Consider the following 114,269-nt stretch of genomic DNA (forward strand, 5'->3'; position numbering starts at 1 on the left):
CAAAGGAGATCGGGCCTCTGCTGGTCGTGATCATGATGTGGTGTCTAGATCACTAGCAGAGGCCCGACCCATACCCACCATCGGGATCACAGACAGGCTCTAACCCGAAACGCCACTCACGACCACCACATCTGATACGGCGAAGAACATCTCCGGTCCGCCACCATCACCACTCAAGAGAGCGGTTACCCGAGCGTCTCCGCCACCTTCGTGAGCGTGGCGGCATCGCCCCGCAGCAGCAGCGTGGTCACCACAGTCTCCTCCCAGGCGGCCAACTCGTCCCGGATCTTCTCCGCCGGTCCGATCAGAGACGTGTCCTCGACCAGCGACGTCGGGATCGCGGCGGTCGCCTCGTCTTTCCGGCCGGCCAGGTACAGCTCCTGGACCTTGTCGGCGACGTCCTCGTACCCCATCCTGGCGAAGACGTCGTGGTGGAAGTTGACCGATTTCGCGCCCATGCCGCCGATGTAGAGCGCCAGCGACGGCTTGATCCAGCTCGCCGCCTCCTCGACGTCGTCGTGGACGAGCACCGGGACGGACGCGGCGACCTCGAAGTCGTCGAAACCGTGGCGGGCGCCGGGGCGGGAGAAGCCCTCCTGCAGCGCGGTCCGGTAGAAGCCGTCGCTTTTGGGGGAGAAGAACAGCGGGAGCCAGCCGTCGCAGATCTCCGCCGACAGCGCCACGTTCTTCGGCCCCTCGGCGGCGAGGAAGATCGGGATCTCCTTGCGGAACGGGTGCACTGTGGACTTCAGCGGCTTCCCCAGTCCGGTTCCGCCCTGCAGCGGCAGCTGGAAATGCTGTCCGTTGTGGGTCACCGGCGCTTCACGGGCGACGACCTTCCGCACGATGTCGACGTACTCGCGCGTGCGGGCCAGCGGCTTCGGATACGGCTGCCCATACCAGCCTTCGACCACCTGCGGCCCGGACGCGCCGAGCCCGAGCACGAACCGGCCGCCGGACAGGTGGTCCAGGGTCAGCGCGTGCATGGCCGTCGCGGTCGGGGTGCGCGCCGACATCTGGACGATGTTGGTGCCGAGCTTGATCCGGCTGGTCGACGCGCCCCACCAGGCGAGCGGGGTGAACGCGTCGGAGCCGTATCCCTCGGCGGTCCACACGGAATCGAAGCCGAGTTCTTCGGCGCGCAGTACCGCGTCCAACGCGCCCTCGGGCGGACCGGAAGACCAGTAACCGAGGTGGTAACCAAGCTTCATCGAGGCTCCTCGTCAGACGTTCGGTGAGTAGTGCTCGGGTTTGCCCCGCTCCGAAAGCGGCGGAAGATTCCTCGCGGGAGTCTCGACCAACGGCGCGTCCGGGGCCAGCTCGCCACGCTCGCGGCGCCAGCCCGCCCGGGCGCGAGGATGGTAGCGACGGTCTCGCGGGACCAGCTTGAACGCCGCGTTGATCAGTTTCCCGGTCCGCCGGTGCCGCCGCTCGTCGCGTTCGGTCCAGGCGTACCCGAGCCGCTCGCGGATCGGCGGATCGTAGAGGCCGACGGTCAGCCACACGAAGTTCCGCGCGACCTGCCCGCGCACGAGCTTCCACGCGGAATCCGGCAGCCACGGCAGGAAATTGGGCTTCGGGAGTTCCTTGATGTCGAGGACGTCGCGCGTGGCCTTGTTGTCCTCCAGGACGTCCTCGCACATGCGCTTCCAGTACAGCTGGAAGTCCTCCCAGGACTCCGGCACCGGCCGCATGCTCATGCCGTACATCTCGTACCACTGGACGTGCTCTTCGAACAGTTTCCGTTTCTCCTGCTCGCCGATGCCGCCGCAGAAGTTGTCGGCGATGAGGATGGCGCTCACGAAGAACGTCGAGTGCGCCCAATAAAAGGTGTCCGGGTTGAGCGCGTGATAGCGCCGCCCGTGTTTGTCGACGCCCTTGATCCGATCGTGGTAGCCGCGCACCTCGAGCGCGGTCTGCCGCGCTCGAGGACCGTCGTAGATCACTCCCCCGATCGGGTACAGGGAGCGGAACAGCCGCTGCCAGCGCTCCTCGAAGAACCGCGAGTGTTCCTCGACGCCCGCGCCCAGCTCGGGGTGCATGTTCTGCATGGATCCGGCCCAGAGCGCGATGAGCAGGCCACGCCAGTCGCCGAAGTACTTCCAGGTCAGCGAATCCGGTCCGAGCGGCCGTGGCTGTGTCATCCCCGGTCTCCTCAGTGAGCTGGTTAAATTGACCACAACTGTTGTCAGGGTAAAGTTGACAACGGTCGTAGTCAACAAGAGGAGCCGATCATGGCCGGCCGAAGCTGGGCAGGCACCACGCTGGACGACCGCAAGGCCGCCCGCCGGGAACAACTCGTCGAGGCCGGCCTCGACCTGCTCGGCACCCAGGGCAGCGCCGGGGTGAGCGTGCGCGCGGTGTGCCGCCACGCCAAGCTCACCGAGCGGTACTTCTACGAGAGCTTCACCGACCGCGAGGAGCTGGTCGTCGCGGTCTACGAGCACATCGGCGAGCAGGCGAGGCAGGCGCTGGTCGACGCGGTCAGTGACACGGCCGAACCCGCCGAACGGGCGAAGGCCGCCGTCCGCGCCTTCGTGGAACTGATGCTCGACGACCCGCGCAAGGGCCGGGTACTGCTGCTCGCGCCGATCACCGATCCCGCGCTGACCACGCGCGGGATCGCGCTCCTCCCCTCCTTCGCCGAACTGGTCAGCGGGCAGCTGTCCCACGGTGACGCGGCCGAACGGCAGATGGTGTCGATCGGGCTGGTCGGCGCGCTGAGCAACGTGTTCATCGCCTACCTCGACGGCTCGCTCAAGGTGAGCCGCGAGCGCCTGATCGACCATTGTGTCCGCCTCGTGCTCGGTGCCGACCGTCACCCCTGACCGCGTTCGGCGACCAGCTGCAGGGCGATGTCGATGATCATGTCCTCCTGTCCGCCCACGTACTTCGCGGCGCCGACGCGGTAGAGGATTTCGTGCGCCGGGACGTCGTAGCGCTCGGCGGCGCGCTCCGCGTGCAGCAGGAAACTCGAGTACACGCCCGCGAATCCCTGCACGATCGACGATCGGTCCATCACCGGCAGCCGCGTGATGTAGGGCTTCACGACGTTCTCCGCCGCGTCCATCAGCACGTCCTTGTCGACGCCGGTGCGGATCCCGAGCCGTTCGAACGTCGCCGCGAGCACCTCGGTCGGCGAGTTGCCCGCGCCCGCGCCAAGCGCCACCAGCGAACCGTCGATCTGCCGGGCGCCGGCGCGGTAGGCGAGCACCGAGTTCGCGACGCCGAAGCTCAGGTTCTGGTGCCCGTGGTAGCCGACCTGCGCCTCGTCCCCGAATTCCGCCACCAGCGCGGCGATCCGGTCGGCGGCCTCCTCCAGGATCAACGCCCCGGCGGAATCGACGACGTACACGCACTGACATCCGGCATCGACCATGATCCGGCCCTGTTTCGCCAGCGCTTCCGGCGTGGACATATGGGACAGCATCAGGAAACCGACCGTCTCCAGCCCGAGATCCCGTGCCGCGCCGAAATGCTGGACGGAGACGTCGGCCTCGGTGCAGTGCGTCGCGATCCGGACCGCGCCCGCGCCGAGATCGGCCGCCACCCGCAGATCGGCGACCGTGCCGAGGCCGGGCAGGAGCAGCACCGCGATCTTCGCCCGGCGTGCCTCGTCGACCGCCGCTTCGATCAGTTTCCGTTCGTCGACAAGGGAAAAGCCGTAGTTGAACGTCGAGCCGCCGAGGCCGTCGCCGTGGCTGACCTCGATCAGCGAGACGCCGCCGTCGTCCAGCGCCCGGACGGTGTCGCGCACGTTCTTCTCGGTGAACTGGTGCGCCATCGCGTGACTGCCGTCGCGCAGGCTCGTGTCGACCAGCCTGACCTCACGGTCGATCTCATCCCACTTCACGCGGCCACCTCCTGGGTGGCCAGCAGCTCGCCGACGCGGGCGGCCGCGGCCGTCATGATGTCGAGATTCCCGGCGTACTTCGACAGGAAGTCCCCGTTCCCGCCGACCTCCAGGAACACCGCCACCCGCGCCTGCCCGCTCCATCCCGGCCTCGGCGGGTCGTACTGTGGATCCGCCTTGAGCGTGTAGCCCGGCACGTAGACCTGCACCGCTTCGACCATCCGGTGGATGGATTCGGTCACCGCGTCGAAGTCCGCGTCCGGGTCGATCGCGCAGAACACCGTGTCCCGCATGATCATCGGGGGTTCGACGGGGTTGATGATGATGATCGCCTTGCCGCGGCTCGCTCCCCCGACGAGTTCGATCCCGCGCGCGGTGGTCGCGGTGAACTCGTCGATGTTCGCCCGCGTACCGGGCCCCGCCGAACGCGACGACACGGACGCGACGATCTCGGCGTAGGGCACCGGCGTCACCCGGGACACGGCGTGCACGATCGGGATCGTGGCCTGGCCACCGCAGGTGATGAGGTTGACGTTCGGCACGTCAAGGCGTTCGGGCAGGCCGACGGCCGGGCAGGTGAACGGGCCGACCGCGGCCGGGGTGAGGTCGATCGCGCGGATCCCGGCGGCGGCGTAGCGCGGCGCGTTCGCCAAATGTGCCTTCGCGGAGGTCGCTTCGAAGACCAGGTCCGGCAGTTCGTCGCGGGACAACAGCCAGTCGACGCCCTCCGCGGACGTCTCCAGCCCCAGCTCGGCGGCCTTCGCCAGTCCGTCCGAGGCCGGGTCCACGCCGACCATGTACCGCACCTCGACGTGTTCGCTGCGCCGCAGCTTCGCGAGCAGGTCGGTGCCGATGTTCCCGGGGCCGACGATCGCGGCCACCGCTTTCCGTTGCGCCATACCAGGTGACGCTTCCCGAGCGGATAGGGCACACTCAACCCATGCGTGCCGCTGGGCGGAACGACAACCCGGAACGAACCGGAGCGGACGGCCTCGTCGCCGCCCGGGTCACCGCGCTGCTCTCGGCCTTCCGACCGGGCGACGACGCCCTCGGTGTTTCCGAACTGGCGCGGCGGACAGGGCTCGCGAAGTCGACCGTCCACCGGCTCACCGGCCACCTGGTCGCGACCGGACTGCTCGAACGCGAAGGTTCCGCGCTGCGGCTCGGGCTGAAGCTGTTCGAGATCGGCCAGCTGGCGGTACGGCGCCGTGGACTGGTCGAGGCGGCGCGCCCGTATCTCGCCGACCTCCGGGAGGCGACGCGGAACACCGTGCATCTCGCGGTACTGGAGGGCACGGAGGTCGTCTATCTCGACATCCTGCGCGGACCCGACGCGCCGTCGCTGCCGTCCCGGATCGGCGGCCGCTTTCCCGCGCACGCCACCGGTGTCGGAAAGGCGATTCTCGCGTTTTCCCCGGAATCCGTGGTGACGAAGGTGATCGATTCCGGACTGCCCCGGGTGAGCGTCCGGACGATCACCGCCGCCGGTCTGCTGCGCCGTCAGCTCGCGAAGGTCCGCGGCGACGGGATCGCTTTCGAGCGCGAGGAATCCGGCGTCGGCGTCGTGTGCGCCGCGAGTCCACTGCTCGACGCGAAAGGCGTCGCGGTGGCGGCGTTGTCGATTTCCGGCTGGGCGAACCGCATGCACACCAGCCGCGTCGCGCCCGCGGTCCGGACCGCGGCGTTGGCGCTGTCGCGCACCTTGTGAGGATTACGCGACGAGCCCTCGCCGGACCAGTTCCGGCCGCACGCCCTCGCCGAACCAGTACGCCTCCTCCAGATGCGGGTATCCGGAGAGGACGAACTCCTCGATGCCGTGCGCGTGGTATTCCTCGATGAGGTCGGCGACCTCGCGATGGCTACCGACCAACGCGGTGCCCGCTCCACCGCGCACCAAGCCGATTCCGGCCCACAGGTTCGGGTAGACCTCCAGACCGCGGACACCGCCGTCGATGTTCCCGCCGTGCAGGGCCGCCATCCGTCGCTGACCCACGGATTCGCTGGCGGACAACTGTTTCTGGGTGTGGGCTATCCGCTCGGGGTCGATCGCGTCCAGCAGTTTTCCCGCCTCCGCCCAGGCTTCCGCCGACGTGTCACGGGACAGGGTGTGCAACCTGATGCCGAAGCGGAGTTTCCGGCCCTGTTCTTCGGCGAGTTCGCGGACCTTGGCGATCTTCTCCGCGACCTGTGCGGGTGGCTCACCCCAGGTCAGGTAGACGTCGGCGTGTTTCGCCGCGATCGGCAACGCCGCCGCGGACGAGCCGCCGAAGTAGATCGGCGGCACCGGATCGGGGGCCGCGATCGTGGTCGCGCCTTCGACCTTCAGATGCTCGCCCGCGAAGTCGAACGGTTTGCCGCTCCAGACGCCGCGCACGATCTCGAGGAACTCGCCGGTGCGGGCGTAGCGCTGGTCGTGATCGTGCCAGTCACCGAAGCGGCGCTGCTCGACCGTGTCGCCACCGGTGACGACGTTGAGCAGCACGCGGCCCCGCGAGATCCGCTGGAAGGTGCCGGCCATCTGCGCGGCCAGCGTCGGCGATACCGTGCCGGGGCGGAACGCGACCAGGAACTTGAGGGTTCTCGTCTCGCGGATGAGCGCCGCCGTCGTCAGCCAGGCGTCCTCGCACCAGGTGCCGGTCGGCGTCAGGACGCCTTCGAAGCCATTGACCTCGGCGGCGCGGGCGACCTGGGCGAGGTAGTCGATGTCCGGCTCACGGGAGGCGGCTGCCCCGGCGTCGCGACTGGCGTGGAAGTGCTCCACGATCGTCCGGCCGTCACCGGTGGTGGGCAGGAACCAATGCAGCTTGACCGTCACGACCCCGAGCTTCGGCTTCCGGGCGGCGCCGGGTCAATCGACGCCTCTCCCGTCCCGCGATCTGGACGCCCCCACTATGCATTTAGTCCTCTAAATGCATCTTTCAGCCGCCGAACATCACGCGCCACTCGTCCAGCGACTTCGGCCGGAAGACGAAGTTCGTGTCCTTCACGTGCGAAAGGTTCGCCGACGGTTCGGCCGAGTACTGGTGTCCCGGGTAGACGACCGGATCCCCGTCCAGCCCGGCCAGCCACTGCAGGCTCCGGTAGATCGCTTCCGCGTCACCGCCGGGGAAATCGGTGCGGCCGCAGCCTTCGAGGAACAGCGTGTCCCCCGAAACGAGGCGTCCGTCGACGAGGAAGCACTGGCTTCCCGGCGTGTGCCCCGGGGTGTGCAGCAGCCGGATCGGCACCGCGCCGACCTGCAGAACCTCGTCGTGCTCGTGTGAGCGCAGGTCGGTCTCCGAGACGCCGGTGATCCGGCGGACCCACTCGGCCTCCGCGCCGTTGACGTGGATCGGTACCTGGACGCGCTCCAGCAGTTCCGCGATCCCCGGCAGCGAGAAGCCCATCATCTCGCCGCCGACGTGATCGGGGTGATGATGCGTGGCGAGGACACCGGTCAGGCGCATGCCGTCGCCTTCGAGTAGGTCCAGCAGATCGCCGACGGCGTACGCCGGGTCGACGATGACGGCCTCGTTCGTCTCCCGGTCGCCGATCAGATAGGCGAAGTTGACCATCTGTGTCGCGACGGGATCCCCCACCGCGAAGTCGCGGCCCGCGAGCAATTGCCGGAAGTACAGCCTGTCAGCCATGCGCACACCTTACGGCGCTACTCGCCCGTGGCGCCGTCGGCCAGTTCCCGCAGGATGTCCAGGTGCCCGGTGTGCCGTGCGGTCTCCTGGACGACGTGCGCGAGCACCCATCGGACGGTGAACTTCCCCGACCGGCGTGCCCGCTCGTCCGGCGAGACCCCGGCCAGCGCGGCTTCCGCGCGAGCCCACTCCGCGCGGTAGGCCTCGACGACCGAGCGCGGGTCGTCGTCCTCGGTCAGGTCCCAGCTCGGATCCGGTGAGCCTTCCCACAGCGACGGCAGCTCCGCGCCACCTACCTCGATCGAGAGCCACCAGCGCTCCACCGCGGTCAGATGTTTGAGCACACCCAGCGCGCTCATCCGCGGGGACGACGGCAGCGGGGTCGCGGCCGCCTGTTCCCTGGTCAGCCCGGCGACCTTGTTCACCGCGGTGGCGCGGAGAAAGCGCAGGAAATCCCACTGGATCCCGGCCTCGTCCTCGGCGATCCCCTCCGGCCAGGCCCGCTCCACCGGCTCGGCCGCACTCGAACCCGTGTTCGACATGCGACCACCTTACCCGCCGGACAGGACTAGGCTCACGCTTCATGTGGTGGGGATTGATCTGCGCGTTCTTCGCGGCCTGTGCGTACGGGGTCGCTTCGGTGATGCAGGCGATCGCCGCGAAGGCGACGACGGGCGACGAAAGCCGCGTCGATCCCAAGCTTCTCGTGCGGGTGCTGCGGCAGTGGAAGTTCGTCGCGGGTCTCGCGCTGGACGTCGTCGGGTTCGTCGCCCAGCTGGTCGCTTTGCGCGTGCTGCCGCTGTTCGTGGTCCAGGCGGCGCTGGCGGGCAGTCTCGCCGTGACCGCGGTGGCGGCGCGGACGCTCGGTGTCCGGCTGGGACGTCGCGAGTGGACGGCGGTCGCGGTCGTCTGCGCCGGGCTGGCGTTGCTCGGGATGTCGGCGGAGAGCGAAGGCTCGTCGGCGACCGGGTTCGGCTTCCGGCTCGTGCTGATCGGCGCGGTGGTGGTACTCGGCACGGCCGGGATGTTCGCCGGCCGCGCGCCGCGGCGGATCCGGACCCCGGCGCTCGGCCTGATCGCCGGGTTGTGCTTCGGCGTGGTCGCGCTTTCGGGCCGCGTGCTGCCCAGCCTGGCACCGCTCGACCTGCTGACCGACCCGGCCACCTACACGCTGGCCGCGGCGGGCGCGATGGCGATGCTGTTCTACGCCACCGCGCTGCAACGCGGCAGCGTCACCACCTCGACCGCGATGATGGTGATCGGCGAGACCGTCTTCCCGTCACTGATCGGGGTCGTCGTGCTCGGTGACACCACGCGGCCCGGTTTCGCGGCCGTGGCGGTGGCCGGTTTCGTGCTCGCGGTTTCGGCGGCGCTGGCGCTGGCCCGTTTCGGTGAGCCCGCCCCGATCGAGCCCGTCAGCGCGCCGCTCGGTTGACGCCTCGCCGGGACACCAGCAGCCACGCCAGGTAGAGCCCGCCGATGGCCCCGGTCACGAGACCGACGGGCAGGCCCGCGAGCACCTGCTGGGTGATCAGATCGCTGGTGACCAACAGGAGCATGCCCATCAGCGCGGCCGCGGCGAGTCCAGGTCCCGAAGACCGTGTGAGCCGCTTCGCCAGCTGAGGCGCGGCGAGCGCCAGGAACGAGATCGGTCCGGCGGCCGCCGTCGCGATCGAGCACAGCCCGACGCTGACGCCGAGAAGCACGATCCGGCTCCGCTCCACAGGCACGCCAAGCCCCTTGGCCGAGTCGTCACCCATCTCCAGCAGGGAAAGCCTTCTGCCGTAGACGAAGGCGGGTGGCAGCAGGACGGCGATGGCGATCGCGACCGGGACGACGTGCTCCCAGCCGCGTCCGTTGAGCCCGCCGACCAGCCACGCCTGCGCCGCCAGGCCGTCCTGCCAGGCGGCCCTGGTGATCAGGTACGAGTTGAAGGCGATGAGCATCGCGTTCACCCCGATGCCGACGAGGATCAGCCGGAAGGCGTGCACGCCGCGTTTGAACGCGATCAGCGCGATCAGCGCCGCGGTCACGATGCCGCCGACCAGCGCGCCCAGCGACACCTGGAGCATTCCGCCGTGCACCACGACGATCGTCAGCAGCGCCCCGGCGGCCGCGCCTTCGGTGAAGCCGATGAAATCGGGGCTGCCCAAGGGGTTTCCGGAAAGGCTCTGCAGGATCGCGCCGCTGACCGCGAGCGCACCGCCGACCAGCAGTGCGGTCAGCAGCCGCGGCAGCCGCAGGGTGGTGACGATGAACTCGGTGCTCCGGTCGCCGAAGCCGAACAGCGTCTGGATGACCTCACCGACGGACAGCGGGTAATCGCCGGTGGTCATGCTGGCCGCGCCGACGAAGAACACGGCGACGGCCAGCAGGGTGACGACAAGCGCCGCCCGCGGGGTGATCCGCAGGGACAGTCCGCCGCCCGGGGTGCGCAGGACGCGGGTGCTCATCGGTGGGTGCTCCTTGATCGCGGTCACAGGCGGGCCGGCTTCCTGCGGCGGCAGAGCGCGATGAACACCGGCGCGCCGAGGAACGCGACGACGATGCCCGCCTGCAGTTCCTCCGGCGGGTTCAGCACGCGGCCGACGACGTCGGCGCCGATCAGCGCGATCGGCGCGAGCAGCATCGAATACGGCAGGACCCAGCGCTGATCCGGACCGGCCAGCAGGCGCGCGGCGTGCGGCACGGCGAGCCCGAGGAACAGGACCGGGCCGATAGCCGCGGTACCCGCGCCGCAGAGCAGGGTGATCACGATCGCGCCCAGCACGCGGGTGCGGCCGACGTGGGCGCCGAGCGCCTTGCCGGTCTGGTCGCCGAGCGCGAGCACGTTGAGGGGCCGGGCGAGCAGCAGCGCGATGACCGCACCGACCGCCACGAACGGCGAGATCTGCCAGAACACGTCCCATTTCCGGCCACTCAGCGAACCGACGTTCCAGAACCGGAACTGGTTGAACGTCTCGGGCATCAGCAGCAGGATCCCGACGATGTAGGCCTGGAGCACCGCCATGACGGCCGCACCGGCGAGCACGAGACGGTCCGGCGTGGCGCTGCGGCCCGCGGAGCCGAGGACGTACACCACGACCGACGCGATCGCCGCTCCGGCGAAGGCGAACCAGATGTAGCCGAGCACGCCGCTGACCCCGACGAACGCGATCCCCGAAACGACCGCGGCCGAGGCTCCGGTGTTGACCCCGAGCAGGCCGGGGTCGGCGAGCGGGTTGCGGGTCAGCGCCTGCATCACCGCCCCCGCCAGGCCGAGCGCCACACCGACGACCACGCCCAGCAGGGTCCTCGGGATGCGGAGGTCGTGGATGATCACCGCGTCGGTCGAGCCGTCGTTGTGCCACAGCACCGACCAGGTCGAGGTGAACGGGATGCTCTTCGACCCCACCCAGATGCTGAGCAGGAACACCAGCGCCAGCAGGGCGAGCCCGAGCACGAGACCACCGGCGCGGAACGTCCGTGCCGCCGCGCTCGGCGGGGACGCCGCAGCGGGCGGGCGTTCGGTGACGACCACGAAACCTCCTTCGAGTGAGGCGAGGCTAACCGAACGCCGGAGTTCACCTCAACGAGCTACCGACTTAGACTAGCCTTACCTACCCCCGAGCCTGACTGAGAGACGGAGGCGCCGGTGCCCGCAGCGGCCACCACCAGCCGGAGCGTGCTGCGCCAGGCGATTTCCGGGCAGCGACGCCAGGTCACGCTCGCGTCCTTGCTCGCCGCCGGTCATCAAGGCGGTGAAGCACTCGTCCCGGTGATCATCGGCGTCGTGATCGACCAGGCCGTCGCCGGTGGCTCGGTGGGCACACTCGTGTTCTGGCTCGCCGTGCTCGGCGTGGTCTTCGCGGGACTGTCCTACAGCTACCGGTTCGCCGCGCGCGCGGCCGAAGGCGCTTCGCTGCGGGCGGCGCACGAAATCCGGATCGCGATCAGCAGGCGCGTCCTGCATCCGGGCGGCGGCGCCGAAGACGGCAAGCTGGCAGGCGAACTGGTCAACATCGGCACCAGTGACGCGCAACGGGTCGGGGTCGTGAACGCCGCCCTGCCGTTCGGGATCGCCGCGCTCGCCGGAGTGCTGGTCAGCGCCGTGGCCCTGCTGCGCATGTCGCTGCCGCTGGGCCTTCTGGTCCTTCTGGGCACGCCGCCGCTGCTGTACCTCGCGCATCTCATCGGCAAGCCGCTGGAACGCCGCAGCGAGGCCGAACAGGAGCGGTCCGCGCACGCTTCGGGGGTCGCCACGGATCTGGTCGCCGGTCTGCGGGTGCTCAAGGGCATCGGCGCCGAACCGACCGCCGTCGCCCGCTATCGCGACACGAGCCAGAACTCGCTGAAGGCGACCTTGCGCGCCGCCAGGGCCAAGGCCTGGCACGACGGCGCGGTGCTCGCGCTGACCGGCGGCTTCATCGCGGTCGTCGCCCTCGTCGGCGGGCATCTCGCGTCGTCGGGCTCGATCAGCGTCGGCGACCTGGTCGCGGCGGTCGGTCTCGCGCAGTTCCTGCTCACCCCGTTCCTGATCTTCTCGTGGGTCAACAGCGAACTGGCGCAGGGCCGCGCGTCGGCGTCCCGGGTCGCCGACCTGCTGTCCACGCCGACGGCGGTCGGCGGGGGCGACGGCGAACTTCCGTTGCCAGCCAGCGGGAACGTCCGGCTCACCGACGTCTCGTACGGGAGCCTCCGCGGGGTCGACCTCGACATCCCGGCCGGGCAGCTGGTCGGTGTCGTCGCCACCGACCCGGCCGCCGCGACCGACCTGCTCGACTGCCTCGGCCGCGCGGCCGACCCGACGCACGGTCAGGTCCGCGTCGACGGCGTCGACCTGTCCACTGTGGACCCAGACCGGGTACGGGAAGTCGTCCTGGTCGCCGCGCACGACGCGGACCTGTTCGAAGGAACACTGGCGGAGAACGTCCACGCCGTCGGTCTCTCGCATGAGGAGGCGCTGGCCGCGTCGGCGGCGGACGAGGTCGCGGAGGCACTGCCGGACGGGATCGGAACCGCGATCACCGAACGCGGGCGTTCCCTCTCCGGCGGGCAGCGGCAACGCGTCGCCCTCGCCCGCGCGCTCGCCGCGGAGGCGACGGTCCTCGTCGTCCACGACCCCACGACGGCGGTCGACACGGTGACCGAGGCGAAGATCGCGACCGGGCTCGCCCGCTTACGACAAGGACGGACCACGATCCTGGTGACCACGAGTCCCGCACTGCTCGCCGTCACCGACCGGGTCGTCGTCCTCGACGACGGCCGGGTCACGGCCGAAGGCGGCCACGCCGAACTCGCGCTCGATCGCGCCGACTACCGCGCGGCGGTGCTGTCATGAGCCGCGAACTCCTCCCCACCGCCGACGGCAAGCGGATCCGCGCCGTCCTCGGCGAACTGCTCCGTACCTCGAAGGCCCGTGCCGTCGGCGCGCTCGCGATGCTCGTCGGCGCGACCGCGATCGGGCTGCTCACCGCTCCCCTGCTCGGCCATATCGTCGATCTCGTCGTCGGCAAACGACCGGCAACCGAACTGACGACGCCGGTGGTGGCGCTGGTGCTGGTCGCCGTCGCGCAGGCGATCGCGACGGCGCTGGGTGTCTCCTTGACCGCGCGGCTCGGCGAGACCTTGCTGGCGGAACTGCGGGAGCGGTTCGTGGACCGCGCCTTGAGCCTTCCGCTGGAGCAGGTCGAACGCGCGGGCTCCGGCGACCTGACCGCCCGGGTCACCAACGACGTCACGGTGGTGGCGAGGGCGGTCCGCGAGGCTCTGCCCGAACTGGGCCGTTCGGTGCTGACCATCGTGCTGACCCTCGGCGCGCTCGCCGTCCTCGACTGGCGGTTCCTCCTGGCGGCACTGCTGGCGACACCGATCCAGCTGCACACCGTGCGCTGGTACGTCCGCAACGCCGTCCCGTTGTACGCGAAGCAGCGGATCGCGACGGGTTCCCAGCAGCAGCAACTGCTCGACACGATCGGCGGCGCCAAAACCGTTCGCGCGTTCCGCCTCGCCGACGCCCACGTGGAGCGCGTCCGGGAGCGCTCCGAGGGCGCGATGGAGCTCATGCTGCGCGGTGTCCGGCTGATGACGAAGTTCTTCGCCAGGCTGAACCTCGCCGAGTTCGTCGGTCTCTCGGCCGTGCTCGCGGCCGGTTTCCTCTTGGTGGGGAACAACGCCGTGACCATCGGCGCGGCGACCGCGGCGGCGTTGTACTTCCACAGCCTGTTCGGCCCGATCAACACCGCGCTGGCACTGGTGGACGACGCGCAGGCGGCCGCGGCGAGCCTCGCCCGGCTGGTCGGGGTCGCCGACCTCCCCGCGCCGCACGAGCCCCAGCGGCCTGCGAAACCCCTTGACGCCTCGGTGAAAGTGGCCGGCATCTCGCATTCCTATGTGGACGGACACCCCGTGCTGCGCGACGTCGACCTGAGTCTCGCCCCCGGCGAGCGGGTCGCGCTGGTCGGCGCGAGCGGCGCCGGGAAGACGACACTGGCCAAGCTGATCGCCGGGATCCACACCCCGGCCGCCGGCACGGTCTCCGTCGGCGGGGTCCCGCTCGACGAACTCGGCCCGTCCGCCACCCGGCAGGCGGTCGCGCTGATCAGCCAGGAGGTGCACGTCTTCGCCGGTTCGCTGGCGGACGATCTGCGGCTCGCCTCTCCCGGCGCGTCCGACGCGGATTTGCTGGCGGCACTGGAAAAGGTCGGCGCCCGGGGCTGGGCGGAGGCGCTGAGCGAAGGTCTCGCGACCGTGGTCGGCGAAGGCGGGCATCAGCTGACGGTCACCCAATCCCAGCAGCTGGCGCTGGCCAGGCTGGTCCTCGCGGATCCGCCCATCGCGATCCTCGACGAGGCCACCGCCGAAGCCGGGAGCGCGGGCGCCAAAACGCTCGAAGCCGCCGCGGCGGCCGCACTCGAAGGCCGGACCGGTCTCGTCGTCGCGCACCGGCTGACGCAGGCGGCGGCTTCGGACCGCGTCGTCGTGCTCGACGCGGGCGTGGTCGTCGAAAGCGGGACGCACGACGAACTCGTGGCCTCTGGTGGTCGGTACGCGACGCTTTGGGCGGCCTGGTCGGACAACCGTTCACGGACGTGATCCGGGACGCAGCAGCGCCGGTTGCATTCGGCCGTTCGGCGTCTTAGGTTAGGCAAACCTGAATATCGATTAATCCGGCATTTCGCCGGACCGCCGATCAAGAAGGACGGACGATGGCCCGAATCCCCACTCTCTCCGCCGTGCGCGGGCGCCTGAAGACCGCCGGCGTGCTGGCGTCCTCCCTGGTGCTGGCCGCCTCGCTCACCGCGTGCGGAGGTGGCGGCGAGTCACCTGCCCCGGCCGCGCAGAACTCCGCCGGTTCCGCGGTCGACGCCAACGCGTTCCCGACGACGATCGAGCACAAGTACGGCAGCACCACCATCACGCAGGAACCGAAGCGGGTCGTCACGGTCGGCCTGACCGAGCAGGACGCGCTGCTCGCCCTCGGCGTCGTCCCGGTCGGGGTCACCGAGTGGCTCGGCAAGTTCCCCGGCACCATCGGCCCGTGGGCGACCGGCAAACTCGGCGGCGCCGCGTTGCCCGAGGTCCTCAAGGACGTCGACGGACCGCAGTACGAGAAGATCGCCGCGCTGAAGCCGGATCTGATCATCGCGCTGTACTCCGGGCTCACCAAGGAGCAGTACGACAAACTGAGCCAGATCGGCGCCCCGGTCGTCGCGCAGCCCAAAGAGTACAACGACTACGGCATCCCGTGGAGCGAGGCGACCAAGAAGGTCGGCCAGGCCGTCGGGCGCGCCACCAAGGCGAACGAACTGGTCAAGGGCGTCGAGGACAAGTTCGCCCAGGTCCGCAAGGAGCACCCGGAGTTCCAGGGCAAGTCGGCGCTGATGGCGTCGACCTACGAGGGCTACTTCGTCTACGGCAGCCAGGACGGGCGCTCGCACATCCTCGAATCGCTCGGCTTCACACTGCCGGCCGACCTCGACGCCGCCATCGGCGACAAGTTCGGCAAGAGCCTCAGCGCCGAACGGACCGACCTGCTCGACCGCGACGCGCTCGTGTGGCTCATCGACACCCCGGCCAAGGCGCAGGAGATCCTCGGCAAGGACGCGCTCTACAGCGGCCTGAAGGTGGCGAAGGAGAAGCGCGAGGTCTTCATCGAGAACGAAGGCCCCTACGGCAGCGCGGTCTCGTTCGTGACCGTGCTGAGCCTGCCGTACGTGATCGACCGGATCGTCCCGCAGCTGTCCGCCGCGGTCGACGGTGACCCGAAGACCGAGGTCAAACCGGCTTCCTGAGTCATATCGGGAAAGAACGGGGCCGCGAGCTTTCCGCTCGCGGCCCCGTTTTCGTGTGCGGGAAGCGTTGGGGCTCGTGAGTGATTTGGGTCGTTCTAACCAACCCAGGATTAGGACACACAAGCACCCGTTTGGCGTAACGGGACGGGGTTTGACCAGGTCAGGGGCATGATGCGGACGCCGCGAGCCTGGACGATCTCGCCTCTCGCTTTCCGGGTTGCTTGCCCGCTCCCGTTCCGTCCGAGGTGACGCGGTGCTCGCTGAACTTAGTCCGGCGAGCACCGCTTTCTTGATCGCTACCGAGACGTTTTGCCTGATAGAGAGGCCAAAAAGCAATTTAGCGGGACACTCCTTCCGACCCAGGGGCTTCCCTGGGTAAGGCCCGGACAGAGTGAAAGGACCCGAGGAATTGGTCTTCCAGAATCAGGCGGCACGACTGTGCCGCGAGTTAGACGACCGGTCTACTGAGTTAGAGGTCTCATCGCGTCCTGCGTGGATGCGGACGCGGGTGTTCCTCACCGACGAGTTCATGCGGGAGGACGGCGAGCCGACGTCGAACGGCTGGAACGAGCGGCACGAGTTCCGTGTCGAGCTGATCGTCGACGACGATCCGGAGTTGACGTTCGGCATCAGGCTGGGAGCGTCCAATTCGGATGAGGCGGGGTGGCTCGCGGGCATCCGGCTCGGCCGGATCATCGCGCCCGGTCACTTCATTACGCGTTTCCGAACGGAGCTTGTGGACGCTGGGTTCCAGGTTCCCGCGCAGAGGCGTGAGGTGCGGTCGTGATCCGAGGAGAACTTCAGGACGGCGAGAAGGTTATCCCGCCCGAGGTGCTGGCGAAGTGGGATTTGCAAGTCGGTGATGGCTGGACTGTCACGATCAGGCCGGACGTGATCGACCAGACCGTGTCGCCGCTGACGTTCGACGTGGGCAAGTACACGGCGCACGATCACCACGAGTTTCTGGCGAACCGCCTCGTTTTTCTAATGCTGGTCGCCGAGGTGTACGACCGCGAGGGGCTGTTGATCGGCTCGGAGGAGTTCACGGGTGTCGAGTGGCGCCCGCCGGGGCTGCCACGCGACCTCCACGTTGGCAGGGCCGATATCAAAAAACTCGTGACCGAGGCCGAACGTCGGCGGATGGTGTCCAACGCAGTCGCCCACGCGATCCAGAGCCACGGATCCAAGCGGTGGGGCATCAAAAAAAGAGAAGACCGGCCAGCACTGTACGGGTTGCGAGCCACGGTGCTCCGGCCGCTCACATTTCCCCGACCAGAGGCCAGCAGGGTGATCAGCGGTGATCCCACGATCGGCGAAGTGTGCATCGTGGGCGACGACGTGCCGAAGATTCAGCCTGCCCGCGAGGGCGTCCCGCTGGTGTTGCTGACGGAGACGAGGTCTGGAGGTCTAGCCGTTCGGCCCGTGAACGACAAGCCTTCGGGCCACATCGCGTATTCGGCCAGCGGAGCCTATGTCGTGACCGTTGGCTGCGGGCCGGAGTGGTCCGCGCTGTTCGGACACGTGCTGCCGGTCCCGCTGCACGACCTCACGGTGCGGAGGTCTGGTTCCTGATGACCACTTTGCACAGCAACGTCACGGTCGACAACTACGCGGAGGTCTTGCAGCTCGCCGAGGACGCGATGGCATCGGCGAACCGGATCGCGATCTTGCGGAAGGCCGTCGCGGACTTCGTGATGGTGAAGATCGACGGTACGGTCATCGATCCGCAAACCGCCAACGCGATCGTCACTGTCTACGACCACCCGAAGATCGCGGCCCACCCGACCTTCCGGGACAAGTTCGTCACCATGCCCGTCATGGCGATGGCGAACCTGGCGTGGAAGCTGATCAGCAAGCGGTAATCCAGAGAAGACAGAGCCCCCGGTCACCACTGTGGCCGGGGGCTCTGTCGTTCGCCAAGCGGACGCCGGGGCGCTTGCGACGGAATGACACGCGCCACATCGAACTTGTTCAAGGCCGCCGCGCGTCGTCCCTCGACCGGGGAACAAACGCCCCTTACTTCGGCGTCGCCTACGCGCGCGCGGACGCTCGCGGAACAGGAGGCGGACGGAAAACCGCGCTGGGGTCGGGTTTCTGTACCTGTCGGAAGAAGTGAGGCTTTGTCACTCGTCCGGTGTACTTCACGCAGAGAAACCAGAATGTCTTGGCGGAACAGCTTTTCGCAAACGCGCTGGAACGTTTTTCCCGTGTTGACGGGGAAAGTCGATCATGCTTACGGTGGCGTTCACATTCAGCGGACCACGCGCTTCACGCAGACGCCCACACACCTGCCGACCGTTGCGCTTGAGTGAGACGAAAGGTCACTCGCATGACGGTCTCCGTGTGCGTGCGCAGCTTGCCTGCGCTCGTGGAACTGGTGAACACCCAAGGCACTCAACGAGAACTAGCCCGGAAGATCGGGATGAGCGCCACAGCGATCAACCTGCTCTTGCAGGGCAGGCGCGACACCGTCCGAGTCGACACCGCCGCCCGCGTCGAGGACGCGCTCGGCGTCGACCGGGGCACCCTCTTCGTCTTCACAGACGTCGACCTGGTGAGCCCCTACACCCGCAGGGAAGCGGCATGACCGCCGGTCTGGATCGCGCGTGGACCGAGGCGTTCTACGCAGAGCAGGGGCTCACGCTGCTGGATCCCGAATGGGCCGCGATCGAGCAGGCGGTGAGCACCGCCCCGCCCGTGCCCGACGACGTCGCCGAGCAGATCGCGACCGTGGTCCAGCCGGTCATGCCATTTCCGACGCCGCCCGCTGATACCCCGAGCGCGCGGAGACGTCCGCCGCATCGGCGAGCGGAACGCGCGGCCTAGCGCCAGGCCGCGCAGGCGTGCCCGTCCTGGCACGGAAACCCCCTTTCCCAGGGCGGGCACGCCTTCCACCCTTCGACGCGAAAGGCAGGAGATCCACTATGGCCGATCGGCCGACTCACGCTCTCACGGTGCGGCCCGCCGTGGTCGAGGCTCCCTTGTGGCTGCTGTGGCGAACCGCCTACGCGGCCAGCACCGCCCTGGCCGCGACGGGCGACAAGGCCGCCCGCTACCTCGACGCCTACCGCGACTCCGATCCCGCCCAATGCCACCTCGCCGCCCTCGTCGCCGCCACGACCTCGCTGGTCATGGTGCTCGCGACCGTCCTGATCACCCTGCTCACCTGATCCGGAAAGGACAGTCATGACCGACCTCGCCGAAGACCTCGACCTCGCAGAGATCCGCGCCCAGAACGACCCGGACACCCCGGTCTTCAACAAGCTGCTGTCGGAGTACGACGCCGAGACGCTCACCGACCTCGGTACCGGCTGGCCGCCGAAGACGCCCGTCCCGGCCGACGACAACGACGACCAGGCCGACTCGTCCAGCTAGGACTTCCGATCCCCACCGGCCCCGTAGTCACCGTGCCGCGCGTACCGGAGTGAACAGTGAAGCCACACGAACCGTCGCCCTCACAACAGAATCCAGATAGCCCGCGGTCCTCCCCGCGCGGAACCGGCTCGAAGCGACGGATACCGCTCGACGCCTCCGCCGACCTGGTTCGCCGGTGGAAACAGGCTCGGACCTCCGCCGGCCTCGCGCGAGCCGAAGTGGACAAGCTCGAAGCCGAACTCCTCGCCCTGCTCGGCAACAACGACGTCGGGACCATCGACGGAGAACCGGTCGTCGTCCGCGACGTCGAGATCCGCAACGGCCTCGACCTGCCCAGGCTGCGCCAGGAGCGCCCCGAGCTGTGGCAGCAGTACCCGGCGAAACGGAAGCGCGAACGCCTGAAGTTCCCTCGCCGCCGCACACGCCCCTCCGACGACCAGCAAAGGCCACCCGCATGACCATCAGCCTCCGCATCCTGGCCTACCTGCTGGTGTTCCGGCTCCTGGTCCTAGACCTCACCAGCGCCGACGACACCTGGGGATGGCTGGTCGTCATGTTCGACCTCGTCCTCGCCTACACCATCTACCTCGACCGCGAGCCCGAGAGGGCATCGGCCACGAAGGACAGCACCCGTGACCGCCACTGACGTCGACGGCGTGGCCGTCGTGGACGACCAGCCGAGTACCGCCCCGTTCCGCGACCGTTCCGGGAACCCGATCTACCTGCGCCAGACCCGCGTCCTCACCCTCGCGAACGGGACCGTCGTCTACGGCTGCGCCCACTGCGACTACACCAGCGCGAACGTCAACAGCATCCGGCCGCACCTGGGCAAGCACAACGGCCCGCGCCGAACCAGAGCTACACAGGACAAGGCGGGCGCCCTCGACCTGCCGCTGACCGACCTGCTCAAACGCCTGGAACAGCTGGACGCCATCACTGCCGAACGCGACGAGTGGAAGGCCCGCGCCCAGAGCGCTGAACGCCGCCTCAAGCAGCTCCGCAACGCCCTCTCGGCATGACCCGCGTACCCGCACTCCCGTGAAGGAACTGCCGTGTTCGTGAAACTTTCGACGTCCACATCGCTGTCCTGCTCGTCCGGACCAAGGACGGACGGCCGACGATCGAGCACCCCGCAACCGTCCAAGCAGGCTGGAACCCTCCACAGTGGCCGGGCGTACCGGACACCGCCCTCGATCACCTGCGAATGGTGCGGATTCCCGGTCTTGTGGTTCTCACCCGGCCGATACGTCCACCACGGCGACCGGATCTTCTGTGCTCCCGGCATCGTCCGCGCACGCGCGCGCTGGACCGGGAGGCACAGGGCCGCCGCGTGAACGACTTCACCCCGCCGATCCGGCGGCGCAACCACGGCAAGGGACACAGCTACGTCGACGCCAACGGCGCGAAAGTCCCTGGCGTCACGACGATCCTGTCCGGCGGTGTCCCCAAGCCCGCGCTGATCGGCTGGGCCGCGAACACGACCGCGGACTACGCGATCGATCATTGGGACCGGCTCGCTGAACTCCCGCCGACCGCGCGGCTGAAAGAGCTGTCCCGTGCGCGGTTCGCCGACCGGGACGCCGCCGCGAAACGCGGGACCGAGGTCCACGGCCTCGCCGAGCAGCTGGTGTCCGGCCATGAAATCGAGGTCCCCGAGCAGCTAGCCGGGCACGTCGAAGCCTATGTGGACTTCCTGGACCGCTACCGCGTCGAACCCGTCCTCACCGAGTTCGTCGTGGTCTCCCATTCCTACGGCTGGGCAGGAACCGGCGACCTGATCGCGGACTTCCCGACGCTCGGGCAACGCCTGTTGTGTGACATCAAGACCTCCCGGTCCGGTGTCTTCGGCGAAACCGCCTGGCAGCTCGCGGCATACCGGTACGCCGACGCCTACGTAGACGACCAGGGCGAGGAACAGCCAATGATCGAGGTCGACGGATGCGCCGTCATCCACGTCCGAGCGGACGGATTCGACCTCTACCCGATGCAAGCCGGACCCGAGCAGCTGAGGGAATTCCGCTACATCCGCGAGGTTTCCCGAGCCTGCGAACGGTCCCGCGACTACGTGGGCGAAGCACTGCTCCCGCCCGCGCTGGAGGTGACCGCGTGAGCGGAGAACTTCAACGACACGAACCCACCGGCACCGAGATCACCACCCGCCCCGACTTCCACGCTCCAACTGAGATCGATCAGTGGGTGCTTGTCGTGCGCGACGTGGCCCGGCTAGCGGCCCAGATCGCCGACACCCCGTTCGTCCCCGACTCCTATCGCGGGAACCCTGCCGCCGTCACCGCCGCCATCCTCACCGGCAGGGAAATGGGTCTCGGCCCGCTCACCAGCCTCCAGCACATCCACATCGTCAAGGGAAAACCCGGCAAGAGCGCGGAAATCATGCGCGCCATGGTCCTGGCCGCCGGGCACCACCTGCGCGACGTCGAAGTCAACGACACCCGCGTCATCCTGGAAGGCCGCCGCAGCAACGAGGAAGTCTGGACTCGCGTCACCTTCACCGCCGACCAGGCCCGCCGGGCGAAGATCGACCTCGGCGGCTATCCCGAGGACAAGCTGTACGCACGGGCGACCACCCGGCTGTGCAGGCGCAAGTTCGCCGACGTCGTGGGCGGGATCGCCCTCACCGTCGAGGAACTGGAAGACGGGGACTACCCGGACACCACCAGCGCCCCCCAGACCGGCCCGCCCAACCCTGCCGCCCCCGAGGCCACCCAGCACGCGAAACGCACCGCACGGCGCCGTACAGGGCCGAAAAAGGCCGCCCCCGCCAACGAACCACCCAGCACGCCCGACGCGGCCGAGAACGCCCGCGGGGACGCCGACGAGACGCCACCCGATCCGCCGGCAACTCCACCGCCGCTCCCCGGCGACGACGAGGCCGAGACCGACGAGGACGACGACACGGACACGGTCTCGCGAACCCAGCTGGACAAGCTCCACGCCCAGCTCGGCGACCTCCAGGTGACCAACCGGGCCGACAAGCTCACGACCGTGAGCATCCTCGTCCGACGGAAGCTCTCCTCCTCCAGCGAGATGACGAAACACGAGGCGTCCCAGGCGATCGACATCCTCGCCCACGTCCTGGACAGCGAAGACCCCGCACGAACCCTCGAAGCGGTCCTCGCCGAACTGGAGGCGTGAGCGTGGCGCGCATCCGCAGCATCAAGCCCGGATTCTTCAGCAGCGACGACGTCACACCACTGTCGTTCCGGGCACGGCTGACCTGGATCGGGCTGTGGACCTACTGCGACGACCACGGACGCGGGAAGGACAACACCCGGCTGATCAAGGCCGCCGTGTGGCCGCTGGACGAGCTGTCCTTTCAGGACGTCGAAGACGACCTCGCCGAGCTGGCCAAGCACAAGCGGATCGTGCGCTACCGCCGCGACGATCAACGCCTGCTCGCGGTGACGTCCTGGCACTTCCACCAGAGCGTGAACCGGCCCGGCAAAACCCTCTTCCCGGCCCCGCCGCCCGGCACCGTCCGGGTTCCCGAACCGGGAGAAAACCGGCACTGCGCGCGGTGCTGGCGCGACCAGAACCCTCCTGGATCACTCACTGAACCCTCCCGGACCACTCCCGGAACCGAATCCGGTGATTCCCCAGGTCAAGGCCACAATGGCCAGTTCAGTGAGCCGTCACGCAGTTCTCACGGAGCGCTCACGTCAGGAAAGGAAACGGAGAAGGGAAAGGAGACAGACACACCCTCCTTCGGAGGGGGTGTGTCTGTCGACTCCGTCCAGCACGCGCGAGGCCGTGAGCCCTCACTGAATCGCACCCGCACACCGCCGCCGTCGCGGCGTGACGCGCGGTGCGTCGAGCACGAGCACGACGACGACCCGCCCCGCTGCGGCGCCTGCGCCCGTGCCCGCCACCACGCCGAGCAAGCCGAGCACGAACGCCGCGTCGAAGCCCGCCGCGCCGAACTGCGCGCCACCACGGCCGACAAACGCCGCGCCATCGCCGACTGCCCGATGTGCGACGACCAGGGGTACCGGGGCACCGCCCTGTGCAACCACGACCCCGACGCCGAGAACCGCGCCCAGCGCGGACGGCAACTGCTCAACCAGACCATGGGCTGGGCCACCGACCAGGAGCCATCATGACCACCCTCGACCTCGACCGTCCCTGCCCGCACAACGCGTTCGTCGCCGACGTCAACGTCCACCGGCTCACCGCCACCGACGACGGACCCGCCCTCGCCTACACCGCCGAAGTGCTCGTCCACTGTGGCCAGTGCGGCGAACGGTTCCGCTGGATCGGTGCCCCCGCCGGGCTCCTACCGGACCGGCCGTGCGTGTCGGTCGACGAAACCGAACTCCGCGCACCGCTGCGCCCCGCCTCCGCCGACCCAGACTTCGGACTCGGCATCCCCGGCTTCGCCATCGGGCTGGCCACACAGGACACCGGACCGGAGGCAGGCTGATGCGCATGCGCGCCGAAGGCACCAAGCACGAACTCGCCGCCGCCGTCGACCGCCTCAAGACCGTGTTCGACGTCCAGGAGACCAGCCGGTTCTACGACAACCGGGGCTCCTCCCAGCTCGGGAGGGTCTACCTCACCGTCGCCTCGCCCACCAGCCCGCCGACCGTCCACGCCCGCTCCGAGCGGGCCGACCGTGCCTGGGCCGAGCTTCAGCAAGCCGAGCACCGCGCAGACCTCGCCGCCGACCAGGAATGGGGACCAGCATGAGCACCCTGGATCGCCGTAGCCGCGCGGAGATCGGCCGCGCCGCCAACCGCAAGGGCAAAGACGCCGAACAGGCCGTCGCCCGCTACCTGCGCGAACACGGCTGGCTCGACGCGCAGCGGACCGTCCGCACCGGCTGGAAATCCGGCGAGCACCACTCGCGCGACCGGGGCGATATCGACGGAACACCGGGAATCTGCTGGCAGGTCAAGACCTCCGTCGAGGACTTCAGCGACACCCGCGTCCTGCGAGTTCTCGCCGCCACAGCGGATCAGGCCGTCGCTAGCGGCGCCGATCTCGGCGTCGTCGTGCAGCGCCGCAACGGCGCGGCAGACCCCGGCCGCTGGTGGACCTGGATGACCGCGGGTGACCTGCTGGCCCTCGCCGAAGCCGCCCGGAACCCCGACGTGCTCGCCGTTCCCGAGCCACAGCTGAACGTCCCGGTCCGGATGATGCTCGCCGACCTGCTCCCGCTTCTGCACGCCGCGGGGCACGCATCCGCGCGCCCCGCCGAGGAAGGCTTCCGCCAGTGACCGTGATCGTCTCCAGCGCCGAGCTGCCCGAGCCCACCGGCATCGACTTCCACGGCTCTGGTTCCGCTGCCTGGAACATCGCCGGGCCGCTCGACGTGCTCTGGCTCCCTCGCCATGGCGAGGTTCCCCCGCGCATCGGCATCGGCTGCGAACCCACGATGCTCGCGCTCAACACCCGCGACGCCCGCGAACTCGCGCTCGCGCTGCTCGCCGCCTGCGAACGCGAAGAACGACCGTGAGGTCCTATCCGGCCTTCGGACGGTCGGCAGCACGCAGCCAGCGGACCACCTCGTCCACACGGGCCGCGTCGAACGCCGGCAACGGCACGGACTCCACGTCCGCGCTCCACGCCAGCAACAACCGCTCCAGGCGACGTCGCCGAAACTGCCGCTCCCCAATGCCGTCCATGCCGTTCGACCTCCTTCCCGTCTGACGTCGCCCCGCCCGGACGTGCCGTTACGCCCTCGCCGACACCGTGACCGGCCACTCAGGCCGATACCCCAGGAGACTCACCATGACCGATCTTCACCGCTGCTACCGCGGGGCACGATGCGCCTACCGCGAACCCGATCCCGAGCACCCGTCCATCAAGCGCGGCGCACCGATCAACCCGGCCGAAGGACTCTGCGACGCCTGTACCCGCCACCTCCACCAGGCCATCGTGGACATGCCCCAGGACTACCTCGACCTTGAAGCCGTCCTCGGCGGAACACGAGACGGGCTTCGCCAGCTCGTGTCCGGAACCCGCGACCTGCCCGTGCCTCTGTCGCTCACCATCGCCGCCATCCAAGCCGAGCTGGTGCACGAAGCGCAGTGCTGGGCCGAGTCCACAGCCGACGTCCTCGGCCTCTGCTGGGACACCCAGGCCGCCCGCGACAGCCGCCCAGGCCCGGTACTCGAGCGAGCCTCCCGGCTCCTGGAGAACTCCGTCAGCGTCCTGCTCGCCCTGCGCGGTGTCGTCCACACAGGCTGGATCGATGGCGAATGGACCACCCTCGACCGGGACGGCCTCGACAGCGCGGATGTCCTGCTCGACCTCCACCACCGTGTCGAAGCCGTCACCGGCCACAAGCGACTCATCAACCACCTCCCGGCCCCGTGCCCGCGCTGCGACCGTGTCGCGCTCCAGTGCCCCGACGGGTCCGCCACCGTCACCTGCGGCGTCTGCCGGAACACCTTCACTTGGGACGAATACCAGCGGCAATGCACGCTGCTCGCCGCCCAGCACGAGGCCGTCGCGTGAACCGGCGCGACCCGTGGCCTTGGCCCGGAGACACCCCGCTCGACCGGGCACGCCGCATCGCCCGCACCTACCGCGAAGCGCTCATGATCGCCACGCCGGACACGTGCGTGGACCTCGACGCCCGATGCCGCGACCTCGGACAGACCTGGGTCGTGCCGAAGCCGCTGTCGTTCGGCCCCGACGACCTCCTCGACGCTCACGAGGTCGCCGAGATGTGCAACGTCCAACTCGGCACCGTCCGGCAGTGGCGGCGGCGAGGACTGGCCACACAGGACACCGCAGACGGGCTCCGCTACCGCGTCGCCGACGTGCTCGACTACCACGCCGGACGACGACGCCGACGCGCCAACACGGCCGTAAACCCTGATATGACAAGGGATTCGTGACCGGCCCCAGTGGCGCGACGGCGCGCGACTGTACTACTCTGCGCAGTAAGCACCCGTATGCCCAGCGAACAGGGAACTCGTCAGGAGCCTCTGTTCGCTGGGTGCAGAGCAGGTTATCCGGCGTTAATATTTCGCAACGTTGGCCAGGCTATTTCTTTCGGAGTGGTATCCAGTACGAATGAGGACTACAGTGCCGCCGCGTACTGTCGTGACGAGTCGAGATGCAGGTAGTAATGTTCGTCTTCCACAGCTGCGTTTTGGCATAGTTGAGCCCCTGCAACTTGATCGGCGCAGGCTTACTCTCCTTCCCGCGACGACAGCTCTTGAGCCAATCGCCCTCGACAGTTTGGCCGCCGCCCGACGCGGACGGCGGAATACTGACGCTACTACCCGTCAAAAAAAACCAGCTGATCTTTACCCAAATGCAGTCGACGGGCCGGTCGGCCACTACTGTCCCGTGGTACTCACCACGGGTCACCTGCGAGCTCCAGATGCACTTGATTAAGTTAGAGCAGTCGTTTCCCGAGTACCATTTGATCCTTCCCTTGACATGCGCAACACCATCGTCAGAATAGAAGTCGAAGCTACTATAGCCGTCGTAGTCGTAACCGCTCGCCATTGCTGGCACGCTGAGAGGCACGGCCATTCCGACCACAAGAAGGCTAGTTGCAATTACTCTGCACAGAAAACCAGGCATCCTGGCCACAGTTAGTCCTTTCGCAATTTTCGGAGCCGCATGTCCGAGGGGTCCAGGTGTAATGACTTACAAACTCGACGGTAATGCACCATCGCCGATCACCATACTGAGCCAGTCGGGACAACGTAAGGGGCCGACAAGGCATGTTTGCTCCAACAAGATCGCTGAAGTCGCAGGATGACAACTGCCCCCATGTTGCTCAACCTGCCGATCTTCTTCGCGAAAGCCATCCGCAAGTCGATTCAAAAATTAGATCGTTGGAGCCCGGAACGAGCATGATCGTTAAGTGTTGATGTCACTATGGAGTGGTATCGCTGGAAGACCTTGCGTTTTCACTTATTGGCTAGTAGGCGGCAAGAAAGCTTCCAAGTCTATAAAGCAGACCGAGCAGGCCCCATGCCCGATACTGACTTCTGCACTGCGGGCAAGAGGGCTCCAGATCGGCAAGCGCACGCCAATGTCGATCGTCCTGGTCAACAGTTGCCACCCGAGCCGGACACCTGACTGGCGACGCGATGCCGAACCAGCCCGGCCGCGTCTGTCCAACCTGCCGACGCACCGTCCCCGCCGGACCGTGCCCGACCTGCCGACGTGAACAGCGGCGAGACACCGACCAAGCCCGAGGCACCGCCGCCGAACGCGGCTACGGCCGAGACTGGCAGAAGAACCGCGCCGCCTACCTGCGCGAACATCGACTCTGCGCGCAGTGCCGACGACCGGCCACAGTGGCCGACCACCACCCTGAAACCCGACGCTCCCTCGTCGCCCGCGGAGTAGCTGACCCCGACGCCTGGCACCGACTCCGGCCCCTGTGCAAAACCTGCCACGACCTACACACGGCACTCACGAGCCCAGGTGGCTGGAATAGTCGTGCCGTTTCCTGACCATCCGACGTTATTCCCCGGTGGATTTTTTGTTAACCTCTTGCTGTGTTAGCCAGTACTTCGCGAAAGACTCCGCCAATTCTTGGCGAGCTTTTGCGAAGGCGTCCGTTAATCCCTGAGTGGGATCTTTGACGTGGATAAGCTGCCAGCTGTCGCCGACTTCCGTTTCGATCGAATGAGGCAACCAGATAATGTCTGCCGGATGCCCATGAGAGGCTTGTTCCGGAAAGTGCCCATGAGAGGCTTGTTCCGGAAAGTCGATCGACACCTTTTGATAGTCTTCAATATTGTCGACTAGAACGACGCGATCTCTTACGGAGAAGCTTTCCTCAAGGCTTGCTCGCAGCTTGGATGCTGCGTCGGCACTACGCTCTGACTGCTCCGACGTGCCCGCTGAAGAATCCGATTTACTGGTGAAAACCTCGTCGCCGGGTAGCGAATTTGCAATTTCTTTGACAGTGTCCGGCGTTGTCCGCCCCTGTTTTTCATCAAGAATCAGGCGTAGCTGGGCTGCGGCGATCTGTTCCTCGGTAACACGATGCGATCGAGTCATTTGCCCTGCCTCAACTGGTCTGCTTGCTCCAGTATGTCACCAAGTACCCGTTGATGAAACACGTCTAGCAGCTGACACTCGTCCTGCTGCGCAAGGTCTGACCTCGCGAGTTTCATCATCAGACTTAACCCGAGGGTTCGCTTCGTCGCCGACTCGTCCATCGCGAGATCTGCAGCCCAGGTAAAGCGCCGCCACCACTCCTCACGGCGAGCAGCCAGCTCCCGTTGCTCGGTCGCCCGATCGTTGGCCCGAGCACCCAGTCGTGCACCCAGGAACGCACCTGAGGTCGCGAGAACGCCGACCAGGGCGGTCACGCCGATCTGCCACCAGGTCACTGCCAGAACCCGCCTTCTCCATCGCCAGGCGGCACACCCTACCGAATACCAGTAGTCCCGAGGTCAGAACGCTGCGCTCATGACCTCGAAAGTTGGAGCCGAAGTGTGACCCCGTTAACCCCTCGTCGCCCGCGGAGACACACAGGGCTCACGAGTTCTGGTGGCTGGAATCGTCTTGGTACCTGATTTGAAAATGCCGACCTTCTGCGTCAACGTAGTCAACTTCAAGCCCGTTCATGCCGTCCTCGCGGCCTGCAGCTCGTAGATCCAGAAGTTTGTCCTGAATCATGTTCCATCCCCCAGAGTTCGCTTCTAGCGGCTTGCGCCTGTCTCGTGAAGACATGATCGTCATGACTTCGTCACGAGTGTCCGAGTGGTGATTGCGGTCGAGTAATTGCGCTTTCTTTCGTCGCTTCTCATTTAGGTTTTTAACGCGTACCGGCACACCCTCGATCAGCACGGTGACCAGCTGTCCGGCAACCCAAACGAGACGCTCCCGATAGGGAACTTCGTCCAGCTCGGCAAGCAGCTCGCGACGTCGCGGATGCTCCCGTGGATACACGGCAACCATTAGGTGTACTGCCACCTTTGGCGCAGTACCGAAAAGTGCGGCGGCCAGAAGAAGGGCCGAGACGCCGTACGTGACTACCAGGTCTGCCGCTTCGTTCACGCCAACCCCAGGTTGAAAGAGCGGAAGCGCTGGTCATGCGCAGCTTTGGCGAGCAGTGCGCCCAGCTCAATCTTCCCCTTCTCGGTGACCTTGTAGTACCGACGTGGCGGTCGTCCAGCCGCCTCCTCTTGAGTCTGCCAGCCATCCTCCAGCCAGCCCTCGTTGAGCATCGAGGACAGACGGGGGTACATCGCCCCTGGTCCAACCCCTGACGCCCTCGACAACTGGTATCCCCAGTGTTTCTCGTCCGGCGCGGCCATGAGGGCAATGGCCAGTTGCACCAGCGCATGTGTCGTACGCATAGGTCTATTCTGACATATATCGCGGAAGCGCGTCGGTCGACTCGCCGCACGCGCTGGCAATCGGCGCTAGAGCTCCTGCCAGCTCACCCCGGCAGGACGCACACCGCCCGAAGCCACATAGTCATGGACGGCCGACCGCACCGTGGACCAGGAGATCTCCGCATTGCTCGGCACCACGCGTTCGTGTGACTGGTAGTCGTAGGCCACCGGTTCCGGTGACGTCGCGCCCGACATGCTGATGACGCTCGTCTCGCCCCGGGCCATGTAGCCGACGAACCCGACCTGGTCCGTTCGCACCCCGAACTGAAGGATCGATCGGTGGTCGTCGCCCTCCCAGGCCAGTTCGGCGATCACACCCACCGGTGCCTCAGTCGCCTCGACCAGCATCCGGTCCAGCAGAGCATCCACCTCGGCCGCGTCAGCCAGATCGAACGGCTCCCGCTGACCTGGGTCGTACCAGGCTTTCACCACTGCCACGTCTTGCCTCCCTCATAGGTCTTCTCGAACCCGTTGGTCCCGTGAACCGTCAGCTTGCTGCCCTCCGGCAACACGATCCCGAGCAGGCCGTCACAGCTCGTCTTACCTGTGCACGGCTCGTTGTTGATGACCACGGACGCCTCCGTGATGCCGCTATCGCGCATCTCGGCTGCGAGCTTCAGCTCGACGTCCGCGGCCGCCGTCACCGGTCGCATCGTGCACCCCGACTCCTTCAGGATCTCGTCCACCCGATCCGTGCGGTCATCCAGCCCGCTGCTGATGGGCTCGGCCTTCTTACCAGGCGCGAACCACTGACCTTGGGTCTTCACCCCACGAGTGCCGGGCGTCGGCCCCGGCGGCAACTCCCGGCGCAACCGTTCGACCAGGTCATCGTCCTCGTCGTCGCCCACGTCCTGGTCGCCGGACGAAGTGGCCGGACCGGGAGGAGCGGACTGTCTAGAAGCTCCAGTCGAAGTGGACTCCGCCGGCACTCCCAAGCTGAGGAGATACCCGTCGAGCAGGTCGGACGACTGGCCAATCAGGCCGGAGACCGTCTCAGACGATGACTTCACCTCTGCGGGCAAGCTCGGCAGCCTGGTGAAGTCAGGATCAGACACACCGGCCGCGACCTCCGACCACTTCACACCAGCTGCTTCAAGCTCCTGATCAGCGAGCTTGAGGGCCGATGTGGCTGCCTTCGCCTTGACGACCGCAGTCCGCACCCCCGCCGCGATCTCCTCAACCGAACCCACGGCCCCTCCCCAGAGCGTCGTCCGACCGGAGGCTACCTCGGAGATCGACACGCGAGAACATCCCCGCAGGTCAAAGGGGCGCTAGCATCGGCTTCGGCCTTGAGTTGCCCGTTCAGCAACGTGTCCATCGCTGACTGCCCAGCCGAGAAGACACGCAACCTTGTCCCCCCCCGGTGGCCACGACCTTCGACGCTGCCAAACGAGTGAACGACTGTCGATGTAGCAACGGGGAGACCCCGGAATGGTGTACCTCTCGACGAGGCGCCGAATCAGTCAGGCGCGAAGAAGAGGGGCGACACGGTGAAGACCTTCACACGACGAGACACAGGCACAGTGGCGGCAACCACAGGCGCCGGTCGAACAGCAAAGCGAGCGACCGCAGCCGTTGCCGCACTCGCCATCGCCAGCAGCGTGGCATTGGCAGGAGCGCCGGGCGCAGCGGCTGCTGAAGACCCAGCGAATGTCAGCCTTTCGTACTACGAAACCTATTTCGTCGGCAAGGTCAACTGGTTCAACAGGTCTGTTCGAGTCGATGGCCAGCTCCGCGCCCTGCCAGGCAGCTGTCGACGGGTGCTCGTTCATACGTTTAACTCCGCCCATGTCCAATTGGGCGTCCAAAGCACCAGTCTTCAATGTGGCGAGTCCGAACAACACATCACCGTGCCTGCCGATGTTGCTGGTGGCGCCCGGTTCGTTTGGGTCTTATTCCTCGCACCCGATGGCCGCCAACTGGACAGCTGCGAGGCGGAGCCCGGCTACGAAACTTGTGATTATTGACCACTACGGCGCTTCCCGGTCAGCCCCTGATCCTCGTCACCCACGAAGAAGAACCGCGCCAGCTCCGGTCACCTTCGTATTCGACCGCGCTTTCTGCGGCAGTCTGGGTGAATATACCGCCTGACCCGGGATGGGGGTCGCAATCACCATCTCCTGGGGGCTGCCAGACCGCGCCGGTGGTGCCACGCGTGGCATCCCACCTTTCGCCAACTCGGTTCGACGCCCTCAGTCGACCCTTCCGTCAGCTTCGTTGATTTTCTCATTAGTTCCAGGTTCAGTGAAAGCCAGCTTATTAATGCGCCCCTTATAGAATGCGAGTGTCTGACGACGCTTGAACCGAAGCCACCTCTTATTTCTGACATTAACAAGTCGATTGAGAATTTGCGCGAGGATTGCGATCCGCTTGGTGGCATCAGCAATAAACTTCCAAAGTTCCGCTCCTGCCTCCTCGGACATGGACGGCAATTTATCTAACGTAACTTGGATTGCTATTCGCATCTGAAATATTGCGGTCAACGCGTCCGATACAACCGGCCTCACATCATCGGAGATTGCCGCTTCCAGCAATGCATGGTGATCAAACAAGGAGTCGAGCTCTTTGCAGAGGTTGACATTTGATTCTTCTCTCAGCTTGGCGCGCTCACCTCCTACGCCGCTTACGCCGAACGTCACCGCGACGTCTTGCAGCTTGCGAAGTTTGGCCTGGAAATCCCTGAGAGCCCGCCTTTCGCTCAGGATGCGGTCTTTGCGAGCTTCAAGCCACGGCTTGGCCGCGTACTCCACAAGAAGGGTCACGAAAAGGGCTGTGCCAGCGCTGATAAGCGGCGTCTGCCACCAGTTCATATGGCACCTCGTTGCTCCGACGGGGTAAAGAGCAAACCTTATCGCCTGTTCAATCGCTTCGGCTCCGGCGGCGGCACAGGTCGGCCACTCAGGTCTACCTCGACGTCGGCGAACGTCTTCGTGGCGAGTTCGTCCATACCGTTCGTGACGACGACGCGGTAGCGACCGTCCGGCCAAGGGCGAGGCTCCCAGTTGGCTCGCATCCATCCAGCCACGTCGGTGTCGTCGGTCCACGGGTCCCACGCGTGCTGGATTAGTCGCCAGTCACTCTGTGCGAACAGGTAGACGTACCAGTATGCCGAGTCACTGCGCGTGCCCGGCGTCCATCCCCACGTGTTCATGCCCTACCTGCTCTCAGTGTGCTCGTCTCGCCGTGGGGGAAGCAGGACGGTCGAGCGGTTGTCGAACTTGCGTTCGACAGGGTAAGCGGGTGTGCTGCCGGAGCGCCAGAGGGCATGGCGAAGCCCCCACGGCTGTACCGTGAGGGCTTCGCGTACGACTACGTAGTGTTACTCGCCGAATCGGGCGAGGTAGCCGGTGAGGATCTTGCCGAACTGGTTACGTGCCGTGTAGCCGCTGGCGCAGACCTGGATCTCGCTGCCCACGCCGGTCTCGGTGATCACGAGCAATCGCCCGAACTGGGAGACCTCCCACACTTCGCCGTCGACGGCGCCAGTGCAGGAAGCGTCCGGGATCGCGTGCGCGGCTTCGAGCAGGTACCTGCAAACCGCTTCGGCGTCTTCTTGGGCTTCCTCCAGCGTGGAGGACTCGCCGAACGCGAGGTCGGCACCCCCGGCGGCTTCGCTGACCCGCCACGCGAAGGGGCCTTCGCCGGAGACCTGCGCGTGGTAGTCGCTGATTTGGTCGGCGTAGTCGGTCGACATGACCCATACGTCGGTGCCGTTCTCGTCGGGCACGTCGAGGTCCCAGAAGGGGCCGCTCACATTCTCAACGACGTCGTCGTCGTGGGTGGCGGCGTTTCCGTTGCTGTTGTTCATGTTCGGTTCCTTCGCTCTGGCTGTCCGGGCCGTTGTTTCTGATCTCAGGATCAGCTCTCCAGGCGAGCGCAGACCAGCGACCGCAGATTCCAATCAGGTTCCAGACATGTGATCTCACCGAGATCGGATCCATTCTGGCGCAACGAGTTCGCGGGGTGATCATGTACGAGAACCGGGTTCCGGCGAACTACGTGTTCGGCCAATTGACCAACGCTGCGGCGATCTCCGACACGTCGTTGACCTCGACCGATTTCGCTGCTCTGCAATCGGGATTGAGCACGACGACGTATCTGCCGATCACGCTCCAGGATCCGGCGAACAAGTTCTTCGAGATCGTGTGGGTAACGGCGCACACGGGCGGCTCGAACACGGTGACCGTGGTGCGCGGTCGTGAGGGGACGACGGCACGAGCGTGGCCAGCCTCGACCCTGTGGGCATGCGCACCCACATTGCGGGACGCGGTCCTGCCTGTGCCGAACGCGGCATCACTACCACCCGATCCACACGTCGGGTTGCGCGCGCTTGTTCAGGACACGCAGCTGGTTCTCCAGTGGGGAACCCCTGGTGGTTGGGCGCTGGAGGCAGGTAAGGGAATCCTTGGCCTGATCAAGCGGAACGTGCAGGATCAGAACTCGTCCCTAGTGGACACTCTGATGGAGACCCTGACGATTCCGGGGATGCGCACAACCCGCTACTACAAAGCGGTGTGGTCGTTTAACACGAACGCGACCGGCGCGGTCAACCCGCCGAACGGTACTGCGAGCATCAGGTTGAGCGCGGTCGGGGCGACGGTCTCGATCAACGACGCCGCGATTCGGTCGCAGGGAATCGTCAACCAGGTTTACACCAGTCCCGGGATCGTCGTGGAGACGATCTTCACTGTGCCCGCTGACGGGACGTATCAGCTCGGGTGCACAGCCAACTCGGGCGCGTCGACGGGCGGAACCGTGCTGACGATCCTCGCGTCCGGTGCGGCGGGCGACGTCAACGCGGCGAACAAGCGAGCATTCTGGGTCGAGGACATGGGGCTTAGGTAGGCCGGTTTGCAGGCAGGAAAGGGGAATCCCCCACGGGGTGCCGTGGGGGATTCATGAACCAGCTTCGGCTAGCGGACGATCTTCTCCTTGCCCTGGAGGAAGACGACGACCTGCCCGTCTTCCTGGACCTGCTGCGTGACGTTCACGCCGAGGTCACGGCTACCGGCCGCACGGCGCACGGCGGCCTTCACCGAGTCCACGAGCTTCTGGTCGTTCGCCATGGGGGCCAGCGCAAACGGAGTCTTGTCGTCGTAGCTCTTCTGGACCAGGTCCGCCAGCGGGTTGGGCTTGCGATTTCCCTTGGTGGGCAAGGGCATGGCCTCGGCCTTGGTGGCACCGAGGGCCAGCTGGCTGTAGAGGTCACCGTTCCCACGGCTGGTGGCCTCGGTCGCCGGGGCGGCGGGCGCCGGGGTGCTGGCCGCCTTGGGGGCGGGAGCGGTGGGCTTGGGGGCCGCCTTGGGGGCCGCCTTGGGGGCGGTCTTGGTGGTGTTGGTGTTGGCAGCCATGGTGTTTCTCCCTGGTGGTGTAGGTGGTGGGCCTGTGTGCCCCCCGCTGACAACAACATTCGACTGTTGCGCGCGAGCGAGACAAGCGACGCCGCCGGGAAATCGTTGAGCCATTCGAGCGTTCACAGACAGGAGTCCGATGATCGCCAATCAGTGCTGGAGCAAGGGCGGGGAGCGGTGAGCGAGCGATACGTGGAGTACGTGGCGGTCGATGACGTCGTACCGGCGGGGCGCAACGCGAAGCAGCACGACACCGTGGGCATCGCGCGCAGCATCGGCCACTTTGGACTCGCCGAGCTGCCGCTTATTGACGAGCGCACCGGCCGTCTGGTCGCTGGGCATGGCCGGTATCTCCAGCTGCGTGAGTGGGCGGGGGAAGGCCGCGACGCACCGGAAGGCGTGCGGGTCGATGACGATGGGCGCTGGCTGATGCCAGTCATCCGGGGCTGGGCGTCGCGTTCGGACGACGACGCCGAGGCGTATCTGATCGCGTCGAACCAGCTGACGGTCAAAGGCGGCTGGGATGACCACCTGCTCGCGGAGATGCTGCACGATCTCGGCGAAGCGCAAATGCTGGACCTCACCGGCTACGAGGCCGATGACCTCGTCGCGCTGGAGGACGCGCTCGGCGCCGCCCCCGGCGACGACGGTGACGGCGCGGGCGAAGCACCGCTGGACAAAGGAGACGCGCTCCGGCTGGCAGGGGTGACCGTGGGCGAACCCGACTACGACACCGAGACCGGACAGGTCTGGAGCGTTGGCCGTCACGTCCTCGTGGTCGCCGACGTCCACAAGGGCTGGCCCTTGTGGACGCCCTTGCTCGGTGAAGGCGACTTGTTCTGGCCGTACCCGACGATGCTGGCGCCCTGGACGGACAAGGCGGACGCGCACCGCGTGGTGATGGTGCAGCCGTTGCCGTACCTGGCCGGGTGGCTGCTGACGAAGTGGAAGCGGATCTCCGGGGAGGAACCGATGCTGGTGTCCACTTCGGCTTCGGGGCGTGCGGCGTGATCCGTACAGCCGGCGGAACGTTCGACCGGAGCGCCGCCCCGATCTACTTCGCGGCCGGTGAATCCTCGGCCTACCCGCGTCATCTGCTGCTCGCGGTCAACGACTTGTACCACCGTTCCCAGGAACAGCGCATGGTCCGGTTGCTGGACGAGGGTCACGTGATCCTGCTCGACAGCGGGATCTTCAACCTGACCAACGAGCACAAGCGCGCTACCGGCTGCACGATGGACGAGGCGCTTTCGCTGCCCCCGGACGAAATCCAGGGCTTCGACCGGCTCTTTGACCGGTACGTCGAACTGGCCACACGGTACGAAGACCGGCTCTGGGGTTACATCGAGCTGGACCAGGGCGGCCGGGACAACAAGACCCGCACCCGCCAACGGCTCCACGACCTCGGACTGAACCCGATCCCCGTCTACCACCCGCTCAATGACGGGTGGGACTACTTCGATGACCTCGCCCGCGGTTACGACCGCCTGTGTTTCGGCAACATCGTCCAGGCCAACCACCCGACGCGTATCCGGCTGCTGCACACGATGTGGGAACGACGCCGCCAGTACCCGGACCTATGGGTTCACGTGCTCGGGCTGTCCGCCTGTGAATGGTGCCTGCCGTGCCCGCCGGACTCGTGCGACTCGTCGTCCTGGCTGAACAGCCTCCGCTACCCGTCGGTGCGCACCGAGTCCGCCGCGCTCCGGCGCCTCGGCGAGCTGGGCCACCGATTCCTCTACGGACCAGGCGGAAACCGGGACGAGGCGTGCCAGATGCACGCCGACGTCATGGACCACACCAACCAGATCTGGCAGGCGCTCAACGCCCTGCACACCGACCTCGGAGCCCCGGCGCACCCCGAGCGAGACCCCCGTGAAGGCGAGCTGATGCCGTCGTGACCGAGACCGTGACCGTGTGGACCACCGTGACCGCCCCCGGTTTCCACCGCTGGCCCGCCGCTACCGGACTCCGGTCCTATCTGGCCGACCGGCACCGGCACCTGTTCCACATCACCGCGCACGTCGCCGTCGAGCACAACGACCGGTACCTCGAGTTCCACGACTTGCAGGACATCATCCGGGCGTGGTGGGGACCAGGTGCTCGCGAGTGCGGCACCGCGAGCTGTGAAGACCTCGCACAGGACCTATGGAATGTCCTGGAAGACGGGTACCAGCTGAGCCCCGTGCGGATCGAGGTATCCGAGGACGGCGAGTCCGGCGCGGCCCTGACGGCGGTGGACTGAATGGACAGCGGCACCGCCACCGTGACCATCGACCACAACTTCGAGACCGCGCACCGGCTCCCGCACCTACCCGGCAAATGCGTCTCACTGCACGGGCACTCGTGGTGGGCCGAGGTCACCGTCACCGCGCCCGCCCTGGACAAGGCCGGGATGGTGATCGAGTTCGGCCCGTTCAAGAAGGCCGTGCGCGGCTGGATCGACCAGCACTTCGACCACGGCGTCCTCCTCGGACCGGACGACCCGCTCGTCCAGCCACTCCGGACAGAGGGCTGCAAGGTCTACGTGATGCCCGGCTGGCCGACCGTCGAAGCCGTCGCCCGCCACCTCGCCGAGCAGGTCGAAGCTCTCCTCGGCGAGATTCCGCACGCCTCCGGGACCCGTGTGACCGCCGTCGACGTCCGCGAAACCCACGTGAACCGAGCCGGATGGAGGGCGACGCCATGACGACCACCGAAGTACCGGCCACATCGGACACGCTCGTGGTCTCCGAGGTGTTCGGCCCGACCGTCCAGGGCGAGGGGCCGACCACCGGACGCCGCGCGACCTTCGTCCGGCTCGGGGGCTGCAACCTGTCCTGCTCGTGGTGCGACACCGCCTACACCTGGGACAGCTCCCGCTACGACCTGCGCGCCGAGCTGCGGCGCCTGCCCGTCGACGCGATCGCCGCGCGGGCTCTCGCCGGCAGTCCCGGCCTGGTCGTCATCTCCGGCGGTGAGCCGCTGATGCACCAGAACCAGCCTGGATGGACAGTCCTGCTCGACACGCTCGCCACGGCCGGAGCGGATATCGAGGTCGAGACCAACGGCACGATCGCGCCCACCGTCAAGACCCTGGCGTCCGGCGCCCGGTTCAACTGCTCCCCGAAGCTCACGCACTCCGGCGACCCACTGGACAAGCGCATCCGGCCCGAGTCGCTCACCGCCTTGGCCGAGTCCGGCCGCGCGGTCTTCAAGTTCGTGTGCGCCGGTCCGGACGATGTGGACGAAGCCGCCGAGCTGATCCACCGCTACGGCATCCCGCCCGCGACGGTATGGATCTCCCCGGAGGGCACCGACGCCGAGCAGGTTCTTCACCACGGCAAAGCTGTGGCCGAACCCGCGATCAGGCACGGCTTCAACCTCGGCACCCGGCTGCACACCCTGCTGTGGGGGAAGGAAAGACGACGATGAGCACCGACGCCCTGACCTCCGGTATCCGCTCGTGGCTGAGCGACCGCGGGCTTGATCCCGATGACCCGAACCTGACGGACACGCCCGCGCGGGTCGCCCGCGCCTGGACCGAACTCACCTCCGGCTACGGGCACGACCCGGCCGAGCTGCTGTCGCGGACGTTCCCCGTCGACCGGGCCGACGGCATGATCGCCGTCACCGGAGTCTCGTTCACCTCGGTCTGCGCCCACCACCTGATGCCCTTCACTGGCACCGCGACGATCGCGTACCTGCCGGTCGCGGGCGCCCCGGTCGTCGGGCTCTCGAAACTTCCGCGCCTGCTCGACATGTTCGCCCACCGGCTCCAGGTTCAGGAACAGCTGACCTGGCAGATCACCGACGCTCTCGACGCGCACCTCAAGACCGAGGGCGCGGCGTGCCTGGTCCGCGCCGAACACGGATGTATGACCCAGCGCGGCATCCGCAAGCAGGGCGCGTCGATGGTGACCACCAGCCTGACCGGCCGCTTCGCCACGGACGCCGAGCTGCGCGACCAGCTCTGGGAGATGCACCGGGGAGGCTGATCACGTGGGCCGACGCGGAGTGCCGCCCAAGCCGACCGCCCTGCGCATCATCGAGGGCGACAAGCACACCGAGCGGTACAACCACCACGAGCCCATCCCGCGCTCGGGACGCCCGGAGTGTCCGGACGATGTGGCCGACGCGGTCCGGGAGATCTGGGACTACACGGTGTCCGAGCTGGACGCGATGGGCATCGCCCACGCCTGTGACCGGGACACGCTGCTCGTCTACTGCGAAGCCGTGGTCGCGCACCGCCGCGCCTCGGCGCTCGTGGCCAAAAGCGGCGTCCTTCAGAAAGGACTCCACGGCGGCTTCGTGCGCAACCCCGCGCTGATCATCCAGCGGGATTCTGCGCACGTGATCAGGGCGTTCGCGCAGGAGTTCGGGCTCACCCCGTCCGCGCGGACCCGGATCGAGCAGAAGGACGGGGCCAGCAGTGGCGACGCAGGCAACCCGTTCGCGGGCGCGGGCTAGCAACCAAGGTCACGATGCTTGGACCAGTGCAAATACAAGATGCTAGGCCGATCGGGTGGTTCGGATCGAGCGAGCTTGCCATTTGTGGCTGAACTGTCGGTGGCCGGGTGTATCACCTGGGTGACCGCACATTCAGGGAGGGTAAGTCGTGCCACCACGCAACTACACAGTCGGCGACCGCGCCGCGCTCATTTTGTTCGGGCAGGGCAAGTGCTACTGGGGTCCAGGCTGCACGGAGCCCCTGCTCAGGAAAGTCGAAGATCGATATCGAATGAACCTGCAAATTGCACACATTCGGTCAGATGAAGTAGCAGCAGAACGTTACGTCTCCGGTATATCAAAGGCGAAAGTCGACGCCTTCGAAAACCTGCTCTTTCTCTGCAAACCACATCATGACACGATCGACGAGCCGGGAGCAGGCACGCGATTCACAATCAAAGTTCTTGAAGAGTGGAAGAATGAGCGCGAATTTGGACTCTACGACGGACTGCAAGGCTTGCGAGACTTGGACGAAGGCGAGCTAGTCGACCGAATAGCCGTGGCAGTTGACGAGCAGAACCGCGATATTCGCACAACTTTGGACCGACTTGAGAAGACTGATGCCGAAGCGGCTGCACTTATTCGTGAGTTGAATCACGAAATAAGGGAGCTGCGCAGGTCGGGATCGGTCCTCGATTATGATGCGGTCAACATGCTTGGCACTGCCGCACATGATCTCATCCACCTTCCGGACAGCGCTTCACAGCTATTTATGGCAGCGCGTGACCTTTCGCACCTTCGTGACAGTGCAGCCATGCTGGATAGGGCTGCTAGCAATGCTTCTGGGCTGCAGGATGTGATCGCGATGCTAGACAGTGCAGTGGAACGCGCCCGAGGAATGATGTAGGCGACTCGTTTCCGCCGTCCTTGTCCCCAAACGCTCCCATTCGGGCAGAGGGGCAAGGGCGGCGGTGGCGACGCAGGCAACCCGTTCGCGGGCGCGGGCTAAGCGCGCCCCCAGCCGAGCCACCCTGGAACACCTCCGGATCTCCCCGGAGGTTGGCTGGTACCTGCACTCGCGCGGTATCCCGCTCCCGGACTGCCCGCCCGCCATCAAGACCCCGGAAGGCAGTGCCCGGCGCGGCGCCCAGTTCGATCCGGCCCGTGTGGACCGGGTGCTCGACGTCTTCTCCCGGCTGCGCCACACGCAAGGGAAGTGGGCCGGGCAGCCGCTCCGGCCTGACCCGTGGCAGGTCGCCTACGTCCTGGCACCCGTGTTCGGCTGGGTGTACCGCGACGCCGACGGCGACTGGGTCCGCGTCGCCCGCCGCGTGTACGTCGACGTCCCGCGCAAGAACGGCAAAACCACGCTCTCCGGCGGGTTCGCCACCTACCTCACCTGTGCCGACCACGAGCAGGGCGCGCAGGTCTACGCCGTCGCGTCCGGCCGGGACCAGGCACGGTACTGCTTCGACCCGGTCCGCCAGCTCGCGCAGAAATCCCCGGCGCTCTCGCCATACGTGAAGGCCCTGCAAAGCCGGATCATTCACCAGCCCACCGGCAGCTATTTCGCCGTCGTGTCCAAGATGGCCGACCTGCTCCACGGCGCGAACGTGCACGGCGCGATCATCGACGAGCTTCACGTCCACAAGACCGCGGACCTCGTGGAAGCCGTCGAGACCGGAACCGGCTCCCGGACACAGCCGCTCGTCTTCACCATCACCACCGCCGACGACGGCCGGACGACCACCATCTACGCCCGCCGCCGGCACTACGTCGAACAGATCGCGCGCGGAGCACTCCGGGACCCGTCGATGTACGGCGTCGTGTGGGCGGCCGACGAGGACGACGACCCGTTCGCCGAGTCCACCTGGAAGAAGGCCAACCCCGGCTACGGGATCTCACCGTCGAAGTCCTACCTAGAGAACGCGGCCAAGGAAGCCCGTAACTCCCCAGTCGACCTCGCGAAGTTCCTGCGCCTGCACCTGGGAATCCGAACCCGCCAGCAGACCCGCTACCTCGACCTCGACGTCTGGGACCGCAACGCGTCCATCGTGGACGAGCAGCGCCTCGCCGGGGCCAGCAGTTACGGCGGGCTCGACCTCGCGTCCACCAGCGACCTGTGCGCCTTGTGCTGGTGCTTCCCAGACGGTACCGGCGGTCACGACCTCCTGTGGCGCCTGTGGTGCCCGGAACGAGCCCTGGAAGCCCTGGACCGCCGAACAGCGGGACAAGCGTCCGCGTGGGCTCGTCGTGGCCTGCTCACCGTGACCCCCGGCGACGTCGCCGACTACGACTACATCCGCGCCCAGATCAACGCCGACCGCGAAACGTTCCTCGTCCGCGAGATCGCCTACGATCCCTGGAACGCCTCCCAGCTGGTGACCGACCTGCTCGGCGACGGCGTGCCCATGGCGAAGATGCGCCAGGGCTTCGCCACCATGTCCAGCCCCACCAAGGAATTCCAGCGCCTCGCACTCGAAGGCACCGCCGAGGCGCCCCGACTCCGGCACGGCGGGAACCCAGCGCTCCGCTGGCAAGTCGACAACCTCGCCGTGGAGATGGACGCAGCCGGGAACGTCAAGCCCAGCAAGCGAAACAGCGGAGACAAGATCGACGGAGTCGTTGCCGCGATCATGGCCCTCGACCGCGCCGTCCACTACACACCGCCCCGCCGCAGCGCTTACGACGATGGTGACCTCGAAATCGTCTAGGTCAGCTAGCTGGGCTTCCCGATCGCCCGCGGTTCGCTGACGTCGTACGTCTCCAGCTCGATCAGTACCCGGGAGTCCTTTTCGCTGGGTTTGACAACTTTCCGAATCAACGTGACCTTCTGCTCCCAGCGCAAGATTCGTTGCTGGTCAGAGGATCGAAGCGTTGCGGTCAGCGATCGTATGTCACCGACGTCTTTCAGCGGCGACAGCCCAGTCAGCTCAATGTGAAGCTCCGCCTCGCCAGTCCAGGAATTCGGAGTTTGACCTCCCATTGAAGGCAGTTCGCCTGCCCCGACACGTCGCCCGGTCGAATCGTGAACGACTACCGAAACGTCCTCGGCACGGAACCCGGCCATGTTCCTGATCTCTACCGTTTCACTGGTAGTCGAGTCCGGGAGGTTACTGCGGGTGTTGTGGAGCGCGAGGTAAGGACGGGTCGCGTACGCCAGGGCCTCACGACTCTCTCGTGCCGCCTTACCACTCGTCAGCGCTGACCTCCACGCTGCGGTCGCGGATGCGGCGCCCGCGACGGCGCTGATCATCCCTGCCACAGCTGCGAATACCTGTACGTCGGCCACGCAGTCTCCTCCCGAATATCGGCGCGTTCACCAATCGCCCGTCGCGAAGACGCTACCTGGTCTGGAGGTCGCGACATGGGCACTGCGCTGGCCTGTATCTGCGTGTCGGTGCTGAGCGCCTTGGCGATCTTCTACCTCGTTAGCCACTTGCAGGAAAGAAGCTTGGCAGTTCGCAGTCGCGTGGTGGTGAACCTCGTAGACGACCAGGCCTTGACCGGCATCCTTTGGCTGCGTCGCCGCAACCTCGTCTTGCTGCGGTCCGCCGAACTCGTCCAGCCGGGCCGTGAGCCCATCCGGATGGACGGTGACGTGGTGATCGAACGCGACCGCATCAACTGGGTCCAGATCGTGGGGTCCTGATGGCATTCGTGGTCTCTCAAGGGATTCTCGAATCGGTCCACCAGTACCAGACGGCGACAATTCCTGTAGGCGGAGCGGTCATGCTCGCCGATGGCCTCGCACAGGACTACGCCACGATCTGGAAGACACAGCCGCAGGTCCGGACGGTCGTCTCGTTCCTCGCGCGCAACATCGCTTCACTCGGTCTGCACCTGTACCGGCGTGAGTCCGATGTGGACCGCACCCGGCTGACCGACCATCCGATAGCGGCCCTGCTGTCCAGGCCGAACGGGTTCACCACCCGCTACCGGCTGATCGAAGCACTGGTGTCGGACCTCGCCATCTACGACAATGCGATCCTCGCCAAGGTGGACGGCGTCGGGCTCGTCCGACTGGATCCGCGCTTCGTCACCCCGATCTCCAGCAGCCAATTCGCGGTCGAGACCTACCGATACCGGGGAACCACCGGATACCGCGACCTTCCCGCTTCTCAGATCGTGCACTTCCGTGGCTACAACCCGGTCGACATTCGCTGGGGCTGCTCGCCGATGGAGACCCTGCGGCGGATTTTGTCCGAAGAGTTCGAGGCCGCGCGGTACCGCGAACAGCTCTGGCGCAACGGCGCACGGCTCGCGGGTTACCTCAAGAGGCCACTGGAGGCGCCCGACTGGGGGGACGACGCCCGCGAGCGGTTCCGCCGCTCCTGGCAGGCGCAGTACACAGGGGCCGGAGCGAGGGCGGGCGGCACGCCGATCCTTGAGGACGGCATGGAATGGGTGTCCGCGTCAGTGACGCCGGAGGCCGCGCAGTACATCGAAGCCCGGAAGTTGACGCGGGAAGAGGTCGCCTCGGCCTACCACATCCCGCTGCCCATGGTCGGAATCCTGGACCACGCGACCTACAGCAACATCCAGGAACAGCACAAGCACCTCTATCAGGACACGCTCGGCCCGTGGCTGACGATGATCACCGAGGAATTCGGCCTGCAACTTCTTCCGGATTTCCCGGACTCCCAGGACCTTTACCTCGAATTCAACCTCGCCGAGAAGTTGCGCGGCTCGTTCGAGGAACAGGCAGCCCAGCTCCAGACCAGTGTCGGAGCGCCGTGGATGACCCGCAACGAAGCCCGTGGCCGCGTGAACCTCCCGCAAATCGAGGGCGGCGACGAGCTGGTCACCCCGCTGAACGTGCTGACCGGCGGCCAAGCCTCGCCGACCGACAGCGCACCCGAACCCAAAGCCGTGCTCGCCGCTGCCACGAGACTCCTGGAGGGCGCCGCGTAATGAGGAAGACCAAGACCTGCCCGGTCCGGATCAAGGCGGCCGGAGAACAGGACGGCACCGAGGACGGGGTGTTCGAGGCCATTGTGGCCGCGTACAACGTGGACTCGGTCGGGGACAAGATCGTGCCTGGCGCGTTCGCCGACACCCTCGCCGAGTGGAAAGCCTCGGGTGATCCGATCCCCGTTCTGTGGTCGCACATGTCCCATGACCCGGACTACCACATCGGCTACGTCGAGGACGCCGAGGAACGGGAAGAGGGCCTGTGGGTCCGCGCCCGAATCGACCTCGACGAGCCCAAGGCCGGCAAGATCTACCGCCTGCTGAAAGGCCGCCGGGTCCGGCAGTTCTCGTTCGCCTACGACATTCAGGAGGGCGGCTGGATCGACAAGACCAACGACGAGGACGGCGACGAGAGCTACTACGAGCTGCGCAAACTCAAGCTCTACGAGGTCGGCCCCACCCTGATCGGTGCGAACCAGGACACCGAACTGCTGACCGTGAAAGCCCCGCCCGCCCCGGCCCAGCCCGAGGCCCCGCCCGCGAAGGCGGATCTGGCACTGTCGGAGAAGAACACGACCGACCTCCGCGCGGCTCTAGCGAAGATCGCCGACGGGGCCGCCGCCCTCGAATCGGCTCTGTCCAGCTTGGACAGTGATGACGAGGACGAGAAAACCGGGACTTCCCTGGAGGTTTCCCGGCCTGATCCGCCGACGCCAGTCGACGCGGCACCGTCCACGGAGGCCAGCTCGGTCCGCTTGCGCGCCTCCCTGGCGCTGCTGGACGCCGAGTCGTAGCCGCTCACCGTCCACCCCATCCGAAAGCCTGACGTACCACGGCCACGCCCGACCCCGCCCGCGCTCCCGTCGTCTCGACGGTGGGCGCCAGCTCGGCACGGGAACCGCCTCTCTTCGTCTGCGCGTGCGCACGAACTGAGGATTTCCCTTGAGTGACAAGATTTCCCAGCTCACCGACGAGCTGAAGAAGCACCTGAACGACGCGAAGTCCCTCGCGGCGAAGGCCGAAGAGGACTCGCGCGACTTCACCGACGACGAGCGGGCCGCGGTCACCGCCGCGATGAGCAAGGCTCAGGACGCCAAGCGCGCACTGGACGCCGCGAAGGCCGACAACGCGGTCCGCGACGCCATCCAGGATCTCGGCGACGCTGTGGGCCTGGCCGACGCGCAGGCCGAGGAGAAGACCCGCCGCGAGCAGGCCGCCCGCGACGGCTACACGGGCACCCGGACCAGCATCGGCGAAACGTTCGTCACCTCCGAGCAGTACAAGGACATGCTGCGGTCCGCGCCGAACGGCCAGTTCGCCAAGGACATGCGCGTTCAGAGCCGCCCGCTCGGTGTCAAGGAACTCGTCACGGGACTGAGCCCCACCTCGGGCGGCGCGCTCCGCACCGAAGACTACCGGGGTGTCCTGGTCGGACCGGAGCAGTTCTTCCGGCCGCTGACGTTGCGACAGCTCGTCACCGGCGGCACCACGACCTCCGACCAGGTCGAGTACGCCCGCATCACCGGCTGGTCCAACCGGGCCGCCCCTGTTCCGGAGGCCACCACCTCGGCCCCTGTGGGCTCGGGCGACCCGGCGGTCACGCCCGCCCAGGCGGGTGTGAAGCCCGAGTCGGGGTTCTCCACGGTCCGGGTCACCACCCCCGTGCGGACCATCGCGCACTGGATGCCCGTGACCAAGCGGGCTCTGTCCGACGCCGCGCAGGTCCGAACCTTGATCGATAACTTCCTCGAGGTCGGCCTTGAGGAAGAGCTGGAAGACCAGATGATCGCCGGAACGGGCGTTGGCGAGGACTTCGAGGGACTGGCCCATGTGTCCGGGACCCAGACACAGCCTGCTGTCCCCGACCCGGCAGGAAAGCCGCCGGGGTTCGGCAAGCTCCTCGCGGTCCGGCGCGCGAAGACGAAGGTGAGGATCGCGGGCCGCTCTGTCGCCAACGGCGTCGTCATCCATCCACTGGACCTCGAAGCCATGGACGAGATCTCGGACATGGACGGAAGGTTCTACTTCGGCGGCCCAGCAGGGACGAACGGCACGTCGCCGCTGTGGGGCCTGCCGGTCATCGAGTCCGAAGCCGCGACACCGGGACAGGCGTGGGTCGGCGACTTCCGCAAGGCCATCTTGTGGGACCGCCAGCAGGCGTCGGTGACCGTCACCGACAGCCACGCGGACTTCTTCGTCCGCAACTTGGCGGCCATTCTCGCGGAGATGCGCGCAGCTTTCGGCATCGTCCAGCCGTCCGCGTTCTGCAAGGTCACCCTCGTCTGATGCGTGGTTGTCCCGTCTGCGGAAGCCGCTACTTCTCTTGCGGGACAACCACGTCGACCACCGGCGTAGACGAACGAACACGAGAGGCGCCAGCCATGGCAGAGCTACGCGAGTACCGCGTCACCGTCAACGGCCACCCGACCGTTATGAACCTGTCGGAGGAGGACGCCGCCCGGCTCGGCGGCATCCCCGTCGAAAGCGAGCCCCGGGCCAAACAGCGCTCGGAACCACCGAACAAGGCGCGCGCGGTCACCAACAAGACCGATTCTCCTGCGGCGGACGACCGGTAGCCCTAGTCGACAGGGCCGTACACCTCGCGTGCCTCGAACTCCTCGTCGTCGTCTCGTGTAGTGACACCGACTTCGATCCTGATCTCCCAGAGTAAGTGGTCAGCCGCGAAGACCATCTCACCGACGTAGCCGAGATCGCCTTCGACTACTTCTGCCATACCCCAGGCGAACTGATCCAACAGCGCCCGGACCGCTTTGCCACTGACGACACGAGCGCGCAAGTGAGACTGCCGCACCACACGAAGACGCTCATTGAGCAACGTGAGATCGGGTTCCTTCTCGCGCACTTCGTTCATGACCTCGTCGACGAGGGGAACCAGCTCCGCGTAGAAGTCGACGCGGCGGTTGTACAGCTCCTTCTCACGTTCTAGCGCTTGTGCATGTTCCAGCTCCTCGCGTTGACGCCGAAGAGACAGCCAGGCAGTCAGCCAGGATCCAAGCAGCGTAAAAGCTCCGGTGACGATCGCGGTCACGAGCACGAACCACCAGGGCGCCGACGTCATGCGCACCACGATAACGAGGCAAGGGGGCGTGCCATGCCCCTTCCTCCGCTGGCCGATCCAGAAGTCCTCGCGCGTTGGACAGGGCGAACGGAGACTGACCCAGCGGTAGCCGATGCCCTTGCGGCCGCGTCTGCGCGATTCCGGGGAGAAGTGCGCCATTCCGTGTCGCGTGTGGCCGATGACGAAGTACGGCTCGACGCGCACGGCGGCACCGTGCTGGCACTGCCCGCCGCGCCCGTCGTGGCGGTGAGCCTGGTCGAGGTCCAGGGGACCCGTGTCACGGATTTCACCTGGTCACGCGTCGGGGTACTGCGCCGCAAGCCCGGATGGCCGGACGAACTGGACTCGGTCCGAGTCGTCTACACCCACGGGTACGAGCCCGTCCCGGAGGACATCTCGGAGGCGGTCATCGGCGAAGCCCGCTATCTGCTCACCGTCCAACCGGGCCTGACCTCGATGACCGTGGGCGGTGAATCCGTAGCGTTCGCCAACCCGACCGCGACGACGCCTCTGGCCTGGACACAGGCGGTCGACCGGTACCGGCTCAACCGCGGGGATCTTCCGTGATCTTCGGCGACACCATCACGATCATCCGGCCTGCGATCGGCCGCGACCGGTTCGGCTCGGACGTCCTGGACTACGACGCCGGCAACCGAGCCGTCGTGACGGGCGTGTGCGTGCAGCCGCGATCGTCCACGGAGGCCACCAGCGCCTCACGGGACACAAGCGACGCCCGCTCGATGGTCACCACGGGATGGCGGATCTACACCCCGGCGGGCATGGACCTCGACGTGACCCCGGTCGACCGGATCGAGTGGGCGGGCCGGGCCTGCGAGGTCGTCGGCGAAATCGCCCGCTGGCCCCATCCGATCCGCCCCGGCGCGGTGCACCACTGCGAAGTCGACATCGAGAAGGTGACTGGCTGATGGCTCTGACAAACCGCGAGTTCCGCGCACTCATGCGCCTTCCTGGGCTACGCGGCCGGCTGCGCGGCGTCGCCGACGGTGTCGCCGCCCGGACCCGCGCGAACCTTGCCGCCGCCAGGGTTGACGCCGTGGTGAGCGTGGAGGAAGGCATCCGCCCGAGGGGCCGCAGCTACGCACGCGTGATCCACGACGACCCGTTCGGCGAGTTCGGCACCAAAGACGTTCCCCGCCATCGCGCGCTCGGCCGCGCGATCGGCGGCAAATAGAAGGAGACCACCGTGGCCCGAGTGATCATCGCGTTCCACCCCGACCACACCCAGGTCGGCAAGACCGTGACCGTGGACGACGACCAGGCCGTGACCATGGTCGCTGAAGGCCGCGCCCGCTACGCAGACGACGAGGCCGCCCCGAGTGACGTTGTACGCAAGCCCGCGCCCAAGGCCATCGGCGAGAAGTGAGCGACGTCGAGGCCCTGGTCGTGAGCTGGCTCGCCGGGCGCCTCGACGGAACCCGCGTCGTCGCCGAGCTGCCCGCCGAGTTCGAACGGCACCTCCCGGTAGTCCAGGTCACCGCCCTGCCGGGACCGAAGGACACGCGCCCGTGGAACCACCGGCACCCGTTGCTGTGGCGGCCCCGCGTGGACCTCGACGTGTTCGCCACGTCCCGAGCCGCCGCATTCGACCTCGCGTCCACAGTGGCCGGGCACCTGCACGACCTGACCGGACAGGGCAGCCCGTGGGGCCACGTCGCCGCTGTGGCCGAACCAGCCGGTCCGGCGTGGCGCCCCGACTACAACACGGCGGTCCGCCGATGCGGGCTGACCGTCGAACTCACGCTCCGGGCCGACTAGCCCGCCAAGAACCGCCCCCGCTCTCTTCGCTCACCAGGGGACTCCGCGAGCACAAGGGAGAAACCCGTGGCATTGAACAGCACCCTCGCGCGTCTGGGTGTGACCGGAGCGCTCTATGTCGGTGCCGTGGGCACGACGGCGCCGAGCGCGACCACCCTCGGACCGTGGGCGCCCGCGATGCGCGACCTCGGCTACATCAGCGATGACGGCATCGTCGAGGGCGTCGATGAGGACAAGGAGGAGTTCGTGCCGTGGCAGAGCGCGACTCCGATCCGCTCGGAGATCACGAAAGCGACCCAGACCTATCAGGCCACGCTCTGGGAGAGCAAGTTCGACACCATCAGCCTGTACTACCGGGTCGGTCAGGAAGACATGACGCAGACCGGAACCGGCCCGGACGCGGTGGTTTCCTTCATGGACAAGGGAAAGCCGAAGCGGGACCTGCGGTGCTTCGGGATCGACGTCATCGACGGCGCCTACCACCGCCGGGTCTTCCTACCCATGGCCGAGGTGACCGAGCGCGGCGAACTCACCTACAAGTCCGACACGTTGATCGGCTACGAGGTCACGATCACCGCCTACCCCGGCTCTGACGGCTACTCCGCCCTGCGGGTCTTCAAGGAAGGCTGGGAACTTCCCACGCCGTCGTGACCGGTCTCTAGCGGGGGCCGATGTGGACAACTGGTGAGCGGTCCACATCGGCCCCCTTTCTCTTGCTCACCAACGCTCACCGGATGGAGAACCCGAGTGTCCACAATCGATATGGACGCGATCCTCGCCCAGCGCGAGGAAGCCACCGGATCCGCCGACACCTTCAAGTTCGTGTTCAAGGGCAAGGACTGGGTCTGCATGGACCCGATCACCGCCGACGACGACTGGAAAGACGGCCTGCTCGATCTGGACACCGACGTCGAGGTAGCCGAGTACTACCTCGGTTCCGACCAGTACAAGACGTTCGTGAAGGAGGGCGGCCGGGCCGGATACGTCATCCTGGCCATCAACTCCTACATGCAGACGATGCGGCAGGAACAGGAGGACGGGCGCCCTACACGGCGGCGGACCTCCTCGCCGAAGCGCCGGAAGCGATAGAGGCCGCGCTCTGCGCGACCTACGCGCCCCGTAACCCGATCGCGGAGTTCTGGCGCGGGGACATCACCCTGCGCCATCTCCGGGTCCTGATCGAACATCTCCCACCCGACTCCGCGTTCCATCGCACGGTGCACGGGCACGCGTGGTCCGACGTCGAATACCTCCTCGCGGTCATCGCAGACCGGGTCGCCGAAGGCACCTTCGTGACCGGGCGCGGCGCTCAGATGAAGGGCCTGCATCGGCCGAAACCCGTGCCCCGCCCCGGCGACGAGCGCAAAGGCCGGATCGGTGACCGCGCCGGACGCAGCGCCGAAGACGTCATCGCCTACCTCGACACCTTCAAACCCGATCGGTCCGCCGCCACTGGCTGAGACACCCGCGGGGAGGTGTCCACAGTGGCCGAGTCCGGCGAGGTGTACTGGGTCGAGGTCCTTCCCTCGGCGCGGCGCTGGGGAACCATGCTGGCCAAAGAGGCCAGTGGCGCGGGCAAGCGCGCGGGCGATCAGCTGTCGAAGGAACTCGATAGCGCTTCGGCGAAGGCCGGGCGAACTGCCGGCAAGAACCTGACCGACGGCATGGCCGCCGCCGAGGCCGAGGTCAAGAAGATCGGTGACCAGCTCAAGGCCGCCCGCGACAAGGAAGCCGACTCGGCCGGGCGCGTCCGGGTCGCCGAGCAGCAGCTCGCCGAGGTCCGCGCGAAGAGCGGGACTCGGGCGTCCCAAGTGGCCGCCGCCGAGGAACGCCTCGCCACCGCCCAGCGCAACCACTCGCGCGTGCAGGAGCGGGTCACCGCCGTAACCGGCGACTACGAGCGGGCACAGCGCAACGCCACCGAAGCCACCGAGTCCATGCGGCTCTCCGGTGACGACGCGTCGGCCACGATGGACAAGTTCGGCTCCGCCCTGGGCAAGGTCGATGACGTCAACCTGCGCCGTGCGCACAAGTCGATGATCGGGTTCGGCGCCGGGGCCTACAGCGCCGCCGCTGCGGTGTCCCTGCTCGGCCACGCCGCGCTCGGGATCGGCGGCATGGCCAGCGCGATCGCCACCGCCTCCGGTGCCGCGCTCGTCCTGCCCGGCGCCGCGTTCGCCGGGGCGGCGGCCGTCGGCACGCTCGTGCTCGGCGTCCAGGGCATGGGCGACGCGATGAAGGCCGTGGCCGAAGGTGACGCCAAGAAACTCAACGAAGCCCTGTCCGGCATGGCACCCTCAGCCGCCGCGCTGGTGCGGGAGATGGCGGCCTTGAAACCCCAGTTCTCCGCCATGCAGGACGCGGTCCAGCAACGCCTCTTCGAGAACGTCTCGGCCGAACTGCGCCCGCTGGCGAACCAGTACCTTCCCGTGGCCAACCGGCAGCTGACGTTCCTGGCCGCCGGGTACAACACTGCCGCGCTGCAAGCGATCGCGTTCACCCGGCAGGCCCGCACCGTCGATGACGTGAACGTGATGCTCGGCGACTCCGGCATCGCCATGCGGGAACTCGGTCTCGCGGCAGTGAACCTGCTGCCCGCGCTGCGCGACATCTCGGCCGTGGGCGCGCAGCTGCTCCCGAACCTCACCGGCGGCGCGGCCGAGGCCACCCGCGCGTTCAGCGACATGATCGCGCGCCTGCGAGAAACCGGGCAACTCCAGCAGATCATGGTCAACGGCCTGTCGCTGCTCGGCGATATCGCCGCCGTCGCGGGCAACATCGGCTCCATCCTCGGGTCCGTCTTCGGGGCCGCGAACACCTCGGGCGGGTCCTTTCTGGACACCCTCGGCTACCTATCCGGCGAGCTGGCCACGTTCCTGAAAACACCTGAGGGCGCGGGAGCGCTGATCGCGTTCTTCACCACCGTGCACGACGTGGTCCTCGGTCTCTCGCCTGGGCTGCACGCCGTGCTGGGTGCCCTTGCCCAGGGCGTGACCGTCCTCGGCCCGACCCTGCCGCCCCTGGCCGCCGCCTTCTCCGCTGTGGCGATCGCGCTAGCACCGCTGCTGGTCGACGCCGCCTATCTCGCCGCTGACCTGATTCCCCTTCTGGTGTCAGGAATTCAGTTCCTCGCACCCGCGCTCGGGCCGCTGCTGGCAGCCTTCGGCGCGGGTGTCCTCGCCATGCGCGCCTGGTCCCTGGCGATGCGGGCGATGATGTTCGCGTCCACTGTGGTCAGCGTCGTCCAAGCGCTGACCACGGCGCAGCACGGATTGAACGCCGCGATGCGCGCGAACGTCATCGGGCTGATCATCACCGCGGTCGTCGCGCTCGTCGCCGGGTTCATGTACCTGTGGAACCACTCGGCCGGATTCCGCGATTTCTGGATCGGCCTGTGGGACGCGATCAAGACCGCCGCCCTGTGGGCCTGGCAGAACGTCCTGCGTCCCGCCTTCGACGGAATCGTTGCCGCGCTGCGGTTCCTCGGCCAGATCGCGGGCTGGCTGTGGTCCAACATCCTCGAACCGGTCTTCGGCTTCATCGGCAAGGCCGCCGCTTTCCTCGCGCCGATCCTGCTGACCGTCCTGGTCGGACCGACAGTCCTGGCGTTCCAGGCGCTCGCCGCCGTGGCGACCTGGCTGTGGTCGACCGTGCTGGAGCCGACCTTCTCCGCGCTCGGCAGCTTCTTCGGCTGGCTGTGGAACACGCTGCTGCGCCCGTACTTCGACGCGTGGGTCTCCGTCTTCCGGCTGGTCGCCGACGTCGCGACCTGGTTGTGGGTCAACGCCCTCGGCCCGACCTTCCGGGCGCTGGGCGATTTCTTCGGCTGGCTCTGGGGAACGCTCCTGAAACCGGCCTTCGACGGCTGGGTGCTCGCGTTCCGCCTGGTCGGCGACGCGGCCTCGTGGCTCTACGCGAAAGCCTTCAAGCCCGCGTTCGACGCGATTTCCGGCACTCTCTCGTGGGTCTACGACCACGTGATCAAGCCGGTCTTCGGCTGGTTCGCTGATCGGCTCGCCGACGCGAAGCGCGGTTTCGAGCTGCTGGCCGACACCACGAAGCGCGTGTTCGACACGATTGCCGGGTTCATCAAGACCCCGGTCCAGTTCGTGATCGACGTCATCTGGAACAACGGCTTACGCAAGGTCTACAACTCGGCCGCCGCGCTGATCCCCGGCGTGGACGAGCTGCCGGAACTGCGGCTCGCGCGCGGCGGGGTCCTGCCCGGCTACGCGCCAGGGCGGGACACCGTGCCCGCGCTCCTGTCGCCGGGTGAGGCCGTGCTCGTGCCCGAGCTGGTGCGCGCGATCGGACCGGCCGCCATCCTCGCCGCGAACGCCGCCGCCATGCAGGGACGCGCCTCATATTCGAGGGGTGGCCTGATTGGACGGTTCGCCACCGGGGGAATCGTCGGCACCGTCACCGCGGGTACAGCCGTAGCGACGGCTGCCACTGCCGCCGACCCGGCCGCGTCCACTGTGGCTACCGAAGCGCTCACCGCCGCCTCGACGATGCTCGCGCAGACAGTCACGACGGTGCTTCTGCCGGCACTGGCCGAGCTGGAGCGGCACACTTCGCTGCTGCTGCCGCAGGCACACGCAATCGCTGCGGCAAGTCTGCTTGCCCTGCGAGCAACCTCGGTCGCAATGTGGACAGCGATCACCGGCCACAGTGTCCTGCGCGCAGGCGAGATCACCGCCCGGCAACTCCGCCTCCAAGCCGATCTGTCCGCATCGTGGGCGGGGATCTCCGCGGTCGTCTGGGCCTCGGCGACCGCGCAGAACGGCGCCTTCACCGCCCTCGGGAACGGCCTCGCCGCATTGAGGAACGCCGTCGCGTTCACCGCCGGGTGGGTGCGGGATCGGTTCGCGGAGATGCAGGGACACGCCGCAAACCCAGTTCGCTGGATTCTGCAGTGGCCCTTGAACTCTGGGCTCGTCGCTGCCTGGAACAAGCTGAACTCGGACTTCTCCCTTGGAAAGGCGATCGGTCCCGTACCCATCGGGTTCGCCTCCGGTGGACCGGTTCCGGGCGCAGGGAACACCGACAAAATCCCGGCAATGCTCACCCCCGGCGAATACGTCCTGCCCAAGGAAGTCGTGCGGACCTGGGGTGTCGGGAACATCCGGGCCGCTCACCTGGCCGCCCTCCACGGGAACTTCCCCGGCCTGGAAGGACTGCTCGGGGACGACCTGCGCCGGGCACAGGTGGTACCGGGCTACCGGGCCGGTGGGGTCGTCGCGGACACCGGCTCCGCGATGGACGCCGCAATCGCCCGCGTCGTCCAATTCGGCCGGTCGATGAGCGGGCGCCCCTACGTGTGGGGCGGCTCCTCGACAGAGGGGACGGACTGCTCAGGCTGGCAGGCCATGCTCAAACGCGCAGCCCTGGACCAGAAGCCGTACGCGCGGCGGGAATGGTCGACCGGCGGTGTCAGCGCGGGCAGCCCGCCACCCGGGTTCGTCCCGGGGATCGACGGCACGTTCGCGATCGGCGTCACCCACGGAAACCCCGGTCACACCGCCGGGACCGTCGCGGGCATCAACGCCGAGTCCGGCGGGTCCCATGGTTATGTCGCGTTCGGGCCGCCCTCGGCCGGGGCAGACCACCGCCAGTTCCCGATGCACTTCCACATCGCCGAACTCGGCGGACAGTTCGTGTCCGGCGGGTCCGGGTTCGACCCGGCCGCCCTCGTCGACGGCGCGTTCGCCGACACCTACCGCCTGATCGAGGACGCCGGACGCGTCTTCCCCGGCAACATCGCCACCCACCACGGCCAAGGCGTGACGAGGCACGCGGCGGACGGAGCGAAGAGGTTCGCCGTCGACCAGATCTCCGACCTTCTCGCCACCACCACAGCGGGTGGATCGGCCGATGTGGTCGCCGCCGTCCGCGCCGTCGCCAGCCGCTACGGCTGGGGCACCGGGCCACAATGGAACGCCCTGGACTGGCTGATCGGGCACGAGTCCAGCTGGAATCCGGCAGCGGCGAACCCGAGGTCGAGCGCACGCGGGTTGTTCCAGAAGATGGAGAGCGTGCACGGCCCGGTCGAACCGACCGCCGCCGGGCAGGCGGAATGGGGACTGCGGTACATCTCCAGCCGCTACGGCTCCCCGCTCGGCGCGAAAGGCTTCTGGGAGGCGCACCACTGGTACGACCAGGGCGGCTGGCTCCAGCCCGGTTTCACCCCGGTCTACAACGGCACCGGGAAACCGGAGCTGGTCCTTCCGCACGACACGGCGAAGAACGTCATCGGCGCTCTCTCCGGCAACACCGAACCCGTGCGGCTGACCGGCGAGCTGTCCATCTCCGACGACGGCCTGACCGTGTTCGTGGACGGCCGGATCGAGCAGCACGACCAGGCCACCGGTACCGCGATCGCCCGAGGCAGCCGGGCCTGACGGGACGGGGGCTGGTCATGTCGTGGGCACGGGGCGGCTACGCCTGCAATCCGTTCGCCTCGGGCGTCGGCCCGGAGGCCGGTTCCCTGCCAGGGGAACAGGAACTCCCGCCGCCGATTCCCGGCGGCACGGCGAAGTGGACCTACGCCTCGAACCCGATGCCCGCCTACGCGTCCCGCGCTTGGGCCGGGAGCGTGTTCCCGCTCCCGTATCCCGGCGGCGGGATCTCGATCCTGCCCGTCCCACAGGACGGCGTGATGCGGGTGACGGCGTGGTGGCCGAACGCCTCGGTCGTGCAGCTCATCCGCCAGCACCCCGACGGGACACTGTGGCCGGTACGCGGCGGGAACCCGATCACCGTGGCCGAACCGACCCGGTACAACTACGCCACCAACCCCTCGGTCGAGGTCGGGTTGCACGGCTACGTCCCCGACGCCGGGAACCCGGTCCTGGCGCGGGTCACCGGCCCGGCCGCTCCTCGAGGAGGGTCGTACCTGACCGCCACCATCGCCGAGGCGGGGGCCGCCGGGGTCACCGTGCCCACCTCGGTCCCGTACGGGCCTGAGGTGACGATCGGCCTGGACCTGCGGATCTCGCACCGTCCGGCGTCGGTCACCATCCAGGTGATCTGGACGACCGCCGGGGGCGTGGCGCTTCCCCCGGCGAGCGCGGACCTCACCGCCGACCAGGTCAATGTCTCGATCGGACAGTTCGCCCGCCACGTCGTCACGCTCGCCCCGCCAGCGGGAGCGGTCACGCCGACGATGAAAGTCCTCGCGGACGGATTGCCCGCGGGCGCGGTCCTCGGGCTCGACGGGATCACCGTCGAGACACAAAGGACGGCGGGGGTATTTTTCGACGGCTCGGTCTACGGCGGAACGTGGGTCGGATCCGCCGGCCTGTCGGAGTCCACAGTGGCTCCGCTGCTCGTGCTGGACGACGCCGAATGTCCTCTCGACGTCCCGATCCGGTACCGGCTGGTCAACCCCGCGCCCACCGGCGGCACGATGACCAGCCAGAGCGCGACCCTGCTCAGCCTGGGCCGGACCTGGCTCACACACCCGTCCCGGCCCGGTAAGCCGGTCACCGTCCACGTGGGCTCGGTCCCATCCCGTACCCGCGAGGCCGCGCGCGGGATCTTCTATCCGGTCGGAGCGACCCACCCGATCATCGTGTCCTCGGCGCAACGCCGCGCCGCGACCGGCGACCTCACGATCGGCGCCCTGTCCTTCCGCGAACGCGACCACCTGCTGGACCTGTTCGCCGACCTCCAGCCCGTGTATCTGCGCACCCCTGCCGAGTTCGGGTACGGCGCGGGGATGTGGCTCGCGCTCGGCGACCTCACCGAGGACGCCGGGAACCGCCGCGCCTACCAGCAGACCCGCATCCTCACCGCGCCGTTCCACGAGGTCGAATCACCCAGCGAACTCGCCGTCTGAGGAGGAGGTGGGCGCCGATGTGGCCGCTGTCCACCCAGGCCCGGATCGCTCTCGCGCAGTCGCATTCCATGCAGGCTCGGGCCATTGTGTCCAGCCCGTCCTACGGGGTGCTGACCCTGCCGATCTCCGGTGGCTCGGTCGAGGTGGACGCCACCAGCAAGGTCCGCCGCACCGCCAGCCTCCAGGCCGATCCGCGCTTGTGGCCGCGTTCGCCGACGGACCTGCTCGCCCCGTACGGCTCGACGTGCCAGGTGGACTACGGCATCGTCCTGCCCAGCGGCGCCACCGAGTGGATCCCGCTCCTGACCGGCCACCTGGACGAGACCTCCCGCACCAGGCCCGCGACCGGCTCTGGCGACATCACCGTCAAGGTCGCGGACCCGTCCCAGCGGGTTGCCGAAGACCGGCTCGACGTGCCCGCGCAGACCATCGCCAACGCCCCGGCCGCCAGCGAGATCGCGCGCCTGGTCAAGGCCACCCTCGGCCCGCTGGACGTCGTCGACGAGACCGGGTCCGGCGCGGTCGCCTCGGTCATCGTCATCGAACGCGAGCGCTGGGACGCCGTCGAGAAACTGGCCGATTTCCTCGCGTCCGAGCCGTGCTTCGACCCGCTCGGGCGCCTGGTCATCCGGCCACAACCGACACTGTCCCGAAGCCCCGTCTGGACAATCCGGACCGGGAACCGGGGAAGCCTGCTCACCGCCAAGGACAAACGCGGACGCGAGCAGGTCTACAACCGCGTCGTCGCGTCCGGGCAGCGCACCGACGGTGTGCCCGCGGTCTACGCCACCGCGACCGATACCACGAGCCCCGCCTACTACGGCGGGCCGTTCGGGAAGAAGAACCGCTTCTACACCTCGGAACTGCTGACCACCACGGCGCAATGCCAGGCCACAGCGGACGCCCTGCTCGCCCGCACACGCGGCCTCGGCGCGCAGGTCGAGATCGAAGCCCTGGTGAACCCAGCCCTCGACGCCGGGGACGTCCTATTGCTGCTCGACCCGGAGACCGGCGAAACCCGCCACATCATCGACAAACTCTCCATCCCGCTCACCCCGGACGGCACCCAGTCCATCGCCACCCGCTCGGACGAGCTGCCCGCCGAGACCTGACCGAGGAGGACCAGGCGGTGAACATCGCCGACGCCGTCGCCCGCCTCGTGGACGAGGCGCTGACCGCCCGCCGGAAGGTCGGCACCGTCACGGGAATGTCCGGTAACCGGGTCATCGTGTCCGTCCAAGGCGGATCACTCGAACTTCCCCGCCTCGCCAGCTACACCCCGACCGCCGGGGACGTCGTGCACATCGACGCCACCGTGCCCGGCGCCTGGCTGGTGCTCGGGAAAACCGCATAGGAAGGACGAACTAGCATGGCCTCCACCCTCGCCGACAGCGCCGAAATCGCCGCGTTCCCCGCCTTCACCCGCAGGGTCCTCGCGGCCGTATCCATCGCCGCCGTAGCCGTCGGCAGCGAAGCCGAAGACCAGAACTTCCCCAACAGGACCCAGCTCCGCCGCGCGCTGGCGACCAACGTCTTCGCCAACCCCCTCGACTACGGCAGCCGGTTCGCGTGGGCCGTGGCGACCAACCCCGTGATCACGCTCGCCTCCAGCGACTCCGATATCCAGTACACGGTCAATTCGGTCTGGGACACCATCGCGGGCGCCCCGCCGATCCCGGCGTCGTAGCCCATGACCGCGCACGCGGAATCCCTGGCGCAGGCGCAGTTCGACCCGACCACCTACCTGAACTTCGGCGTCCTCGGTCTGCTCGTCGTCTCCCTGCTCACCGGCTGGCTCTGGACCCGCCCGAGCGTCGACCGGCTGACCGAGGAAAAGCAGAGAGCCATAGCGGAGAAGGACCGTGCCGAGGCCCAGCGGGACGCCATGGCCCAAGTCCTCCAGGACCGCCTTCTTCCCGTGGTCAGCGACTTCATCACCACCACCAAAGCGCTGATGCCGATCTTGCAAGAGATCCAGCAACTCCAGCAGATGGTGCCCCTGCTGCACGAGATCGCCAGGACGGGAGAGCACGTTGAACATCTTCCGGCGCCCCCAGCCCGATCCGCCGCCCGAAGCCCGCGGCGACACACAACCTGAGTACAGCGCCGACGACGTCGACGTCCTGACCAGTCGCGCCGCCGACCTCCTCGACGAGCTGCACGAGGTCATGGACGAGATGGCCCGCAAGCTCCTGTCCGCCAGCTCCGAAGGAGAAGGCCGATGAAGATCCCGTGGACAGGCCGCCGGCGTGAAGCACGTCGACCGGCCACTCAGGACAGCGACGTGATCGAGCTGGCCACACGAGCCGATCTGATCCTGGAGGAGCTGGACGCCGTGGTGAACCGAATGTCGACCATGCTGCGAGAGGCATACCCCGATGACGACGCCTGACCCCAATCTCCGCGAAACCCTGCGCGCCGCCGCCAGCCTCGAAGACGGCATGGCCGCGCTCCGCACCGACATCGCAGCCCTGAACCAGCGCAGCAAACGCGACCGGGCCTGGATCGTCGGCCTCGCCGTGTCCCTGCTCCTCGACGTCGTCCTCTCGGTCGTCGTCGCGGTGGTCGCCGTCGAAGCGGCCCAGGCCACCTCACTGGCCGAGCAGAACCGGAGAGCGCAGCTCTCCTCGTGCGAGGCCGGGAACGCCGCCCGCGCGGTGTCGGTGTCCCTGTGGGCCTACGTCCTGGACCAGGTCACCAAGAACCCGGAGAACCAGACACCCGAGCGGGCACAGCAGATCCAGCAGTTCCGCCGCTACATCAGCACCGCCTACGCCCCGCGCGACTGCGCCAACCCAGGGAAGTGAGACCGTGCCCCTCCTGGTCGACCTCTACCAGCGCTGGAACCGCGTCACCGACTGGAAAGCCCTCTCCGGCGCGGTCTCCGGCGCCTACATCAAATACAGCGACGGGACCGGCGGCGCCCAGGTCCCAGCCGACACCTACGTGACCGGCTGCCGCAACCACGGCATCCCACACGGCGGCTACCACTTCGCCCAGGCCGGAGACCCCGTAGCCCAGGCCCGAACCTTCCTCGCCCAGTACCGGCGCCTCGGCGGGCAGCTCGCGCCCGCGCTGGACCTCGAGTCCGGCGAAATCCCGCTCGCCGCCCGCGCGGGTTTCGCCAGGCGGTTCCTGGAAACCGTGCGCGAGGCGTACCCGGTCGTCGTCCTCTACGCCTCCGGGTCGTGGCTCGCGTCCCTGAAACCGGACACCTGGCCGTACCCATGGGACCGCACCTGGTGCGCGGAGTACGGGCCGAACAACGGCCGCCACAACGCCATCACCCACTACCGGGGACGCGTCGACCTGCACCAGTACACCAGCGTCGGCCGGATCGCCGGCATCACCGGCGACGTCGATCTGAACTGGACAGACGACCTCGCCGCGCTCCGGCTCGACACCACCAGCCCGTCACTGTCCGAGGAGGACGACATGCCCGCCATCCCATACACCTTCGACGGCACCGGCCGCGACGCCAACGGCAAACTCCGCGAGCGCTGCCACGTCCTCCCGATCCCCGTCGGGTCCGTCAGCACCATCGTGGAACGCGCCTGGCTGTCGTTCAAGACAGCCATCGGCCCGGCCGAATCTGTCCGGCTCATGGCCATCTCCAGCGGCACCAAAGCCGGATACCCGGTCGACAAGACCTGGACCAACGTCGCCCACGACGCCGCCCGCCCCGCTATCGAAGCGCCTTCCGGCGTGGACCAGTTCACCGTCTTCGTCAAGTCCGAGTTCCCGTACGGCCTCTGCGTCGAAACCCTCACCAAGAAGCGCTAACCCACCCAAGAAAGGCGATGTGCCGTCGTGTAAGCGAACGCGGCAATTGCATCGTCGTTGCGCCGGTAGAAAGTTCGCCGACGTCCGAAGTGGGGGGCACTAGTCCTGATGATCAACCCTGCGGCGGTAAGTATGTTCAGGTGTCGTACCGAGGCCGCAACAGGGATATCTGGGCAGAGGCGGACCAAGCCACTCTGATTGATGCCGTGCTCGCTGATCTCGCTGTCTGCGGCTGGCAGCTTGTCGAGGTTTCGCAGCATGTCCAACACCCGTAGCCGCTGCGGCGAAGCGAGCGCCGCCGCCATGAGCACGAACTGGTAGTCCGGAATTGGTCTAGCCACGATGAAACGCCTTCCACTTAGTATCGATGATGTAGGACGCTCAGCCCCCTCGCTGCCACCTGGACCAGGTGGCAGCGAGGGGGCATTCTGCTGTGTCCACCCAAAACACGAGGCCAGAGTGCCGTGGTTAAGCCCTGGCCTTCGCGGTGCCTGGATCACGCTTCGGCATGAGTTGTCCTCGCTTGTAGTTCGCGACGATCGCCTGGACGAGGACGTCAGGTTCGGGAAGTCTCAGCTGCCCATCCGGCGGGTTCGTCCACGTCGCCGACACGGACGAGGAGACGAGTGTCGGAGGAAGTGGAACCCACCGCGCGCCCGCCAGCCATCGGCATTCTGGTGGCAGCATCACGTCATGTAGGGCGGCAGTGGTGCCCGAGGTCAGGACGATTCGTCGTTCGCGAGGCAGTGCGATGGCGGGATAGGTCCGCAAGGTCTCCGGAATGTTCGCGTTGAGGTGGTCGAAGACCTCGGTCGGGAGGTCGAGAGCGTCGACTCCGTGGCCGCAGACGAGCAGGGTCCCGAAGGGCGTTTTCGACCAGCACGCGTCGACGTCGTCCGGCGTCCACAATGGCTTTCGCCACCAGGTCGCGAGCACAGGTTGAAGGCGTGTGGCCGCTGGGAATCCTGACCACTTGCAGAAGCCACGGTCGACATGGTCGGGGATAGCCGGGTCGGGGAAGGTGGCGGGCGTGACGGGCCAGCCGCGCCCGACGGCGAACTGTGCGGCCTCCCATATTGCTGACCTGCTGTTCTTCTTCTGCATTCGGGTTCCTAGCTCAGTGTCAGGATGGTGACGGTGGCGATGAGAAGTAGGACGAGGAGAACTGCGGCGATCTGGAAGGCGTGCCCAGCCCGCTGGACAAGGGGGTCGCCGTACTCGGCCCCGCGGGCAGCGACGACGCAGCGCTGACAGAGTCGCCTGTGGCGGAAGGATTCAAGATGCCGCTCGTGGCACTCGAAACCGCACAGCGCCGTCGAGATGCCGGCGAGTTCATCCCGAGACCACGCATGGCCGTGCGAAGCGGGTGCGTAGGACGGGACTAGCCACTTGAGACACACAACGTTCCTTGTCGGGTTCACGTCCGGGGTGGTGACGTCCCGGCGAGAGCGAGAAGAGGAAGCCGGGACGTCACCGAGGTGGGCCAGAGGATGACTGGTCCACCAGCACAGGATTGCCTACATGGCAGGGCGAGCGGACATCGTTCGTAGAATCGTTCCGAGGTCATCCACCGGTATTCCGCATAGGTCGGCTAGCTGAGGCAAAGCCGGTCCCTCCAGCACGAAATGCGTGAGAGCGTGCTTCTGACTGAGGAGGTTTTCGGCCCAGCGACGCAGCGGAGTTAGCTCCGGCCGCGAGTCGGCGACGACCTCTCGGAGATCTAGGGAGATCCGCCACGGATCGTCTACAAGTACGCGACGCTGAACAGCCGCGATCACATCGGCGGGCCGGGCGTCCAAAGCTAGGCATAGCTCGAATAGTCGCGTCACGGAGCACTTCCGAGTACCCAGCTCATATGTAGCGAGAGTTTGCAGCGACAGGTCGGAATCCATGTGGGCAAGGAGCATCTTCCGAGTCCACCCCCGGCGCTTCCTCAAATCCCGCAGCTCTCGGCCGAGAGCCTGCTCTACAGTCATGGCCCCGTCGGAGAAAGCGGCTATCGAATCAGGCAGCGCCTCGCCGTCGCTCTCGCCTCGATCGCCTTCAGGCAGAAGACCATGGAAATTCAGAGCTCGCATAACCGCAATCGTCTTGTGCCCCAGTACTTCCGCGATCTCCTGTACGGTCTTCTCATCCTCGCAGAGCAGCTGATGGAGCTTCCGCTTCCCAGCTGGTTGCAAGAGTGGCCTCTTCGGAAGGCCGTACACGAAGACATGCCGGTACATGTTCTTGTCGCCGAAGCCAAACAAATCCTTGATCTCGGCGATCGATAGCTCCAGGTCGAACCACGCCTCGGCGAAGGCCCCTCTGATGTTGCCCTCTTTCGGCTTAGGCTCCGCACTTGGACCGGATACTCCATCGTGAAGTTCAAGATCGGTCGTCACCGGCTGCCTCCCTCCTCGGTCTGGCTATTCAGGACCCCGAGTGCGTCCAGCGCATCGCGCACGTCGCCATAGCTGACGTTGTCCGCACGCGCAATAGCGGCGATCGGCACGCTGTGCAGGTGCTTGTCCGCCCATGCCAGACGGCGACTGACCAGAGTGGACGTTCTACGACTCTTCCTCGATGAACTCACGATGATCCCGCTGTCAGCCGGGCCGAGCGCAGCTGGCCCCGGATAGATGAATGGTCGTTCCCTGGCACTCTTGTGCCGCAGAGCCTCGGTTGTAGGCGGACCGTCGAGGTCTTCGACTGGCCATTGTTGGTCGAGCATCCATTTATGCAATCGTTTAGTGCCGGGAAGCGGGTACAAGTAGCTCTCGTCCGGCTCTGGCGTACGCCCGACTGGCCAAAACAGCACCGTTCGCTCAGTTGAAGACTGAAACCAATCCATCGCCCCCCAACCCTCAACGCCACGGCGTAGCTCGGCTCCGCCTCGCGCATGGACGCCGTTGCTTTCAGCACCTTGGAGATGACTCGGCACACTTGTTGCCGCCTGCTCGAAGCGCCGAATATCCACGTCCCACGCCACGTTTCCGATCCCACCTGGCTTGCTCATTCACACTGCGCAAATCAATTCGTAGGCGCGTGATATCGCGATAGACAACATTTATTGCTATCGAGTACTTCTCCGAGATACTTCGCGCCGACAGTTTCTCTTTCTCATACTCTTCTCGCAGCTTCTCGTCAGTGTATGGCCTAGGGTCGCGCCTAGCCCCTGGAGGACGAGACTGGACATCAGACTCACTGATTACCCTTTGAACCCAAGATTGAGAAACTTTGTACTTCGCGGCGAGAGCAATCTCACTTGTGTCAGGCTTCTCGTTGTACTCGCTTGCAATTCGGTGACGCAGCAGCGGGCCATAGATATGATGTCGACGAACTTCGTTTATCGGAAGGTTATCAAGGGCCCAGTCAAGAGTATTGACCTTAGATGGCATAGGCTAGTTTCTCCGCCATAGGTAATGGATGCCCCGCCCGTCCACCTGATGGCTTAAGGGAACGGGCGGGGCGCTGCCTCGACCGCTCGGGGGGCATGGCGGACGAGCCAGGTCTTATTTCTCTCGTTAGCTTGATCCGTACTCGGGCGGAAAACCTTGCTGGTCCTGGCCAGCTACTCCGCCACCCTTTGCGGCTAGCCGGTCCGATAAGGACAGAAGACGCTCCACCATCTGTCGATACATTCCTGCCATGTGGGCTGGAGGCGCCTTTGGATACCCTTCCTCGACCAGGCTCAACCAGTGCGACACCCATCTGTCCGCTTCGTGAAGTAGGCGGCCTGCCGCCGATCGCCGCCGGGTCACGCGAAGCGCCTTGCGTATTGAGGTTCGGATCGCGATCAGCTGGCGATGCTCCTCATCGGTGCTATACCGGTATGCGCGCGGAAGGTCAGCTAGGGCAGTTCGAGCAAGCCCGATCGCCACCCTTCGCCGTGATTGACGACGCCTCCGCCATCCCATCACGGAGTCCACAACCGCGGAGCGGAAGCCAGAACGAGCTTCGGCGCATGTGGGCTACTCGGGGCAGGAAGGTCGAGCAGTTCTTCGAGTACGTACGCAAGGGAGCCTTCTCGCTCCCACAGCAAGCCGTTAGCATGGTCGCAACGCAGCGCCCCCGAGTCGTCCGGCCCCTTTATCCGGATCGCATCGACGGCACCTTCGAGGATCCAGGTGTAGGCCCCCAGGACACGATCAAGACGACCTTCATCATCGAACGAAGGCTCGAATAGCCAACCACGAGACACTAGGGCAGCCAGGTGTTCAAACTCGGGCGATTCCCAAATTGGCGCGAACGGAGATACCGGTGCGGCAGTCATCGGCGATCCCGTCCGAGGCCATGCTGAGGAGCTCGACGTGCAACCGGGACGACCCGCCTGGGAGCACTGGAGATCATCGCCGCCCCCGCACCGCCAGCGCTGCCTTGCGAAGAAGAATTCCCAGTAATCGGAATGCGAGGTCTACTGCTTGGCGCTCGGAGCTGGACGCGACGTCGAACCCAGCTATACGCAGCGCAGATTAGTGGCACAGAGACCGCAGCGGCCATGACCACGAGCACGAAGGTTGGTGTTTGAAGATCAATCACCAACCCAACCTAAGAATCCCCAGCTCGGTCAGGGTAGGACGCCGTGTCCTACTACACGGATGGGGGTAGGACACAGTGTCCTACCCCCATCCGCGTGAATATCTAGCCGAGAGGGAGTTCCCGACCTACACCAATTCGCATTGCAAGGCCGCGAAGCCTATTTGACTTTCGCGCTTCCCTTGCGAGCAGTTCTCGGGTCACCTGCTTGGCAAGACTTTGGTGCTGCATCCAGTCCGGTGCCATATCCTCGGTGGCCAGCAAGATTTGAAGTGCTTTGTTCCCATGTCCCATTCGCACATGTGCAAGAGCGCGGTCAGTCAGGTGCCGAGCCTGGGCTGCCAGTGGCAAGCCGGGATTCTGCGGCATCTGCTTCGCTGCGCGCAATGCGGCACCGTAGTCCTCGGTGACGACGTGGACGTCCACGGTTTGCATAGCAACTTGCGAGGGGCCGAACGCCGTTTGATAGTCGTCCCTATCGTGGCCAATTCGCCGAGCTATTTCACTGGCCTCGGCGAGAAGATCACTAGCGCCTACAGTTCGCCCGTTACGCGCTGCCGCCGTGGCTGCGGTGGTAATCAGGGATCCATAAGTAGACAGATGAGGAGCCGTCACTTTTCCTACAGGCTCAATAGATTCCGCTGTCTTCGTGGCAAGGTTCACGGCATCCTTGTACCTACCTGAAACAAGAAGCTGCCATGAAATCGAGCCGCGCAGCGTTGCTGTCAAAAGTTCGTCGCCAGCACTGTCGGAAAATTCAATCGACCGTCGACCAGCGATAAAAGCGGCGTCGGGCTGATGTAGATGAGCCAATGTGCACGCAGCTACCCAGAATGTGCGTGCGAGTGCATCCGCCACCTTCGAGCGATTTGCTTCATTGGCATCGTGCAATGTGGCCTGCAAATCAGTCAACGCGACTGGGATGAGACTCGTGAGTACATCGTATTTTCCGGACCAGTACGAGCCCCATAAATACTTCGCTGTCCGCGCGGCATCGCCCACTGGAACAGGCTCGCCCTCGAATGTTCCCAGCAGGTCGCTAATGTCCGTTACCGCCCTGCGCAGAGCTAGGACTCCTGCGTCATCACCTGCTTTTGGAAACGCCTCACGGCCGAGAAGATCCGCCACGTCGCGATCAAGCGCACGGGCGATCCGATGAAGGTTGCCGATCTGGGCGGCATGGCGCTGTCCTTGCTCCAGCTTGCGGATCAAATCGACGCTTACCCCTGCAGCTGTCGCCAGCTCCTGCTGAGACATCCAGCCTTCCCGCAGGTTGCGGATGCGCTCTCCGATTGTGCTACCCAGCGTTTCCATATCTGCTCACTCTCAGTGTTCGAGTCGCAGGTCCGTAGTTGCAACGGTACAGCGCATCAGTCCGGGGCCGGTGGCTGAGCCGCCTTGGTCGCGAGCTTCGAGCTGGCAGTCCTCGAAGCCGCCCAGGTCTACTGCGGTTTTCGTAACAGTTCCTTCCCGTTAACACGTGGTGATCGTGTCGCTACGTTGGATCAAGTTCGAGATTCTTCCCTGAGAGTGCATTGGAGGGCTGAGATGCCTTTGTCCGTTGGTGTCCCGTTGGTGGAGGCAGTCGAGTCGGTCGAGCAGCTGGATGCGGCTGCGTTGGCGGCGCTGGTGGCCGAGCCGGTGCCGGATCGTTGTGGTCTGGATCGGATGACGCCTCCGCGTCTGGAGGAGTTCCTGACGCCGGTCGCGTTGACCGCGCACCTGTAGGGCAGCTGGGCCGCGAGCTGGGAGGCGTACTTCTGATGACGACGGATTGGGGACGTGTCAGCATGCAGTTCACTGCTGGCTCGCGGTCCCTCAGAACACCGGATGAGCTGTCGTTCGCAGACATGCTGCTGGCGAACCAGATGCCGCCGGGGCTGTTCCAGGCCTATGTGGCCGATGAGGTAGGCGAGCTTCAAGCAGTACCGATGACGACGGTTCTGGCCGAAGTGCCGGCGGATCGCGAGATCGTTCTGCGGTGTATCAGAAACACCGATATCACCACACTCCGGGCGCCGACTGTCGACCTTGTCGCGCGTGACGATAGGCCGGTGGCGGCCGTGCCGGACCTCGACGTGGGGTCTCACGACCCGGTCGCGCGGGCTCACCTGGTCGACGAGCACACGTTGCGGGAGATGGTTGCCGTCCGGATCGAGCGCTTCCTGGAACAGCACGAGGTCCAGGGCACGATCCTGGCGGGGATCTCCGGTGGCGGGGATAGCAACACACTGGTCAAGGGGCTCAAGAAGGCCGCGAGCAACGTCGTCTGCTTCACGTTGGCGATGGAGCCTTTGTGGCCGGAGTCCGCGGTCGATCGTGCCCGTGAGCTGTGCGAGGACGCCGGGTTCGAGCACGTGGTCCTCTACGCCCAGGACATGGCCGATCTGCTCGGCATGACGAAGAGCCCGCAAGCGCTGTGGGACCGGTTCCGGCGGGACTTCGGCCCGGACACGGTTCACTTCTTCGGCACGTTCTTCGTGAACCTCGTCGGGCGCCGCCTGTGCCAGGACCGAGAGATCCGCAACCTGGCGGTCGGCTACAACCGGGAGGACCTGACGGCCGAGCTGCTGTTCTGCCTGCTCAACGGCAGGTCACCGCTCCCATACCCGGTCCGGCGGATGGGGACGGTGGACTGCTTGTTCCCGCTGTGGGAGATCCCGAAACACCTGCTGGACGCCTGCTATCCGCGCTACAGCGCGAGCAACTACAAGGAGCGGGTGGACTCCACGACCCCGCAGCGCTCGGCGATCTACGTCCTGGCACACGCCTTGGACGCGATCCAGCCGCAGCTGTCGTTGTCCCTGCTCAAGGGCGTGTCCAGGCTCATGAACGAGGCCGACGGCTGGGCACCGCTGACCCCGATCGAGGGCACGCCGCTGATGCGGACCGGCATGAGCGACCTCGACACCGAGGACCAGGTCCTCGGCCTGCTACGCGAGTACTTCGCCGACTGGAAAGAAGCTGCCTGACGGGGCGCGGGGAAACCGGCCCTCAGAGCGTGGACGCGCGCCCCTTGCGTGTCCGGCCCTGGGGGCCGGTCCCGTCACCGGGTCGGGTGTTCGGCCAGAATGGCCACCCAACCCACCAATACGTAAGAGGGACGGTTCATGGCGAAGGTCGAGCCACCATCAGGAACCCGCGATTTCGTCGGCGACGAGGTTCGCCGACGCAAGGCCGCGTTCGACACGGTGAGCACGATCTTCGAGCATCACGGCTTCGAGCCCCTGACCACGCCCGTCTTCGAGCGGCTGGAGGTCTTCGCCGGGAAACTCGGCGAAGAAGCCACTTCGCTGATCTTCAAGATCTTGAAGCGGGGAGCGAAAGCGGCGACCGGCGAAGCGGACTTCGCGCTGCGCTACGACCACACCGTCCCGGCCGTCCGCGCCGTGGTCACCCACGGAAGCCGCCTGTCGTTCCCGTTCAAGCGGTACGTCATCGACAACGTGTGGCGAGCGGACCGGGCGGCCCGCGGGCGATTCCGGGAGTTCGTCCAGTGCGATATCGACTGCTTCGGCTCGGCGTCCCCTCTGGCCGATGCCGAGATCGTGTGGGCGATAAACGCCGGACTCGAGGCGCTCGGCGTCGAGTCCTTCACGTTCCAGCTCAACTCCCGGCTGGCCCTGGCCGGGCTGCTGGAGGCCTACGGCATCCCGGACGACCAGGGCACCCAGGTGCTCGGGTCACTGGACAAGCTGGACAAAGCCACCCCGGAGGCCGTGGTCGCCGAGCTGGTCGACCGGGACCTCTCCGCGACCGTCGCCGAGGGCCTGGTCGCTGACGTGACCGCACCAGGCGGCGAGCTGGTCCGGGCACGGCTGGCCACGACCGAGCGCGGCCGGGCCGGTCTAGCCGAAGTAGACCGCCTGCTCGCCCTCACCGCCGACCTTCCGGCGGGCCGGGTCCGGTTCACCCCGCGCATGGTGCGCGGGCTGGACTACTACACCGGCCCCATCTGGGAAGTCTCCGCCGAAGGCTTCCCCGGATCGATCGCCTCGGGTGGCCGCTATGACCAGCTGGTCGCCAAGCTCGGCGGCCCGGACATGCCCGCCTGCGGAGGCTCGATCGGCCTGGAACGCATCCTCGCGATCCAGGAAGCCGAAGCGCCGGCCGAACGAGGACTCGACGTCGCGCTGACTGTCCTCGGCGCGGAAGAGGAGATCGTGCGCCTCGCCGGGCAGCTCCGCGCCCGCGGACTACGGACGGGTGTCTACCTGGGCTCGTCGGGCAAGCTCGCGAAGCAGATGAAATGGGCCAACGACCAGTACGCCCGCTGGGTCCTGCTCTACGGTCCGGACGAACAGGACGCCAAGACCGTGACCGTGCGAGACATGGAATCCGGCGAACAGCGCCAGATCCCGATCGACGAGGTCGCCGCTAACCTCGCCGAGCGGGTAGCACCGGCCTAAGCGGCTCTTGCGACAGCAGGAACCCCCGGCGCCATACCTCGGCACCGGGGGTTCCTTCATGAGGTCGGCCTCGCTTAGACGGCTTGGATGGTCCACCACCTCCGCAGCTCACGGCCGTGGTTGAGCAGGAGGTGACCGGGTAGGACGTCGACCACGAACACCCCTCGGCAGAACACGCACGAGGTTCGGGCGCCGAGGCGCGCGAGACCATGACCGGACCGGCCTCGCCGTCGAGCGTCCTGCTCGGCTCGGACCCGAACCACCACGTTGTCCAAGATGGCCGCCAGGACCTTCAACTCGTGGTCGGCCAAGCCCGTGATGCAGTCCTCGATCAGCGGCAGGTCCGCTAGCCGGAGCGTGGTCATGATGGGGTTGGGCTCCAGCGGTCCTCCGTGACCGGCCTGGGCGGTCACGCGTCCATTCCTTCCGCAGCGAGCCTCCGGACGCAGTCGCGCAGATCTTCGACGTGGACATCGGACTCTTGCGCTATTACCGTCCACTGCCAGGTGCTCCGCGAGACGTAGCCGACTTCGACTTCGTAGAGGTCTTTCCCGTTCAGCTTGATGATGATTTTGCGGAACTTAGTGCTGGAGGGGCCGAAGAGGAACATCAGCCCGTCCTCCATGCCGATGAGGTTGCGGGCGGAGATCTCGGCGCGCAGAGCGGCACCAAGCTGATCCTTGATGACAGCTGGGTCCGCGTCCGCCATGCGGACCTCACCGATCGATCGCTGAGCCTCGTTCATGCTGTGCCTTCCTGGGTGGCCTTTTCCGGCCACTGCTCAGTTAGATGGCCCTGCTCGTCGTATCCGAAGACACGGAGGCGATCGAACGGGAACGCCAGGAAAACCGGGTAGCCGCTGATCTGGAGGAGCCGGAAGTCGCGGGTGATGCCGAGGAACCATCGATCCGGCTTGCGGTCGGTCCAGAATTTGGGGCCGTACAAGACTTCCCGATCCTGGCTTGCGCGAGGCGGTCGGTTATGCCGCTTGGTCGCGAGATGCGGGCAGAGCGGCAACGCTGCGATCGCGCAGCCCTCGTGCATGGGTGGATCGCCGAAGGTACGCAGTTCAGTCGCCTGCGGGCCTCCGAGGAAAGCGACCTCGGGGTCGAGTTCGTTCGCGCAGAGGCCACACAAGCCGTCTTGAGCACACTCGACCGCCCGCGCGCCGCTGACGATGGCGAAGTCCACATCCACAGACCCGTCACCTCGATCGTGCTCGTTCACCCACGGGATGGGCAACTTCCGTTGTGGGTCATAGGGCCGCGCGGCTAGCGCGGGTGGTAATGCATGGTGCATGTGCTGATTCCTTTCGTGACCTGTCCGGGCCGTCCACAGTCCCCTGTGGACACCGCGCGTCTGCCTCTCCAGAGAGAGGCAGACGGCGGAATCCACGCGGAACGGGTCAGGACCGTTTGTGGAGCCTGGTCACCGTGGCGTTCACACGCTTGCTCTTCGCGGGATCACCGAGTACCTCGACAATGGCGGAGTGCAGGTGTGACCGGCAGCTGTGCCGTCCTCCGTCGCCGTTGTTGAAGTACGTCACGAAGTAGACGGCCTCCTTGCCACATGGTCGTTTCGTATCCCAGAAGTGGGATTCGATCTCGCAGGAATCGGCAGGAGTCGAGACCTGGCTCATCGGTCGCCCCTGTCCAGTGCGACAGAGCCCATGCACCAGGCGGGACGGCACTGCTGTTTTTCGTTGGAGTGGAGGCATTTCATGCGGTCCAGGGTGACCGTCCACGTCGCGCTGTCCTCGGCGAAGACGAAGACGGGCTCGCCCTCCAGATCGGCCACGTGCTGGTCGCACCAAAAGTTGTACGAGCCATGCTGGACGGGCGCGATGTTGTCGGCGAACGAACGGAACAGGTCAGCGAGCTGTTGCCGGGGCACGGAACGGATCTCGAATCCCTGGTCGTTGACCGTCGCCGCGTCTTCGAACCTGCCGCGAACCGTGCACAGGCCATCGCCACGGTCGTGAACGGCCCCGGTCAGGCTCATCGTGCCGCTTTCGAACGCGAACAGCTCGGGGGCGACCACATTGGACTTCTCCGGCATCAGATCCACCGCCATCCACGAAGGTCACGAACGTTGACGTCGCGACGTTTGATCTCGGTTACGAGAGAACGGATGTACATGCCCGCAGGCGCGGAGAGAGACGTGTCGGCGCCCCCGCTGTCGGGAGCGCCGAGAAACACTACGGTTCCGTAGTAGATCTCGGTCACGCCGTGGTTGAAGCCGCCCACGACGACGGTGGCGTACTCGTTGGGCATGGGGAGCTGCACGAGCTTCCCTTCCTCGTCCAGGTACATCGAGGCGTGGTGCCCACTGTGGCCGAGGTGAACGGCCTCGATGGCGTTGCAGTTGATTGTCGCGTGCAGAGCTTTCAGCAAGCCGTTCCCCGACATGGGGAACTGCTTCTCTTCGAGTTCGCCGTCCGGGGTGAGGACGAGGCCATGGAGTTCGTTCACTCGACGACCTCCTCAACCTGCCACGCCCAGCCGAGGCCGAACGCGTACATGCCGTCGTCGTCGGGCTGGATGACCGCGGAGGGCTCGTACGGCTTCTCCGGCATGAACACGAGGACGTAGCCCTCAGGCGTCCACTCGCAGATCGGGGATTCGTCGTCGTTCTCGGCGATCCCGTTCGTCCACGCCACGACCTGCTCGGCGATAGCTTTGGGGAACAGCGGCTCGATGTGCTCGCCGATGCCCTGCGGGTCACGCAAGTACGCCTGGAAACGGGGAGTACCTGTTTGCCCCTCTATATCGATGAACACGGTTGCTAGATCGGCGATTGCCGTGCTGTCAGTGCAATTCATAGTGTTCGGGTCCTGTTCTGTGTATGGGTTACGAGGACCCCCACGACCACGCAATGAACACCCTGCAGCGATCACGCGGGCCGTAGTGCAGGCACGATGGAGCAAGCGTGACAATGCAGAGGTAGCAACAAAAGCGTGGTTATGAAGGCTGTCCGGGCCTTGTACCCACCGTGCGGGCACACCTAAATCCTAGGTGTGCCATCGCAAAACGGACAACAACCACAACCCGAATGTCCGACGTGGGCCACATGTTCTGATTCCGAAATGGGGGCGGCCCCCGAGCGTGAGCACGGGGGCCGCCTGTCGTACCCATACACAAATGGCCCGGACAGAGTCATTTACAGGATCCGACGGACGACACTCTAGCGTGTCGGCCCTCCGACGCGAAACCCTGCGTCTCAGCGATGCTCGGTGTGAGGATCGCTCAGTGACCTGTCGCGGTTGATCCGCCGATGGGATTTCCCTGTATCCATGCGTCCGGCGACCGGAGCGGCAGCACCCTTGGGAGTCCGGCAAGCCCCGTCGCCGGTGACTTGCCGGACTCCCATCTCAGAGCCGCGAGAACGACGGGGATCTCGTTGAACCTCTGTCCGGGCCGGATTACGAGATCTCCGTCGATGCCCCCTACAGCACTCGCGACCCCGACACCTCCGCCTGCGTCAAGCTGGGCTGGAGGCGCGTCTCACATGCCCGACCGCCTTCTGCCTGGGGTCAGGCGACGGCGGCCTTCCTGCCTGACTGCCGTTGCGTCGACGCCGTGGGCGGCATCGCTTTCCTGCGGCGACGATGATGGCGAACTGTCGTCCCGGCCGATGCCAAGTCCTCCAATTCGGCGCGGACGGAGACCTCGGTCGCATAGGCCCGGCTGATTCTCACGCCCTTCGCGAGGTAGCCTTCCGCCTCGCTGTAGTCCGAGCGGTTGTCCAACCTGACATAGCTCACGACCCGCCCACGTCGCAGGACGACGTGGAACCGCTCGCGCTTCTTGGCCTTGCATCGGCCACACACGAACGTCTTCTCGTGTGTCGCCTCCGCGTCGTTGTACGCCTCCAGCAGATCTACGTCGTCCTCGTGCGGGAAGGCGTGCCCTTTGCGGCATTTCGCGAACCGGGGGTTATTGCGCAGATACTCATCGGGGTCCGTGATCTCCGCGTCCTCGTGCAAGGTCATCGTGTCCAATCGCGTTCGTGCTCTGCTCATTTAGCCCGCCTGCGAGGCTTGCTGGCCTTCCCGGCACCTGACGAGGGGGGATGCTGCGCCAGGCCCTCCCAGGACGGGTCAGCCATCGTGGACCAGACCTTGTCGAACCAGTCCTCGTAGGCGGCCTTGGGAACGATTCCTCGAGTACCGAGGTCGTCCCACCCGTTGTGCTTCGCCCACTCCCTAACTGTCCGGCGAGCCTCCGAGAAGCGCCGGGCCGTTTCCCGGCTCAGCGGGCGCGGCGGGTCCATCCACCAGGATTGGCCTTGCACGGGTACTGGGTTGATGGTCGGCAACGGGCCACCGGAGCGGCCGTCAATCGCCAGATGGCCATCTTGGCTGGCCTCGTCATCTTTCAGCCTCCGGGCCGCCTTCGCCCAGTACGACGTCATGGCGTCGAAACGCTCGACTTCGTCCGGCCGCAGCCACCGCGTGTATTGCTTGCGGTTGTACGTAAACGTGCGTTTCCGCCAGCCTGTCATCCACTCCGCGAAGTCATCGTCGATCCTCGCGGCGTTCTCCTCGCCTAGGTCGATGACGTAGGACCGGGCGCCCACCTCGAACGTCCGGGCCGTGGTCGCCTCATGCGAGGGATCCACGTCATCGACATAACTGACGATGGTTTCGATCTTCTGTGCCATCTCTCTCCCGGCTACGTATCGGCGCCGTCTTGGCGGCGCTTCAGCTGGACCACGTTCTCCTGATCCCCCTGATCCGAGCTGGCATCGGCCACTGTGTCCGGACGAGGTGGATCGGAGTGCGCCTGGTCGTACTGCCGGCGGATCTGTGCGGGAACTCGCCCGCGGGCACTGACCGGCAGCTTCCGCCGTAGCGCCCACGCCCTGATCGTGGCGTCATCTGCTTCGTGGGACTCTCCCTTCCCTCGGTTGCGGAGCAGACGGCAGACCACCCCTGCTTCGTCCGCGTCAAGATCGACTTCGTACATCGTGGCGGCCGTCGGGCCGCCTGGAGATGCGCGCTGGTCTTCGTCTTCGTTCATGAAGACGATCAGCGCCCGGTGGCGGGTCACCATGTGAGGCAACACTTCCTGTCGTGGTTCCACTCATCGTGTAATTCCATTGCGTTGCGAGGGGTAACTGGAGTTTTACAAGCCGATGATCAACCCGGCAACCGAATGACATACGGTGACATGATCGGGTGATAAACGTCCTCTTTATGTATCTGGAGAGTAAGTAGCGCGACGGCCAGGGGAGAAGAATGCCGTCTCGCTACTTACTTTCTCGCAGGTACTCCGAATGGAGCAGTTGTAATCGGATAAGGTCCGCTGACCGGATCACCCGATCGGCGGCACCGTCACGCCCTCATCTGCTCGTCCGGCGCCTTGAACCGCAGGTCAACAGACTTTGGGTCGAACGCGTGACCGGTACGGCCCACCGGCTTGATCGTGACCTCCAGCAAAGTGCTGAGAACGAAGCGCCGGACGCTCAACGGTTGCGAATTCCACAGCTTAGCCACGTCTTTCACTTCGATAAACTGAACGAGAGGAGAGTCCACGGCGGCCGCGTCCCGAATCTGCTGATCGATCGCCTCCAGCCGAAGCAGACCTAATTCGGTTCCTCTCAACATCTGAGATCGTGTGATCCGACCGCGAATGCGGTCCTCGGCGAACCCGTCCAGCTCGACCCGGATTGCCTCAGCTTCAGACCGCAGGGCACCCAGATCCACGGCGGGCCTCTTCTCCGCCTCGTATACGAACTGTTCGACCAGCGTTCGGTCTCTCGCGATCCGTTGAAGAAGGGTTGCCTGCACGAAAGCGTCGAGATGGGCCGCGTTCCGCGTCAGATGAGAGCTGCGCTTGCACTTGTACCGGGGCGAGCGGTCACCGATGCCTACATTGCACGTCGTGCCGTCCAGATGAATGCCGCACCCGTAGATGCCCGACCCGAGCCACCGTGGGGGCCGCCCCGGCGGATTGCAGCGACGCGCGGGATCGGTCAGGAGCCGGACGACAGCTCGGAAGATCTCGGGGTCCACGATCGGCTTGCCGGGGAGCTTGCCGACCTCTTCGCCGCTGTGGACGAGGACGCCCATGTTCCGTGGACGCACCAGCAGCTCGCGCAGGGCACCCGCCGTCATCGGCAGTCCCGTGCTCGTCACAATCTCGGCGTCCCGCGCCTCGGCCGCGAGCGCTGCTAGGGTCCACGGCTTCTTCGTGTGCTTGTTCAACTGGAGGACGCGCATGGAGGCGTAGGCGAGTAAGTCGGATTCGCCTTCGAGCGGCGTGACCCCGTCCTCGGCGAACCCGAAGGGCCGGATGCCCCCGCCGTGCTCGCCCGCGATGGCCTTCCGCTCACGTCCGAGGGAGACGCGGCGGGAGGTGTCCCGTGACGACTTGTTCGCGAACGCGACCATGGCCCGCGCGAGGGTGATCTCGGCGTCGGTCCCGCCGTCGGTCAGAGTCAGGCTCCCGGTGAGGGACCTGACGTTGATCCTCTTCGCCTCGGCCACGTCGATCAGGTCTTCGAGATCTCGCGGATCGCGCAGCACCCGGTCCAGGTCTTCGGCCAGCAGGCCATTCGCGACACCTGCTTTCAGGTCCCTCAGGATGCCCCTGTATCCAGGGCGGATGACGCGCATCACAGTGGAGCCGTCGGGCAGCGTGACCTTGCGGCGCTTGAACGCTGAAGCCGGTCGGGCTTTGCCGGTCTTCGGGTCGACGTCGTTCTCGACTACGACCTTCACGACTTGCCAGCCCCACCGGTCAGCGAGCTCGCGGAGCCTCCGCTCCCGGTCACCGAACGTCTTGCCGGTGCCGTCCTCGTTCAGATCCTCCTGGCGCAGGTCAGAGAGTCGTAGGTAGATGATCGCTTGTGTAATGACTGTCCGGGTCATGACACGGACAGTCACAAACCTGGTGTGTCATAAACAAGTTGTCGGCCTAACGGCCCAAATCACTCACGAGCCCCACCGCGGTCAGGACTCCATGGCCTTGACGAGCGAAGCGGGACGCAGGTCCGTCCAGTTGGTCTCGACGTATTCGAGGCACTCCGGCCGCGATGCCGGGCCGAACTTCGTGGTCCAGCCCGCCGGGACCTCGACGAACTCGGGCCACAGGCTGTGCTGTCCCTCGTCGTTGACCAGCACCAGGTACGTGCCGTCAGGGTTCTCGAACGGGTTCGTCATTCCTTGTTCTCCTTCTTCGTGGCCGGTGAATCAGCCCGGCGGGTGAGCGCGTCGAGCGCGAGGAACCAGCCCTCCGCCAGTTCCCGCACCGACGCTTCGGTCAGTACGGCCTCCGGCCAGGACCATTGCGCGTTCAGTTCGGGACCGCCGGGGCGATCCTCGGTCAGGACGTTGATCGTCAGCGCGTGCGAGACCGGCATCTCGTCGTCTGCCCCGAGTTCCGCCGCCTCGGCCTCCGCGGCGTACGACCAGTCCGTCGCCTCGGGGACGCCGATCCGGCCCAGGTAGTTGAACTCGATCTGCGGCTTCGCGAACGCTGCCAGTTCGGGGCCGGTACGCGGGTCCAGGTACCGGAGCAGCCCGTGCCCGATCCCCGCGTCCGGCAGCCCGGCGAGGTGCGCCCGTACCCGTTCGAGCGCGGCGCCGGCGGAGGCTCCGCCCGCGAACGCGTCGTCCAGGTCGAGGTCGCCCACATCGAGGCACACCGGCACGACACTGGTGAACCAGCCGACCGTCCGCGAAAGATCCGCGCCACCGGCCAGTTCCTCCTCGCGGCCGTGCCCCTCGACATCGACCAGCACCGCGCGGCCCTCATCCCGGCGCCACCGGGCGACGGCGAGCGCGAGCCCGGTCAGCAGGACGTCGTTGATCGTCGCCCCGAACGCCGACGGCACGCGGGACAGCAGCGGGGCCGTCCGTTCGGCGGGCAGTGCCAGCGACACCTTCTTCACCGTGGCCGTCACGTCACGTCCGTGGTCCAGCGGCCGGTCCAGCGGGAGGGGATCCCCACCGCCCAGTACCGACTTCCACAGGTCCAGTTCACCCGCGCGGTCCTGTTCGGACAGTGCCCGCGACCACCGCCGGAACGAAGTGTCCACAGAGGACAAGTCTGGTTCACGACCGGCGGCGACCGCTGCCCAGGCCGAAGCGAGGTCCGGCAACAGGATTCGCCACGAGACGCCGTCGATCGCCAGGTGGTGGACCATCAGCAGCAGCCTGCCAGGACCGGAGTCCCCCGTGTCGAACCAGGTCGCGCTCAGCATCACTCCGGCGTCCGGGTCGAGCCGGGCCCGGGTCGGTTCGGCGTGCCGCTCGATCTGAGCGAACAGGTCGCCCTCCCCGACGTCGACACGGTCGATGAGGACGTCGACGGATTCGGCCACCCGGAGCGCCCAGCCGTCCACCGACCGGTCGAGCCGGGCACGCAGCATGTCGTGCCGCGCGACGACCGCGCCGAGCACCTTCTCCAGCTGCTCGCCGGTCATCCCGGACGGCGTCCGCACCAGGGCGGCCTGGTGGTATCCGGCGATCGGCCCGCCCAGTTCGCGCAGCGCGTGCATGATCGGCGTCAGCGCGATCGCGCTGTCGTCCGCCACGCTCACCGCGACCTCGGCCAAGCCCTCGACCGTCCGGTGCGCGAACACGTCATGCGGCGTGATCTTGAGTCCGGCCGCGCGGGCCCGGCTGACCAGCCGCATGGCGACGATACTGTCCCCGCCGAGGGCGAAGAAGTCGTCGTCGGCGCCGAGTTCCGGTACGTCGAGCACTTCCGCGAAGAGGGCGCACAGCGTCTTCTCCCGGTCGGTCTCCGGCGCGCGGCCACCGGCCAGCTCCGTGTAGTCCGGCGCGGGCAGCGCCTTACGGTCCAGCTTCCCGTTGGACAGCACCGGAAGCGCGTCGAGGGTGACGAACGCCGCCGGGACCATGTAGTCCGGCAACGTCTCGGTCACGAACCGCCGCAGTTCCGCGTGCTCCACAGTGGACACCACGTAGGCCACCAGCTGTTTGACCCGCGGCCGGTCCTCACGCACCAGGACGACGGCCTGCGCGACCTCGTCGTGCCGCTCCAGCACGGCTTCGATCTCGCCGGGTTCGACCCGGAAGCCACGGATCTTCGCCTGATCGTCGGCGCGCCCGCCGAAGTCCAGCCGTCCGTCCGCGGTCCACCGGGCGAGGTCGCCGGTGCGATACATCCGCGCGCCGGCCGGACCGAACGGATCGGCCACGAATCGCTCCGAGGTCAGCGCCGCCCGTCCGAGGTAGCCGCGGGCGAGACCGGCACCGGCGAGGTACAGCTCACCGGTGACACCGGGCGGCACCGGCCGCAACGCCGCGTCCAGCACGTAGGCGCGGGTGTTCGCGACCGGACGGCCGACCAGCGGCTTCCCGCTGTCGCCGATCCGCGCGATCAACGCGTCCACTGTGGACTCCGTTGGCCCGTACAGGTTGAAGGCCTCGGTTCCGTCCAGAGTGGCCAGACGTCGCCACAGACTCTCCGGTACCGCCTCGCCGCCGACGCCGATCACGGCCAGCGGGCACCGGTCGCCGTCGAGCAGGCCGGCGTCCGCCATCTGCGCGAAGAACGACGGTGTGACCTCGATGAAGTCGAAGCCGTCCCGCTCGATCATCGCGGCCAGCAGTTCGGGGTCGCGCCGGGTCTCCTCGTCCACGATGTGCACGGCGTGCCCGTCGAGCAGCCACAGTTGCGGCTGCCAGGAGGCGTCGAAGGAGAACGACCAGGCGTGCCCCACCCGCAGATGCGCTTTGCCGGTGGCTTCGACGGCGGGCCGGTGCAGCGTGGCGCGGTGGCTGTGGAACAGGTTCACCACGCCGCGATGCGGGACGACGACACCCTTGGGCGTCCCCGTCGAACCCGACGTGTAGATCACGTACGCCGGATGTTCCGGGACGAGCGGGCGGACGCGGTCCCGATCGGTCAGGTCGTGCGCGAGCCTGTCCTCGGTGACGAGCGCACACAGCGCGAGCGTCTCGATCCCGGTCCGGGGCAGCGACTCCAGCAGCTCGGGTTCGGTCAGGAGCACCTTGGGCCGCGCGTCGGCCAGCATCGCGGCCAGCCGCTCGGCCGGGTAGTCCGGGTCGAGCGGCAGGTACGCCGCACCCGCCTTGTGCACGGCGAGGATCGCCAGCAGCACGTCCGCCGACCGCGGCAAGGCCAGTGCGACGAAGTCCTCCGGACCGACGCCGTGCGCGACCAGCGCCCGGCCGAGCCGGTTGGCGCGCTCGTTCAGCTCGGTGAAGGTCCAGGTGACGTCGCCGGACACCACCGCGACCGCGTCGGGCGAACGCCGGACCTGCGCCTCGAACAAACCGGCCACAGTGGACGGTTCGACAGCTATGGAAGCACCCGTCCCGTCACGCAGGATCCGGTCGAGTTCGGTCTCGGCCAGGATGCCCACCCGGCCGACGAGAGTGTCCACATCGGACACCATCGCGGTCAGCACCCGCTCCATCGCGACCGGGAGCCGCTCCGGCATACCGGCATCGAACAGATCGGCGCGGTACTCGGCGGTGAGCTTCAGCCTCGCGCCGGGTTCCACCGCCCACGTGAGCGGATAATGCGTGGAGTCCTCGTGACGCACGATCTCCCCGCGCAGCCCGGCACCGGTCTCGTCCTCCTCCGCACCCGGGTAGCTCTCGAACACCATCAGCGTGTCGAACAGCTCGCCGAGCCCGGCACCGCGCTGGATGTCGGCGAGACCGAGATGCTGGTGCGCCAGCAGGCCGGCCTGTTCGTCCTGGACCCGGCCGAGCAGCGTACTCAGCTTTTCGGCGGGGTCGACCGCGATCCGCACCGGGATCGTGTTGATGAACAGGCCGATCATCCGCTCGACCCCGGCCAGGTCGGGCGGGCGCCCGGCGACCGTCGCGCCGAATACGACGTCCGACCGCCCGGTCAGCTTGCCGAGCACGATGCTCCACGCCGTCTGGACGAGGGTGTTGAGGGTCAGCCCTCGCGAGCGGGCCAGTCCGGCCAGCGCGGCGGTCGCCTGCTCCGGCAGCTCCAGGGTCAGGCGCTCCGGCAACGCCGGTGCTCGCTGGGGGTCGTGCGGGACGAGGTGGGTCGGTTCGGTCAGCCCGTCGAGCGCCCGCCGCCAAGCGGCCTCGGCCGCCTCGCGATCCTGGTCTCCGAGCCAGCCGAGATGGTCGCGGTACTGCCTGGCGGGCGCCAGGTCCGCGCCCGCGTACAGCTGGGACAGCTCCGCGAACAGCTGCGGAACCGACCAGCCGTCGAGCAGGACGTGCTGGTGGGTGAACACCAGCCGGTGCCGCCCGTCCGGCATCGCCAGCAACAGGAACCGCAGCACCGGCGCGACCGCCGGATCGAACCGGCGCCGATCGTGAGCCAGCTCCGCCTCGATGTCAGCGTCCGATTCCACGAAACGCCAGGGAACCGTGACCGAGCGCGCCACGAGCGCGACCGGACGACCGGATGCCAGGTAGCGGTAGCCGGTGCGCAGCACGGCGTGCCGGTCGACGAGTGCCTGAGCCGCCTCCTGAAGCCGCCGCGGGTCGAGCGGTCCGTCGAGCTCGAAGGAGACCTGAACGGTGTAGACGTCCGGGCCGTCGCCGTCCATCGTCGCGTGGAAGAGCAATCCCGCCTGCAACGGCGTCAGCGGCCATACCTCGGCCGTACCCGGTGCGACTTCGAGGATCTCGGCGCGTTCGCCCTCGTCGAGGTCCACCAACGGCTTCCCGCTCACCGACGCGGGCGCGTCGAGCCGCACCGTACTGACCTCGGCCAAGGCGGCGACTGTGCGGTGCCGGAAGACGTCACGCGGGCTGAGCAACAACCCGGCGGTCCGTACACGGCCGACGAGCTGCATCGCGACGATGCTGTCGCCACCGAGGCGGAAGAAGTCGTCGTGGATGCCGACCTTGTCCAGTCCGAGGACGCCTGCGACGAGCGACGCGAGCAGTTCCTCCCGCGGAGTGCGCGGTGCGTCACCGGACACGGCTTCGGCGAAGTCCGGGGCCGGCAGTGCCTTGCGGTCGAGCTTCCCGTTGGGGGTCAAGGGGAATTCGTCCAGCACCACGAACGCCGACGGCACCATGTACTCCGGCAGCGCGGCCTCCGCCTGCCGCCGGAGGTCCTCGACGTCGGCCGGGCCGGCGAGGTAGGCGACGAGCCTGCCTTCGCGCAGGACCACCCGCGCGGGAACCCGCCGGGAGAGCACGGACTCGATCTCTCCCAGCTCGATCCGGAAGCCGCGCAGCTTGACCTGGTCGTCGATCCGGCCCAGGTAATCGAGGACGCCGTCGGACCGCCACCGCGCGAGGTCACCGGTGCGGTACATCCGCTCCCCCGCCGCGAACGGGTTCGCCACGAACCGTCCGGACGTCAAGCCCGCCCGCCCGAGGTAACCCCGCGCCAGCTGCGTCCCCGCCAGGTACAGCTCACCGGCGACACCCGGCGGAACCGGCTGGAGCCGGGCATCCAGGACATACGTGTGGGTGTTCCACACTGGACGTCCAATGGGGACGGTGTCGTCGACGACCTCCCACGAGGTCACGTCGACCGAAGCTTCGGTCGGTCCGTAGAGGTTGTGCAGCGGGACGTCCACGCGGGCCGCCAGTTCCGGCGGGAGCGCCTCGCCACTGCACAGGACCCGGCGCACGCCGTGCCACTCCGGCTCCTCGGCGAGGAACGCCTCCAGCATCGAGGGGACGAAGTGCAGGGTCGTGATCCGCTGATCGCGGATCACCGTCTCGAGGTACCGCGGATCCCGGTGCCCGTCCGGTTTGGCGACCACCAGCGTGGCGCCGGTGATGAGCGGCCAGAAGAACTCCCACACCGACACATCGAAACTCGACGGCGTCTTCTGCAACACCCGATCATCCGCCGTAAGACCGAACTCGTCCTGCATCCACAGTAGACGGTTCACGATGCCTTCATGAGGCACCACGACACCCTTGGGACGACCGGTAGAACCCGACGTGTAGATCACGTACGCCGGGGACTTCGGATCCACGACGCGGCCGAGATTCTCGCCGGAGTAGCCGCCGAGATCAGGCAGGGTGTCGAGAACCACGGCGGGGGCCGCGTCTTCGAGCATGAACGCCAACCGGTCGGCCGGGTAGTCCGTGTCCAGCGGCAGGTAGGCGCCACCGGCTTTGTGCACGGCGTACAACGCGACGACCAGATCGATCGACCGCGGCAGCGACACCGCCACCACCGACTCCGCACCCACGCCCCGCTCGACCAGCCACCGCGCCAACCGATTCGCCCGCGCGTTGAACTCACCGTAGGAAAGCGAGACGCCCTCGAACACCACGGCAGGAGCGTCCGGCGTTCGCGCCACCTGAGCCTCGAACAACTCCGGCAACGTCGCCGCCGGAACGTCGTGCGCGGTGTCGTTCCAGCGTTCGAGCAGAACGCGCTCGTCCTCGTCGACGACGTCGAGCGCGCCGACCGCGATCGCGGGATCGGCGGCCACCTGCTCCAGGACGGCGACCAGCCGCCGCCCGATCGCCTCGGCCGTGCTCTCGTCGAACAGGTCGGCGCTGTACTCGATCGCGCCGGAGATCCCATCGGTGTTCTCCAGGAACCCGAACTCGAGATCGAACTTGGCGATCCCCTGCGCGAAGTCCTCCTGATCCGCACGGAGGCCGGACAGCTCCAGCCCATCGCCCGATTCGGGCAGGTAGACCACCATCACCTGGAACAACGGGTGCCTGGCCAGCGAACGTTCCGGGTTGACCGCGTCGACCAGCCGCTCGAACGGCAGGTCCTGGTGCTCGAAAGCGGCCAGGTCCGCCGCGCGCACCCGTGACAGCAGGTCGCCGAACGCCGGTTCGCCGGACAGGTCGGTGCGCAGCACGAGCGAGTTCACGAAGAACCCGACCAGTGGCTCCAGCCGTTCGTCGGTGCGGCCGGAACTCGGTGCGCCGAGCGGGATGTCGTCCCCGGCGCCGAGGCGGTGCAGCAGCGCCGCGACCGCGGCCTGCGCCAGCATGAACATGCTGACGTCGTGCCGGCGGGCGACCTCGCGCAGCCGTCCGGTGAGCGCGGCGTCGATCGGGAAGGTCACCAGACCGCCGCGGTGACTCGATTCCGACGGCCGCGGCCGGTCCGTCGGCAGGGCGAGTTCGTCCGGCAGCCCGGCCAGCGTGGTCCGCCAGAACTCGAGGTGCTCGGCGGCTGTCGAGTCAAGCAGTTCCCGTTGCCACAGGGCGTAGTCCGCGTACTGGACCGGGAGTTCGGTCCACTGTGGAGCGTTACCGGTCAGCCTCGACTCGTACGCCGTGGCGAGATCGGTCATCAGCGGTCCCTGCGACCACTCGTCCGTCGCCACGTGGTGCAGCACCAGCAGGAGCACGTGTTCCGTCGGTGAGACCACGAACACGGTGGCCCGGATCGGGAGTTCCTCGTCGAGAGCGAAGCCGCGCCCGACTTCGGCGGACAGCTGGGCAGGGAGGTCCGTCGCGTCGGAGAAGCGGATCTCCGGTCGCGCGTCGGCCAAGATCCGCTGCGCCGCGACGCCTTCCTCCTCCACGAACACGGTCCTGAGCGTTTCGTGCCGCTCGACGACGTCGCCGATCGCCGCGCGCAGCGCGCCGGTGTCCAGTTCGCCGTGCAGGCGCCAGGCGAGCGGGATGTTGTACGTCCGTGTGACCCCTTCGAGCCGGTACAGGAACCACAACCGTTGCTGCGCGGGCGAAAGCGGCAGCACGTCCGGGCGTGGTCCGGCGCTCAGGGCCGGCCTTGCCGACGGTCCGGCGAGCCGTGCGGCCAGCGCGGCCACCGTGGGCGCGTCGAAGACATCACGGACCGACACCGTCGCGTCCAGACCCGCCGAGATCCGGCTGACCAGGCGCATCACCAGCAGCGAATGCCCGCCGAGCGCGAAGAAGTCGTCATCGATCCCGACCCGGTCCACGTCGAGCACGTCGGCGAACAACGCGCACAACGCCTCTTCCCGCGCGTTCCGCGGTTCGCGGCCCTCGGTGGTCGCGAACTCGGGTGCCGGAAGTGCTTTGCGGTCGAGTTTGCCGTTCGGGGTCAGCGGGATCTCGTCGAGGACGATGAACGCCGACGGAACCATGTGCTCGGGCAGCTTCGCCGCAACCTCCTCCCGAAGGCCACTAGCGGACCCCACGACGTAGGCCACGAGCCGGTCTTCCCTGGCCACGACCACGGCACGCGTGACAGACCCCGAAGCGGTCAGTGTCGCCTCGACTTCGCCGAGCTCGACCCGGAAGCCGCGGATCTTGACCTGGTCGTCGACGCGGCCCAGGAACTCCAGGACCCCGTCGACGGACCAGCGCGCGAGGTCACCGGTCCGGTACATGCGCTCCCCCGCGCCGCCGAACGGGTCGGCGACGAACCGCTCGGCGGTCAGGCCCGGCCGGGCCTGGTACCCGCGGGCGAGCTGCGCACCGGCGAGATAGAGCTCACCGGGGACACCCGGCGGGACCGGGTTCAACCGGGCGTCCAGCACATAGGTCCGCGTGTTCCACACCGGACGTCCGATCGGGACGGTCGGCGTCACCGAAGCACCGGCGGGCCAGGCGGTCACGTCGACCGACGCTTCGGTCGGGCCGTAGAGGTTGTACACCGGGACGTCCACGCGGGCGGCCAGCTCGGACGGCAGCGCCTCACCACTGCAGATGACGCGCCGCAATCCGGTGCACTCCGCCGTCTCCAGGAACACCGCGAGCATCGAAGGGACAAAGTGGACGGTGGTGATCCCCGCCGTGCGGATCAGGTCCGCCAGGTAGGCCGGGTCCTTGTGTCCTTCGGGCTTCGCGACCACCAGGGTGGCGCCGGTGATCAGCGGCCAGAAGAACTCCCACACCGACACATCGAAACTCGACGGCGTCTTCTGCAGCACCCGGTCATCGGCGGTCAGACCGTACTCATCTTGCATCCACAGCAGACGGTTCACGATGCCGGAGTGCGGCACCACGACGCCCTTGGGACGCCCCGTCGAACCCGACGTATAGATCACGTAGGCCGGAGACTTCGGATCGACAACGCGGCCCAGGTTCTCGCCGGAGTAGCCGTCGAGATCAGGCAGGGTCTCCAGAACCACCGCGGGGGCGGCGTCTTCGAGCATGAAGACGATGCGATCCGCCGGGTAGTCGCGGTCGACCGGCAGGTAAGCCCCGCCCGCCTTGTGCACCGCGTACAACGCGACCACCAGATCGATCGACCGCGGCAGCGACACCGCCACCACCGACTCCACACCCACACCCTGCTCGACCAGCCACCGCGCCAGCTGGTTCACCCGCGCGTTGAACTCCTCGTAAGAAAGCGAGACACCCTCGAACACCACAGCGGGAGCCTCCGGCGTCCGCGCCACCTGAGCCTCGAACAACTCCGGCAGCGTCGTCACCGGGACTTCACGAGCCGTGCGGTTCCATTCGGTCACCCGCGCGAGTTCGTCGCCGACGAGGACGTCGAGCGCGCCGACGGGCCGGTCCGGTTCGGCGGTGGCCTGCTCCAGCAGGGACGCGAGCCGGTCGAGCAGCCGTCGGGCCGTCGCCGCGTCGGCGAGGTCTTCGGCGTACTCCAGCATCAGCGTGGCGGTGTTCTCGTCGTCGACCATCGTGAAGTGCAGGTCGAACTTCGCCATGCCGGTGTCCATCTCGAACCACTCGGCCGGCAGGCCGAGCACGTCGTGGGCGCCGGTTTGCCGGTGGTAGCCCACCATCACCTGGAACAGCGGGTTGCGACCCGGGACGCGGGGCGGGTTCAGTTCTTCGACGACGCGCTCGAACGGCAGGTCACCGTGCGAGAACGCGGCGAGATCCGCCTCGCGCACCCTGTCGAGCAGTTCGGCGAACGTCGGCTCACCCGACAGGTCGGTCCGCAGGACGAGAGTGTTCACGAAGAACCCGACGAGGTCGTCGAGCGCCGCGTCGGTGCGTCCCGCGATCGGGGCGCCGAGCGCGATGTCATCCCCGGCGCCGGTGCGGTGCAGCAGCGCGGCCACAGCGGCTTGCAGCACCATGAACGGGCTCGCTCCCGCTTTCGCCGCCAGGTCACGCACGGCGGCCGACAGCTCGTGGGGCAGCCGGAACTTGACCTTTCCACCTCGGCCGGTCGGCCGGAGCGGACGCGGACGGTCCAGTGGCAGCGTCAGCTCGTCCGGTGCGCCGCGCAGGGCGTCCGCCCAGAAGGCGATCTGCTCGGCCCCACGCTGATCGAGGAAGTCCTTCTGCCACAGAGCGAAGTCCGCGTACTGCACCGGCAGGTCCGTCCACCCGGGAGCGCCGCCGGCGAGCCGGGACTGATAGGCCGAGTTCAGATCGTCGAGCAACAGGCGGTCGGACCATTCGTCGGTCGCGCTGTGGTGCAGGACCAGCGAGATCACCTGGTCTTGGGCGCCGAGCCGCAGCACCCTCAGCCGGACCGGGATCTCGCGGGCGAGATCGAAGGGCGTCCGTGACAGCTCGGCGACGCGGGCGTCCAGCCCGGCCTCGTCGCACTCCTCGACGGCGAACGGGATCTCCGGCGCGTCGAGAACGCGCTGGTAGGGCTCCCCATCGTCCTCGGCGATGACGGTCCGCAGGACCTCGTGCCTGCCGAGTACGTCGCCCAGCGCGGCGCGCAAGGCGCCGAAGTCCAGCTCGCCACGCAACCGGAAGGTCAGCGGGAAGTTGTAGGCGACCGCGTTCGCTTCCATCCGGTCGACCAGCCAGAGGCTTCGCTGCGCGGACGAAAGCGGGATCCGATCCGGGCGTTCGGCACGCACCACCGCCGGCCGCGCCGGTTCGCCGCCGCCGACGCGGGCGGCCAGTTCGGCGACCGTCGGTGCCTCGAACAGGTCACGGATGGCCAGTTCGGCCCCGAGTTCGGTCCTGGCCCGGCTGATGAGCCGGGTCGCGAGCAGCGAGTGGCCGCCGAGGTCGAAGAAGTTGTCCTCGACGCCGACACCGTCCAGTCCGAGGACCTCGGCGAAGAGCGCGCACAGCGTTTCTTCCTCGGCGGTCTCGGCCGGGCGGCTTTCGGTGCGCCGGACCGCCGGATCGGCGTCCGGCAGCGCCCGCACGTTGAGCTTGCCGTTGTCGGTCAACGGCAGGCTGCCGAGGGTGACGAACGCGGCCGGGACCATGTAGTCGGGCAGCTCCGTCTTCAGCCGGTCCCGCAGGCGTTGCACCAGTTCGCCGCCACCACGCGCCGAAGTCGGGCTCGTGGCGTACTTGGCCAGGTTCGTGCCGACCGAGACCGGCAGGTGCACATCGGTGATCAGCGCGTCCGGCTGTCCCTTGTGGACGAACACGGCTTCGAAGGCGCCGTCCGCGGACCAGGTCGTGTGCACGCGGTAGCCGAGCCGTTCGCCGAGTTCGTGCACGTCCTCCGGCTCGATGCCGTCGGCGGCCCGGAAACGCTCCAGGACGTCGATGAGCGGCGCACCGGCGTCCAGTGCCCGGGTCGCCTCGACCTCGGGCAGCTGCCGGGCGTCCGGGATCCGGCTCACCCGCAGGGTTTCCGCGTCCGCCAGCCGTTCCTCCACCGCGGCGAGCGAACCGGCCTCGTCCCAGGTCAGACGCGGTGCCTGCGCGACCGAGAAGGTCCGCGCGGGCTCCTTCACCAGGACGGCGTCGTAGCGGTACCGGCTCAGCTCGTTGTGCAGCCGGGCGCGTTTGATCCGGACCTGCGCCGCGACGTCCGGCAGGCGCCGCGCGAGCGCGGTGAAGTAGTCCGGGTCGATCAGCAGTTCCTTCTCCAGCGCGGCACCGCGTTCGATCGCCCGCCGCACCTGGGCGACGTCGGATGTCGCGTCGGCGCGGGTCAGCTGGATCGCGGTGTGGAAGGAGCGCGCGAGACGCAGGTTCCGGACGTCGCCGACGAACAGCGTGCCGCCGGGGGCGAGCAGGCCGATCGCCTTGGTGATGACGCCGGTCAGATAGTCGACGCTCGGGAAGTACTGGATGACGGAGTTGATCACGATCGTGTCGAACCGGCCGGCGGGCAGGCCGTCGAACACGTGCGCCGGCTGGGCGCGCAGGTTCACCTTCGCCGCCAGCTCCGGATCGCGCTCCAGCTCCCGGTTCAGCTTCGCGATGACCGGCGCGGCGAGGTCGGTGCCCCAGTACTCGCGCGCGAGGGGCGCGATCTGCCCCATCAGCAGACCGGTGCCGACGCCGATCTCCAGCACCCGCTCCGGCTTCAGTTCGGCGATCCGGTCGACGGTCGCCTGCCGCCATTCCCGCATGTGCTCCAGCGGGATGGGATCGCCGTCGTAGCTGGAGTCCCAGCCCGCGAAGTCCTCGGTGAACAACGCGGTCGGGATCTCGGTGTACTCGTCCGAGTAGATCTGCTGCCATTCGCCGACCTGGTCGGCCTCCGCCTCGGCGCGCGCGTCCCCGCTCAGTTCGGCCGGGACGACGTAACCGATGAGCCGCTGCAGCCCCGGCGCAGACGGATCCGGCCGGGCGATGACGGCGGCCTGCGCGACCTCCGGATACCGGCTGAGCGCGGTCTCGATCTCGCCGAGTTCCACGCGGTAACCGCGGATCTTGACCTGGTCGTCGGTCCGGCCGAGGAAGTCCAGGTTGCCGTCCGGGCGCCGCCGCACCAGGTCGCCGGTGCGGTACATCCGCCCGCCGCCGACGGCGAACGGGTCGGCGACGAACCGCTCGGCGGTCAGGCCGGGCCGGCCGAGATAGCCACGGGCCAGGCCCTCGCCCGCGATGTAGAGCTCACCCGCGACACCGTCCGGAACCGGCCGCAGCCAGGCGTCGACGATGTAGGCGCGGGTGTTCCAGATCGGCTTGCCGACGGTCGGGGTGTCGCTGTCGGTCGTCCCGCCGCCGAGGGTGTTGATCGTGTATTCGGTGGGGCCGTACAGGTTGTAACCGTAGGTCCCGTCGGTGTCGCGCAGCCGGTTCCACACCGACTCCGAGACGGCCTCACCACCGAGCAGCACGAGCGCGGGCCGATGCCGTCCCTCCCCGTCCTCCAGCAGCCCTTCCTCGATCAGCAGGTGGGCGTACGTCGGCGTCACGTTGACGACGTCGACCTCGTGCTCGTCGCAGTACGCCACGAGTGCCCGCGCGTCCCGCCGCAGTTCCTCGTCGCAAACGTGGACCTCATGCCCTTCGACGAGCCACAGCAGCTCTTCCCAGGACATGTCGAAGGCGAACGACACGGTGTGCGCGATCCGCAGCCGCCGTCCGCCCGCCGACGCGATGGCCGGGGCGAAGATCGCGCCCTGGTGGTTGAGCTGCATGTTCGTCAGGCCGCGATACGGCGTGACGACGCCCTTGGGCTTGCCCGTGGAGCCCGAGGTGTAAATGACGTACGCCGGGTGCTCCATGCGGTCCGCCCGGCCGCGGGCGAACAGCGGGCGTTCGGCGTCGGAGATCGGGCCCTCGCCGAACGCCCTGTCTTCGTGGTCGTCGACCAGGACACGAGGGACGTCATCGGGCAGTGCCGCCGATACGTCCTTTGTGGACACCAGGCACAGCGGCCGGGCGTCGGCCAGCATCACCGCGAGCCGGTCGGCCGGATAGTCGAGTTCCAGCGGCAGGTACGCCGCGCCGGTCCGCAGCACGGCGAACAACGCGACGACCATGTCGATCGAGCGCGGCAGGCCGAGCGCGATCACCTGTTCCGGCGCTGCCCCCTTTGACAGCAGGAGCCGGGCCATCCGGTTGATGCGCGCGTCGAGTTCGGCGTAGGTCAGCTGCTCCTCACCGAACACCAGGGCGGTCGCGTCCGGAGTCCGCTCCGCCTGCGCGGCGAGCAGATCCGCGATCGTGTCCTCGATCACCGGGTGCTCGGTCTCGGCCCAGCCCGCTTCGAGCGCGGCGCGGTCCTCTGCGGACACCGTGGCGAGCGCGCCGACAGGTTTCGCCGGATCGGCGACGATCTGCTCGACCAGTGAGGTGAACCGGCCCAACACCGAGGCGGCTTCGTCCGTGTCGATCACGTCGTCCCGGTAGGACAGCGTGATCCGCGTTTCCTCGCCCGGCGTCACCACCAGCGTCAACGGGTAGTGGGTCGCATCGATGTTGAGCAGGCCGGTGATGCCGTGCCGGTGACGGAGGCCCTCGCGCCGCTCGTCGCCGTCCGCGTTGCGCAGCACGAAAAGCGTGTCGAACAGGACCCGATGCCCGGCTTCCCGTTGCAGGACACCGAGGCTCATGAACTCGTACGGCGTCAGGTCCATCCGCTCGGACTGCAGGCGCCGCACCAGGTCCAGGACGGACTCGCCCGGGTCGAGCCGGACCCTGGCAGGCACGGTGTTGAGGAACAGCCCGATGGTGTTCTCGATGTCGGGCACGGCGGCCGGCCTGCCCGCGACCGCGGCGCCGAACACGACGTCGTGCCGCCCGGTCATGGTCGACAGGACCAGGCCCCACGCGGCATTGAGCACGGAGTTGACGGTCAGACCGTGCCGCCGGGCCTGCTCACGGAGCCGACGACCCAGGTCGCCGGGCAGCACGGTGTCCAGGTTGACCGGGGTGGCCGGGACCAGGTCCTGGCCGTCCGGTCCGATGACGGTCGGCTCCGCGAGCCCGGACAGTGCTTCGCGCCAGGCATTCGTGGCGGTCTCGATGTCCTGCCGGGCCAGCCAGCGGAGGAAGTCCACATAGGACCCGGCAGCGGGCAGCGTCCGGTCGTCCCCGCCGAGGTCGTACAGCGCGAACAGCTGCTCGATGAAGAGCCAGGCCGACCAGCCGTCCCACAGCAGCAGGTGCCGGTTCAGCACGACGCGGTCGCGTCCGTCCCCGAGCCGCACCAGCTTCAACCGGAACAGCGGCGGGGCACCGAGGTCGAACCGGGTGGCCCGGTCCTCGGCCATCAGCTCGTCGAGCCGGGCCTGTCGTTCGTCTTCGGACAGACCCGAAAGATCCACTTCGGACACCGGAGGTTCGACGGCGGACGCGACGAACTGCACCGGACCGCGCAGCCCGTCGCTGGTGAAACCGGCACCGAGACTCGGGATCCGGCGGAGCAACGCGGACACCGCCGTCCGCAACCGGTCGGCGTCCAGCCGGTGGTCGAAGTCGATCGCTTCCTGGATCGTGTAGATGTCGACCCGGTCGGAGTTGTAGCTGGAGTGGAAGAACAGCCCTTCCTGCAGCGGCGACAGCGGCCAGATGTCGGCGACCGGCACCGGGCTGACCTTCTCGACGCGGGTGATCTCCTCCTGGGTCAGCGACACCAGTTCGAGGTCGGACGGTGTGAGCCCCACCGGCGCGCCGGTGTCCACCGCCGCGAGTCCGGCCATGGCGTCGGCCCAGCGGTCGGCGACGGCGAGCGCTTCGGCCGGACCCGCGAACGTCGCGGCCAGCCTCGGTCCGGTCTCGGTGTCCTCGCAGGCGACCCCGATCCGCAGGACATGGTCACCTGGCGGCGGGACCGCGGCGTACCCGGGGACCTGCCACTCCCCCGCTCCGGCGGGGACACGGCCCTCATACCGAAGGGCGATCCGCGGCCGGGCGAGGCCGGTGAACAGCGGCACGGTCTGCGCGTTGAGGTAGCGCAGCAGACCGTAACCGTCGGGCGTCTTCCGGACGGTTTCCTTGACGGCCTTGAGCAGCGCGAGCGGTTCGCCGGTGGCGGTGATCCGCACCGGGCGGACCGAGGTCAGCGCGCCGACCGTGTGCGAGACGTCGTCCTCTCGTCCATGGAGATCGACGAGGAGGTCACCGTCGACGGCGGCTTTCAGCGCGGTCAGGAGGACGTCGGTCACGTCGCCGTGCACAGCGGAGGGCAGCGGGCCGACGAGCGTCCGCGTGTCCTCGACGGACAGGGTGATCCGGCGTTCGGCGACTTCACCGGCGGTGGGGATCTCGAAAGCACCGGCAGCCAGTGTCTCGCTCCAGTGGCCGACTTCGCCGAGCAGCGCGGGATCCTGCGCGCCCCCGGTGATCCGGCGGGCGATGGTCCTCAACGAGGTCTCCACCGGCATGAATACGGGCGCGTGGCCCTCGGTCACGGCGCGCCAAGCGGTGGCGAGATCGGCCGCCAGCGTCGTCCAGTCCCGCGCTTCCAGCAGTACCGGATGCGCTACCAGGAGCAGCCGGGCAGGCTCGTCGAACCAGACGGCCTGCAGCAGGCTGTCCTCCAGCCTGGCGACGGCGTTCCGGTATTCGTCTTCGAGGGAGCCGGTCGCGTGGCGAAGCAGGTCCGTCGCCTGGACCGTCCCTTGTGGACGGACTTCGAGCGACCACAGCACCGAAACGACCCGCGAAAGTTCGAGCCGCAGGCCGTCGTGGTGGTCGAGGACCAGTTGCAGAGCAGCGGCGAGCGTCTCGACGTCGGCCTCCGACGGCACCGTCAGGACGACGGACTCCGGTTGCACCGCGGAACCCAGCTCCCGGATCCGGAGTACCTCGGGCAGGAGCGGAAGCGTACCGACTCCGTCGCCGTCCGCCACCGGATCCGGTTCGGCCGCCAGACCGGTGGCGGCGAGCGCGGCCGGGGTCCGGAGTTCGAACACGTCCTTGGGGCTGAGCTCGAAACCGGCCCGGCGGGCACGGCTCGACACGGCGATCGAGGAGATGCTGTCGCCGCCCAGCAGGAAGAAGTCCCCGTGAACGTCCACAGTGTCCAGTCCCAGGACGTCCGCGAAGATCCGCGCGAGCGCGCGTTCCTGCTCATTCCCGGACGGCGCGATCGCGGGCTGCCCGATTTCGGGCGCGGGCAAGGCCCGGACGTCGAGCTTTCCGCTGGGGGTCAAGGGGAACTCGTCGAGGACCACGAGCGAGCGCGGGACCATCGGAGCGGGCAACGCCTCGCTCACCGCGGCACGCAGCCGCTCCGGGTCCGCGGCACCGGCCACGTAGCCGATCAGCGCACCGTCCTTCGCCACGACCGTGGCGGCGGTGACGCCGGGTTGCGCGGCGAGTACGGCCTCGATCTCGCCGAGTTCGATCCGGTTGCCGCGGATCTTCACCTGCCGGTCGGTGCGGCCGAGGTACTCGATCTCGCCGTCGGCGCGGCGCCGGACCAGGTCCCCGGTGCGGTACAGCCGCTGCCCCGGTTCTCCGAAGGGATCGGCGACGAACCGTTCGGCGGTCAGCGACGGACGGCCGTGGTAGCCACGGGCCAGCTGGACGCCGGCGAGGTACAGCTCACCCGCCACGCCGTCGGGAACCGGACGGAGGTGGCCGTCAAGGACGTGCAGACGCGTGTTCCACACTGGACGTCCGATGGGGACGGTCGCGCCCTCGATCCCGGTGGTGCCGAAGAAGGTCACGTCCACCGCGGCCTCAGTCGGGCCGTAGAGGTTGTGCAGCGGGACCCCGGTGAGCGAGCGCCAGCGGGCGGCGATCTCGCCGGTCAATGCCTCCCCGCTGGAGAACACGCGGCGCAGGGAGCGGGTCCAGCCGAGGTCTTCGGTGACGTCTTCGCTGCCCAGGAACGCGGAGAGCATCGACGGCACGAAGTGCAGGGTGGTGATCCCACGCTCCCGGATCACCCGGGCGAGATATGCCGGGTCGCGGTGGCCGTCCGGTTCGGCCAGCACCACCGCGGCGCCTTCGCAGAGCGCCCAGAAGAACTCCCAGACGGAGACGTCGAAACTCGACGGTGTCTTCTGCAGCACCCGGTCCGACGCGGTGAGCCGGTACTCGTGCTGCATCCACGCGAGCCGGTTGACGATCGCGCGATGGGTGACCGCCACGCCCTTCGGCCGCCCGGTCGAACCGGAGGTGTAGAGCAGATAGGCGGTGTTGTCCGGGCCGGCGGGTGCGCGCGAGACGTCGCCGACGTCGGCCTGGCCGGTCACGGAAACGTGGTCGAGCCCGGCGACGGCAGGGATGCGCGAAGCCGTCCCGGGTTCGGAGACGACGAGACGCGCGCCGGAATCGGCGAGCATGTATTCGAGCCGATCGGCCGGGTAGTCGAGGTCGATCGGCAGATACGCGGCCCCGGCCTTGAGGACGCCCAGCAGGGCGACCATCAGCTCGGCCGACCTCGGCACGGCGACGGCGACGACCTGTTCGGGACCGGCCCCCGCCGAACGCAACCGACGGGCCAGCGCCTCCGCGCGGACGTCGAGGTCCGCATAGGACAGTTCGGTGTCCTTGAACACCACCGCTGTCGCGGACGGCGTCCTGACGACCTGCTCGGCGAAGGCCTCGGCCAGCGTGCGCTCCGGCACCGGATGCGCGGTGGCGTTCAGTTCGGTCAGACGGCCGCGTTCGGCGGGCGACAGCAGATCGACGGCCGCGACCGGCAGCGCCGGGTTCGCGGTCAGCGTCTCCAGCAGCCGGGCGAACCGTTCCGCGAGCTGCCCGGCCGCGACCGCGTCGATCCGGGCGGCGTCGAATTTGAGGCTGAACTCCAGGTCCTCGCCCGGGGTCACGATCAGCGCGACCGGGAAATGCACCGCGTCGGTGACCTCGACGCCGGTGAGACGGACGGTTCCGGACGGATCCACGCGCTCCTCGTCACGCGGGAAGTTCTCGACGACGACGAGCGTGTCGAACAGTTCTTCCTGTCCGGCACCGGCGATGCGCTGCAGTTCGCCGAGGCCGAGATGTTGGTGCTCCAGCAGTGCCGACTGCTCGTCCTGCAGCCGCCGCAGCACCGACGCGACCGTTTCGGAACCGGCCCAGCGCAGCCGCACCGGCACCGTGTTGATGTACAGGCCGACCGCCGATTCGAGACCGGCGGCGCCGGTGTCACGGCCGGAGACGGTGCTGCCGAACAGGACGTCGTCGCGGCCGGTGAGGCCGCCGAGCAGAAGCCCCCAGGCGCCGTGCAGGACGGTACCGAGGGTGAGGCCGTGCGTCCGGGCCATGGCGGACAGCTCCGCCGTCGCCCGCCCGCCGAGGCTCAGTCGCAACCGCGACGGCCGCCGCTCGCCGGTGGCCGATGCTTCGATCAGCCGCGTGGGTTCGTCCACTCCGGACAACGCCGTCCGCCAGGCTTCGCGGGAGGCCTCGTGGTCGCGCGCCGCGAGCCGCCGCAGGTGGTCCGTTCGGGAGTCCACCTCCGGGCGTGGGTCGTCCACTCCCGCGTAGGCCGCCAGCAGCTCGCGGAGCAGCACCACGACCGACCAGCCGTCGGCGATGATGTGGTGGAACGTCAGCGCCAGTTCGGCCCGGTCTTCACCGAGCCGGGCGAAGGCCGCCCGCAGGAGAGGCGGCCGGGCGAAGTCGAACCGGCGCGCGCGATCGGCCTCGAAGGCTTCCGCGGCGTCCTCGGCGGCCACCTCGCGCCAGGGCAGTTCGGCATGCCGGGTCACCAGCTGGACGACCTGTCCGCCGTCGAGCTGCCGGAAACCGGACCGCAGCGACGAATACCGGTCCAGCAACGCCTGCACCGACCGGCGCAGCGCGACGGCGTCGACCGGCCCTTCGAGGCGCAGCACCTCCTGGACGGTGTAGATGTCGGCGGCCGATCCACCTTCGAACTCCGCGTGGAAGAAGAAGCCTTCCTGCAACGGCGTCACGGGCAGGACGTCGGCGTACTCGGCGAGTGACGCGCGTTCGGCGTCGGTCAGCTCGAGCAACGGTCGCTCATCCACAGTGGACTCACCGGGCAGGATTTCCGCGCACGCGGCCAGCGCCTCGGGCGTCCGGTGCTGGAACACCTGGCGTGGGGTGATGACGAGTCCTTGTTCCGCGGCTCCGAGCACCAGCCGGATGGACAGGATGCTGTCGCCGCCGAGGGAGAAGAAGTCGTCGTCGGCACCGGCCGAGGCCAGCCCGAGAACCCGCGCGACGACGTCGCACAGGATCCGTTCCCGCTCGGTCCGCGGTGCACGGCCGGTGGCGGCGGCACCGAAATCGGGCAGGGGCAGCGAAGTGCGGTCCAGTTTGCCGTTCGGCATGATCGGCAGCCGGTCGAGTTCCACGAACGCGGACGGCACCATGTAGTGCGGCAGCACCGATTCCGCGTGGCCGCGCAGGTCCTTCGACAGCGACGGCGAACCGCCCGTCTCCGGGACGAAATACGCCACCAGCCGCCGGTCGCCCGGCTTGACCTCGCGGGGCACGACGGCGATCCGGTCGACCCCGGGGTACGCGGCCAGCGCGGATTCGACCTCCCCCGGTTCGATCCGGAAGCCGCGGATCTTGACCTGGTGGTCGGTGCGGCCGAGGAAGTCGAGATCGCCGTCGGCACGCCAGCGGACCCGGTCACCGGTGCGGTACATCCGCTCGCCGCCACCGGCGAAGGGGTCGGCCACGAAGCGCTCCGCGGACAGGCCCGGCCGTCCGGCGTAACCCCGCGCGAGACCGCGGCCGCCGACGTACAGCTCGCCTTCGACGCCGGCCGGCACCGGCCGCAGCGCGGTGTCGAGGACGTAGCAGCGGGTGTTCGGATCCGGTCGGCCGATCGGGATCGGCCCGGTCCAGCCGGGCTCGGCCGCCCACAATGTCGAGTTCACCGTCGCCTCGGTCAGCCCGTACGCGGCGACGACCCGCAGATCTTCGGCCCAGCGCGCGATCAGTTCCGGCGGGACGGTTTCGGTGCCGACGATCAGCACCGCGCCCTTCGGCAGTTCGCAGTCCGGCGGCAGTGCCGCGACCAGCGACGGCGGCAGGATCATGTGCGTCGCCTCGTGCTCGGCGATGTAGCCGGTGAGCTCGACACCCGCGACCCGGCGGTGTGACGGCACCACGATCAGCGTTCCACCGACGCACAGCGACATGACCAGGTCCCAGACCGTCACGTCGAACCCGGTCGAGGCGAACTGCACGACCCGGCTGCCGGGGCCGATGCCGATCCGTTCGGTCGCCGTGCTGATCAGGCTGCCGATCCCGTCGTGGGACAGGACCACGCCCTTCGGCTTCCCGGTCGAGCCCGAGGTGTAGATGACGTACGCCGCGCGGTCGAGCGCTATCCCGCTCACGTCCACAGTGGACGCGTCGAAGGTCGCGAGTTCGGCGGCGATCGCCGGATCGTCGAGACGGACCCGTTCGACGTCCACACTGGACGGCAATTGCGCCGCCTCGTCCTTTGTGGACACGACGACGCCCGCACCGGCGTGGGAAAGCATGTACGCGACGCGGTCTTCGGGATGGTCGAGGTCGAGCGGGAGGTAAGCCGCCCCGGCCTTCATGACGGCCAGGAGTGCGACGATCAGGTCCGCCGATCGCGGCATCGCGACCGCGACGACGTCCTCGTCACCGACACCCCGGCTCCGCAGCAGCCGGGCGAGCCGGTTGGCGGCGGCGTCGACCTCGGCGTAGGTCAGCCGGACGTCCTCGCAGACGACGGCCTCGGCGTCCGGCTTCCGCGCCACGACCCGGTCGAACGCCTCCGGCCAGGACACTTCCGGCGAATCCGCCACCGCGGTCCCGAACTCCAGCACCTTGGCCCGTTCCTCGGCCGAAAGCAGGTCGATCGCGGCCAGCGGCAGCTCCGGCCGCGTCACCAGGTCGGCCAGCACCGTGGCGAACCGGCGGCGGTGCTCGGCCAGCTCGTCGTCCGAGGACACGGCCGCGTCGGCATCGAAGTCGAAGCGCAGGCCCCGGCCTTCACCGGCGTCGTAGACGGCGATGGCGACGTCGCTGATCGGTCCGAGTTCGAGGTTGTGCACGGTGGCGCTCGCGTCGCCGAACGCGAGTTCGCCGTCCACGGCCATGAAGTTCACGCTCAGCCCGACGAGTTCGTGCACCCCGCCGCTCGCGCCGAGTTCCCGCGCGAGGTCCTCGCCGCGGTACCGGCTGTGCTCCAGCAGCGCGGAGACCTTCTCGGCGACCTGGGCGACCAGGCGCGACGGCGTCGTCTCGGGCCGCACGGTCAGCCGCAGCGGCAGGACGTTGGACACCATCCCCGGCTGCTCACGCAGGGCGCGGGTGGTGCGCGCGGTGACCGGGAGGCCGAGGACGAGGTCTTCGGCTCCGGTCACCCGGTGGGCGTACGCCGCCACCGCGGCGATCGCGACCCGGGACAGCCTCGTTCCAGCGTCGAGCGCGAACTTCCGCAGGTGACCGGTCTCCGCCGCCGTCAGCTCCCAGGAGTGCCTTCGCAGCCGGACCGGGCCGGAGGACGCGCGTTCGAGCAGCCGCACCGGGTTCGGCCTGCCCGCGAGTTCGCCTGCCCAGTAAGCCTGGTCGGCTGTTCCGTCATAGTCGCTCTCGGCCAGCCCCGAAAGCGGCCAGGAAACCTCTTCGACACTGCCCGAGTAGAGAGCCGCCGCACGGCGGGTCAGGACCGCCTGCCCGTGCGCGTCCATCACCAGATGGTGGTAGCGCTGGAACCAGCGGACCCGGTCCTCGGCCAGCACCAGCAGCGCGTGCGCGGTGAGTGGGCCTCGCGCGAGGTCGGCCACCACGGTCAGTTCCGCCCGCGCCCATTCGTCGGCCGCCCGCTCCGGATCCGGCTCGCCGGTGAAGTCCAGGACGGCGGCCTCACCCGGCGTTGCCGGAAGCTGGACCGGCTCGCCGTGCTCGAAGCCGACCGTGACGTGCAGGCACTCCGCCTCCGCGACCGCGCGCCCGACGGCCTCACGCAGCCGGGCGACGTCGAGGTCGCCTCGAAGCTCCGCGACCCAGCCGATCGTGTAGACCGGGTCGGCCGGGTCGAGCTGCTGAGCGAGCCAGATCCCCTTCTGGGCCGGAGTCAGGGGAAAGCCGCGGTTCATCGGAATTGCCTCCACCATTCAAAAGCGCTGAACGTCGTCTGCGGATCAGGCGGGGCCGGTGCCGCTCACCGCGTACTCGGGACGGGACGCGCCGGCGCCGCGCCGGTCCACAATGGACTGGAGGATTTCGCCGACCCGGACCGCGGTGTTCGACAGCAGCGACGACGTGATGCCGTGCGTGTGCTCGGTACCGCCCTGGAGGTAGATGCCGCCGTCCAGCGCGGGTTCGGTGACGATCCGGTAGTCGCGTTCGACGCGCAGCCTGCCCTCGTCGTCGCGCGCGCAGGCGGAGGCGAGCTCGCCGAGCAACGGGGTCGGGTCCGCCGGGCTGTACCCCGTCGCGTACACCACGAAATCGGCGTCGAGCCTGGTCCGCTCACCGGTCTCCAGCGCTTCGATGGTGACCCGTACGCCCGAGCCGGTGTCGACGACCTCGGTGGGCCGGGAGACGTTGATCAGCTTCAGGCGTTCGACTCCCTGCACCTTTTCGCGATAGACGCGGCGGTACAGCTCGTCGATCAGCTCGATGTCCACGGCCGAGTAGTTGGTCGCGCCGTGGTAGCGCATCAGGCGTTCCTTGACCTCTTCCGGCGCCGCGTAGAACCGCTCGACCGCTTCGGGGTCGAAGATCCGGTTCGCGAACGCGCTGTCGTCGGCCGGGCTGTAGCCGTAGCGCGCGAACACCGCGCACACCTCGGCCTGCGGGAAGCGGTCGTGCAGCAGCGCGCTGACCTCGGCCGCGCTCTGCCCGGCGCCGACGACGACGAACCGGCGCGGCTCCTCGGCGGCCATTCCCTCGACACGGTGCAGCAGTTCGCTGTTGTGCCAGATCCGGGTGCCGGGCGTGACCCCTTCGGGCAGATTCGGCCGCAGCCCGGTGCCCATCACCAGATTCCGGGCGCGCAGGTTCACCAGTTCGCCGTCGGTGCGGGCGTGGACGTCGAAGAACACGATCTCCTCGCCGTCGAAGACCGGCGTGACCGAAAGGACCTCGGTGCCGTAGGAGACCACGTCGTCGACCTTGGCGGCCGCCCACTCGAAGTAGTCGTGGAACTCGATCCGCAGCGGGAACAGGTTCTTGTGGTTGATGAAATCGACCAGCCTGCCCTTGCTGTGCAGGTACGACAGGAAGCTGAACGAACTCGTCGGGTTCCGCATCGTCGCCAGGTCCTTGAGGAAGGAGACCTGCATGGTGGCGTTGTCGAGCAGCATCCCGCGATGCCAGCCGAAGCGGACCTGGCGCTCGAGGAAGTGGGCCGTGACGGTCTCGGCCCCTGGCGCGGCGTTGTGTTCGGCGACGGCGATCGCGAGCGCCAGGTTCGACGGCCCGAACCCGACCCCGACCACGTCGTAGACCGGAACCCGTTCACCGACCACTGCTCGTGCCATCTTTTGAACCCCTTGCGCGGCTCAGCCGCATCTCGGTACTTCTTACAAAGACCAGGGAACCCTAACCTAAGTTAGGTGAGGCTCAACTAGTACTTTCAGTGGTGATGTTCATCCCTCGACCAGGAGGAGGCCGGTCCCATGCGGGTCGCCATGTTCGGATACCAGACCTGGGGACACCGCACCCTGCGGGCGTTGATCGACGCGGGCCACGAAGTCGCCCTCGTCGTCACCCACCCGAAGAGCGACCACGCCTACGAGAAGATCTGGTCCGATTCCGTCGCCGACCTCGCCGAGGCCAACGGGATCCGCGCCCTGCTGCGTCAGCGTCCCGACGACGCCGAACTGCTCGCGGAGCTGAAGGAAGCCGATCTCGACCTGATCGTCGCCAACAACTGGCGCACCTGGCTGCCGCCCGAAATCTTCGAGATGCCACGCCACGGCACCCTGAACGTGCACGACTCCCTGCTGCCCGCCTACGCCGGGTTCTCCCCGCTGATCTGGGCGCTCATCAACGGCGAGCCCGAGGTGGGCCTCACCGCCCACATGATGGACGCCGACCTCGACGCGGGTGACATCGTGCTGCAGCGGTCGGTCCCCGTCGGGCCCAAGGACACGACGACCGATCTCTTCCACCGGACGGTCGAGCTCATCGCGCCGATCACCACCGAAGCCATCGAGTTGATCGCGAGCGGGAACTTCACCCCGGTCGCCCAGGACCGGTCGAAGGCCAGCTTCTTCCACAAACGCGCCATCGAGGACAGCCTCATCGACTGGTCCTGGCCCGCCGACGAGATCGAGCGGCTGGTGCGGGCGCAGTCCGACCCGTATCCCAACGCCTTCACCTACCACCGCGGGAAGCCGCTGCGCGTCGTCCGCTCCTCGGTGTCGGTGGGCCACTACGGCGGCACCCCGGGGCGGATCTTCATCCGCGAGGGCGAGGGCGTCGTGATCGTCGCCGGCCCCGAATCCCGCCGCGGCCGTTCGCACGGGCTCGTCATCGAGCGGGTCCGGACCGAGGACGGCACCGAACTGGCCGCGACCGAGTACTTCCGCACCATGGGCGGATACCTCACCGCTCGCCCCTGACCTGCGGTTTCGCGGTCCCGGGAAAAAACTCGTCGCGGGACCGATGAGTTCTCGCCGAAGGCGCCGTTACATCGGGTAAGAACACTCGATGGGAGGCGCCATGACCAGCACGGAAACGGACGCGACAGTCGCCGCGGCGAAGGCGGGGGACGAAACCGCCTTCGCCGCGCTCACCGCGCGGCACCGGCGGGAACTGCACGTCCACTGCTACCGGATGCTCGGCTCGTTCGACGAAGCGGAAGACGTCGTCCAGGAGGCGCTGATCAACGCCTGGCGCGGGCTGGACACCTTCGACGGCGGGAACTTCCGCGCGTGGCTGTACCGCATCGCCACCAACGCCTGCCTCGACGCGATCCGCCGGAACAAGCGCCAGGTGCCATCGCTGCGCTCCTTCGCCGAAGTCCCGTGGATCCAGCCTTATCCGGACAGGCTGCTGGACGAGATCGCGCCGCCGGAGGGCGAACCCCACGCGCTCGCCGTCGCCAGGGAGACCATCGAACTCGCCTTCCTCGCGGTCCTGCAGATGCTGCCGCCGCAGCAACGCGCGGTGCTGATCCTGCGCGACGTGCTCGGCTGGCAGGCCGCCGAAACCGCCACACTGCTGGATCTCTCGGTCCCCGCCGCGAACAGCGCCCTGCAGCGCGGCCGGGCGACCCTGCGCGAACGCCTTCCGCAGCAGCGCGGTGAATGGTCGGCGGCGGCCCCGTCCGAGGAGGAACGCGCGCTGGTCCGGCGGCTCATCGAAGCGCACGACCGCGGGGACTTCGCCTCGCTGGGCGAACTGGTCCGCGACGACGTCCGCGTCACCATGCCACCGGAACCGCACTGCTACATCGGGCTCGAACCGCTCGCCAGGCACGGCAAGATCGCCGAGGAGATGGGCGAATGGCGTGCCGTCGCGGTCGGCGCGAACCGGATGCCCGCCTTCGCGTCGTACCTGCGGCGTCCCGGGGACACCGAGTTCCGCGCCTTCAAACTCGACCTCGTCCGCGTCGTCGACGGCAAGGCCGCCGAGTTCACCACGTTCAACAGCAACCTGTTCCCGGCCTTCGGCCTGGACACCATCCTGAAGGGCTGAGGTAATGCCGGAGAAGATGACCGACGAACAGCGCCGCGCCTTCCTCGCCGAAGGCACCCGCACCGCCGTCTTCGCGACGGTCCGCCCGGACGGCAGGCCGCACGCCGTTCCGGTCTGGTTCGCCGTCGACGGGGACGACATCCTGGTCAACCTGGGCGCCGACACCGTCAAGGGCAGGGCACTCAAGGAGAATCCGCGCGTCTCGGTGGTCATCGACGACCAGCGTCCGCCGTATTCGTTCGTGAGTGTGGAAGGTGTCGCGGAGATCGTCACGGATCCCGAAGAGATCCGCCGCGGTTCGATGCCGATCGCCGAGCGCTACCTCGGCGACGCCGGACAGGAGACGATCGACGGCTGGCTGGCCTACGCGACGTCACCGGGGAAGGTCGTCGTGCGGGTGCGGCCGGAGAACATCGTGGCGATCGCGAAGGTCGGCGGCTGAGACACTTGGCCTCGGCACTGTTTAAGGTCAGGATGGCGCCGTGACCGAGATCGTTTTCGACGAGAGCACCCGTTCCTGGCTCATCCGCGCGGCGGCCACGAGCTACGCGCTGAGACTGACCGAGGACGACACGCCCAGTCACGTCCACTGGGGCCCGTCGCTCACCGCGGACCAGCTCGCCGACGTCCTTCCCGAGACCAAGACACGCTGGGACTCCTTCAACGATCCCAACGAGGGGCTCGACGAACTCGCCGCCGACGGCGGCACCCGGCACTGGACCCCCGCCCTCCAGGTCCGGTTCGCCGACGGGACCCGCGCCCTCGAATGGCGGTACCTCTCCCACGCCATCGACGGCGGGCTGCTGAAGGTCCATTTCCGCGACCGCCACTATCCCCTGCGGATCACCCTCGGCTACCGCGTCCCGCCGGGCACCGACGTCATCGAGCGCTGGACCGAACTCACCCACGACGGCGCGGACGACCCGATCGAGGTCATCCGCGCCGACTCGGCGAGCTGGGTCGTGCCCGTCCGGCCGGACTACCGGATCAGCCACGTCACCGGTCGCTGGGCCGCGGAGAGCCAGCTGCTCCGGGAGCCGGTCCCCCACGGCGAGACCACCTTCGGCAGCAGGCGCGGCATCACCAGTCACCACGCCAATCCGTGGGTGATGATCGACGACGGCGAAGCGACCGAGCGGTACGGCGAGGTCTACAGCGCCGCGCTCGCGTGGAGCGGTTCGTGGCGCATCACCACCACCCGCTCGTCCACCGGCCGCCTCACCGTGACCGGGGGTTTCGGCCAGGACGGCGTCGTGCATCGCCTCGCGCCCGGGGACACCCTCACCACGCCCGTCTTCGCCGGGTTGTACAGCGAAGGCGGCTTCGGCGCCGCGAGCCGCGCATGGCACGCGTACACCCTCGGCCATGTCCTTCCATACCCGGACGAAATCCGGCCGGTGCTCTATAACTCCTGGGAAGCGACGGGATTCGACGTCACCGAAGCCGGACAGCGCGCGCTGGCGGAGAAAGCCGCGGCGCTCGGTGTCGAACTGTTCGTGATGGACGACGGCTGGTTCGGCGCCCGGAGCGGCGACCACGCCGGGCTCGGCGACTGGTCCGTCAACCGCGACAAGTTCCCCGGCGGCCTCGCGCCGTTGATCGGCGAAGTACGACGTCTCGGCATGAAGTTCGGGATCTGGGTCGAACCGGAGATGGTCAACCCGGACAGCGATCTCTACCGCGAGCACCCGGACTGGGTCCTGCACCATCCACATCGGACACGATCCGAGCTGCGGAATCAGCTGGTGCTCAACTTCGCCCGCCCGGACGTCGCGGAGTGGGCGTTCGGCCGGCTCGACGCGCTCGTCGGCGAGCACGGGATCGACTTCCTGAAATGGGACATGAACCGGCCGTTCACCGAGGCGGGCTGGCCCGCCGACAATGACCCGGACCGGCTGTGGGTGGAGCACACGCGCGCTGTCTACGCGATCATGGACCGCCTCCGCGCCGGCCATCCCGGACTGCGGATCGAGGCGTGCAGTGGCGGCGGCGGGCGGATCGACTTCGGCGTCATGGCCAGGACGGACCAGGTCTGGACCTCCGACAACACCGACGCGCTCGACAGGCTCGTCATTCAGCACGGCTATGGGCAGGTGTACCCGCCCCGCGCGATGTCGGCCTGGGTCACCGACGACCCCAACTTCGTCACCCAGCGCTCCACCCCGCTGCGCTTCCGGTTCCACGTCGCGATGGCGGGCGTGCTGGGCATCGGCGGCGACATCGTCAAGTGGCCGGACGAGGACCTGGACTACGCCCGCGAACAGATCGCGCTGTACAAGGAGATCCGGCCGGTCGTGCAGCACGGCAGGCTCTACCGGCTCGTGCCACCGTCCACCGACGGCGTCTCGGCACTGCAGTACGTGGCGGCCGACGGTGGACGCGCGGTCGTGTTCGTGTTCCGGCAAGCGGCACATTTCCACGCTCCCGAACGACCGGTCCGGCTCGACGGCCTCGACGCCGGCGGCCGGTACCGCGACGAGGACACCGGAAAGGTGTGGCACGGCGCCGCACTGCAGGCACACGGCCTGTTGCCCCGGCTTCCGGACGGCGATTTCGCGAGCACGATGATCCGGCTGACCAAGGTCCGAGCACCGAAATAGGTCAGATGTATCGCCCGATTTGAGCCGTTTCCCCCCGTGAACCTGCTTGACATCCCCCTAGACATCCGATCGAATGCCGACGTCCGTGAGACGCCGCGCATCGTCGCGAGAAGGGTGGCCGGGGATGAGAAGATCCTTCGCGTGGGGAGCGGCGCTGCTCGTCGCCGCCAGTCTCACCGGCTGCACCGTGGGCGGCGGGACGAGCGCGTCCGGCAGCGAGATCTCCTTCCTGACCTTCGAGACACCGAACCTGCCACCGTCCTATTGGGACGCCGCCATCAAACGCGTGACCGACCGCAATCCCGGTCTCAGCGTGAAGAAGCTCGTCGCCCCGTCGACCGACCGGACCGGATACGCCAAGCAGCTGCTGCAGTCCGGCCAGTTCCCCGACGTCGCGATCGCCGTCGACTCGGCCGGTTTCGCCGAATCGGGCAACCTCTACGCGTGGACGCCCGAGGAACTCAAGGACTTCCAGTTCCCCGGCGCCAACCCGATCAAGGGCGGGCACCACCAGTTGCCCGCCAACACCCAGGCCATCCCGCCGATCTACTACAACAAGAAGCTCTTCGCCGACGCCGGAATCACTTCGACCCCGGCCACCTGGGCGGACCTCCTCGCCGCGGCCGGGAAACTGAAGGCGAAGGGCATCACGCCGTTCACCATCGGCGGCGGCAAGGAAGGGTTCCCGTCCGCGATGCTGCTGGACGGCCTGGTCAGCGTCGATGTCTACGGCAAGACCCCGGACTGGCTTTCCCAGCGACGGGCCGACAAGGTCAAGTTCACCGATCCGGCCTTCCAGCGGGCGTTCGGGAAGTTCGCCGATCTGGTCGCCAAGGGTTACCTCGACAAGACACAGGTCTCGCGGGACTACTCGGCGACCGAAGCGGCCTTCCTCAACGGTGAAGGCGCGATGTACCCGATGGGCAACTGGTTCGCCGCCAGCGCCGACGCCAAGAAGCCGCCGTTCGAGATCGGCGTCTTCAACTTCCCTTCCGAGGACGGGAAACTCGTCGTGCCCGCCTACACCGGCGGCGGCATCGTCGTGAACGCCAAGTCGCCGAAGCTCGACGCCGCCAGGAAGTTCGCGCTCGCGTTCCAGCTCGACAAGGAGCAGATCGACGCGTCGGTCAAGGCCGACGGCCTGTTCCCCGCGATCAAGGGCTACACGCCGCCATCCGGCGTGGGCCCGGTCTTCAAGGCGGGCTACGACCTCTATCGGGAAGCCGTCGAGAGGAACGCGATCGTGAACGCCTTCAGCTGGGAGACCGCGGACGACGGGCTCCTGCCGGGGATGAAGGACAAGGTCTACCAGGCCGCCCAGGACGTCATCACCGGCCGCAAAGCGGTGGCCGACGCGTGCGCGTTCCTGGACGCCGAGTGGGCGAAGGCGCGCTGACGCGCGATGAGGAGAAAACCGATCCTGCCGCGAGTGTGGCATTTCGCCTCGTTCGGCGCTCCCGGCGTCGTCGTCTATCTCTGTTTCGTGATGGCGCCGATCCTCATCAGCTTCGGCTACAGCTTGACGAACCACAACCCGTTCAACCCGCCTTCGCGGTTCGTGGGTCTCGAGAACTACAAGCTGCTCTTCCAGGACGAGCAATTCCTGACCGCGCTCGAGGTCACGACGATCCTGACCGTGATCGTGGTGGTCGTGCCGAATCTGCTCGGCCTCGGCGTCGCACTGCTGCTCGACCGGAAAGGCTGGCTGTACAACGTTTTGCGGAGCGTGTTCTTCACGCCCGTGATCCTCAGCTCGGTCGTGGTCAGCATCATCTGGACGAAATTGCTGGACGACCGGGGGCCGGTCAACGAGGTCCTGCGCGCGATCGGCGTCGAGCATCCGCCGGGCTGGCTCTCGGACCCGGATCTGGCGCTGTACTCGGTCGCGTCGATCGTGTGCTGGCAGATGCTGGGCTTCTGCGTGGTCGTCTATCTCGCGGGCCTGCAAGGTGTCCCCGCCGAACTGCTGGAGGCCGCGGACATCGACGGCGCCGGACCCGTCCGGCGATTCCGCGCGGTGACCTGGCCGCTGCTCGCGCCGTCACTGACGATCAACACCGTCGTCCTGCTGATCTCGGCGTTCAAGACCTACGACTACGTCAAGGTCGTCACCAACGGCGGACCGGGTTCGGGGACCACCGCCACGATCGCGTTCAACGTCCTCGCCACCGGGCTCGACGCGAACCACGTCGGCTACGCCTCCGCGATGGCCGTGGTGATGCTGGTGATCGTGGCGACACTGACCACGATCGTGCTGCGCTTCCTGCGACGACGGGAGGTCGACCTGTGACCACAGTGGACGGTGCACGGCGTTCGTGGCTCCGGCCCGCCGCGGCGATCCTGGCGAGCGCGATCTTCTTCGTGCCGCTGTATTACGTACTCGTCAACGTCTTCAAACCCGGCGATCTGATCGCCCAGGAGCCGGCGTCGGTCCCGCTGCCACCGACGCTCGCCAACATCCACGCCGTCCTCACCCGGCCCGACGGCCTGTTCTGGGTGAGTCTGGCGAACAGCATGCTCGTGACGGTGCTGTCGATCATCGTGCTGACGGTGCTTTCGGCCATGCTCGGCCATTACCTGGCGCGCTCCGGCAAGCGGTGGACCAAGGTGCTCGCGCTGATCCTGTTGGCGGGCTTGATGATCCCGCCGCAGGTCATCCTGATCCCGGTCACCGAGGTGCTGCGGCTGACCGGGATGATGGCGACGCTGCAGGGCCTGGTGCTGTTCAACGTCGGGTACTACGTGCCGTTCGGGGTGTTCGTGTTCACCGGCTTCATCCGCGGGGTGCCCGTGGAACTCGAGGAGGCCGCCCTGCTCGACGGGGCGAGCCGGACGCAGGTGTTCTGGCGGATCGTGTTCCCGCTGCTGCGGCCGGCGACGGCGAGCGTGCTGATCTTCCTCGGGGTGTGGATCTGGAACGACTTCATCGACCCGCTGATCATCCTCGGCCCCAGCCAGGGGACCACGGTCACGACCGGGATCTACCGCTCGATCGGCCAGTACCAGGCGGACCTCGGAAGCGTGTTCGCCCTGATGTTCCTGGCGACCCTGCCGGTGCTGATCTTCTACCTGGCGCTGCAGAAGCAGTTCGTGAAGGGACTCACCGGCGGCGCGACCAAGGGCTGACTTGCCCCCGCATTCAGTCCTCTCAATGCATTGGTCCGGACTGGCGCCGGAAGCCGGGCCGCGGCCCAGGGTGTCGCGAGTGATAAGGAGCGTTCTATTGGTGGGTAAGTCAAACGTGGCGTGCCCTGGCGCGGGTCCGGACTGGCTGCCCGAAGCCGGGACGAGAACGGAGATGTCCATAAAGGACATCTTTTGGCAGGCAAGTGTCTAACTTGAGTGGTATGCGTGGTTTCGCGAGGGGGTCGTGAGTGCCAAGTAGGGTTCTATTGAGAGGTAAGTCAAACGTGGCGTATGAGTCATCGCGCCGTGAAGGCCTCCTTGCCTACCCTCAGGGTAGTGAAGGGGCCCTTCACTACCCTGACGGGACGATCCCCCGTGACACTGGGACACATCTCGCGTTTAGCCCGCTAAACGCGCTCCGGGCGCACTTGCGTTTCGCCCCCTGATCGCGATCCGGCGCGGCGAGGTGCGGGGCGTTCCTCGCGTCCGTGAAGGACTCCTTGAGGGACCCAGAGTCCCTCAAGGAGTCCTTCACGGACCAGATCCCAACCCGCCACCTTTGCCCTACCCATCAATAACCCTAATCAGCACTCACGACGCCACTCAAAACCGCACATGTAGCCATCAATCGGACACGGAGTTGTCCGACAGTGTCCCTTGTAGACAGTGACGTTCGGCCTCATTCGAGACAAAGGACGCCGACATCGCGAGCCGCACTCCCGCATTTCGTCCTCTCAACGCTCAAAGCTCGGTGACCTTCCCGTCGGCCACTTCCAGCCGCCGCGTGGTCTCCACCGCGTCCAGCATCCGCCGGTCGTGTGTCACCAGGAGCAGCGTCCCCGGGTATTCCGACAGCGCCGACTCAAGTTGCTCGATCGCGGGCAGGTCCAGGTGGTTCGTCGGCTCGTCGAGCACCAGCAGGTTCACCCCGCGCGCCTGCAGCAGCGCCAGCGCCGACCGCGTCCGCTCCCCCGGCGACAGCGTCGCTGCCGACCTCAGGACGTGCGCGGCCTTCAGCCCGTACTTCGCCAGTAGCGTCCGTACGTCGGCGTCGGCGAGTTCCGGAACCTCCCGGGCGAAGGCCTCGAAGAGCGGAAGGTCGCCGAGGAAGAGCTTCCGCGCCTGGTCGACCTCGCCGATGACGACGCCGGAGCCGAGCGACGCGGCGCCCTCGTCGACCGGGACGCGGCCGAGCAGGGCGGCCAGCAGGGTCGACTTCCCGGCGCCGTTGGCCCCGGTGATCGCGACCTTGTCCGCCCAGTCGATCTGCAGATCCACCGGGCCGAGAGTGAACTCGCCCCGTCGTACCACCGCGCCGCGCAGAGTCGCCACAACCGCACCCGCCCGGGGCGCCGCGGCGATCTCCATCCGCAGTTCCCATTCCTTGCGCGGTTCTTCGACGACGTCGAGCCGTTCGATCATGCGGTCGGTCTGCCGGGCCTTCGACGCCTGCTTCTCCGTCGCCTCGCTCCGGAACTTGCGGCCCACCTTGTCGTTGTCGGTGGCCTTGCGCCGGGCGTTCTTGACGCCCTTCTCCATCCACGAACGTTGCATCGCGCCGCGGGCTTCGAGCGACGCCTTGGTGTTCGCGAACTCCTCGTACTCCTCGCGGGCGTGCCTCCGCGCGACGGCGCGTTCCTCCAAATAGGACTCGTAACCGCCGCCATAGGTCCGTACCTGTTGCTGCGCGAAGTCGAGTTCGACGACGCGATCCACGGTGCGGGCGAGGAATTCGCGGTCGTGGCTGACCAGCACCGTCCCGGCGCGCAACCCGGTCACGAACCGCTCGAGCCGTTCCAGCCCGTCGAGGTCGAGGTCGTTGGTCGGCTCGTCGAGCAGGAAGATGTCGTAGCGGCTCAGCAGCAGCGAGGCCATCCCCGCCCGCGCCGCCTGCCCGCCGGACAGCGACAGCATCGGCAGGTCGAGACTGACCGTGAGCCCGAGTTCCGCGGCGACCTCGCCCGCACGGTCGTCCAGGTCGGCCCCGCCGAGCGCGAGCCAGCGATCGAGGGCCTCACCGTAGGCGTCGTCCGCGCCGGGTTCACCCGCGGTCAGCGCCTCGGTGGCGACGTCGAGCGCCGCCTGCGCGGCGGTGACACCGGTGCGGCGTGCGAGGAACGCGCGGACCGATTCCCCTTCGCGGCGTTCCGGCTCCTGCGGTAGGTGACCGACGGTGGCCGTGGGCGGGTTCAGCCGGATGCTGCCCTCTTCGGGCGGAACGAGGCCGCCGAGAGTTTTCAGCAGGGTCGACTTGCCCGCGCCGTTGACGCCGACGAGCCCGATCACCTCGCCTGGGGCGACGACGAGGTCGAGACCGGAGAACAGAACACGGTCGCCGTGGCCGGCGGCGAGATCCTTGGCAACGAGTGTGGCGCTCATGAGATCTGTGAGTCTACGGGGACCGATTGAACAGCTCGTGGTCCCTCGGAAGAGTGGCAAGTATCCAACCGATCACGGAACGTGGGTAACCTTGTTGTTCTTCTGGACCCGAACGAACCCCCGAGCATTGAGGTCGGTGACAGCAAATGGCGGATTCCGCCACCCAGGTCCCCGTCGCCCATCAGCAGAAAGGCGGTACCCGAAGGCCGACACTGAGCAGGCGGCGGGAAGTCAGTCATGCCAGCGCGCGCTCGCTGCTGATGACGATCCTCGGCGAGTACGTCCTGCCCCGCGACCAGCCGATTTGGACGTCCACGCTGGTCGAAGCACTGCGAGTGCTGGACATCGAGGAGAAGTCCGCCCGGCAGGCGCTGGCCCGCTCCTCCGCCGAAGGCTGGGTCGTCTCCGAACGCGTCGGACGAAGAGTGCGCTGGTCGCTCACTCCACCAGGCAGACGCCTCCTGACCGAAGGCGCGGAACGGATCTACGCCTTCGGCAACGAAGAGCGGGCATGGGACGGCCATTGGCTGATGCTGATCGTCTCGGTCCCTGAAGCGAAGCGCGATCTCCGGCACCGGCTGCGCACGCGCCTGACCTGGGCCGGATTCGGCTCCCCAGTCGCGGGCGTCTGGGTCAGCCCGGACCTCAGCCGCCAGCGGGAGGCCCAGCAGATCGTGCAGGATCTCGGCCTCGACGCGCAGGCGATGTCGTTCACCGCCGCCTATGGCGACGTGGGCGATCAGGAGACGATGGTCGCGCGGTCCTGGGATCTCAGCGAACTGAAGGACCGGTACGAGGATTTCATCGACCGTTTCACCGGTTTGCATCCTTCGGGTGAACACGGCGTTCTCCGCGCGCAGACCGAACTCGTCCACGAATGGCGCAGTTTCCCGTTCCTCGATCCACGGCTCCCGCTAAAACTTCTTCCCGACGGCTGGAGTGGCGTGCGCGCGGCGGAGTTGTTCCACCGCAAGCACGTGGAATGGCGACCAGAAGCACAGGCGCAATGGGGCGAACTCGCGGACTCCTCCGGCTAGGGTCACCGAAAACGATCTAGCGGAGGGAACACCGCCTTGGCCACCTCGATCCGTCTCGACCGCGAGGACGGCGTCGCCGTCCTGACCATCGCTTCGCCGCCCCTGAACCTCTACACCGCGGAACTCCAGCAGGAACTGGGCGAGGCGATCGGCGACCTGGAGGCCACGCCGCCGCGCGCGGCGCTCATCCGGGCCGAGGGGAAGATCGTCAGCGGAGGGGTCGACGTCTCCCTGTTCGACGCCCAGTCTTCCGCGGCCGAGGCCAAGGTGCTCTTCGACGAGATGCTGGCGATCCCCGACCGGATCGCCGCGCTCCCGTTCCCCACCGTGTTCGCCGCCCACGGCCTGTGCCTGACCTGGGCCTTCGAGGTCGCGGTCGCCTGCGACATCATCCTGGCGAGCGAGAAGGCCAAGTTCGGTCTCGTCGAGCGGGTCGTCGGCCTGACCCCGACCATGGGCGGCACCCAGCGGCTCGCCGCCCGCGCCGGCGTCGGCCGCGCCAAGGAGTTCGTGATGACCGGCGCGACCTACGACGCCGCGACCCTCGAACGCTGGAACGTGGTGAACCGCGTGTTCCCGGCGGACGCCTTCGACCAGGCGGTCCGCGCGTTCACGAACGACCTCGCGCAGGGTCCGACCCAGGCGCACGCGGCCACGAAGAAGGTTCTCGAACACTACGAGCACGGCGGCGTCGCCGAGGCGAACGAGCACATCACGACGATCGCCGCCCGACTCTTCGACACCGAGGACCTGCGCGGCGCGGTGAAGTCGTTCCTCGCCGACGGCCCCGGCAAGGCGACCTTCACCGGCCGCTGACCCGCTGTGCGGTGACCGCTAGGGCCGCTGACCGACCGCGTCCACCACGCCGAACGCGGTCACCGCGGTCGAATTCGCGCCCAGGTACTGGAACGTGTCGGCGGTGAAGACGATCACGACCGGTTTCGCCACCTTGGGGTCGTCCTCCGGCCGCAGCGGCCAGGTGATGCCGACCCCGGGCCTGCCCGCCGCGTCCTGGATGTGGTCGACGGCGCGCAGCCCCGGGACCTTCGCCGCCGCGCCGAACAGAGCCGCCCGGACGGCGGGCGGAAGGTAGTTTTCGTTCGCCAGCGCGAGGACGTCCTTGCCGATCGCGTTGAAGTCGCCGTCGTGACCGCTGTGGTTGGCGTTGAGGTAGGCGAACATCGCGTCGGCGTCGGTGGGGAGATCCGCCCGGTAAGCGGGCCTTGGCGTGCACGGCTCGGTGACACCCTTGAGCGGTTCCTCGCCCTTGTACGCCTGCGCCTGTCCGTTCCGGCAGCCCGGAAGCGGGAAGAAACCCCCCTCCGCCATTTTGATCAACCCGTCGCGGGTGCCATCGGCCGAAAGCCATGATTCCCGCTCACCGTCGGGCTGCTTGGTCTTCGTGTAGACGAACTGGTCCGGTTTCGGCGGCGTGCCCGGCGTCTTCAGCGCGGCCGCCGCGGCGTTGCGGAGCACCATCACCGGATCCGCGGCGGCCGCGGGCGGTTCGAGCCCGACCTCCTCGACCGGGGCCAGCGCGACCACAGCGGTGATGGCCGCGGCCAGCCCCGCCGCCCCCACCCCGGTCCAGACCCAGCGCCGCCGTTTCCGCAGCGGCACCACGTTTTCCGCTTCGGCGGCGGCGATCTCGGCCATCAGGCGCGCCCGCGCCGCGCCGAGCGCGCCGGATTCCGCGAGCGGGACCGATCCGGTCCGCTCCGCGATCAGCTGCAGCTCATCCATGGGTGGTGATCTCCTTCGAAGTCGTGATGTCCTGGCGCCCCAGTGCCTCGCGGACCTTCCGGCGGGCGCGGTTGAGCCGTGAGCGGACGGTGCCGAGCGGAATGCCCAGTGCCGAGGCCACTTCCTCGTAGCTCAGGCCTTCCCCGGCGAACAACGTGAGCGCGTCCCGGTCCCCGTCGGTCAGTTCCGCCAGCGCCGAGTCCAGCAGCTTTCCCATCGCCTCGGCGGTGACCTGCTCGGCGACGCGCTCGGCATGTCCTTCCTGCTCCGGCGGCGGACCGAGGGCTTCACGCAGTTTCAGTTCTTTGACCTCCTCGCGGCGCCGCTGCGCCACCAGGTTGGTCGCGATCCCGTAGAGCCACGGCCGGGCGTCGCGGCGCTCGGTGTCGTAGCCCTCGCGTTTGCGGAAGGCCACCAGGAACACCTCGCCCAGCGCGTCCTCGCCGGCGGTGGGTCCGATGCGCCGGACCAGGTACCGGTGGATGTGCGCGGCATGCCGGTCGAAGATCGCGGAGAACCAGTCCGGCCTGGTCACCGACCTCGCGATCAGCTCCGCGTCTTCGAGATCGCCCGGATCCACCCCAGATGTGCTCATGAACCGCCCTTCGCCGTTCGACAGTGTCACCTGCTATCCGCGGCGGGGGCCGAACGGGTTCACGCCCCCCGAATCGGTCTAGACCTTTTATGCGAGCCGCGCTACATTCAGGTGTGGTCTAGACCACATCGCGCCAGTTCAGATCAGGTTCAGTCTCGCCGCCTCTTTTGGAGAGAACCGCCATGAGACGCACCGG

At 67.6% G+C, this 114,269-nt stretch carries 113 protein-coding genes; 70 read left to right on the forward strand and 43 right to left on the reverse strand.

All coding sequences use genetic code 11. The features are described 5' to 3' along the window. Positions 1–185: 185 nt before the first annotated feature. Together ACZ7KI_RS04805 and ACZ7KI_RS04810 are read right to left on the reverse strand one after the other, a co-directional pair. Positions 186–1,211, reverse strand: coding sequence for an LLM class F420-dependent oxidoreductase (locus ACZ7KI_RS04805; protein ID WP_470271856.1), 1,026 nt, complete (start codon positions 1,209–1,211; stop codon positions 186–188). 12 nt (positions 1,212–1,223) lie between these two features. Then, complete coding sequence (locus tag ACZ7KI_RS04810; RefSeq protein ID WP_470271857.1) at positions 1,224–2,144, reverse strand: oxygenase MpaB family protein; 921 nt, start codon at positions 2,142–2,144, stop codon at positions 1,224–1,226. Between the two features lie 90 nt (positions 2,145–2,234). Between ACZ7KI_RS04810 and ACZ7KI_RS04815 the strand changes: the two genes are divergently transcribed. Then, a complete protein-coding gene (locus tag ACZ7KI_RS04815; RefSeq protein WP_470271858.1) occupies positions 2,235–2,828 on the forward strand; it encodes a TetR/AcrR family transcriptional regulator in 594 nt (197 codons plus the stop codon). Here ACZ7KI_RS04815 and dmpG read toward each other — a convergent pair. After that, positions 2,819–3,853 (reverse strand): 4-hydroxy-2-oxovalerate aldolase, encoded by a 1,035-nt coding sequence (gene dmpG, locus ACZ7KI_RS04820; RefSeq protein ID WP_470271859.1) that lies wholly within the window; start codon positions 3,851–3,853, stop codon positions 2,819–2,821. The two genes, ACZ7KI_RS04815 and dmpG, sit on opposite strands and share 10 nt — an antisense overlap. Continuing rightward, entirely contained in the window at positions 3,850–4,752 is a 903-nt protein-coding gene (locus ACZ7KI_RS04825) for an acetaldehyde dehydrogenase (acetylating) (protein WP_470271860.1), read from the reverse strand. Before ACZ7KI_RS04825 ends, dmpG begins: the two co-directional genes overlap by 4 nt. Before the next feature lie 41 nt (positions 4,753–4,793). Here ACZ7KI_RS04825 and ACZ7KI_RS04830 point away from each other — a divergent pair, with 41 nt between their 5' ends. Continuing rightward, positions 4,794–5,561, forward strand: a complete 768-nt coding sequence (locus ACZ7KI_RS04830; protein ID WP_470271861.1) for an IclR family transcriptional regulator — start codon at positions 4,794–4,796, stop codon at positions 5,559–5,561. A 3-nt stretch (positions 5,562–5,564) separates the two neighbouring features. On the opposite strand, the gene ACZ7KI_RS04835 is transcribed toward ACZ7KI_RS04830, so the two are convergent. From ACZ7KI_RS04835 to ACZ7KI_RS04845, 3 genes are all read right to left on the reverse strand, one after another. Beyond that, positions 5,565–6,668 (reverse strand): LLM class flavin-dependent oxidoreductase, encoded by a 1,104-nt coding sequence (locus ACZ7KI_RS04835; protein WP_470271862.1) that lies wholly within the window; start codon positions 6,666–6,668, stop codon positions 5,565–5,567. A 103-nt stretch (positions 6,669–6,771) separates the two neighbouring features. Continuing rightward, a complete protein-coding gene (locus ACZ7KI_RS04840) occupies positions 6,772–7,482 on the reverse strand; it encodes an MBL fold metallo-hydrolase (RefSeq protein ID WP_470271863.1) in 711 nt (236 codons plus the stop codon). 17 nt (positions 7,483–7,499) lie between these two features. After that, entirely contained in the window at positions 7,500–8,024 is a 525-nt protein-coding gene (locus ACZ7KI_RS04845) for a DinB family protein (protein ID WP_470271864.1), read from the reverse strand. Positions 8,025–8,065: 41 nt separating this feature from the next. On the opposite strand from ACZ7KI_RS04845, the gene ACZ7KI_RS04850 reads away from it, so the two are divergent. Further along, positions 8,066–8,917 carry a DMT family transporter gene (locus tag ACZ7KI_RS04850; protein ID WP_470271865.1) on the forward strand — a complete coding sequence of 284 codons (852 nt, stop codon included), beginning with the start codon at positions 8,066–8,068 and terminating at the stop codon, positions 8,915–8,917. Here the strand turns inward: ACZ7KI_RS04850 and ACZ7KI_RS04855 are convergent. Both ACZ7KI_RS04855 and ACZ7KI_RS04860 read right to left on the reverse strand, forming a co-directional pair. Next, the gene (locus ACZ7KI_RS04855) at positions 8,898–9,935 is read right to left on the reverse strand and encodes a FecCD family ABC transporter permease (RefSeq protein ID WP_470271866.1); all 1,038 of its coding nucleotides are present in this window, start codon (positions 9,933–9,935) and stop codon (positions 8,898–8,900) included. The genes ACZ7KI_RS04850 and ACZ7KI_RS04855 overlap by 20 nt on opposite strands. Positions 9,936–9,958: 23 nt before the next feature. Beyond that, positions 9,959–11,002, reverse strand: coding sequence for a FecCD family ABC transporter permease (locus ACZ7KI_RS04860; RefSeq protein WP_470271867.1), 1,044 nt, complete (start codon positions 11,000–11,002; stop codon positions 9,959–9,961). Between the two features lie 114 nt (positions 11,003–11,116). Between ACZ7KI_RS04860 and ACZ7KI_RS04865 the strand changes: the two genes are divergently transcribed. The 20 genes from ACZ7KI_RS04865 (at position 11,117) to ACZ7KI_RS04960 (ending at position 24,603) form a co-directional block, all read left to right on the forward strand. Continuing rightward, a complete protein-coding gene (locus ACZ7KI_RS04865) occupies positions 11,117–12,802 on the forward strand; it encodes an ABC transporter ATP-binding protein (protein ID WP_470271868.1) in 1,686 nt (561 codons plus the stop codon). Next, positions 12,799–14,556, forward strand: coding sequence for an ABC transporter ATP-binding protein (locus ACZ7KI_RS04870; protein WP_470271869.1), 1,758 nt, complete (start codon positions 12,799–12,801; stop codon positions 14,554–14,556). Before ACZ7KI_RS04865 ends, ACZ7KI_RS04870 begins: the two co-directional genes overlap by 4 nt. A gap of 113 nt (positions 14,557–14,669) precedes the next feature. Next, positions 14,670–15,755 carry an iron-siderophore ABC transporter substrate-binding protein gene (locus tag ACZ7KI_RS04875; RefSeq protein WP_470271870.1) on the forward strand — a complete coding sequence of 362 codons (1,086 nt, stop codon included), beginning with the start codon at positions 14,670–14,672 and terminating at the stop codon, positions 15,753–15,755. Between the two features lie 496 nt (positions 15,756–16,251). Beyond that, entirely contained in the window at positions 16,252–16,542 is a 291-nt protein-coding gene (locus tag ACZ7KI_RS04880) for a hypothetical protein (RefSeq protein WP_470271871.1), read from the forward strand. Next, positions 16,539–17,327, forward strand: coding sequence for a hypothetical protein (locus tag ACZ7KI_RS04885; RefSeq protein WP_470271872.1), 789 nt, complete (start codon positions 16,539–16,541; stop codon positions 17,325–17,327). The genes ACZ7KI_RS04880 and ACZ7KI_RS04885 overlap by 4 nt, the downstream gene beginning before the upstream one ends. Beyond that, positions 17,327–17,617: a hypothetical protein gene (locus tag ACZ7KI_RS04890; RefSeq protein ID WP_470271873.1), complete on the forward strand. Its 291-nt coding sequence runs from the start codon at positions 17,327–17,329 to the stop codon at positions 17,615–17,617. Before ACZ7KI_RS04885 ends, ACZ7KI_RS04890 begins: the two co-directional genes overlap by 1 nt. 467 nt (positions 17,618–18,084) lie before the next feature. After that, positions 18,085–18,342: a helix-turn-helix domain-containing protein gene (locus ACZ7KI_RS04895; protein ID WP_470271874.1), complete on the forward strand. Its 258-nt coding sequence runs from the start codon at positions 18,085–18,087 to the stop codon at positions 18,340–18,342. Continuing rightward, positions 18,339–18,581, forward strand: a complete 243-nt coding sequence (locus tag ACZ7KI_RS04900) for a hypothetical protein (RefSeq protein WP_470271875.1) — start codon at positions 18,339–18,341, stop codon at positions 18,579–18,581. The genes ACZ7KI_RS04895 and ACZ7KI_RS04900 overlap by 4 nt, the downstream gene beginning before the upstream one ends. A 98-nt stretch (positions 18,582–18,679) precedes the next feature. Next, positions 18,680–18,925 (forward strand): hypothetical protein, encoded by a 246-nt coding sequence (locus ACZ7KI_RS04905; RefSeq protein WP_470271876.1) that lies wholly within the window; start codon positions 18,680–18,682, stop codon positions 18,923–18,925. A gap of 16 nt (positions 18,926–18,941) precedes the next feature. Then, positions 18,942–19,130, forward strand: coding sequence for a hypothetical protein (locus tag ACZ7KI_RS04910; protein ID WP_470271877.1), 189 nt, complete (start codon positions 18,942–18,944; stop codon positions 19,128–19,130). 218 nt (positions 19,131–19,348) lie between these two features. Next, the gene (locus ACZ7KI_RS04915) at positions 19,349–19,588 is read left to right on the forward strand and encodes a hypothetical protein (protein WP_470271878.1); all 240 of its coding nucleotides are present in this window, start codon (positions 19,349–19,351) and stop codon (positions 19,586–19,588) included. Continuing rightward, positions 19,585–19,776 carry a hypothetical protein gene (locus tag ACZ7KI_RS04920; protein WP_470271879.1) on the forward strand — a complete coding sequence of 64 codons (192 nt, stop codon included), beginning with the start codon at positions 19,585–19,587 and terminating at the stop codon, positions 19,774–19,776. The genes ACZ7KI_RS04915 and ACZ7KI_RS04920 overlap by 4 nt, the downstream gene beginning before the upstream one ends. Next, on the forward strand, positions 19,763–20,149 hold the full coding sequence (locus tag ACZ7KI_RS04925; RefSeq protein WP_470271880.1) for a hypothetical protein: 387 nt from the start codon (positions 19,763–19,765) through the stop codon (positions 20,147–20,149). The genes ACZ7KI_RS04920 and ACZ7KI_RS04925 overlap by 14 nt, the downstream gene beginning before the upstream one ends. Positions 20,150–20,460: 311 nt before the next feature. Continuing rightward, positions 20,461–21,240 (forward strand): hypothetical protein, encoded by a 780-nt coding sequence (locus ACZ7KI_RS04930; protein ID WP_470271881.1) that lies wholly within the window; start codon positions 20,461–20,463, stop codon positions 21,238–21,240. Next, a complete protein-coding gene (locus tag ACZ7KI_RS04935) occupies positions 21,237–22,283 on the forward strand; it encodes a hypothetical protein (RefSeq protein ID WP_470271882.1) in 1,047 nt (348 codons plus the stop codon). Before ACZ7KI_RS04930 ends, ACZ7KI_RS04935 begins: the two co-directional genes overlap by 4 nt. Continuing rightward, positions 22,280–23,248 carry a hypothetical protein gene (locus ACZ7KI_RS04940; RefSeq protein ID WP_470271883.1) on the forward strand — a complete coding sequence of 323 codons (969 nt, stop codon included), beginning with the start codon at positions 22,280–22,282 and terminating at the stop codon, positions 23,246–23,248. Before ACZ7KI_RS04935 ends, ACZ7KI_RS04940 begins: the two co-directional genes overlap by 4 nt. Further along, positions 23,245–23,568, forward strand: a complete 324-nt coding sequence (locus ACZ7KI_RS04945) for a hypothetical protein (RefSeq protein WP_470271884.1) — start codon at positions 23,245–23,247, stop codon at positions 23,566–23,568. The genes ACZ7KI_RS04940 and ACZ7KI_RS04945 overlap by 4 nt, the downstream gene beginning before the upstream one ends. 5 nt (positions 23,569–23,573) lie before the next feature. Further along, positions 23,574–23,834 carry a hypothetical protein gene (locus tag ACZ7KI_RS04950; protein WP_470271885.1) on the forward strand — a complete coding sequence of 87 codons (261 nt, stop codon included), beginning with the start codon at positions 23,574–23,576 and terminating at the stop codon, positions 23,832–23,834. After that, positions 23,831–24,364: a hypothetical protein gene (locus ACZ7KI_RS04955; RefSeq protein ID WP_470271886.1), complete on the forward strand. Its 534-nt coding sequence runs from the start codon at positions 23,831–23,833 to the stop codon at positions 24,362–24,364. Before ACZ7KI_RS04950 ends, ACZ7KI_RS04955 begins: the two co-directional genes overlap by 4 nt. After that, a complete protein-coding gene (locus ACZ7KI_RS04960) occupies positions 24,361–24,603 on the forward strand; it encodes a hypothetical protein (RefSeq protein WP_470271887.1) in 243 nt (80 codons plus the stop codon). Before ACZ7KI_RS04955 ends, ACZ7KI_RS04960 begins: the two co-directional genes overlap by 4 nt. A 4-nt stretch (positions 24,604–24,607) precedes the next feature. On the opposite strand, the gene ACZ7KI_RS04965 is transcribed toward ACZ7KI_RS04960, so the two are convergent. Further along, positions 24,608–24,772 (reverse strand): hypothetical protein, encoded by a 165-nt coding sequence (locus tag ACZ7KI_RS04965; protein ID WP_470271888.1) that lies wholly within the window; start codon positions 24,770–24,772, stop codon positions 24,608–24,610. Between the two features lie 106 nt (positions 24,773–24,878). Here ACZ7KI_RS04965 and ACZ7KI_RS04970 point away from each other — a divergent pair, with 106 nt between their 5' ends. Both ACZ7KI_RS04970 and ACZ7KI_RS04975 read left to right on the forward strand, forming a co-directional pair. After that, positions 24,879–25,607 (forward strand): hypothetical protein, encoded by a 729-nt coding sequence (locus ACZ7KI_RS04970; protein WP_470271889.1) that lies wholly within the window; start codon positions 24,879–24,881, stop codon positions 25,605–25,607. Next, positions 25,604–25,993, forward strand: a complete 390-nt coding sequence (locus ACZ7KI_RS04975) for a hypothetical protein (protein WP_470271890.1) — start codon at positions 25,604–25,606, stop codon at positions 25,991–25,993. The genes ACZ7KI_RS04970 and ACZ7KI_RS04975 overlap by 4 nt, the downstream gene beginning before the upstream one ends. 1,591 nt (positions 25,994–27,584) lie before the next feature. Here the strand turns inward: ACZ7KI_RS04975 and ACZ7KI_RS04980 are convergent. The 6 genes from ACZ7KI_RS04980 to ACZ7KI_RS05005 all read right to left on the reverse strand — a co-directional run bounded on the left by ACZ7KI_RS04980 (position 27,585) and on the right by ACZ7KI_RS05005 (position 30,714). Continuing rightward, positions 27,585–28,127, reverse strand: a complete 543-nt coding sequence (locus ACZ7KI_RS04980) for a hypothetical protein (RefSeq protein WP_470271891.1) — start codon at positions 28,125–28,127, stop codon at positions 27,585–27,587. Further along, the gene (locus ACZ7KI_RS04985; protein WP_470271892.1) at positions 28,124–28,462 is read right to left on the reverse strand and encodes a hypothetical protein; all 339 of its coding nucleotides are present in this window, start codon (positions 28,460–28,462) and stop codon (positions 28,124–28,126) included. The genes ACZ7KI_RS04980 and ACZ7KI_RS04985 overlap by 4 nt, the downstream gene beginning before the upstream one ends. Before the next feature lie 148 nt (positions 28,463–28,610). Further along, positions 28,611–29,132 (reverse strand): hypothetical protein, encoded by a 522-nt coding sequence (locus ACZ7KI_RS04990; protein ID WP_470271893.1) that lies wholly within the window; start codon positions 29,130–29,132, stop codon positions 28,611–28,613. Then, positions 29,129–29,434: a PadR family transcriptional regulator gene (locus ACZ7KI_RS04995; RefSeq protein WP_470271894.1), complete on the reverse strand. Its 306-nt coding sequence runs from the start codon at positions 29,432–29,434 to the stop codon at positions 29,129–29,131. Before ACZ7KI_RS04995 ends, ACZ7KI_RS04990 begins: the two co-directional genes overlap by 4 nt. Before the next feature lie 66 nt (positions 29,435–29,500). Beyond that, positions 29,501–29,911 carry an Imm1 family immunity protein gene (locus tag ACZ7KI_RS05000; protein WP_470271895.1) on the reverse strand — a complete coding sequence of 137 codons (411 nt, stop codon included), beginning with the start codon at positions 29,909–29,911 and terminating at the stop codon, positions 29,501–29,503. Next, on the reverse strand, positions 29,899–30,714 hold the full coding sequence (locus tag ACZ7KI_RS05005; RefSeq protein ID WP_470271896.1) for a DddA-like double-stranded DNA deaminase toxin: 816 nt from the start codon (positions 30,712–30,714) through the stop codon (positions 29,899–29,901). Before ACZ7KI_RS05005 ends, ACZ7KI_RS05000 begins: the two co-directional genes overlap by 13 nt. Before the next feature lie 249 nt (positions 30,715–30,963). On the opposite strand from ACZ7KI_RS05005, the gene ACZ7KI_RS05010 reads away from it, so the two are divergent. Continuing rightward, positions 30,964–31,440: a hypothetical protein gene (locus ACZ7KI_RS05010; RefSeq protein ID WP_470271897.1), complete on the forward strand. Its 477-nt coding sequence runs from the start codon at positions 30,964–30,966 to the stop codon at positions 31,438–31,440. A 225-nt stretch (positions 31,441–31,665) separates the two neighbouring features. On the opposite strand, the gene ACZ7KI_RS05015 is transcribed toward ACZ7KI_RS05010, so the two are convergent. The 3 genes from ACZ7KI_RS05015 to ACZ7KI_RS05025 form a co-directional block, all read right to left on the reverse strand. Further along, positions 31,666–32,283, reverse strand: coding sequence for a hypothetical protein (locus tag ACZ7KI_RS05015; RefSeq protein WP_470271898.1), 618 nt, complete (start codon positions 32,281–32,283; stop codon positions 31,666–31,668). A gap of 38 nt (positions 32,284–32,321) precedes the next feature. Beyond that, positions 32,322–32,624 carry a hypothetical protein gene (locus ACZ7KI_RS05020; RefSeq protein WP_470271899.1) on the reverse strand — a complete coding sequence of 101 codons (303 nt, stop codon included), beginning with the start codon at positions 32,622–32,624 and terminating at the stop codon, positions 32,322–32,324. 168 nt (positions 32,625–32,792) lie between these two features. Beyond that, positions 32,793–33,281: a hypothetical protein gene (locus tag ACZ7KI_RS05025; protein WP_470271900.1), complete on the reverse strand. Its 489-nt coding sequence runs from the start codon at positions 33,279–33,281 to the stop codon at positions 32,793–32,795. 155 nt (positions 33,282–33,436) lie between these two features. Between ACZ7KI_RS05025 and ACZ7KI_RS05030 the strand changes: the two genes are divergently transcribed. Continuing rightward, complete coding sequence (locus ACZ7KI_RS05030; RefSeq protein WP_470271901.1) at positions 33,437–34,318, forward strand: hypothetical protein; 882 nt, start codon at positions 33,437–33,439, stop codon at positions 34,316–34,318. A gap of 68 nt (positions 34,319–34,386) precedes the next feature. Here the strand turns inward: ACZ7KI_RS05030 and ACZ7KI_RS05035 are convergent, their stop codons facing one another. Continuing rightward, positions 34,387–34,824: a hypothetical protein gene (locus ACZ7KI_RS05035; protein WP_470271902.1), complete on the reverse strand. Its 438-nt coding sequence runs from the start codon at positions 34,822–34,824 to the stop codon at positions 34,387–34,389. Between the two features lie 177 nt (positions 34,825–35,001). Between ACZ7KI_RS05035 and ACZ7KI_RS05040 the strand changes: the two genes are divergently transcribed. From ACZ7KI_RS05040 to ACZ7KI_RS05080, 9 genes are all read left to right on the forward strand, one after another. Continuing rightward, positions 35,002–35,835 (forward strand): ParB N-terminal domain-containing protein, encoded by an 834-nt coding sequence (locus ACZ7KI_RS05040; RefSeq protein WP_470271903.1) that lies wholly within the window; start codon positions 35,002–35,004, stop codon positions 35,833–35,835. Next, positions 35,832–36,725 (forward strand): hypothetical protein, encoded by an 894-nt coding sequence (locus ACZ7KI_RS05045; protein ID WP_470271904.1) that lies wholly within the window; start codon positions 35,832–35,834, stop codon positions 36,723–36,725. Before ACZ7KI_RS05040 ends, ACZ7KI_RS05045 begins: the two co-directional genes overlap by 4 nt. Continuing rightward, positions 36,722–37,069 (forward strand): hypothetical protein, encoded by a 348-nt coding sequence (locus tag ACZ7KI_RS05050; RefSeq protein WP_470271905.1) that lies wholly within the window; start codon positions 36,722–36,724, stop codon positions 37,067–37,069. The genes ACZ7KI_RS05045 and ACZ7KI_RS05050 overlap by 4 nt, the downstream gene beginning before the upstream one ends. Next, a complete protein-coding gene (locus tag ACZ7KI_RS05055; protein WP_470271906.1) occupies positions 37,070–37,513 on the forward strand; it encodes a 6-pyruvoyl trahydropterin synthase family protein in 444 nt (147 codons plus the stop codon). Beyond that, complete coding sequence (locus tag ACZ7KI_RS05060; protein WP_470271907.1) at positions 37,510–38,238, forward strand: 7-carboxy-7-deazaguanine synthase QueE; 729 nt, start codon at positions 37,510–37,512, stop codon at positions 38,236–38,238. Before ACZ7KI_RS05055 ends, ACZ7KI_RS05060 begins: the two co-directional genes overlap by 4 nt. Next, positions 38,235–38,801, forward strand: coding sequence for a GTP cyclohydrolase I (folE, locus tag ACZ7KI_RS05065; protein WP_470271908.1), 567 nt, complete (start codon positions 38,235–38,237; stop codon positions 38,799–38,801). Before ACZ7KI_RS05060 ends, folE begins: the two co-directional genes overlap by 4 nt. A gap of 4 nt (positions 38,802–38,805) precedes the next feature. Continuing rightward, positions 38,806–39,273, forward strand: coding sequence for a phage terminase small subunit P27 family (locus ACZ7KI_RS05070; RefSeq protein ID WP_470271909.1), 468 nt, complete (start codon positions 38,806–38,808; stop codon positions 39,271–39,273). Between the two features lie 148 nt (positions 39,274–39,421). Next, positions 39,422–40,159, forward strand: a complete 738-nt coding sequence (locus ACZ7KI_RS05075) for an Mce/MlaD family protein (RefSeq protein WP_470271910.1) — start codon at positions 39,422–39,424, stop codon at positions 40,157–40,159. Between the two features lie 64 nt (positions 40,160–40,223). Then, positions 40,224–41,966 (forward strand): terminase large subunit, encoded by a 1,743-nt coding sequence (locus ACZ7KI_RS05080; protein WP_470271911.1) that lies wholly within the window; start codon positions 40,224–40,226, stop codon positions 41,964–41,966. A 5-nt stretch (positions 41,967–41,971) separates the two neighbouring features. On the opposite strand, the gene ACZ7KI_RS05085 is transcribed toward ACZ7KI_RS05080, so the two are convergent. Next, entirely contained in the window at positions 41,972–42,544 is a 573-nt protein-coding gene (locus tag ACZ7KI_RS05085) for a hypothetical protein (protein ID WP_470271912.1), read from the reverse strand. Between the two features lie 75 nt (positions 42,545–42,619). On the opposite strand from ACZ7KI_RS05085, the gene ACZ7KI_RS05090 reads away from it, so the two are divergent. The 5 genes from ACZ7KI_RS05090 to ACZ7KI_RS05110 all read left to right on the forward strand — a co-directional run bounded on the left by ACZ7KI_RS05090 (position 42,620) and on the right by ACZ7KI_RS05110 (position 46,742). Continuing rightward, entirely contained in the window at positions 42,620–42,904 is a 285-nt protein-coding gene (locus tag ACZ7KI_RS05090; RefSeq protein ID WP_470271913.1) for a hypothetical protein, read from the forward strand. Positions 42,905–42,984: 80 nt separating this feature from the next. Continuing rightward, positions 42,985–44,166, forward strand: coding sequence for a phage portal protein (locus ACZ7KI_RS05095; protein WP_470271914.1), 1,182 nt, complete (start codon positions 42,985–42,987; stop codon positions 44,164–44,166). Further along, complete coding sequence (locus ACZ7KI_RS05100) at positions 44,166–44,960, forward strand: HK97 family phage prohead protease (RefSeq protein ID WP_470271915.1); 795 nt, start codon at positions 44,166–44,168, stop codon at positions 44,958–44,960. Before ACZ7KI_RS05095 ends, ACZ7KI_RS05100 begins: the two co-directional genes overlap by 1 nt. Before the next feature lie 148 nt (positions 44,961–45,108). Further along, positions 45,109–46,452 (forward strand): phage major capsid protein, encoded by a 1,344-nt coding sequence (locus ACZ7KI_RS05105; RefSeq protein WP_470271916.1) that lies wholly within the window; start codon positions 45,109–45,111, stop codon positions 46,450–46,452. Positions 46,453–46,547: 95 nt separating this feature from the next. Further along, positions 46,548–46,742, forward strand: a complete 195-nt coding sequence (locus ACZ7KI_RS05110; RefSeq protein WP_470271917.1) for a hypothetical protein — start codon at positions 46,548–46,550, stop codon at positions 46,740–46,742. Positions 46,743–46,744: 2 nt separating this feature from the next. On the opposite strand, the gene ACZ7KI_RS05115 is transcribed toward ACZ7KI_RS05110, so the two are convergent. Next, positions 46,745–47,449, reverse strand: a complete 705-nt coding sequence (locus ACZ7KI_RS05115) for a hypothetical protein (RefSeq protein WP_470271918.1) — start codon at positions 47,447–47,449, stop codon at positions 46,745–46,747. On the opposite strand from ACZ7KI_RS05115, the gene ACZ7KI_RS05120 reads away from it, so the two are divergent. The 17 genes from ACZ7KI_RS05120 to ACZ7KI_RS05200 all read left to right on the forward strand — a co-directional run bounded on the left by ACZ7KI_RS05120 (position 47,417) and on the right by ACZ7KI_RS05200 (position 60,644). Next, the gene (locus tag ACZ7KI_RS05120) at positions 47,417–47,812 is read left to right on the forward strand and encodes a hypothetical protein (protein WP_470271919.1); all 396 of its coding nucleotides are present in this window, start codon (positions 47,417–47,419) and stop codon (positions 47,810–47,812) included. The two genes, ACZ7KI_RS05115 and ACZ7KI_RS05120, sit on opposite strands and share 33 nt — an antisense overlap. Then, on the forward strand, positions 47,809–48,171 hold the full coding sequence (locus tag ACZ7KI_RS05125; protein ID WP_470271920.1) for a hypothetical protein: 363 nt from the start codon (positions 47,809–47,811) through the stop codon (positions 48,169–48,171). The genes ACZ7KI_RS05120 and ACZ7KI_RS05125 overlap by 4 nt, the downstream gene beginning before the upstream one ends. After that, positions 48,171–48,437 (forward strand): hypothetical protein, encoded by a 267-nt coding sequence (locus tag ACZ7KI_RS05130; RefSeq protein ID WP_470271921.1) that lies wholly within the window; start codon positions 48,171–48,173, stop codon positions 48,435–48,437. Before ACZ7KI_RS05125 ends, ACZ7KI_RS05130 begins: the two co-directional genes overlap by 1 nt. Positions 48,438–48,449: 12 nt before the next feature. Next, a complete protein-coding gene (locus ACZ7KI_RS05135) occupies positions 48,450–48,629 on the forward strand; it encodes a hypothetical protein (protein ID WP_470271922.1) in 180 nt (59 codons plus the stop codon). After that, a complete protein-coding gene (locus ACZ7KI_RS05140) occupies positions 48,626–49,021 on the forward strand; it encodes a hypothetical protein (RefSeq protein WP_470271923.1) in 396 nt (131 codons plus the stop codon). The genes ACZ7KI_RS05135 and ACZ7KI_RS05140 overlap by 4 nt, the downstream gene beginning before the upstream one ends. Positions 49,022–49,087: 66 nt before the next feature. Beyond that, positions 49,088–49,672, forward strand: coding sequence for a phage tail tube protein (locus ACZ7KI_RS05145; RefSeq protein WP_470271924.1), 585 nt, complete (start codon positions 49,088–49,090; stop codon positions 49,670–49,672). A gap of 96 nt (positions 49,673–49,768) precedes the next feature. Next, a complete protein-coding gene (locus ACZ7KI_RS05150; RefSeq protein ID WP_470271925.1) occupies positions 49,769–50,110 on the forward strand; it encodes a hypothetical protein in 342 nt (113 codons plus the stop codon). A 128-nt stretch (positions 50,111–50,238) separates the two neighbouring features. Continuing rightward, positions 50,239–50,481 carry a hypothetical protein gene (locus ACZ7KI_RS05155; protein ID WP_470271926.1) on the forward strand — a complete coding sequence of 81 codons (243 nt, stop codon included), beginning with the start codon at positions 50,239–50,241 and terminating at the stop codon, positions 50,479–50,481. A gap of 24 nt (positions 50,482–50,505) precedes the next feature. After that, positions 50,506–55,422 carry an aggregation-promoting factor C-terminal-like domain-containing protein gene (locus tag ACZ7KI_RS05160; RefSeq protein ID WP_470271927.1) on the forward strand — a complete coding sequence of 1,639 codons (4,917 nt, stop codon included), beginning with the start codon at positions 50,506–50,508 and terminating at the stop codon, positions 55,420–55,422. A 17-nt stretch (positions 55,423–55,439) separates the two neighbouring features. Then, the gene (locus ACZ7KI_RS05165; protein ID WP_470271928.1) at positions 55,440–56,861 is read left to right on the forward strand and encodes a hypothetical protein; all 1,422 of its coding nucleotides are present in this window, start codon (positions 55,440–55,442) and stop codon (positions 56,859–56,861) included. Positions 56,862–56,878: 17 nt separating this feature from the next. Further along, positions 56,879–57,973 (forward strand): DUF5047 domain-containing protein, encoded by a 1,095-nt coding sequence (locus tag ACZ7KI_RS05170; protein ID WP_470271929.1) that lies wholly within the window; start codon positions 56,879–56,881, stop codon positions 57,971–57,973. A 17-nt stretch (positions 57,974–57,990) separates the two neighbouring features. Next, a complete protein-coding gene (locus tag ACZ7KI_RS05175) occupies positions 57,991–58,215 on the forward strand; it encodes a hypothetical protein (RefSeq protein WP_410662007.1) in 225 nt (74 codons plus the stop codon). A 15-nt stretch (positions 58,216–58,230) separates the two neighbouring features. Beyond that, on the forward strand, positions 58,231–58,548 hold the full coding sequence (locus ACZ7KI_RS05180) for a hypothetical protein (RefSeq protein WP_470271930.1): 318 nt from the start codon (positions 58,231–58,233) through the stop codon (positions 58,546–58,548). A gap of 3 nt (positions 58,549–58,551) precedes the next feature. Continuing rightward, the gene (locus ACZ7KI_RS05185) at positions 58,552–58,959 is read left to right on the forward strand and encodes a hypothetical protein (protein ID WP_470271931.1); all 408 of its coding nucleotides are present in this window, start codon (positions 58,552–58,554) and stop codon (positions 58,957–58,959) included. A 123-nt stretch (positions 58,960–59,082) separates the two neighbouring features. Next, complete coding sequence (locus ACZ7KI_RS05190) at positions 59,083–59,253, forward strand: hypothetical protein (protein ID WP_470271932.1); 171 nt, start codon at positions 59,083–59,085, stop codon at positions 59,251–59,253. Further along, the gene (locus ACZ7KI_RS05195) at positions 59,240–59,668 is read left to right on the forward strand and encodes a hypothetical protein (RefSeq protein ID WP_470271933.1); all 429 of its coding nucleotides are present in this window, start codon (positions 59,240–59,242) and stop codon (positions 59,666–59,668) included. Before ACZ7KI_RS05190 ends, ACZ7KI_RS05195 begins: the two co-directional genes overlap by 14 nt. A 4-nt stretch (positions 59,669–59,672) precedes the next feature. Continuing rightward, the gene (locus ACZ7KI_RS05200; protein WP_470271934.1) at positions 59,673–60,644 is read left to right on the forward strand and encodes a glycoside hydrolase family 25 protein; all 972 of its coding nucleotides are present in this window, start codon (positions 59,673–59,675) and stop codon (positions 60,642–60,644) included. A gap of 468 nt (positions 60,645–61,112) precedes the next feature. Here the strand turns inward: ACZ7KI_RS05200 and ACZ7KI_RS05205 are convergent, their stop codons facing one another. The 4 genes from ACZ7KI_RS05205 to ACZ7KI_RS05220 all read right to left on the reverse strand — a co-directional run bounded on the left by ACZ7KI_RS05205 (position 61,113) and on the right by ACZ7KI_RS05220 (position 66,476). Continuing rightward, positions 61,113–61,748, reverse strand: coding sequence for a bifunctional DNA primase/polymerase (locus tag ACZ7KI_RS05205; protein ID WP_470271935.1), 636 nt, complete (start codon positions 61,746–61,748; stop codon positions 61,113–61,115). Positions 61,749–62,161: 413 nt separating this feature from the next. After that, positions 62,162–63,028, reverse strand: a complete 867-nt coding sequence (locus tag ACZ7KI_RS05210; RefSeq protein WP_470271936.1) for a helix-turn-helix domain-containing protein — start codon at positions 63,026–63,028, stop codon at positions 62,162–62,164. Further along, a complete protein-coding gene (locus ACZ7KI_RS05215; RefSeq protein ID WP_470271937.1) occupies positions 63,025–63,615 on the reverse strand; it encodes a hypothetical protein in 591 nt (196 codons plus the stop codon). The genes ACZ7KI_RS05210 and ACZ7KI_RS05215 overlap by 4 nt, the downstream gene beginning before the upstream one ends. Before the next feature lie 1,652 nt (positions 63,616–65,267). Beyond that, entirely contained in the window at positions 65,268–66,476 is a 1,209-nt protein-coding gene (locus ACZ7KI_RS05220; RefSeq protein WP_470271938.1) for a helix-turn-helix domain-containing protein, read from the reverse strand. Positions 66,477–66,710: 234 nt separating this feature from the next. On the opposite strand from ACZ7KI_RS05220, the gene ACZ7KI_RS05225 reads away from it, so the two are divergent. The 3 genes from ACZ7KI_RS05225 to hisS all read left to right on the forward strand — a co-directional run bounded on the left by ACZ7KI_RS05225 (position 66,711) and on the right by hisS (position 69,571). Beyond that, entirely contained in the window at positions 66,711–66,890 is a 180-nt protein-coding gene (locus tag ACZ7KI_RS05225; protein WP_470271939.1) for a hypothetical protein, read from the forward strand. Between the two features lie 62 nt (positions 66,891–66,952). Continuing rightward, entirely contained in the window at positions 66,953–68,134 is a 1,182-nt protein-coding gene (locus ACZ7KI_RS05230; protein WP_470271940.1) for a tRNA lysidine(34) synthetase, read from the forward strand. Positions 68,135–68,272: 138 nt separating this feature from the next. Beyond that, positions 68,273–69,571 carry a histidine--tRNA ligase gene (gene hisS, locus ACZ7KI_RS05235; protein ID WP_470271941.1) on the forward strand — a complete coding sequence of 433 codons (1,299 nt, stop codon included), beginning with the start codon at positions 68,273–68,275 and terminating at the stop codon, positions 69,569–69,571. A 74-nt stretch (positions 69,572–69,645) separates the two neighbouring features. Here hisS and ACZ7KI_RS05240 read toward each other — a convergent pair whose 3' ends face one another. The 14 genes from ACZ7KI_RS05240 to ACZ7KI_RS05305 form a co-directional block, all read right to left on the reverse strand. Beyond that, positions 69,646–69,984, reverse strand: coding sequence for a hypothetical protein (locus ACZ7KI_RS05240; protein WP_470271942.1), 339 nt, complete (start codon positions 69,982–69,984; stop codon positions 69,646–69,648). Further along, positions 69,981–70,316, reverse strand: coding sequence for a hypothetical protein (locus tag ACZ7KI_RS05245; protein WP_470271943.1), 336 nt, complete (start codon positions 70,314–70,316; stop codon positions 69,981–69,983). Before ACZ7KI_RS05245 ends, ACZ7KI_RS05240 begins: the two co-directional genes overlap by 4 nt. Then, positions 70,313–70,768, reverse strand: coding sequence for a hypothetical protein (locus ACZ7KI_RS05250; RefSeq protein WP_470271944.1), 456 nt, complete (start codon positions 70,766–70,768; stop codon positions 70,313–70,315). The genes ACZ7KI_RS05245 and ACZ7KI_RS05250 overlap by 4 nt, the downstream gene beginning before the upstream one ends. A gap of 208 nt (positions 70,769–70,976) precedes the next feature. Continuing rightward, entirely contained in the window at positions 70,977–71,210 is a 234-nt protein-coding gene (locus ACZ7KI_RS05255) for a hypothetical protein (protein WP_470271945.1), read from the reverse strand. Then, complete coding sequence (locus ACZ7KI_RS05260) at positions 71,207–71,644, reverse strand: hypothetical protein (protein WP_470271946.1); 438 nt, start codon at positions 71,642–71,644, stop codon at positions 71,207–71,209. The genes ACZ7KI_RS05255 and ACZ7KI_RS05260 overlap by 4 nt, the downstream gene beginning before the upstream one ends. Continuing rightward, a complete protein-coding gene (locus ACZ7KI_RS05265; RefSeq protein ID WP_470271947.1) occupies positions 71,629–72,042 on the reverse strand; it encodes a DUF3846 domain-containing protein in 414 nt (137 codons plus the stop codon). The genes ACZ7KI_RS05260 and ACZ7KI_RS05265 overlap by 16 nt, the downstream gene beginning before the upstream one ends. Then, positions 72,039–72,299, reverse strand: a complete 261-nt coding sequence (locus tag ACZ7KI_RS05270) for a hypothetical protein (RefSeq protein WP_470271948.1) — start codon at positions 72,297–72,299, stop codon at positions 72,039–72,041. The genes ACZ7KI_RS05265 and ACZ7KI_RS05270 overlap by 4 nt, the downstream gene beginning before the upstream one ends. Before the next feature lie 804 nt (positions 72,300–73,103). Then, the gene (locus ACZ7KI_RS05275) at positions 73,104–73,592 is read right to left on the reverse strand and encodes a hypothetical protein (RefSeq protein ID WP_470271949.1); all 489 of its coding nucleotides are present in this window, start codon (positions 73,590–73,592) and stop codon (positions 73,104–73,106) included. Then, complete coding sequence (locus ACZ7KI_RS05280) at positions 73,589–74,233, reverse strand: Lsr2 dimerization domain-containing protein (protein ID WP_470271950.1); 645 nt, start codon at positions 74,231–74,233, stop codon at positions 73,589–73,591. Before ACZ7KI_RS05280 ends, ACZ7KI_RS05275 begins: the two co-directional genes overlap by 4 nt. 11 nt (positions 74,234–74,244) lie before the next feature. Beyond that, positions 74,245–74,625 carry an Lsr2 family DNA-binding protein gene (locus tag ACZ7KI_RS05285; protein WP_470271951.1) on the reverse strand — a complete coding sequence of 127 codons (381 nt, stop codon included), beginning with the start codon at positions 74,623–74,625 and terminating at the stop codon, positions 74,245–74,247. 281 nt (positions 74,626–74,906) lie between these two features. Then, positions 74,907–76,445 (reverse strand): recombinase family protein, encoded by a 1,539-nt coding sequence (locus ACZ7KI_RS05290; protein WP_470271952.1) that lies wholly within the window; start codon positions 76,443–76,445, stop codon positions 74,907–74,909. An 81-nt stretch (positions 76,446–76,526) separates the two neighbouring features. Further along, complete coding sequence (locus ACZ7KI_RS05295) at positions 76,527–76,736, reverse strand: MbtH family protein (RefSeq protein WP_007029404.1); 210 nt, start codon at positions 76,734–76,736, stop codon at positions 76,527–76,529. Further along, a complete protein-coding gene (locus tag ACZ7KI_RS05300; protein ID WP_470271953.1) occupies positions 76,733–99,040 on the reverse strand; it encodes a non-ribosomal peptide synthase/polyketide synthase in 22,308 nt (7,435 codons plus the stop codon). Before ACZ7KI_RS05300 ends, ACZ7KI_RS05295 begins: the two co-directional genes overlap by 4 nt. Before the next feature lie 45 nt (positions 99,041–99,085). Further along, a complete protein-coding gene (locus tag ACZ7KI_RS05305) occupies positions 99,086–100,429 on the reverse strand; it encodes a lysine N(6)-hydroxylase/L-ornithine N(5)-oxygenase family protein (RefSeq protein ID WP_470271954.1) in 1,344 nt (447 codons plus the stop codon). Between the two features lie 138 nt (positions 100,430–100,567). Between ACZ7KI_RS05305 and ACZ7KI_RS05310 the strand changes: the two genes are divergently transcribed. The 7 genes from ACZ7KI_RS05310 to ACZ7KI_RS05340 all read left to right on the forward strand — a co-directional run bounded on the left by ACZ7KI_RS05310 (position 100,568) and on the right by ACZ7KI_RS05340 (position 108,319). Further along, a complete protein-coding gene (locus tag ACZ7KI_RS05310; RefSeq protein ID WP_470271955.1) occupies positions 100,568–101,515 on the forward strand; it encodes a methionyl-tRNA formyltransferase in 948 nt (315 codons plus the stop codon). Between the two features lie 100 nt (positions 101,516–101,615). Beyond that, positions 101,616–102,593 carry an RNA polymerase subunit sigma-70 gene (locus ACZ7KI_RS05315; RefSeq protein ID WP_470271956.1) on the forward strand — a complete coding sequence of 326 codons (978 nt, stop codon included), beginning with the start codon at positions 101,616–101,618 and terminating at the stop codon, positions 102,591–102,593. A gap of 4 nt (positions 102,594–102,597) precedes the next feature. Continuing rightward, a complete protein-coding gene (locus ACZ7KI_RS05320; protein WP_470271957.1) occupies positions 102,598–103,035 on the forward strand; it encodes a PPOX class F420-dependent oxidoreductase in 438 nt (145 codons plus the stop codon). Between the two features lie 40 nt (positions 103,036–103,075). Next, positions 103,076–105,193 carry an alpha-galactosidase gene (locus ACZ7KI_RS05325; protein WP_470271958.1) on the forward strand — a complete coding sequence of 706 codons (2,118 nt, stop codon included), beginning with the start codon at positions 103,076–103,078 and terminating at the stop codon, positions 105,191–105,193. Positions 105,194–105,317: 124 nt separating this feature from the next. Then, positions 105,318–106,589 carry an ABC transporter substrate-binding protein gene (locus ACZ7KI_RS05330; RefSeq protein ID WP_470271959.1) on the forward strand — a complete coding sequence of 424 codons (1,272 nt, stop codon included), beginning with the start codon at positions 105,318–105,320 and terminating at the stop codon, positions 106,587–106,589. Between the two features lie 6 nt (positions 106,590–106,595). Continuing rightward, a complete protein-coding gene (locus ACZ7KI_RS05335) occupies positions 106,596–107,483 on the forward strand; it encodes a carbohydrate ABC transporter permease (RefSeq protein ID WP_470271960.1) in 888 nt (295 codons plus the stop codon). Beyond that, the gene (locus ACZ7KI_RS05340; protein WP_470271961.1) at positions 107,480–108,319 is read left to right on the forward strand and encodes a carbohydrate ABC transporter permease; all 840 of its coding nucleotides are present in this window, start codon (positions 107,480–107,482) and stop codon (positions 108,317–108,319) included. Before ACZ7KI_RS05335 ends, ACZ7KI_RS05340 begins: the two co-directional genes overlap by 4 nt. Positions 108,320–109,060: 741 nt before the next feature. Here ACZ7KI_RS05340 and ACZ7KI_RS05345 read toward each other — a convergent pair. Continuing rightward, positions 109,061–110,698 carry an ABC-F family ATP-binding cassette domain-containing protein gene (locus ACZ7KI_RS05345; RefSeq protein ID WP_470271962.1) on the reverse strand — a complete coding sequence of 546 codons (1,638 nt, stop codon included), beginning with the start codon at positions 110,696–110,698 and terminating at the stop codon, positions 109,061–109,063. A 146-nt stretch (positions 110,699–110,844) separates the two neighbouring features. On the opposite strand from ACZ7KI_RS05345, the gene ACZ7KI_RS05350 reads away from it, so the two are divergent. After that, on the forward strand, positions 110,845–111,735 hold the full coding sequence (locus ACZ7KI_RS05350; protein ID WP_470271963.1) for a PaaX family transcriptional regulator: 891 nt from the start codon (positions 110,845–110,847) through the stop codon (positions 111,733–111,735). A 36-nt stretch (positions 111,736–111,771) separates the two neighbouring features. Beyond that, entirely contained in the window at positions 111,772–112,551 is a 780-nt protein-coding gene (locus ACZ7KI_RS05355) for an enoyl-CoA hydratase/isomerase family protein (protein WP_470271964.1), read from the forward strand. An 18-nt stretch (positions 112,552–112,569) separates the two neighbouring features. Here the strand turns inward: ACZ7KI_RS05355 and ACZ7KI_RS05360 are convergent, their stop codons facing one another. Continuing rightward, entirely contained in the window at positions 112,570–113,478 is a 909-nt protein-coding gene (locus tag ACZ7KI_RS05360) for a CU044_5270 family protein (RefSeq protein WP_470271965.1), read from the reverse strand. Next, positions 113,471–114,073, reverse strand: coding sequence for an RNA polymerase sigma factor (locus ACZ7KI_RS05365; protein WP_470271966.1), 603 nt, complete (start codon positions 114,071–114,073; stop codon positions 113,471–113,473). Before ACZ7KI_RS05365 ends, ACZ7KI_RS05360 begins: the two co-directional genes overlap by 8 nt. Positions 114,074–114,269: the final 196 nt, after the last annotated feature.

The organism is Amycolatopsis sp. NPDC039088, from assembly GCF_055598845.1.

Coding starts and splice junctions, on each gene's coding strand:
- ACZ7KI_RS05335 (WP_470271960.1), top strand. CDS start 106,596: ATGAGGAGAAAACCGATCCTGCCGCGAGTGTGGCATTTCGCCTCGTTC.
- ACZ7KI_RS04845 (WP_470271864.1), bottom strand. CDS start 8,024: ATGTCGAACACGGGTTCGAGTGCGGCCGAGCCGGTGGAGCGGGCCTGG.
- ACZ7KI_RS05310 (WP_470271955.1), top strand. CDS start 100,568: ATGCGGGTCGCCATGTTCGGATACCAGACCTGGGGACACCGCACCCTG.
- ACZ7KI_RS04890 (WP_470271873.1), top strand. CDS start 17,327: ATGACCACTTTGCACAGCAACGTCACGGTCGACAACTACGCGGAGGTC.
- ACZ7KI_RS04880 (WP_470271871.1), top strand. CDS start 16,252: ATGCGGACGCGGGTGTTCCTCACCGACGAGTTCATGCGGGAGGACGGC.
- ACZ7KI_RS04980 (WP_470271891.1), bottom strand. CDS start 28,127: ATGACTCGATCGCATCGTGTTACCGAGGAACAGATCGCCGCAGCCCAG.
- ACZ7KI_RS05185 (WP_470271931.1), top strand. CDS start 58,552: ATGACCGCGCACGCGGAATCCCTGGCGCAGGCGCAGTTCGACCCGACC.
- ACZ7KI_RS04810 (WP_470271857.1), bottom strand. CDS start 2,144: ATGACACAGCCACGGCCGCTCGGACCGGATTCGCTGACCTGGAAGTAC.
- ACZ7KI_RS05090 (WP_470271913.1), top strand. CDS start 42,620: ATGGGCACTGCGCTGGCCTGTATCTGCGTGTCGGTGCTGAGCGCCTTG.
- ACZ7KI_RS05180 (WP_470271930.1), top strand. CDS start 58,231: ATGGCCTCCACCCTCGCCGACAGCGCCGAAATCGCCGCGTTCCCCGCC.
- ACZ7KI_RS04855 (WP_470271866.1), bottom strand. CDS start 9,935: ATGAGCACCCGCGTCCTGCGCACCCCGGGCGGCGGACTGTCCCTGCGG.
- ACZ7KI_RS04870 (WP_470271869.1), top strand. CDS start 12,799: ATGAGCCGCGAACTCCTCCCCACCGCCGACGGCAAGCGGATCCGCGCC.
- ACZ7KI_RS04895 (WP_470271874.1), top strand. CDS start 18,085: ATGACGGTCTCCGTGTGCGTGCGCAGCTTGCCTGCGCTCGTGGAACTG.
- ACZ7KI_RS05035 (WP_470271902.1), bottom strand. CDS start 34,824: ATGGCTGCCAACACCAACACCACCAAGACCGCCCCCAAGGCGGCCCCC.
- ACZ7KI_RS04950 (WP_470271885.1), top strand. CDS start 23,574: ATGCGCGCCGAAGGCACCAAGCACGAACTCGCCGCCGCCGTCGACCGC.
- ACZ7KI_RS04965 (WP_470271888.1), bottom strand. CDS start 24,772: ATGGACGGCATTGGGGAGCGGCAGTTTCGGCGACGTCGCCTGGAGCGG.
- ACZ7KI_RS05220 (WP_470271938.1), bottom strand. CDS start 66,476: ATGGAAACGCTGGGTAGCACAATCGGAGAGCGCATCCGCAACCTGCGG.
- ACZ7KI_RS04850 (WP_470271865.1), top strand. CDS start 8,066: ATGTGGTGGGGATTGATCTGCGCGTTCTTCGCGGCCTGTGCGTACGGG.
- ACZ7KI_RS05285 (WP_470271951.1), bottom strand. CDS start 74,625: ATGGTGACCCGCCACCGGGCGCTGATCGTCTTCATGAACGAAGACGAA.
- ACZ7KI_RS04900 (WP_470271875.1), top strand. CDS start 18,339: ATGACCGCCGGTCTGGATCGCGCGTGGACCGAGGCGTTCTACGCAGAG.
- ACZ7KI_RS05305 (WP_470271954.1), bottom strand. CDS start 100,429: ATGGCACGAGCAGTGGTCGGTGAACGGGTTCCGGTCTACGACGTGGTC.
- hisS (WP_470271941.1), top strand. CDS start 68,273: ATGGCGAAGGTCGAGCCACCATCAGGAACCCGCGATTTCGTCGGCGAC.
- ACZ7KI_RS04840 (WP_470271863.1), bottom strand. CDS start 7,482: ATGGCTGACAGGCTGTACTTCCGGCAATTGCTCGCGGGCCGCGACTTC.
- ACZ7KI_RS05365 (WP_470271966.1), bottom strand. CDS start 114,073: ATGAGCACATCTGGGGTGGATCCGGGCGATCTCGAAGACGCGGAGCTG.
- ACZ7KI_RS05260 (WP_470271946.1), bottom strand. CDS start 71,644: ATGGCGGTGGATCTGATGCCGGAGAAGTCCAATGTGGTCGCCCCCGAG.
- ACZ7KI_RS05055 (WP_470271906.1), top strand. CDS start 37,070: ATGGACAGCGGCACCGCCACCGTGACCATCGACCACAACTTCGAGACC.
- ACZ7KI_RS05360 (WP_470271965.1), bottom strand. CDS start 113,478: ATGGATGAGCTGCAGCTGATCGCGGAGCGGACCGGATCGGTCCCGCTC.
- ACZ7KI_RS05295 (WP_007029404.1), bottom strand. CDS start 76,736: ATGACGAACCCGTTCGAGAACCCTGACGGCACGTACCTGGTGCTGGTC.
- ACZ7KI_RS05100 (WP_470271915.1), top strand. CDS start 44,166: ATGAGGAAGACCAAGACCTGCCCGGTCCGGATCAAGGCGGCCGGAGAA.
- ACZ7KI_RS04905 (WP_470271876.1), top strand. CDS start 18,680: ATGGCCGATCGGCCGACTCACGCTCTCACGGTGCGGCCCGCCGTGGTC.
- ACZ7KI_RS05245 (WP_470271943.1), bottom strand. CDS start 70,316: ATGAACGAGGCTCAGCGATCGATCGGTGAGGTCCGCATGGCGGACGCG.
- ACZ7KI_RS05205 (WP_470271935.1), bottom strand. CDS start 61,748: ATGCAGAAGAAGAACAGCAGGTCAGCAATATGGGAGGCCGCACAGTTC.
- ACZ7KI_RS04970 (WP_470271889.1), top strand. CDS start 24,879: ATGACCGATCTTCACCGCTGCTACCGCGGGGCACGATGCGCCTACCGC.
- ACZ7KI_RS04910 (WP_470271877.1), top strand. CDS start 18,942: ATGACCGACCTCGCCGAAGACCTCGACCTCGCAGAGATCCGCGCCCAG.
- ACZ7KI_RS05110 (WP_470271917.1), top strand. CDS start 46,548: ATGGCAGAGCTACGCGAGTACCGCGTCACCGTCAACGGCCACCCGACC.
- ACZ7KI_RS05225 (WP_470271939.1), top strand. CDS start 66,711: ATGCCTTTGTCCGTTGGTGTCCCGTTGGTGGAGGCAGTCGAGTCGGTC.
- ACZ7KI_RS04920 (WP_470271879.1), top strand. CDS start 19,585: ATGACCATCAGCCTCCGCATCCTGGCCTACCTGCTGGTGTTCCGGCTC.
- ACZ7KI_RS05060 (WP_470271907.1), top strand. CDS start 37,510: ATGACGACCACCGAAGTACCGGCCACATCGGACACGCTCGTGGTCTCC.
- ACZ7KI_RS05280 (WP_470271950.1), bottom strand. CDS start 74,233: ATGGCACAGAAGATCGAAACCATCGTCAGTTATGTCGATGACGTGGAT.
- ACZ7KI_RS05345 (WP_470271962.1), bottom strand. CDS start 110,698: ATGAGCGCCACACTCGTTGCCAAGGATCTCGCCGCCGGCCACGGCGAC.
- ACZ7KI_RS04995 (WP_470271894.1), bottom strand. CDS start 29,434: ATGCGTACGACACATGCGCTGGTGCAACTGGCCATTGCCCTCATGGCC.
- ACZ7KI_RS04815 (WP_470271858.1), top strand. CDS start 2,235: ATGGCCGGCCGAAGCTGGGCAGGCACCACGCTGGACGACCGCAAGGCC.
- ACZ7KI_RS05020 (WP_470271899.1), bottom strand. CDS start 32,624: ATGAACACGTGGGGATGGACGCCGGGCACGCGCAGTGACTCGGCATAC.
- ACZ7KI_RS04825 (WP_470271860.1), bottom strand. CDS start 4,752: ATGGCGCAACGGAAAGCGGTGGCCGCGATCGTCGGCCCCGGGAACATC.
- ACZ7KI_RS05300 (WP_470271953.1), bottom strand. CDS start 99,040: ATGAACCGCGGCTTTCCCCTGACTCCGGCCCAGAAGGGGATCTGGCTC.
- ACZ7KI_RS05095 (WP_470271914.1), top strand. CDS start 42,985: ATGCTCGCCGATGGCCTCGCACAGGACTACGCCACGATCTGGAAGACA.
- ACZ7KI_RS05230 (WP_470271940.1), top strand. CDS start 66,953: ATGCAGTTCACTGCTGGCTCGCGGTCCCTCAGAACACCGGATGAGCTG.
- ACZ7KI_RS04805 (WP_470271856.1), bottom strand. CDS start 1,211: ATGAAGCTTGGTTACCACCTCGGTTACTGGTCTTCCGGTCCGCCCGAG.
- ACZ7KI_RS05275 (WP_470271949.1), bottom strand. CDS start 73,592: ATGAGCAGAGCACGAACGCGATTGGACACGATGACCTTGCACGAGGAC.
- ACZ7KI_RS04875 (WP_470271870.1), top strand. CDS start 14,670: ATGGCCCGAATCCCCACTCTCTCCGCCGTGCGCGGGCGCCTGAAGACC.
- ACZ7KI_RS05170 (WP_470271929.1), top strand. CDS start 56,879: ATGTGGCCGCTGTCCACCCAGGCCCGGATCGCTCTCGCGCAGTCGCAT.
- ACZ7KI_RS05190 (WP_470271932.1), top strand. CDS start 59,083: ATGAAGATCCCGTGGACAGGCCGCCGGCGTGAAGCACGTCGACCGGCC.
- ACZ7KI_RS05290 (WP_470271952.1), bottom strand. CDS start 76,445: ATGACCCGGACAGTCATTACACAAGCGATCATCTACCTACGACTCTCT.
- ACZ7KI_RS05130 (WP_470271921.1), top strand. CDS start 48,171: ATGGCTCTGACAAACCGCGAGTTCCGCGCACTCATGCGCCTTCCTGGG.
- ACZ7KI_RS05320 (WP_470271957.1), top strand. CDS start 102,598: ATGCCGGAGAAGATGACCGACGAACAGCGCCGCGCCTTCCTCGCCGAA.
- folE (WP_470271908.1), top strand. CDS start 38,235: ATGAGCACCGACGCCCTGACCTCCGGTATCCGCTCGTGGCTGAGCGAC.
- ACZ7KI_RS04945 (WP_470271884.1), top strand. CDS start 23,245: ATGACCACCCTCGACCTCGACCGTCCCTGCCCGCACAACGCGTTCGTC.
- ACZ7KI_RS05025 (WP_470271900.1), bottom strand. CDS start 33,281: ATGAACAACAGCAACGGAAACGCCGCCACCCACGACGACGACGTCGTT.
- ACZ7KI_RS05195 (WP_470271933.1), top strand. CDS start 59,240: ATGACGACGCCTGACCCCAATCTCCGCGAAACCCTGCGCGCCGCCGCC.
- ACZ7KI_RS05330 (WP_470271959.1), top strand. CDS start 105,318: ATGAGAAGATCCTTCGCGTGGGGAGCGGCGCTGCTCGTCGCCGCCAGT.
- ACZ7KI_RS05015 (WP_470271898.1), bottom strand. CDS start 32,283: ATGAACTGGTGGCAGACGCCGCTTATCAGCGCTGGCACAGCCCTTTTC.
- ACZ7KI_RS05350 (WP_470271963.1), top strand. CDS start 110,845: ATGGCGGATTCCGCCACCCAGGTCCCCGTCGCCCATCAGCAGAAAGGC.
- ACZ7KI_RS05315 (WP_470271956.1), top strand. CDS start 101,616: ATGACCAGCACGGAAACGGACGCGACAGTCGCCGCGGCGAAGGCGGGG.
- ACZ7KI_RS04830 (WP_470271861.1), top strand. CDS start 4,794: ATGCGTGCCGCTGGGCGGAACGACAACCCGGAACGAACCGGAGCGGAC.
- ACZ7KI_RS05255 (WP_470271945.1), bottom strand. CDS start 71,210: ATGAGCCAGGTCTCGACTCCTGCCGATTCCTGCGAGATCGAATCCCAC.
- ACZ7KI_RS04955 (WP_470271886.1), top strand. CDS start 23,831: ATGAGCACCCTGGATCGCCGTAGCCGCGCGGAGATCGGCCGCGCCGCC.
- ACZ7KI_RS05165 (WP_470271928.1), top strand. CDS start 55,440: ATGTCGTGGGCACGGGGCGGCTACGCCTGCAATCCGTTCGCCTCGGGC.